This is a genomic window from Saccharothrix sp. S26 (assembly GCF_021390395.1).
Classification (GTDB): domain Bacteria; phylum Actinomycetota; class Actinomycetes; order Mycobacteriales; family Pseudonocardiaceae; genus Actinosynnema.
On the sequence record NZ_JAJUWT010000012.1, the window covers coordinates 114156 to 229498 of the forward strand.

The window sequence follows — 115343 nt, forward strand, 5'->3', positions numbered from 1 at the left end:
GCTCGGCATCCCGCACGACGGGCCGGGTGCGCTGACCCGGTTGCTCACCGTGTACTTCCAGGCGGACCTGTCCCGACCGCTGGCCGGCCGCAAGGTCATCGCGATGATCCTGCACAACCCCACCGTGCGCGGCACCCTCACCCCGCTCGACCAGCGGGGGCACTGGCGGTTCTCGATCTCGATCGGCCACGACGAGGACCCGGCCGGCTACACCGAGCAGCGGTGCGGGGAGCTGCTGCGGGCCGCGTTGGGCGTCGACGTGCCCGTCCGGCTGGACCGGGTGTCCCGGACGCCGTGGGAGGTCTCGGCCCAGGTCGCGCGGACGGTGCGGGTCGGGCGGGTGTTCGTGGCGGGCGACGCGGCGCACGTGATGCCGCCGATCGGGGCGTTCGGGGCGAGCACCGGGGTGCAGGACGCGTTCAACCTGGCGTGGAAGCTGGCCCTGGTCCACCTCGGGACGGCCGGTGAGTCGCTGCTGGACACCTACGAGGTGGAACGCCTGCCCGTGGCGCGGCGGACCACCCGTGAAGCGCTCCGGCGCTACGAGTTCGGCCAGGGCCGCCGGCGCGGCGAGGTGGGTGGAGCGCCGACCGCCCAGCGGAACACGATCTTCGGCTACGCCTACCGCGACGGCGCGTTCATACCGGAACCCGACACCGCGTCCGACGGTGTGGACACCGACGAGTGCCTGGTCGAGGACCCGGACCACCCCTCGGGCAGGCCGGGCAGCCGAGCACCGCACCTGGTCCTGCGCCGCCGTGACGCGCAACTGTCGGTGCTCGACCTGTTCGGCGAAGGTTTTGTGCTGCTCACCGGCCCGACCGCGGTCGGGTGGGGCGCCGCGGCCGCGACCGTCGCCGACCGCACGGGCCTCGGCCTCACCTGCCACCGGATCGGCGACGAACTGCGCGACATCGACGGCGTGTTCAGCTCCCGCTACGGCATCGGACCGGACGGGGTGGTCCTGGTGCGCCCGGACGGTTTCGTCGCCTGGCGGGCCCCACTGGGCCACCCCGCCCCGGACACCGTCCTGGCCGACGTCGTGGACCGGGTGCTGTGCCGTGCGGCGGAGGGGAGCCGGGTGCCGATCGGCGCGGCGGAGGTCTCCGGCACCTGACCTGCTGTCCCGGCGAGGAGCCCTGCCCTGCCCCAGGGCTCCTCGCCGCCGCCCTGCCGACGAACGACCGCGCGGCCGCCCATCAGCCGGCACCACCCCCGATCCCCGCACCCGAACCGCCGCGCCGCGCGGGTCCCGGCTCCCTCGGCCCGAGACCCGCGGCCGCGGTGATGCGCGGCACCGGCGAGGTCGAAAGCGCCCGTGCTCGGCCACTCCTCCTCCCCCGCAGTGGCTCCTCTCCACCTGTCGCACCGGCGTGCCGTGATCGTTAAACAGTTGACCGAATTGCCACGGCCAATAGAGACGCGCGATTCGTGCGTGGTGTGGCGTGCGTTACTTGACTTGCCGGACGAGTAACGGTTTTACTGCCGTCGCGCAATCACCTACCGGCTGGTAAGTGATCTTTGCGCTACCGACACGAGGGCGGGCGCGCCCATTTCTGTCGCACTCACACGCTTTTTCGTCGTGCCGACGGTGGGTGACGCCCGCAGCAAACCGGGAGTCCGGCATGTCCCTGCTCAATCGCCATGACCGCGTCCGACATCGGCTTGCGCGCCGCGCCCGGGCCCGCATACTGCTACCCGTCGTCGCCTGCGCCCTGACGGCGGCGGTCGCCGTGCCGTCCCACGCGACCAGCGCCGCCGGGCAGCCCGCCGTCAGCGGAGGTAGCACCATCCAGTCGTTCTGGCTGCACATGAACAGCACACCGGTCTCCGACGAGGTGCTGGCCACCGAGGCGCGCCGGCGCGCGTACATCGTGCTCAACGCGTGGGAAGGCGACCTCGTCGGGAAGCTGAAGGCGGCGAACCCGGCCGTCCAGGTGTTCGTCTACAAGGATTTGTCTTCCACGCGTTCGTACGCGTGCCGTAACGGCGTGGACGACGCACAGTTGCCGACCGGTGTCGGTTATTGCCAGGCCGAAAAAGACCACCCCGAGTGGTTCCTGCTGGACCCGAACGGCCGCCGGTTCGAGTACTCGGGTTATTCCGGTCACTGGCAGATGGACGTCGGCAACACCGCCTACCAGGACGCGTGGGCGGCGAACGTGATCGAGAGCAGCACCGAAGCGGGGTTCGACGGCGTGTTCATGGACAACGCGCTGTTCCCCTGCGACGCCTACCACCAGGGCGTGTGCCCGGCGAAGTACCCGACCGACGCCGCGATCCAGGACGCGTACAAGTCGATGCTGGCCAACACCCGCGAGGACTTCGTCGCCGCCGGGCTGAAGACGGTCGCGAACCTGTCCAACGCCCGCCTGCACGCCGGCGCCTGGGACGCCTACACCGAGCACCTCGACGGCGGCTTCGACGAGTGGTGGCTGACGTTCAACGACAACGACCTGCTCTCGGAGTACCCCGAGGGCTGGAGCAGGCAGGTCGCCGAGATCACCTCCAACGAGGCCCGGGGCAAGATCACCTGGGTGCAGCCGCACCACACCGCGGGCGCGGACCGGCCCTACCGCTTCGCGCTGGCCAGCTACCTGCTCGCCACCGGCGACAAGGCCGCCATCGCCAGCATCGACCAGACCGACGGCTACGGCGACCCCACCCCCTGGCGCACCGAGTACGACTGGGACCTCGGCACACCCATCGGGCCTTACAAGTCGGTCGGCGCGAACCTGTACCTCCGCGACTTCACCTGCGGCACGGTCGTGGTCAACGCCAACCGCACCGACACCCGGTCCGTCACCGTCCCCCTCGACGGCGACCACCTCAACGAACGCGGCACCCGGGTCGACCAGGTCTCCCTGGCCGGCACCTCCGGCGCGATCCTGCGCAAGACCTGCTGACCGAAGGCACCGACGAACAGCGCCGGTAACGTGCGCCGCCCGAAACGGGTGCCGCCATCGGTGGCACCCATTTCGGGCGGTCGGCGAAACCACGACCGCGTCTCACGCGGTAGGAATGGGCCATGCTCAGCCTCTACCACGACGCCCGCTCACCGGTGCACGCCCTGCCCGCCGGGGCGAAGCTGCTGACGTTGTTCGCGGTGGGCACGGGGCTGTTCTTCGTGCGGTCGCTGCCGGGCCTGGGGATCACGCTGGCGGTGGTGGTCGCGCTCTACGCGGTGGCACGGGTGCCGTGGCGCACCGCGTGGGGCCAGTTGCGGCCCGTGCTGCCGTTCACCGCGCTGATCCTCGTCGCGCAGCTCGTGCTGACCGACTGGCGGACCGCCGTGCTGGTCGGCGTGCGGATCCTGGTGCTGGTGCTGCTGGCCAACCTGGTGACGCTCACCACCCGCACGTCGGCGATGATCACCGCGATCGAGGTCGCGCTGGGCCCGTTGCGGCCACTGGGCGTGCGGCCGGAACGGGTGGGGCTGCTCGTGGCGCTGACCATCCGGTTCATCCCGGTGATCAAGGAGCAGGCCGACCAGGTGCGCGCGGCGCAGAAGGCCCGCGGCGTCGAGCGCAGCTTCGCGTTCCTGACCCCGTTGCTGATCAAGACCTTGCGGCTGGCCGACGGCCTGGGCGAGGCGCTCGACGCCCGCGGCCTCGACGCGGAGCCGCCGCGCCGGCGCTCGTAGCGGCTCGACGGGCCGAGGTTTCGCGGCAGTGCCGCCGCGTTCACCCGCCGGTTGGGACGCGGCCGGGACCGCATCGCGAGCCGGCTATGATCCCGGCGAACCGGCCCGGGATTTCCGGCGGTGCGCAGGGGAAGGGGTCCGGGGTGCGGACGAAAGACATCGCGCTGATCGCGCTGTTCGCGGCGATCATGGTCGTGCTGGGTTTCTTCCCGCTCATCGAGCTGCCCCTCGTGCCCGCCCCGTTCACCTCCCAGACCCTCGGCGTGATCCTCGCCGGGTCGATCCTCGGCGCCCGCCGGGGCGGCCTGGCCATCCTGCTGTTCGTCGTGCTGGTCCTGGTCGGGCTCCCGGTGCTGCCGGGTGGCCGCGGCGGTCTCGGCGTGGTCCTGGGTCCGACGGGCGGTTTCATCCTGGCCTACCCGGTGGGCGCGTTCGTGGTCGGCCTGCTGACCGAACGGCTGTGGCGGCGGTACAACCTCGGTGTCGCGCTGCTGTGCAACGCGGTCGGCGGCGCGCTGGTGCTCTACGTCATCGGCATCCCGTGGATGGCGGTCGCGGCGGGCCTGCCGCTGGGCCGGGCGATCACCAGCTCGGTGGTGTTCCTGCCCGGTGACGCGATCAAGGTCGTGATCGGCTCGCTCGCCGCCGTCGCGGTGCGCCGCGCGTACCCGCTGATCGAACCGCGGGCCGAGGTCGCCAGGTGACGATCGAGCTGGAGGGCGTCGGCCACCGGTTCGGCGACCGCCGGGTGCTGCGGGACGTCGACCTGCGGCTCGACGAGGAGCGCGTGGGCGTCATCGGCTCCAACGGCTCCGGCAAGAGCACGTTCGCGCGCCTGCTCAACGGCCTGCTGGTGCCCACCGAGGGCCGGGTGCGGGTGGACGGCCTCGACACCCGCAAGCAGGGCAAGGCGGTCCGCCGCCGGGTCGGGTTCGTCTTCCAGGACCCCGACGTGCAGATCGTGATGCCTACCGTGGCCGAGGACCTCGCGTTCGGGCTCAAGCACCACGGGGTGGCGCGCGACGAGATCGACCGGCGGGTCGCCGACACCCTCGCCGCCTACGGCCTGGCGGAGTTCCGCGACCACCCGGCACACCTGCTCAGCGGTGGCCAGAAGCAGTTGCTCGCGATCGCGGCGGTGCTCGTGCTGGAGCCCGAGCACGTGGTGTTCGACGAGCCCACCACCCTGCTCGACCTGCGCAACCGGCGCCGGATCGGCAGGCTGATCCACGACCTGCCGCAGCAGGTCGTCGTGGTGTCGCACGACCTGGAGCTGCTCGCGGGCTTCGACCGGGTGGTCCTGTTCGAGGGCGGTCGGGTGGTCGCCGACGGGCCGGCCGAGCAGACCATCGCGGCCTACCTCGCGATGCACCCGCCGCTCTGACCGGTCCGGATCGCCGTCGAGCAGGCTCAGGCCGCGCCGTCGCGCGGAGGTTCGGTCGGTGGTGGCGTCAACGGCAGGTGGACCCGGAAGCGGGTGTCACCGGGTTCGGACTCCACCCGGATGTCGCCGTGGTGGCGCTCGACCACGATCCGCCAGGAGATGTCCAGCCCCAGCCCGGTGCCCTCGCCGACCGCCTTGGTGGTGAAGAACGGCTCGAAGATCCGCCCCTTCACCTCGGGCGCGATGCCCGCGCCGGTGTCGCCGACCTCCACCACCAGGTCGTCGCCCGCACGGCAGGTGCGCACGGTCAACGTGCCGTCGCGGTCCATGGCGGCCACCGCGTTGTCGATCAGGTTCGTCCACACCTGGTTGAGCTCGGCCGGGTACGCGGGCAGCGGCGGCAGCGACCGGTCGTAGTCCTTGACCACGCGCACGCGGTCGCCGATCTTGCCGCCCAGCATCACGAGCGTGGAGTCGAGCAATTCGTGCACGTCGACCACCTGGAACGGGGCCCGGTCGACCTGCGAGTACTGCTTGGCCGCGCCGACCAGCGTGGACACCCTCGTGGTGGCGTCCTCGATCTCGTTCATCAACGTCTCGGTCTCCACCGTGTAGGCCAGCCAGCGCACGGCGGCCTCGGTGGCGGTCTGCGGGCACAGCGCCGCCGCCCGGTCGAGCCACTCGACGTCCAGCCCGCCCGCGACCAGCACCGGCGCGAGGTCCCAGCCGGCCGCCACGCCGTGCGCGTCGAGCCAGTCGGCGACCTCGTCCTCCAGGTCGGCCGTCTGCATCGGGCTGAGCTTCGGGGCCTTCGCCACCCGCTCGACCGCGCTCTCCTGCAACTTCACCAGCACCGGCAGCGTGGCCGGGTCGATCGACCCGCTCGCCAGCAGCGCCAGCTTGTGCCGCATCCCCGCCACCCGCTCGCGCAACGCGCCCGTGGCCCGCACCGCGGCGGCGGCCGGGTTGTTCAGCTCGTGGGTCAGCCCGGCCGACAACGAACCCAGCGCGAGCAGCCGTTCCCGCTGGCTGACGATCCGCTCGGTGTTGCGCATGCCGAAGAACAGGCCCTCCAGCAGGTGGATGGCCATCGGGAACCACGAGCGGAACATCGCGCCGAAGTCGTGCGCGGGCAACTGGTACAGCCGCACGTCGGTCACGGCGTCGGCGGTCATCTGGTAGACCGTGGCGGCCTCGGCGTCCGCACCCAGGTACGCCTGCGTCGCGCCGAAGTACGCGCCGCGATGGTCGGTGCGGTTGGTCTCGACGCGTTGGCCGCCGATGATCCGGCTGAGCGCCACCGTGCCGTCCAGCAGCACGAAGAAGCAGGTCGCCGGTTGGCCTTCGCGCAACACCTGCGTGCCCGCCGCGTGCGTCTCCACCTGGCCGTGCGCGACGAGCCACGAGAGCTGCTCCTCCGACAGGTGTTCGAACAGGAACAGCCCGCGCAGGTCGTCGACCGTCAGGTTCTCCACGTCAGGACCTCTCCAGGTAGCGGTGGACCAGCGACACGGCCATCGCGCCGTCGCCGACCGCCGAGGCCACCCGCTTCACCGAGTCCGCGCGCACGTCACCGGCCACGAACACGCCCGGCAGGCTGGTTTCCAGGTGGTAGGGCGGCCGGTCGAGGTCCCAGCCGTCGGGCAGGCGGCCGTCGGTGACCAGGTCCGGTCCGGCGAGCACGAACCCGCGCTCGTCGCGGGCCAGCGTGCCGTCCAGCCAGTCGGTGTGCGGGGCCGCGCCGATGAACGCGAACAGCCACGACGTCGGCACGGTCGTCGTCTCGCCGGTCTTGGTGTGCCGCAGCGTCACCGTCTCCAGGTGCTGCTCCCCCGTGCCGCCGACGACCTCGGTGCACGTGCGCACCTCGACGTTGTCGACCCGGGCGAGCTGTTCGACCAGGTAGTGCGACATGGAGCGGGCCAGCGAGTCGCCGCGCACGACCAGCACGACCCGCCGGGCGTGCGCGGCGAAGTACAGGGCGGCCTGGCCCGCCGAGTTCGCCCCGCCGACCAGGTAGACGTCCTGGCCCGCGCAGGCCGGGCCCTCGGTGGTGGCCGCGCCGTAGAACACGCCCCGGCCGGTCAACCCGTCGAGGCCCGGCGCGTCCAGCATCCGGTAGGACACGCCGGTGGCGAGGATGACGGTGTGCGCGGCCAGCTCCGTGCCGTCGCCCAGCCGCACCACGCGTGCCGCGCCGCGGGCCTCCAGGCCGACGACGTCGCACGCGGTCAGCACCTCGACGTCGAACTTCAGCGCCTGCCGGCGGGCCCGGTCGGTCAACTGCTCGCCGGACACGCCGTCGGGGAAGCCGAGGTAGTTCTCGATCCGGCTGCTGGTGCCCGCCTGGCCGCCGGTGGCGCGCCGCTCGACCAGCACCGTGCGCAGCCCTTCCGAGCCGCCGTAGACCGCCGCGCCCAGCCCGGCCGGGCCGCCGCCGACCACGATCAGGTCGTAGAAGTCGGTGGACGGCCGCGTGGTCAGGCCGACCCGGGCGGCCAGCTCCGCGTCGGTCGGCTCCACCAGCGTCTCACCTTCGGCGGTGATGACCACGGGCAGCCGCACGCCGTCCTCACCGCACGCGGTGAGCAGCCGCCCGACCTCGGGGTCGGCGTCGTCCACCGCGTGCCAGCGGAACGGGACGGAGTTGCGGGCCAGGAAGTCGCGCACCTCGTAGGACCGCGACGACCACCGGTGCCCGATCACCCGGACCTGCCTGGCCGGGCCGCGGTCGGCCGCCTTCCACGCGCTGAGCAGGTCGTCCAGCACCGGGTACAGCTTCTCCTCCGGCGGGTCCCACGGCTTGAGCAGGTAGTGGTCGAGGTCGACGACGTTGATCGCGCGGATCGCCGCGTCGGTGTCGGCGTAGGCGGTGAGCAGCACCCGCCGCGCCGCGGGGAACAGGTCCATCGCGGCTTCGAGGAACTCGATGCCGCTCATGCCGGGCATCCGGTAGTCGGCCAGCAGGACCGCCACCTCCTCGCCGCGCAGCTTGATCTCACGCACGGCGTCGAGCGCCTGCGGCCCCGACTCGGCCCGCACGATCCGGTAGTTCTCGCCGTACTTGCGGCGCAGGTCGCGCGCCACGGACCGGGACACGCCCGGGTCGTCGTCCACGGTCAGGATCGAGGGCCTGGCGACCTGAGGTGTCGTCATGTCCTCCATTGTCGTTCCCGCCCGTGCGGCCGCCCCGACCCGGTTACCCTCTGCGGGTGTTCGACGCCGTGCGGTTCGGGGTCCTGGGGCCGTTGCGGGTGGAGCGCGACGGCGTGCCGGTGGCGTTGGGCGGACCCAGGCAGCGCGACCTGGTGACGCTGCTGGTGCTGCGCGCCAACCGGTTCGTCAGCGCCGAGTGGCTGGTGGACGCGCTGTGGGACGGACGGCCGCCGTCGGGCGCGCAGGTCACCTTGCGCTCGTACGTGGCGGTCCTGCGCCGTGCCCTCGAACCGGAACGGGGTCCACGCGCGCCGGCCGAGCTGCTGCGCGGTCACACCGGCGGCTACGAGCTGAGCGTGCCGCCGGACGCCGTGGACGCGGTCCGCTTCACGTCGCTGGCCGGTCAGGGCGCGCGGGCGCTCGCGGACGGCGCGTGGGAGGCGGCCGAACGCCACTACGCCGACGCGTTGGCGCTGTGGCGCGGCGACGTGGCCGCCGCGGACCTGACCGCCGTCCGACCGGACGCGGTCCGCCTCGCGGAAGCCCGCACGGCGGCGGGCGAGGGCCGCTTCACCGCCGCGGTCGCCGCCGGGAGGCACCTGGCCGTGCTGCCGGAGCTGCGCCAGTTCGTGGCCGCGCACCCGGACCGGGAGAACGCCCGCGCGCAGCTGATGCTCGCGCTCTACCGGGCGGGTCGGCAGACCGAGGCGCTGGCCGCGTACGACGAGGGCCGCCGGGTGCTGGCCGACGAGCACGGCGTGGAGCCGGGTGACCTGCTGCGCGACCTGCACCACCGCATCCTGACCCACTCGGTGCCCGCGCTGGTGGACCAAGGCCCACCCGACCGCCGAACCACACCAACGGCTGACCGCGGCCGCACCACCTCACCCGCCGACCTCCCCGATCCGCATCCCGCGGACCCGCGGGCCGACCTGGTCGGCCGCACGGCCGAGATCACCCTTCTGACCGACCTCCTCGCGGCGTCGGTCCGGTCCGGCGGCCGGTTCGCGGCGATCGTCGGCGAGGCGGGCATCGGCAAGACCACCCTCGCCGATGCCGTCGCCCGGCACGCCACCGCCGCCGGCATCCCGGTCGCCTGGGGGCGCTGCCCCGACTTCGGCCAGACGCCACCGTTCTGGCTGTGGACCCAGGTCGTGCGGACCCTCGCACCGCCCACGAGCGACGACCCGGCGTTGGCGGGTTTCCGCACCGGCGCCACCACGGCCACCGACGTCGACCCCACGGCCCGCTTCCGCACCTACGACGCCGTCTCGGCCCTGGTCCAGGCCGCCGCCCGCCCCGCGGGCCTCGTGCTCGTGCTGGACGACCTGCACGCCGCCGACGCCGATTCGCTGCTCCTGCTGCGCTACCTGGCCACCACCCTGCACACCTCCCGCGCGCTGGTGATCGCCACCCTGCGCCCCTACGAGCACGACCCCGCCCTGGTCGCCACCCTCGCCGACCTGGCCCGCAGCCCCGGCCACCGGCAACTGCGACCGACGGGGCTGGACGCCGACGCGGTGGCCGACCTGGTCCGCCGGCACACCGGCGCGCCCGCACCGGCCGCCCTCGTGCTGGACCTGCTCACCCGCACCGGCGGCAACCCGTTCTTCCTCACCGAACTGCTCACCTCCGCCGAGGGGACGGGTTCACCTCCGCCGAGCGTGCGCGACACCGTCCGCCTGCGGCTGCACGCCCTGGACGACCGCACCCGCGACTGGCTCGACGTGCTCAGCGTGGCGGGGCGGGACCTGGACGTGGACCTGCTCGAAGCCGTCACGGCCTCCGGGGTCCGGCTCACCCCGGACGTCGCCCACCTGGTCGTTGAAGCGGGCCCCGGCGTGGTGCGCTTCCGGCACCCGCTGTTCGCCGAGGCCGCCTACGCCGACCTCACCCCCACCCGCCGCGCCGACCTGCACGCCCGGCTCGCGGACGCCGGCGCGCACGCCCTCACCCCGGCGGAGCTGGCCCACCACTACGGCCGGGCGCGCGGCCGGGAGGACGACCACCTGCGCTGGACGCTCGAAGCCGCCGACGACGCCACCCGCCGCCTCGCCTACGAGGACGCCCTGGCGCACCTGGACCGGGCCGCCGGGCTGCTCACCGACCCCGACCGGGAGCTGGCCGTGCAGCTGCACCGCACGTCGTTGCTCCAGATCACCGTCGGCATCGGCAGCGACGCGGTCGACGCGGCCGCCGCCCGCGCCCTCGACCTGCTCACCCGCGTGGGCCCCGACACGGACGTGCGCCCGGCCCTGTGGGCGCTGGGCGAGCTGGCGTGCAACCGCGCGGAGTTCGTCGTCGCCGAGGACCTGGCCGGTCGCCTCGCGGCCGCCGACGGCGTGATCGGCGCGGCGGGCCGCTACCTGCTGGGCGTGGTCGGCTACTTCACCGGCCGCCTGGCCGAGGCCGACGACCACCTCACCGCCGCGATCGACCGGCTGCGCGAGCTGGAGCCCCGGGAACTGGCCGCGCGGGTCGGGCGCACGCCCACGCTCGCGACCTACGACTTCCGGGCCCTGGTGCGATCCCTGCGCGGTGACGCGGACGCGGCACGGGCCGACATCGCCGCCGCACGTGCCCTCGCCGAACGCGCCGAGGACCCGTACGGGCGGGCCAACGCCGCGTTGTTCGCCGCGTGGGCCGCCTTGCAGGAGCAGGACGTCGCCGCCGTCCTCGCCGCCGCCGAGAGGTGCCGGGAGATCGGTGCGCGTCAACACATGCCGCACTTCGTCACCACGGCCGACTTCTACACCGAGTGGGCGGCCGTGCGCGGTGGGGACGTCAGCCGCCTCGATGCCCTGCGCGCGGCCCGTGAGGGCATCCACCGGCTCGGCCTGCGCTCGACCCGCACGATCACCCTCGCCGCGATGGCGGACGCCCACCTGGCCGTCGGGCGTCACGCCACCGCGTCGGCGTTGGCGGACGAGGGCCTCGCCGTGGCCGAGGCGACCGGCGAACGGGTCTTCACCGCCGAGCTGCACCGCGTCCGCGGCCTGGCCAACGACGACCCGGCCGACCTCGACACCGGCGCACGGCTGGCCGAGGCGCAGGGCTGCGCCCTGCTCAGGGTGCGGTTCCCACGCTGATCCCACAGAACCCCAACAGCCCTCCGCTGGCATGTCACCCAAACACCAGGAGGAGGACACATGGAGTTCGACGTCGTCGTGGTCGGGTGCGGGCCGGTCGGCGCGCTCACCGCCAACCTGCTCGGCACGAGGGGCGTGCGCACCCTCGTCGTCGAACGCGACACCGCGCCGCACCGGCAGCCACGCGCGTTCTCCTGCGACGACGAGGCGTTGCGGATCTACCAGCAGGCCGGTCTGCTGGACGAGGTCGCGAAGGACATGTACGCGCCGCGGCGCGCGGAGTACGTCAACGCCAAGGGCCGGGTCTTCGCCACCGTCGCCTTGGACGAGGTCGACTTCGGCCTGGGCAGCGCCGCGCTGCACTTCTTCGACCAGCCGCGCCTCGAAGCCGCCCTGCGCGCCGGGCTCGACCGGTTCCCGCACGTCACCCTGCGCACCGGCGTCGAGCTGATGCGGCTCACCCAGGACGACCGGGCCGTCACCGTCGTGCTGCGCGACCTCGACACCGGCACCGAGACCGAGGTGCGCGCGCGGTACGTGCTGGGGTGCGACGGTGCCCGCAGCACCACGCGGGTCGCGGCCGGCATCACGCTCACCGGCACGTCCTACGCCGAACCGTGGCTCGCGGTCTCCGGCGAGGTGGGCCCGGACGCGGTGCGGGTGCCGCACACCACGTTCGTCTGCGACTGGCGGCGGCCCGCGTTCGTCTCGCCCGGTGCGTTCGACACCTACCGGCTGGAGTTCATGCTCCGCCCGGACGAGGATCCCGCGCAGGTGACGAGCCCGGCGGCGGTCGCCCGGCTCGTCGCGCCCTACGTCGACCCGGACCGCTTCACCGTCACGCGTGCCGTCGTGTACACGTTCCACCACCTGGTCGCCGAGCGTTGGCGGGACCGGCGGGTGTTCCTGCTCGGCGACGCCGCCCACCAGATGCCGCCGTTCCTGGGCCAGGGCCTGTGCAGCGGGTTGCGTGACGCGGCGAACCTCACCTGGAAGCTCGCCCTGGCACTGCGGTCGCAGGCCCCGGACACGCTGCTGGACACCTACGAGGCCGAACGCCGCCCGCACACCGAGGCGATGGCCCGCACCAGCGTGCGGCTCGGCCGGGTGTTCCTGGTGCGCAACAGGGTCGCCGCGTTCGTACGGGATGTGGTGCTGCGGGCCGTGCAGACCGTGCCGCGGGTGCGCCGCCTGGTGCGCCACTTCGAGTTCAAGCCGCTGCCCGCGCTGCCGGACGGCCGCGTCATGTTCCCGCAGCCGGAGGTGGTCGTCGGGGGCGTGCGGCGGCTGCTCGACGACGTGCTCGGCCCGGACTTCGCGGTCATCGGGCCGGGCGTGGACGCCGGCACGGCGCGGGACTGGTCCGGCCCCCGCGCGAGGTTCCTGCGGATGGTGGCCGACGGCGAGCCCCACACCGAAAACGACCTCGTGGACGTCACCGGCACGCTCACCGCCTGGTTCGCCCGCCACCGCACGGACGTCGTCGTGCTGCGGCCCGACCGGTTCCCGCGCTCCGACCGCGACTTCGCCACCGCCGGCTGAAACCCGCTGCGGCGACGGCGTCGCGCACCTGCGGCATCGTCGGTGTTCGCGGTCACGACCTCCTGGTATATCGGGGGACCTGCCCGCGAAGGGGTGTCGGATGGCGGTCTTGGTGCTGGGACGGCCCGTGGTCCGGGCCGGTGGTGTGTCGCGGCACCCGGCGCGGCCGCTGGTGCACGACCGGCCCGGGATGCAGACCGCCAAGACCGAGTTCTTCGACCGACCGCTGCCCGACGACGTGGTGGCGGCGCTGCCGGCGCACCTCACCGCCGACCGCGAGCACGGCGAACTGCGCGAGATCGCCTTCACGCCGTGGCGTGGCGCGTACGGTCGGGTCGCCCCCGACACCACCGCGTTCGCCCACCGCGACCCGGCGTTCCTGGTCAAGCACACCGTCCTGGTGAGGCCGAACGGCGCGGCCCGGCGCGGGCACGAGGGGCTGGACCGGCTCGCCGCCGCGTGGGCCATCGCGCACCCGTGGGGCACGGGCCGGGTGTACCCGAACTTCCCCGACCCGACCCGGCCCAGCCCGACTGGCTGGCTGGCTGGCTGGCTGGCTGACCGCGTACTACGGGGCCAACGCCGACCGCCTGCGCGCGGTGAAGTCGCGCTACGACCCCGACGGCGCGTTCGCGTTCGCCCGGTCCGTCCCCGGCTGAGCGGTCAGTCGTCCGCGAGTTCGACGTCGGCGAGGTCGTCCACCCCGACGACGTCCACGCCGTTGAACACGACCACCACGCCCAGCTCGGTGAAGCCGGGCACGCGCACCTCGGCGAACCGGACCAGCCAGTCGCGGCCGGGGTGGAAGGTGAACTCCGGTTCGTCGATGGCGTCCGGCGCGTAGCCGGGGTGCTCGCGCAGGTGGTCGGCCGCGGCCTCGTGCGCGACGGCCAGCAGCCGCTCGCGGTCCCGCAGCACCGAGCCGATGAACTCCAGGTCGAGGTCGTCCGCGGTGGCCGGCCGTTCCACCAGCACGCTCACCGCCGTGTCGGCGACGGTCGCGTTCCAGCACGCCACTCCGTCGGGGGCGTGGTCCACCGGTGTCAGCTCGCCGAAACCGGGAATCGTGATCGTCACCCGGCGATCCTATGCGCCGCTCCCGGACGTGACCGGAACCGGGCCACCGGAGCGGCGAGAACCGGTCCGCCGTTGTCTTGACGGCGGCACGCGGGTGAAGTTCGCTGTGGGAGAGCGCTCTCCGAGAGTTTGTCGACGACCCGCGGCCGGCGGCACACCGGCCGCGGGTCACCCCTGCCTGGAGTCGCCATGCCCGAAGCGCCAGCCCGGCACCGCCGCCGGGCCCTGCCCCTGCTCCTCGTCCTCGCCGCCCTGATCGCGGGCCAGCTCGTCGCCTCGGTGGCCGCGAGAGCGGCGGGCGTCCTGTTGTCCCAAGGCAAGCCGACCACCGCGTCGTCCACCGAGAACGCGGGCACCCCGGCGTCCGCCGCCACCGACGGCAACGCGGGCACCCGCTGGTCCAGCGCGTTCACCGACCCGCAGTGGTTGAGCGTCGACCTCGGGGCCACCGCGACCCTCGACCGGGTCGTGCTGACCTGGGAATCGGCCTACGCGACCGCGTTCCAGCTCCAGACCTCGGCCGACGGCGCCACGTGGACCACCATCCACACCGCGACCGCCGCGACCGGTGGCACGCAGAGCATCCCGGTCACCGGCGTCGGCCGGCACGTGCGGGTGCTCGGCACCGCCCGCGCCACCGGCTACGGGTACTCGCTGTGGGAGTTCCAGGTCTACGGCACGACCGGCGGTTCGGCCTCCGGCACGCCGATCTCGCAGTACAAGCAGGTCGCGGCGTCGACCTGGGAAGGCGGCAACGCGCCCGCCGCGGCGCTGGACGGCCGCACGACCACCCGCTGGTCCAGCCAGTTCGCCGACGACCAGTGGCTGCGCGTCGACTTCGGCGGCGTGGCCGCGGTCAACCAGGTCGTGCTGAACTGGGAGGGCGCGTACGCGCGCGGTTACCGGCTCGAGGTGTCCAACGACGCGGTGAACTGGACGTCGATCTACTCGACCACCACCGGCGCGGGCGGCACGGAACGGCTCACGGTCGCCGGCACCGGCCGTTACCTGCGGTTGTTCGCCACCGCGCGGGCCACCGGCTACGGCGTGTCGCTGTGGGAGTTCCAGGTGTTCGGCACGGTGGACACCTCGGCGGCCACCCCGCCGCTGCTGTCGCCGCCCACCAAGGCCCCGGCGGTGACGGGCCGGTTCGCGCTGTCCGCGCCCGCCGACAACGCGATGATCACCTCCACCCGGCGCCCGGTGTTCTCCTGGGCGGCCGTGCCGGGCGCGGTGCGCTACCAGGTGTGGCTCAACGTCAGCCGCACGGACTACGACTTCACCGCGTCGGGCAACCTGATCGACCTCTACACCAAGGTCGCCGAACCCACCGGCACGAGCTACACGCCGTCGTGGGACATCGCCGACCGGTGGACGTACAAATGGTACGTGGTGGCGGTGGACGGGTCCGGCGGGGTCAGCGCGTCGAACATCCGCACGTTCAGCGTGTACCTGCCGACGTTGACGACGGTCGCCGACGGCGTGCGGGTGGTGAACGGCAGCCGTGACCTGAACAAGAACGGGACGATCGAACCGTACGAGGACTGGCGGCAGCCCGTGGAGACGCGGGTGAACGACCTGCTCGGTCGGATGACGATCGAGGAGAAGGCGTACCAGATGTTCTACAACGCCCAGGTGTTCCCGCGTTCCGGGTGGCACTTCGGGCCTGCGGAGGCGCAGGACCTGCACGCGGCGTTGCTCGGGTCGAGCGGGACGCGGCTCGGCATCCCGTTCGTGTCGGCCGGTGACACGATCGCCGGGTACAAGACGACGTACCCGTTGCAGAGCGCGTTGGCGGCGGCGCGGAACTACCCGTTGGACTACAAGCTCGGCGACATGCAGCGGCGCGAGCAGTTGGAGGTCGGCACGCGCGGTGTGCTCGGGCCGTTGGCCGAGGTGGGCACGAAGGTGCTGTACCCGCGCATCCAGGAGGGCAACGGCGAGAGCTCGGAGGTGGCGTCGGCGCAGGTGCGGGCGCTGGTGGCCGGGTTGCAGGGCGGGCCGGAGCTGAACCCGGCGTCCGTGCTGGCGACCGTGAAGCACTGGCCGGGCGAGGGCGCGGGCGGTGAGGCGCTGATCGTGTACGACGCCGTGACGATCAAGTACCACCTCGCGCCGTTCCGCGCGGCGATGGAGGCGGGCGCGGTGAACATCATGCCGGGGTACGCGGGCAGCTCGCTGCTCGACCCGGGCGGGCCGGGTGCGGGTGACAGCGCGAAGATCCTCGCCTACCTGCGGCAGAACCTCGGGTACACCGGGTTGATCACGACCGACTGGCTGCCGTCGGGGTCGTGGGTCGGCGCGGCGAACGCGGGCTCGGACGTGATGGGCGGCGCGGACCCGGGTGCGCCCGGGTTCACCATCGGCGGGTTCACCTCGGCCGTGCCCGCGGCGCGGATCGACGACGCGGTGCGGCGGGTGCTGCGGCTGAAGTTCAAGCTCGGGATCTTCGAGAACCCGTACGGCGACCCCGTGAACGGGCCGTACCGGTTCCACAAGCCGGAGTACGCGGCGCTGGCGAACCAGGCGTCGCGCGAGGCGATGACGTTGCTGAAGAACACGAACGGCGTGCTGCCGGTGCGGCTCAACCGCGGTGACAACATCGTGGTGGCCGGTCCGCGTGCCGACGACACGGCCGCTTGTTGCATCTGGACCAGCTACTTCCACCAGGAGTACGGCTCGCAGACCATGCTCCAGGCGATCCGGGCACGTGCCGCGCAGGCCGGGGTGAACGTGCACGAGGGCACCGGGCCGTCACCGAAGCTGGCGATCGTGGCCGTGGGCGAGACCTCGTACACGCACGCGACGAGCTGGCCGAAGGAACAGCCGTACCTGCCGCCGGACCAGTTGGCCCTGATCCAGGACTTCCACCGCCAGGGCATCCCGGTCGTGGTCGCCCTGGTCCTGCCCCGGCCGTACGTGATCACGGAGTGGCACGACCTGGCCGGCGCCATCGTCGTGACCTACCGCGGCGGCGAGGAGATGGGCCCGGCGCTGGCGTCGCTGCTGTTCGGCGACTACACCCCGACGGGCAAGCTGCCGTGGCAACTGCCCCGTGCCCTGGGCGACGTGCTGCGCCCCGGCGGCACCGACATCCCGGCCGACGCCACCGAGCACTGGGACCTGCCCTACGACCTGGGCGCGACCGCCGCCGAACGCGCCGACATCCGTGCCCGCATCGACGCCGGCACTCCCGTCCCCTCGAGCTACGGCACCCCGCTTTACCCCTTCGCCGCCGGCCGAACCACCTTCTAACCCGCGAGTCCTACGTTCACGTCGCGTGTGTCCTACGTTCGGAACACCCGAGTTGAACGCTCAGAACAAGATCGACTGTGCTGAGCGTTCAACTCGGGGGTCTTGAACGTAGGACACGCGCGTTCCGAACGTAGGACACACGCGTTCTGGACGTAGGACACACGCGTTCTGAACGTAGGACACACGCGTTCTGAACGTAGGACACACGCGTTCTGGATGTAGGACACGCGGTTAGGAGGTGAGGGTGGTGATGCGGTGGCGCAGGGTGGTTTCCAGGTCGCGCAGTTCGCGGGCCGGTGGACCCAGGCCCGTCAGGGAAAGGCGGCGGGATTCCAAGCGGTCCGAGCGGTAGCGGGGGAAGGCCAGTTTCAGGGCGCAGTCCAGCATGCCCAGGTGGTAGCGCAGGAGTTCGACGATCCGTTGCGGCGGCGGGGGACGGTCGGTCTGCCACGCCAGGTCCGCGGCCCAGCCGGACAGCCTGCCGTACTGGGCCGCCACGGCACGGCCGTGCCGCGCGACCTCCCACGACGTCTCACCGGGACGCGCGCAGTCCGCGATGACGGCCTCCGCCCGCTCCTGCAACGCCACGGCCTGCACCACGACCTCCAGCAACGCACCCAGCCGCACGAGCTCCGCCGTGGCCGGGTCGAGCATCACGCTCGTTGGTTCGGCACGGCGATGTGCCCTGCGCGGACGAATGCGCACCCCTGGACGGTACCGCGCACCCGGGCCGCACGGCTGACCGCAACGATCAAGACACCCGTCCGGACGGCGGCGGCGGGCTGCTCCCGGGCACGACCAGACCGCTGTGGTACGCGGCGGCGATCGCCTGGGCGCGGTCGCGCAGCCCGAGCTTCATCAGGATGCGACCCAGGTGCGTCTTCACCGTCGCCTCACCGACCACGAGGTGCGCGGCGATCTCCGGGTTCGACAGGCCGTGCGCGACGAGCACCAGCACCTCCCGTTCGCGCACGGTCAGCTCGCACATGTCCGCGGACGTCGGCATGTGGTGGCGCGGCCGGGCGGCGAACTCCCGGATCAGTCCTTTCGCGACGGTCGGGTCCAGCCACGCCTCGCCGGACGCCACCGTGCGCACGGCGTCCACCAGTTCGCGCGGCACGGCATCCTTGAGCAGGAACCCTGACGCGCCCGCCCGCAACGCCGCGTACACCGCCTCGTCCACGTGGTAGGTCGTCAAGATGATGATCTTGGTGGCGTGGTCCTCGCCCTCCGGGTCGGCGTCGATGATCCGCCGCGTCGCCTCCACTCCGTCCACGCCCGGCATCCGCACGTCCATCAGCACCACGTCGGGGTGCACCTCGCCCGCCCGCGCGACGGCCCCCGCGCCCTCGTCCGCCTCGGCCACCACCTCGATGTCCGGTTCCGCGTCGAGCAGCATCGCCAGGCCCGCCCGCACCAACGGCTGGTCGTCCACCAGCATCACGCGGATCACCGGTGCTCCCCCACGGGTTCGCCCGCCACCGGACCGGCGACCGGCAGCACGGCCGTCACCCGGAACCCGCCCCCCGTCACCGGTTCGGCGGCCAACCGCCCGCCCACGATCGCCAGCCGCTCCCGCAGCCCGGCCAGGCCGTGGTTGGTCGACAGCGGCCGCTCCGGCCGCCTGCCCCGCCCGTCGTCGGTGACCTCCACGGTCAGCTCGTCGGGCTCCCACCGCAGCCGCACGTCCACCTGCGCACCGGGCCCGACGTGCTTGGTCACGTTCGTCAGCGCCTCCTGCACCACCCGGTAGGCGGCGAGGTCCACGCTGGCCGCCAACCGCCGCGGCTCGCCCTCCACCCGCGTGCGGACGCCCACCCCGGCCGCGCCGACCGTGCCGACGAGGTGCGGCACGTCGCCCAGGCCCGGCTGCGGCCGGCCGGTCACCCCGTCGCCCGCCTCGTCGTCGTCGCTGAGCCGCAACACCGTCAGCATCCGCCGCAGCTCGCCCATCGCCTGCTCGCCGGCCTCCTCGATGTGGCCGAGCGCGCGCCGGACCCGCGCCGGGTCGCTGTCGAGCACCCGCCGCGCGCCCGCCGCCTGCAACACCATCACCGTGACCGAGTGGGCCACGATGTCGTGCAGTTCGCGCGCGATGCGGGTCCGCTCGCCCATCACGGCCTCGTGCGCCTCGACCCGGCGGCGGAACTCCAGGTCGTCGGCGTGCTGGTGGCTCAGCCGCGCCCACCGCCCGCCCGCCCAGACGCAGCCGTACACGAGCAGGTAGAACACCAGGGTGGCGTAGGTGGCGACCATCCGCGCCTCGGGCGGCCGGGACGCGGCCTCCCGCAGCCCGGCCAGCACGGCCAGCACCGCGCACGCGAGCAGCGCGCCCGCCGACACCTTGATCTGCGTGCGCAGCGCCACGGTGAACAGCGCCACGCACGGGATGGCGGTCGGCTGGAACTCCAGCTCGCTGGTCGGCGTCACGAGCACCGCCCACACCCAGATGACGCCGAACACCAGCACCGGCCACCGGCGCCGCACCAACAACGCGGCGAAGCCGATCGTGACCAGGGCGACGAACAGCCAGAGCCCGGCACCCTCGGGCTTGCGGCTGCTGACCGCCGAGAACAGGAACGCGTCCACCACGGCGGCCGACGCCGCCAGGGCGATGTCGACCGCCGTGGCGCGGGACAACCACCGTGGCCGTCCCTCCCCCTCCATCAGGCCGTCCCCTTCCGGCAGGTGGGCAGCAGGTCGCACGGTCCGCCGGGCACGATGCCGTCCTCCGGTTGCTCGAACTCCGGCCGGCGCTGCGCGGCCTCGACCTCGGGCACCTGGCGCAGCAGCTCGGGCGTGACCGCGTCCCGCGATCCGGGCTCGATGACGCCCAGGTCCTCCAACGCCGCCCACAGGTCGCCCTCGTGCCGTTCCAGCGCCTCGTCCAACTGCGCCTCGGTGAACTCGCCGACGTTCGGCTCGTGCCGCGAGTCGTTCGCCATCCGGATCAGCGCGAACCGGTCACCGCGGCGACCGGGCAGCCGGAAGAACGTGACGCGTCGCGCGACGAGCCGCTCGACCCGGCGGCCTTCGTCCAGCGGCAGCGGCAGCACCAGCAGGTCGATGCCCTCGGTGGCCTCGGCGACGCCGTCGGTCGCGGCCGGCACGAGCACCACGCCGGGTTTGGTCAACAGCCCGGTGGCCAGGTGGCCTTCCCAGGGTTTCTCCTCGAATCCGTGCTCCTGAACCGACACCACGAGGCGCACGCTGCCACTGGACGTCATATTCCCTCCCCTTGTCACGCGATCCCACGATCACCGCGCGGTCATTTCCGCGCACGCGAACAATGGGACCACCCCCTCCCGCCACTATCGTCCACCCTGCGTCGGAGCTTGACGATCCCCCTGGCGGTTTACCTCGATCGGGCGACGCAGCACGGGAAAGCGCAAGCCGTGAATCCGCCCGCGGGCCGACGAAACGCACCGCGCGATTCAGCAGTATTGCTCTCGAAAGTTCTGGGGGAAACGGATCAACGGAGGCGCGAGTGTCCACCGAGCCTGTTGCGCACAACCATGCGGAGGTGTTGTCCGAATGGGAGGCGGCGCACTGGAAATCACTGCCCGCCGCCCAGCAGCCGTCGTGGCCGGACCGCCGCGCCGCGGCGATGCGGGCCAGGATCGCCCGGCTGGACGGCCTCGTGACGGCGGCGGAGGTGGCCGTGCTGCGGTCGGAGCTGGCCCACGTGGCGGCCGGGCGGCGGCTCGTCGTGCAGGCCGGTGACTGCGCCGAGCCGTTCGCCGAGTGCGGGCCGCGGCACGTGACGCCGAAGGCCGCGCTGGTCGACCGGCTGGCCGCGGCCCTGGGCGACGGCCTGCCGGTGGTGCGCGTCGGCCGGGTGGCGGGGCAGTTCGCCAAGCCGCGGTCGCGGCCGACGGAGCTGGTCCGCGGCGTCGAGCTGCCGGTGTACCGGGGCGACCTGGTCAACGCGCCGCAGCCGCACGTGGTGGCCCGGCAGCCGGACCCGGCGCGGCTCGTCGCGGGCTACCACGCGGCGCGGTCGGCCACCCGGGTGCTGCGCCACCACCACCCGTGGCTGCGGACCAGCCACGAGGCGCTGGTGCTGGACTACGAGCTGCCGCTGGTGCGCCGGGACGACCGGGGCGTGGCGCTGCTGACCTCGACGCACTGGCCGTGGATCGGCGACCGGACGCGGGACGTGCGCGGCGCGCACGTGCGGCTGCTGGCGTCGGTGGCGAACCCGGTGGCGTGCAAGGTCGGCCCCGGCGTGGGGCCGGACGAGCTGCGGGCGCTGTGCGCGCGGCTGGACCCGGAGCGGGAGCCCGGTCGGCTGACGCTGATCGCCCGCCTGGGCGCGGACCGCGTGGCCGAGCTGCTGCCGCCGCTGGTGCGGGCGGTCCGCGCGGCGGGCCACCCGGTGATCTGGCTGTGCGACCCGATGCACGCCAACACGGTCACCGACGGCCGCGGCCGCAAGACCCGACTGGTCGCCACGGTCGTCCGCGAGGTCGCGGGCTTCCGGGCGGCGGTGCGCGACGCCGGCGGGGTGGCCGGCGGACTGCACCTGGAGACGACGCCGGACGAGGTCGAGGAGTGCGGTTGGGACGACTTCCCGACCGGCTCGTACACGAGCCTGTGCGACCCGCGGCTCAATCCCGGACAGGCGCTCGCCGTGGTCGCGGCGTGGCGGCCGGTCCACCACTGAGGGGGGAAACCATTGCGTGGCAACGTTATCGTGGCGCCGCCGTGCACGTTCCGGTCGGCGGAGGACTTCGCCGGCCTCGCGGGCGACACCGTGCTGGGCGCCGTCCGCTTCTCGACCGAGGGCGGTCCGCCGCGGTGGGAGCACGGCCTGCCGGTCCTGCCGCTGCACATGGCGCGGCCGGGTGAGCCCGAGGTCGTCGAGGTCTGGCACACCGAGGGCGACGTGGTGCGCACCGGTGAGCACGAAGGGCTGCTCTACGCGCACGACGGCGAGGTGCTGTTCTGCGCCGGGTGGATCGGGCCGTCGGCGGACTGCGGGGAGGCGGCGCGCCGGGCGTACCTGGCGGCGTTCGAGCTGGTCGAGCAGCTGGGCTACCGCAACGTGTTCCGGATGTGGAACATGCTCGCCGGCATCACCGACCTCAGCGCGCACGGCACCGAGGTGTACCGGGACTTCTGCGTGGGCCGTGGCCGGGCGTTCGACGAGCGCGGGCACGCCATGCCCGCGTCGACCGGCATCGGCTCGCTGGGCGGCGGTGTCGCGTTCTACTTCCTGGCGCACCGGTCGCACGAGGCCGTGCACCTGGAGAACCCGTTGCAGGTGCCGGCGCACGAGTACCCGCGCCAGTACGGGCCGAGGCCGCCGAGCTTCGCCCGGGCGACGTACCTCAAGCCGGAGCGGGGCCGGGGCTCGCTGTACGTGTCGGGCACCGCGAGCATCCTCGACCACGCCACGGTCGCGCCCGGTGACGTAGCGCGCCAGGTCCAGGTGACGCTGGCCAACATCGCCGCCCTCATCGGCGCGGGCAACCTCGCCCGGCACGGCCTCGACGGCGGTTACCGCCTCGACGACCTGCGCGCGATCAAGGTCTACGTCAAGCGCCCCGAGGACGTGCCGATCGTGACGCGGCTGTGCCGCGACGAATTCTCCCGGCGCGCGGACGTCGCGGTGTTCACCGTCGACGTCTGCCGCCCGGACCTGCTGGTCGAGATCGAAGGGATGACCCCGTGAACCGAGAGGGGCGACACATGCCGAACACCTCCGTCCTGGCCGACCCGGCCGCCGTCCGGATCCTGATGGTGACCGACAGCACCGCGAGCTTCGACCGGGCCGACTTCGGCCTGGCCACGCTGGTGGACGTGCTGGAGACGCCGCCCGGGCCGTGGGTGCGGTTCGAGGTGACCAAGGCCCACCGGGAGGCCAACCTGCCCGCGTTGACCGCGGACATCCCGGCGTTCCGCTTCGACGAGCACGACCTGGGCCAGTACGACCAGATCTGGTTGTTCGGCGTGGCCCGCGCGCCCCGACCGCCGTTGGCGCAGACCGAGCTGCGGGCGCTGGCGGAGTTCATGGACGGCGGGGGCGGCGTGTTCGCCACCGGTGACCACGAGGACCTGGGCGTGTCGATGTGCGGCGACCTGCCGCGGGTGCGCAGCATGCGCAAGTGGCACTGGCCGGACCCCGGCCCGAACGGCGAGCCGGTCGCGCCGTCGATCGACGGGCCGGACCGCAACGACACGCTGTCGGAGGGCCACGACCCGCTGTTCCAGCTCAACGACCAGTCCGACGACATCCCGCAGGTCATCACGCCCCGGATGTACGCCACGTCGGACTCGCCGAAGTGGGCGCACCAGGCCTACCCGCACCCCCTGTTGTGCGGTCCGCGCGGCACGATCCGCGTGCTGCCCGACCACCCGCACGAGGGCGAGTGCTACGTGCCGGACGACCTGACCCGGTCGTTCACGTTCGACGGGTACGAGATCACCGAGTACCCGGCCGGGCTCGCGCCGGAGGTCGTGGCGTGGTCCACGCTCAACGCGCGGGCCGCCGAGCGCGACCCGCGCAAGGGACGGCTGGACGCGAGCACGTTCGGCGCGATCGGCGCGTACGACGGGCACCAGGTCGGCGTGGGCCGGGTGACGGTGGACGCCACGTGGCACCACTTCTTCAACATCAACCTGGTCGGCGACCCCACCGTGCCCGGCGACCCGATCAAGAGCGTCGGGTTCGCCGCGTCGGCGGCGGGCCGCGCCGCGTACGAGGAGATCAAGTCCTACTACCGCAACATCGCGGTGTGGTTGGCGCGACCGGCGACCCAGGAGGCGATGTGGTGGCGCGCGGTGTGGGCCACCCGCTGGCACCACCAGGTGGCGATGGACCTGCGGCCGGCGTTGCTGGGCGCGCCGGAGCGGCTGGACCTGGCGGAGCTGCTGCGCATCGGCACGGACGCGCGCCAGGCGCTGGCGGCCACCGTGACCAGGGCGGACGCGTTGCAGTGGGCCGGCAGGTACGGCGTGGGCGCGGTCGACGCGGGCCTGTGGGAGACCGTGCGGCCGCACCTGGACCCGTGGCACTCGCGGGCCGGTGACGAGGAGGCGGGCCACCTGCCGAACCTGGTGCTGTCGCTGCTGCCGGAGCTGGTGCTGGACGCGGTGCTCGGCGCGGTCGTGTACGCGGTGGCCACGGCGTTCCCGGAACCGACCGAGGACGCCCGCGACCGGGCGGGCGGCGTCGACTGGGCGGCCACGGTGCGCCCGCACCTGGACCGGGCGCTGGACGTGGTCGCCGAGCAGGTGCGGCGGACCGACGCGCGGTTGCGGTCGTTGGGGGACACGCTCGCGACCGCCCGTCGGTCCGGCGACTGACGCCGGGTCGGGTGCCGGCCGGACGCGGGGGTGGTCCCCGCGGACCGGACCAGGGGGACGGAACAGGTGACCGACGAGGGGGGAGAGCGATGAGCAGGGAACTGACCGGCCCGCCCGAGGCCGACCGCACGGAGGCCGACCGCACCGGGCCCGCCGAGCCGTCCGGCGCGGCGTGGTCGGGCACGACGTTCACCGAGTCGGCGTCACGCGCGGTGGAGGGCCTGCTCGACCGGGCCGTGCCGCTGCTGCGGGTCGCCCTGGGCGTGGTGTTCGTGTGGTTCGGCGCGCTGAAGGTGACGGGCACGTCGCCGGTGCGGGAACTGGTCGCGGCGACGGTGCCGTTCCTGCCGGCGTCCTGGTTCGTGCCCGCGGTGGGCGTGTTCGAGGTGCTGGCCGGGATGGCGCTGATCGTGGCCGTGGGGGTGCCGCTGGTGGCGGCGCTGACGGCGCTGCACCTGCTCGGCACGTTCCTCGTGCTGGTGGTGCAGCCGGCGGTGGCGTTCCGCCACGGCAACCCGCTGCTGCTCAGCACCACCGGCGAGTTCGTGCTGAAGAACCTGGTGCTGCTGGCCGCCGCGCTCGTGGTGGCCGGGCACCACCGGCGACGGCGCTGACGACGCCGTCCCGCCGGTCGGTCAGCTCTGAGGGGTGCTGACCGACCGGCGGTCGCACGTGTTCGTCACGACACCGTCGGGCTCGCCGCGCCGGTGTTCCGGGTGTAGGTCAGGCAGTTGGCGGCGTGGTCGCCCTGTCCGGGCCCGACGCGCACACCCGACGCGGTGCACTCCAGTTCGGCGTTGTGGACGCAGTCCGTGCGCGAGCACGCGCCGACCTGCGCGACGACCTTCGGCAGGCCGCCCTTGCGGGCGAGCGGGATGAACGTGCCGCAGTCGGCGGCGCCGTTCGCGCCGCTCACGGTGATCGCGAAAGCGTGACAGCCGTCGTGGTTGTACGAACAACCGGTGACCGTGCACTCGCTGACGGCCGGCATTTCCGTGGTGGTCATGACCGCTCCTTCGGGCAACCGTTTCCTGCTCGGGACGGTGCCACCGACCAGCGGGTACCGCAACACGAAAGCATTGAGGCGAGGCTAACCTAAAAGCCGGAAAACGATTCGGATCAACGGCCGGAAATGCGTTTCCCGCTTTGCCCGGCGGCGCTGTCGGCGCACGGTCGGGTCATCGGCTCGACGGCCCCCTTCGAGCGGGCCGGAGTGCGCTCGACGTTGCGCTGGCTGCGCGCGCCCCGGTCGCGCACGCCGGTCACCGGCACCGTCAGCGGCCGGAACCACGTCGGTCACCGTCGACGCCGTGCGCCAAGCGCGCGGCCGCGCCGGTTCGCCTCGACGAACCGGGCGCCCACCGGAGTACTCCTCGGCCACGTCCGCCAGGCCGCGCAGATCGACGTGCGCCCGCGCGTCCGGTTCGGTCACGCCGGAAACCCACGTGCCACGAGCCCTAACCCCGGCACCGGTCCCGCACCTCGGGTCGCGGCGCGAACCCCGCCGACCGGTAGGTGGCGACCGCGCCGACGTTGGAGCTCGGCGTGCACACCAGCGCGCTCGACGAACCCAGTTCCCGCAACGCGGCCGCCGCCGCGACGGTGACCGCCTTGCCGTGGCCGCGACCGCGGTGGTCGGGGTGCACGCCCATCGGTTCGAGCAACCCGGGCTTGCCCGGACCGGCCGACCACACCGTCACCGCCGCCACCGCGCGGCCCTCGTCGTCGTGCGCGAGCAGGCACCGGGCGTCGGTGTACGGCGACCCGGACGCCATCGCGCGCCAGCGCTCGACCGAGAACGTCGACCCGTCGAACGACGCCCGCTGCACCGCGGCCCGCGCGTCCGCCCGCTCCGGCCCCACCACCTCGACCCGCACGCCCAGGTCCTCCACCGGCTCGGTGAGGTCGCGGCGCAGCGGCGTCCACGGCTCGCCGTCGTGCCAGCCGCCCGCCGTCAACAGGTCCTGCACCAGCGTGCCCGTCGGCGCCTCCACGGCCACCGCGCCCTCGGGCAGCACGCCACGCCCCGGCGCGCTCACGTCCTCGACCAGTCGCCGCGCCAGCTCCTCGTCCCGGTGCGCGTCCGGCGCGACCGCCAGCCGCAGCAGGTCCGGACCGTCCAGCAACCCGACGGCCAGCACCCGACCGCCCCGGCTCCACGTCCGGACCGCCGCGGCCGTCGCCTCCGCGCCGAACCGCCAGAACCAGCCCACGTCACCGGGGTGCAGTTGCACCGGCGCGCCGTCGTGCTGCCAGTCCCGCAGCGCGGCCACGACCTCCCCCAGCCCGTCGACACCGGGCACGGCCAATGCGATCGCCATGCCCGCGATCACACACCACCGCGCCGACCGCGCGCACCCGGTTTTCGGCTCACCGGGATCAGGGCGTGACCGCGATGTTCGTCAGCCCGACCACCGCCCGCGTCACGGTGTTCGACGCGTGCACCACGTTCAGCACCCCGGGGCACTTGGACGTCGAGGTGACCCGGATCGCGTACTGGCCGACGCCGCCGAGGTCGGAGCGGTTGTCCCGCCACACGGTGCCGCAGCCGTTGGCGAACGACGGCGTGGTGGCCGGGTTGTGCGTCTCGTAGCCGTTGGCGAACACGCCGGGCGGGGCGAACGTGCCGGTGTTGCCCTCGATCAGGTACCCGACGCCCTTCACGTCGACCCACGAGTCCGCCGAGTTCTGCCCGGAGATCCCGGTCCCGTCGAAGGTGTTGCCGCGGATCACGCCGTCGAAGGTGCCCTCCTTGACGTCGACGTGCTCGGCGGTGACGCCCGGCCCGATGCGGTTGCCCACCACCAGCACCCGGTCGCTGCGGTCCACCCCGCCGGAGTTGCCGTGGCACGCCCAGTTCGAGCTCGCCGACCCGAGGTAGACCGCCTCGCCGTACCCCGGCTGCGCCAACCCGGTGTGGCTGATCGCGGAGTCGCGCAGCACGCCGTCGGCCGACGAGCGCCGGAAGTGCACGGCCTCCTCGTCCACGTGGTGCACCCGCACGCGGTCGATCACGGTGTGGTGCGAGTTGTCCGCGACGATGCCCTTCTTCGACTCCCGCACGGTGAACCCGACCAGGTTCCAGTGCGGCGCGTCGTGCAGCCACAACCCGTAGCCGGGGTCCCAGCCGGGCGTCGGCGTCGGGCAGGCCGGCCCGGAGCCCGACGGGCCGTCGTTGACCAGCACCGCGTCCGCCGGACCCGTGAGCGTGACGGGAGCGGAGGCGGTACCCGGCCGGGTGATCACGAACGACCCCCGGTACACGCCGGCGGCCATCCGGATGGTCTGCCCCGGCACGGCCGCGGCCAGGGCGGATCCCAGTTGCGCCGCGGTGGACACGTCCACGACGGACCCGCCCGCGGCGGTCGTGGCGGTGACCTCGGCGCTGGGGCCGGAGACGTTGCCCGCCGCGTCACGCGCCCGCACGGCGAAGGCGTGCGCGGCGCCCGGCAGCAGGCCGGTCACGGTCGCGGCGGTGGCGGTGCTCGACGCGACCACCGTCGTGCCGCGCAGCACCTGGTACTCGGTGACGCCGACGTCGTCGGTCGACGCGCCCCACGCCAACGACACCGAACCCGCCGTCACCCCGTTCACCCGCAGGCCGGCGGGCACGGTCGGGGCGGACGTGTCCGGCGCGGGAGCACCGCCCTCGCACGGCACGCCGCCGACCGTGCAGCCGGTCGGCAGGCCGACACCGGCGACGGTGAACCCGAAGCTCGCCGTGCCACCCGGCCGGACGCGGCCGTTGAACCCCGCGTTCGCGAACCGGTGCCGCTGCCCGTCCCGGGTGAGCACCGAGTTCCACGCGTTGCTCACCGACGTCCCCGGCGGCAGGTCGAACTCCACCACCCAGCCGGTGCTGTCCGCGTCACCGGTGTTGGTCAGCACGATCTGCCCGCCGTACCCGGTGCTCCACACCGACGACTGGCTGAACGCGGCCGACCACACCGCTCCCGCGGCCCGTGCCGGGCCCACGAGCACCGCGACCAGGCAGGCGACCGACAGGCCCGCCGCCACCAGACGCTTGACCATGCGCTCTCCTCGGTCTCCGGCGGCGGCCGTGACTCGCTCCCCCTGGCTACCACGTCGGCGGCGGCGAAGTCGAGGGTGTCGACGTGTCACCTTTCGGTCTCCCGGTGCGTCCACCGGGTAGGTGACCGGGAAGGGGACCGATGCACGACGAGTTGGCGGACCGGTTCGAGGGGCACCGCGCGCACCTGCGCGCGGTCGCGCACCGGATGCTGGGCTCGCTGCCCGAGGCCGAGGACGCCGTGCAGGAGACCTGGCTGCGGCTGTGCCGGGTCGACGTCGACGAGGTCGACAACCTCGCCGCCTGGCTGCGCACCGTCCTGTCGCGGGTGTGCCTGGACGTGCTGCGCCGCCGCCGCGCCCGACCCGAGGACACCGTCGACCACCTGCCCGACGCGCCGGCCGACGACGACCCCGAGACCGAAGCGCTGCTGGCCGACTCGATCGGTCGGGCGCTGCTGGTCGTCCTGGACACCCTGACCCCCGCCGAACGGATCGCGTTCGTCCTGCACGACGCGTTCGCCGTGCCGTTCGACCGGATCGCGCCGATCGTCGGCCGCGGCACCGCCACCACCAAGAAGCTCGCCAGCCGCGCCCGCCGCAAGGTCCGCGGCACGACCGACCTCCCGGAGGCCGAGCTGGCACGGCAGCGGCACGTGGTGGAGGCGTTCCTGGCCGCCGCGCGGGCGGGCGACTTCGACGCGCTGCTCACCGTGCTGGACCCCGACGTGGTCCGCCGGGCCGACCCCGCCGCGCTGCCGGCCGGCGCGCCCACCGAGGTCCGCGGCGCGCACGCCGTGGCCGCCGAGACCGTCCTGCTCACCGCGAACGCCCGCCACGCCGAACCGGCCCTCGTGGACGGACGCGTCGGCATCGTCGTGGCGCCGCGCGGACGGCTCCGGTTCGTCCTCACCGTCACCGTCCGGCACGACCGGATCGCCGCGTACGAGGTCGTCGCGGATCCCTCCCGGCTGCGCCGGCTCACCCTCGCCCACTTTTATCGTGACTTGAATCAAGTACGCCAGTAAGGTCGGCCGCGGCTGCCAGTCCCCTGCCGAGCACCCGCGCGCACCCGCCGCCGCGCGTCCGGGAGCGACGCCACGGGCACCCGTTCCCTGCGAAAGGAACACCTCATGCACCACCTCGCACGATCACGGTGGGGCGCGGCGGGCCTCGCCCTCGCCACGGCCGCGGCCGGCCTCGCGGTGGCCGTCGCCACCGCTCCGGCGGCACAGGCCACCGTCCTGCCCAACGGCTTCAAGAGCGTCGGCTACCTGCCCTCCTGGGCGGGCAGCGTCAACGCCGTGCAGTACACCAAGCTCACCCACATCAACTACGCGTTCGCCCTGCCCAACGCCAACGGCACCCTCCAGGCCATCCCCGACCCGGGCAAGCTGTCGTCCCTGGTCACCCTGGCGCACAACAACGGCGTGCGCGTCTCGCTGGCCATCGGCGGCTGGAACGACGGCAACGACTCGGCGTTCGAGGCCCTGGCCGCCGGCTCCGGCAGCCGCACCACGTTCGTGAACAGCGTCGTCAACGTGGTCAACCAGTACAACCTCGACGGTGTCGACATCGACTGGGAGTACCCGGACCCCGGCGCGTCGGCGAACAACTTCACCGCCCTCATGGGACAGCTCAGCACCGCCATGCACAGCCGGGGCAAGCTCCTCACCGCCGCCGTCGTGTCCGGCGGCGGCACCGCGGAAGGCGTCCAGACCGCCGTGTTCGGCCAGGTCGACTGGCTCAACATCATGGCCTACGACGGCGGCACCCCGCACGCCAACTACGACTGGTCCATCGGCTCGGTGAACTACTGGAAGTCGCGCGGACTGCCCGCCGCCAAGGCCGTGCTCGGCGTGCCGTTCTACAGCCGGCCCACCTACTACACCTACGCGCAACTGGTCGCCCTGGACCCGGCCAACGCCAACCGCGACTGCGTCACCGTCAGCGGCGTGCAGCAGTGCTACAACGGCGTCCCCACCATCAAGCGCAAGACCCAGTGGGCCCTGGCCAACGCGGGCGGCGTGATGAACTGGGAGCTGTCGCAGGACACCAGCGGCAGCACCTCCCTGGTCAGCGCCATCTACGACACCATCATGGGCGGCACCACCCCGCCCGGTCGCACCGGACCCATCACCGGCATCGCGGGCAAGTGCGTCGACGTGGCCGGCGCGTCCTCGGCCAACGGCACCGCGATCCAGCTGTGGACGTGCAACGGCACGACCGCGCAGAGCTGGACCGTCGCGGGTGACGGCTCGCTGCGCGCCCTGGGCAAGTGCCTGGACGTGGCGAGCGCCGGCACCGCCAACGGCACCGTCGTCCAGCTGTGGGACTGCAACGGCACCGGCGCGCAGCGGTGGCAGGCCGCCGCCGACGGCACGCTGCGCAACCCCGCCTCGGGCCGCTGCCTCGACGCCACCGGTCCCAGCTCGGCCGACGGCACCCGGCTTCAGCTCTGGGACTGCTTCGCGGGCTCCAACCAGGTGTGGCGACTGCCCGCCTGAGCCACCGGCACGGCCCGCTCCCCCGTGGCGCGGGCCGTGCCCGGCTTGCCCGCGGCACGGTCAACCGCAAGGGTGGTGCGATGGGTGAAGAGCGTGACGGCGTGGCGCTGACCAACCTCGACCAGCCGCTGTTCGACGGCGCCGAGGCGACCAAGGGCGACCTCGTCGACTACCTCGACGCGGTGGCGGACCGGATCATCCCCGGCCTGACCGGGCGGCCGTTGTCGGTGGTGCGGGTGCGTCCGGGCCAGGAGCCGTTCACGCAGAAGAACCTGCCTAAGTACACGCCGCCGTGGGTGCGGTCGGTGTCGCTGTGGGCGGAGACGTCCAAGCGCGAGATCCGGTACGCGTTGTGCGAGGACCGCCGCACGCTGCTGTGGTTCGCCAACCAGCGCGCGGTGGAGTACCACGTGACGCTCGCGCCCGCCGACGCGTTCGACCGGCCCACCCACCTGGTGCTCGACCTCGACCCACCCGAGGGCTCCGGGTTCGACGTGGTGGTGGCGGCGGCTAAGCTGGTGCGGCGGGCGTTGGCCGAAGACGGGCTGACGGGCGTGGTGAAGACCAGCGGGTCCAAGGGCGTGCACGTGTTCGTGCCCGTGTCCGGTGCGGACCACGACGTGGCCGCCGCGACCCGGGCGCTGGCCGCGCGGGCCGAACGGCTCGACCCGGCGCTCGCGACCACGGCGTTCATCAAGGACGACCGGGGCGGACGGGTGTTCCTCGACTCGACGCGGGCCTACGGCGCGACCGTGGCCGCCGCGTACAGCCCCCGCATCCGGCCCGGGGCCACCGTGTCGTTCCCGGTCGCGTGGGACGACCTCGACTCCGTGACGCCCGCCGACTTCACCGTGAAGACCGCCGCCGCCCTGCTCGGCGACGACGACCCGTGGCACTCGCGGATGCCCGCACCGCAGGAGATGCCCGACGACCTGGTCGCCGAGGGGCACACGATCCCGGTCGCCCGCGTCCAGGCCATGCACGAGGGGAAGCGGCGGGCACGCGCCCAGCGCGCCCAGCCGTGACTTTCGGTCTGCACTGAAGTCATCAAAGGTTCAGCGATAGGCGACCTGCGTCCGAACGCGCCACGACGAAAGTCGCTACCGCGGTGGTGTCCCAGCCCGCACGCTCGTGCGTGGCTTTCCCTACACCCTGCGGAGGCAGCCATGTCCTTGCGAAGGACGATCCCCGCGGCGAGCGCCCTGGTGCTCGCCGCGGCCCTGTTGAGCCCACCGGTCGCGACCGCGGCCCCGGTGGGCGCGGTGGCCGTGCCGGACATCCCGGTGGCCAACGTGCAGGCCCACCTGAACGACCTGCAGACCATCGCCACCAACAACGGCGGCAACCGGGCGCACGGCAGGCCCGGCTACCTGGCGTCGGTCAACCACCTGAAGGCCAAGCTCGACGCGGCCGGGTACCAGACGTCCGTGCAGCAGTTCACCAGCAGCGGCGCGACCGGCTACAACCTCATCGCGGACTGGCCGGGCGGCGACCCGAACGACGTGCTGATGCTCGGCGGCCACCTCGACAGCGTCAGCGCCGGTCCCGGCATCAACGACAACGGCTCCGGCTCGGCGGGCCTGCTGGAGATCGCGCTGACCGTGTCCCGGCAGGCGTTCGCGCCGCGCAGGCACATCCGGTTCGGCTGGTGGGGCGCGGAGGAGCTGGGTCTGGTCGGCTCGACCTACTACGTGAACAACCTGCCCACGACCGAGCGGTCGAGGATCAAGGCGTACCTGAACTTCGACATGATCGGCTCGCCGAACCCCGGCTACTTCGTCTACAGCGCCTCCGGTCAGCCGACCGGGTCGTTGCAGTTGCAGGAGACGTTGCAGGCGGGCTTCAGCGTGCCGACCGAGCTGACCTCGGTGGGCGGCCGGTCCGACCACGCGGCGTTCGCGCGGGCGGGCATCCCGGTCGGCGGCACGTTCACCGGCGCGGAGACCACCAAGACCTCGGCGCAGGCGCAGAAGTGGGGCGGCACGGCGAGCGTCGCCTTCGACCGCTGCTACCACCGCTCGTGCGACACGACCGCCAACATCGACGTCACCGCGTTGGACCGCAACAGCGACGCCATCGCCTACGCCCTGTGGACGTTGGCGGGCACGGGCGACAACCCGCCCGGGCCGCGGTTCGAGAACCTCACCGACGTCACCATCCCCGACCTGAGCACGGTCGAGAGCCCGATCACCGTGTCCGGCGTGGCGGGCAACGCGCCGGCGGCGCTGGCCGTGGGCGTGGACATCACCCACACCTACCGGGGCGACCTGGTGATCGACCTGGTCGCGCCGGACGGTTCGGCGTACCGGGTGAAGACCTCCAGCAACGACAGCGCGAACGACGTCGTGACGACGTACACGGTGAACGCGTCGTCCGAGGTCGCCAACGGCACGTGGAAGCTGCGCGTGCAGGACGTCGCGTCCGCCGACACCGGCCGGATCAACGGCTGGTCGTTGCAGTTCTGACCGTCGGGCCCACGGCCGGGCGGCGGCGGCGCACCCTGCACCCCGCCGCCGCCCGGCACGCCCGACCACGCGGCTCGGGGCCGCGCTCACGGACAGCCGTGCGCCTCAGCGCTGCCCGCGCCAGACCCCGCAGCAGTGCCCCGACACCTCGGAGCGGTACTCCGGCCACGTCGACGCCGGTGACCGCCCGGGCAGCGCCACCACCCGCCCGCGCTCACGGGTGCTCCGGCGGTGGGGCCAGGACGAGCCGGTCGCCAGGTCGTGGTCGACCAACGCGCCCGTGCCGGACGCCCGCAGCTCGGCGGCCAGCACGCTCAACGGCAGGCACGGGCGGGTGCACGCGTGCCCCGCCGCGATGCCCAGCGCCAGCGGGAACCCGCCGCACAACCCCACCAGCTCCTCGACCGCGCCCGGCTCCTCCCCCACCCGGACCGCCCCCAACCGCTCGGCCAGGATCGCGTGCGCCTCCGCGCCGGACAGCACGTCCAGCGGCACGTGCGCCGCGCCGTGGCCGACGATCAACCCCGGCAGGCTGTCGCGGCTGGTCACGACCACCGCGCACGACCTGCCGCCGGGCAGCAGCGGGGTGACCTGGGCGGTGTCGACGGCGTTGTCCAGGACCAGCAGCATCCGCCTGCCCGCGACCAGGCTGCGGAACAACGCCGCCCGGGCGTGCGGGTCGGTCGGCCGGCGGTCGACGCCCAGCGCGTCGAGGAAGCCCCGCACCGCCACCGCCGGGTCCATCGGCACGCCGTCGGCACCGAGGTCCACGAACAACTGGCCGTCGGGGAACCGGTCGAGCAGCCGGTGCGCCCAGTGCAGCGCCAGCCACGTCTTGCCGATGCCCGCCGCGCCGACGACGGCCGCGATGCCGACCGTGGCGGCCGTGCTCACCGCGTCGAGGCGGTCCAGCTCGGCCCGTCGACCGACGAACGGCACGGGCGCGGCCGGCAGTTGGCGGGGCACCACCGCGGCGGCGCGCACGGGTGTCGCCGCCAGGGCCGGGTCGGCGGCCAGCACCTGTCGGTGCAGCTCGCGCAGCGGCACGCCGGGCTCGGTGCCCAGCTCCTCGACCAGCCGCGTGCGCACCCGCCGGTAGTGCGCCAGGGCGTCGGGCGTCCGCCCGGCCCGGTGCAGGGCCAGCAGGTACTGGCCCGCCACCCGTTCGTCCAACGGGTGGCGGGCGGCGCGCGCGGACAGCTCGGCCACCAGCTCCGCGCCCTCGCCGACGCGCAGCCGGGCGTCCACCAGGTCGTGCTCGGCGGCCGACCGCTCCTGCCCCAACCGGTCGCGCACGGCCTGCACCCAGTCGCCCGCCAGGCCCGTCAGCGCCTCGCCGCGCCACCACGCCAACGCCTCCGTCAACGCCCGGACGTCGTCACCACCGGCACGGGCGCACAGCTCGCGGAACCGGTGCAGGTCCACCACCACGTCGGCGACCAGGGCGTAACCGCCCGACCGGCGCACGATCACCGGCCCGCCCGCGCCCGCCAGCGCCCGCCGCAGCCGCGAGATGTAGCTGTGCAGCGTGGCCCGCGCCCGCCGGGCGACGTCCGGGCCCCAGACCCGCTCGACCAGCCGGTCCACCGGCACCGCCCGGCCCACGTCGACCGCCAGCGCGACCAGCACGCACCGCTGCCTGGGCGCGCCCAGGTCCACCGGCCGCCCGTCGACCTCGGCGGCCACCTCCCCCAGCAGACGCACCACGACCGCCACGTCCCTCACCCCCGTGTGCCGAGACCTCTCCCCGACACCAGGGATAGCGCCTGCACCAGCGCCGTGCAGGAACTCTGCAAGAGGTTCACACCATGGGTGCGCCATCGTGAGCCCCGGCGCGACGACCACCACGTTCGGCAACACCCGCGGTCGGGCGCACCGGTCCCCGCCGGACCAGACACCATCGAACAAGGCGGTAGTGATGAACAAGGCAAAGTCCGTGATCGCCATCGGCGCGACGCTGTTGGGCTGCGTGACCTCCGCAGGCGTCGCCGGCGCCGACCCCAGTCCGATGTCCGACCCGCGGGCCCCGCTGCCCGCCGCCACCTGCTCCGATTACGGCTCCGTGATCGTCACCGCCGACAAGCTGAAGGTGCGGGCGGGCAAGGGCACGAACTACGACGTCCTCAAGACCGTGAGCAAGAACGACAAGCTGTCCTGCTACCCGGTGGAGACCGGCGGGAAGTACACCGCCTGCGGGCTCACCAACGCCAACGGCTGGATCCCGATCGACTTCCGCGGCGACATCGGCTGGGACGGCTACGTGGCCAGCGCCTGCGTCAAGGACGCCTGACCGGGAGGGCTCCTGGCGGCCGGTGCGCCGCGCTGCCAGGAGCCACCTATGCAACTTGTTGCACTGCACGCCGTTGCACAGCTACGGTCACCGCCATGGCGTTGGAGCACGCGATCCTCGTGTCGCTGGACGAGCGCTCGGGCTCGGGCTACGAGTTGGCCCGGCGGTTCGAGAAGTCCATCGGCTTCTTCTGGGCCGCCACCCACCAGCAGATCTACCGCACGCTCAAGCGCATGGTGGAGCTGGGCTGGGTGACGGGCCACGAGGTCGCCCAGGACGGCCGGCCGGACAAGAAGGTGTACGAGGTGGCCGACGCCGGCCGCGCGGAGCTGGCCCGGTGGCTGGCCTCGCCCGGCGAGCCGGAGACCATCCGGCACGACCTGTCGGTGAAGGTCCGCGGCGCGTCGCTGGGCGACCCGGCGGCGTTGGTCGACGAGGTCGCCCGCCACCGCGACCTGCACGCCGAACGCCTCGACGTCTACCTCGCCGTCGAGAAGAAGGACTTCCCGGACCCGTCGGCGCTGTCGGGCCGGCGGCTGCACCAGCACCTGGTCCTGCGCGGCGGCATCCGGGCCGAGCGCGCGCTGGTCGAGTGGTGCGACGAGGTGCTGGTCGCGCTGCGGGAGGACGACCGGCGATGAGCGCCTACCCCACCCTGCTCCAGCCGCTGGACCTGGGCTTCACGACCCTGCGCAACCGGGTGCTCATGGGCTCCATGCACACCGGCATGGAGGACCGCGCCAAGGACTTCGACGCGCTGGCCTCCTACTTCGCCGAACGGGCGCGCGGCGGCGTCGGCCTCATCGTCACCGGCGGGTTCGCGCCCAACCGGACGGGCTGGCTCTACCCGTTCTCGTCCAAGCTCACCACGCGCGGCGAAGCGCGCGACCACCGCGTCGTCACCCAGGCCGTGCACGAGCACGGCGGCAAGATCGCCCTCCAACTGCTGCACGCCGGCCGGTACGCCTACCACCCGTTCAGCGTGTCCGCCTCCGCGCTCAAGGCCCCGATCAGCAAGTTCCGGCCCCGCGCGCTGTCGGACCGGGGCGTGCGGGCGCAGATCGACGCGTTCGCCCGCGCCACCGCGCTCGCCCGCGAGGCCGGGTACGACGGGGTCGAGATCATGGGCTCCGAGGGTTACTTCATCAACCAGTTCCTCGCGCCCCGCACGAACAAGCGCACCGACCGCTGGGGCGGTAGCCCGGCGAACCGGCGGCGGCTCGCGGTCGAGGTCGTGCGCCGCTGCCGCGAGGCGGCCGGTCCGGACTTCGTCCTGGTCTACCGGCTGTCGATGATCGACCTGGTGGAGGACGGGCAGACCTGGGACGAGGTGGTGGCGCTCGGCCAGGAGGTCGAGGCGGCCGGCGCGACGATCATCAACACCGGCATCGGCTGGCACGAGGCACGCGTGCCGACCATCGTCACGTCCGTGCCGCGGGCGGCGTTCACGAACGTCACCGCGAAGCTGCGCCCGCACGTCGGCATCCCGGTGGTCGCCTCGAACCGGATCAACATGCCGGAGGTCGCCGAGGAGGTGCTGGCGCGCGGTGACGCGGACATGGTGTCGATGGCGCGCCCGTTCCTGGCCGACCCGGAGTGGGTGCGCAAGGCGGAGACCGGTCGCGCCGACGAGATCAACACCTGCGTCGCGTGCAACCAGGCGTGCCTGGACCACACGTTCTCGCTGAAGAAGGCGTCCTGCATGGTCAACCCGCGCGCCGGCAACGAGACCACGCTGACCCTGCTGCCGACCCGTCGCGCCAAGAGGGTGGCGGTGGTCGGCGCGGGCCCGGCGGGGCTCGCCGCGGCCACCGCGCTGGCCGAACGCGGGCACCGGGTGGAGCTGTTCGAGGCCGACGACGACATCGGCGGCCAGTTCGCCATCGCCCGCCGCATCCCCGGCAAGGAGGAGTTCGCCGAGACGATCCGCTACTACCGGCGGCGCGTCGAGCTGACCGGCGTTGCGCTCCACCTCGGCGTCCGGGTCACCGCCGACGACGTGGTCGGCTTCGACGAGGTCGTGATCGCCACCGGCGTCACGCCCCGCGTGCCCGCGATCCCCGGCGTGGAGCGCGCGCTGTCCTATGTGGACGTCGTCCGGCACGGCGCGCCGGTCGGCGACCGGGTCGCGGTGATCGGCGCGGGCGGGATCGGGGTCGACGTCACCGAGTTCCTGACCCACGCCTCCTCCCCCGCCCTGGACGTGGCCGAGTGGCGTGCCGAGTGGGGCGTCACCGACCCGGAGCACGCGCCCGGTGGCGTCACCGCGCCCAGGCCCGCCCGGCCCGCGCGCCAGGTGTACCTGTTGCAGCGCAAGGCGTCCCGGATCGGCAAGGGCCTGGGCAAGACCACCGGCTGGGTGCACCGGGCGGCGCTCGCGGCCAAGGGCGTCGAGCAGCTCACCGGCGTGAACTACGAGCGCATCGACGACGCGGGGCTGCACATCACGTTCGGGCCGAAGCGGGAACGGCCGCGGGTGCTCGCCGTCGACACCGTCGTGGTGTGCGCCGGCCAGGAATCCGTGCGCGACCTCGTGGACGCGCTCACCGGGCGCGGCGTCGTCACGCACGTGATCGGCGGCGCGGACGTCGCCGCCGAGCTCGACGCCAAACGCGCCATCGACCAGGGCACGCGGCTCGCGGCCACGATCTGACCAGGAGGAGCGGATGAACGCGGCACTGCGGTTCAAGGCGGCCGTCGAGGCGGGCGACATCGTCGGCGCGACGCGGTTCTTCAGCGACGACATCACCTTCCACAGCCCGGTGAAGTTCCGGCCGTTCGAGGGCATCGACACCGTGCGCGCCCTGTTCAACGTGCTCCAGCGGACGTTCGAGGACTTCCGGTACGTCGGCCAGTACGACGGGCCCGACGGCCACGTGCTGCGCTTCCGCACGGTCGTCGCCGGCAAGCGGGTCGAGGGCATCGACCTGATCGAGCTGGACGCCGAGGGCCGGATCGGCACGTTCACCGTGATGATCCGGCCCCAGTCCGCGCTGACCGCGGTCGGCGAGGCGATCTGGGCGGGCCTGGTCGCCGACGGCGTCGTGTCGTAGTCCGCGGCGGACCGGCCGTACTCGCCGAACGTCGGGCTGACCCACGCCGACGCCGTAGCGGCACACGCCCGCATCGGCGGCTCCGTGGTGCGGCGCGATGAACGGCGCGGAGACCACCGTCCCGGTGTGGTAGTACTCCGTCGACCGGTAGCCGCCCTCACCCGTCCCGGCCGGTCGAAGCGAACGCGGGTGCCGACCCCCACCGGTTCCGGGTCCGGGTCGTCGTCGCCGCGCCAGGCGAACGAGTCGAGGATGCACAGGCAGCCGGGCTCGGTCGGGGTGAACGCGTGGCGCCACTCGGTCGTGCCCTTGGCCTGGTGCCACGTGCGGCCGTCGTCGGTGGTGTCCTCGACCCGGCTGATCGGGGTCGTCGACGAGCCGCGCACGGTGCCGGTGACCAGGAACGGGACGCCCACCGCGGCCCGCGGGTCGCGCGACGGCAGGTCGATGCGGCTGCTGCGCCACAGCCGGACTCGCTCGCGCCCGGCGGTCCGCTACGCGTCGCTTCGGCGTCGCACGGGTGTTCGCGCTCGCCTAGGCTCGCCTCCGTGGACTTCATCTTCACCCGGCCCGACTCGAAGGCCGCGGCCGCCGCGCTGGAGGTGGCCCACGAGTACGCCGAGCCCTGGCTGCTGAACCACTCGCTGCGCGCCTACTCCTGGGCCGTCGCCTACGCGTCCGACGCGGACATCGCCCACGACGGCGAGCTGCTCTACGTCGCCGCGCTGCTGCACGACCTCGCCCTCACCCCGCCGTTCGACAGCCACGCGCTGCCGTTCGAGGAGGCGGGCGGGCACCTGGCGTGGGTGTTCGCGGCCGGCGCCGGGTGGGGACGCGTGCGACGCGACCGGTTGGCGGAGGTCATCGTGCTGCACATGCGCGACGACGTGCCCGCCGACGACGACCCGGAGAGCCACCTGTTGCAGGTCGCGGTGAGCGCCGACGTGTCCGGGCGCGGGGTGGACCGGTTCTCCGAGCAGGTCACCGACGCCGTGCTGACCCGCTACCCGCGGCTCGGGTTCGCCGACGCGTTCCTGCCGCGCGCCGAGGACCAGGCCCGGCGCAAGCCGCGCTGCGCCGCCGCCGCGCTCATGCGCGACGGCTGGGCGCAGCGCATCACGGGCAACCCGCTGGACGCGCCCGGCCGGTGACCGGGCGCGTCCGGAGGCCGATCACCGCAGGCCGTAGGCCCGGATGATCGTCTGGTCGACCGCGTTGCCCGCCGCGTCACGCGCCTGGGCCCTGAGCGAGACGTACTTCGCGCCGGCCGGGTGCACGACCGCCGCCAGCCACCGCTCGCCCACCTTCACCAGCGGCGCGGGCCGCCACGACGCGCCGTCGTCGAACGAGACCTGCACGGCGGGCTTGGCCACGCCCCGGACGTCGGTGACGCCGTTGCGCTGCACGTACACCGGGATGGTGAACGGCCGCCCGGTCGCCGCCCGGTTGCCGGCGTCCAACGACGGCGCGAACCGCACCGCGAGCAGCGGCAGCGCCGCCGGGTCCGTGCCCGCCACGTGCTCCGAGGTGAACGACCAGTCGGCCACCACGCGGGTGGACAGCTCGGCCACGCCGGACCGCTGCGCCTCGGTGTGCACCTGGTAGACGCCCTTGCCCGAGGGCACCACGCCCGACACGTACCCGTCGTAGGACGACTCCGCGAGCACCGCGCCGTCCCGGCTCAGCATCGTCCTCGCCGCCGTGACCTCGGAGTACCCGTAGTGGTTCGGGTCCTGGTCGGTGAACAGCGGCACGGACACCGCGACCTCGTCGCCGAGCCGCCCGGCCCAGTCGTACGCGCGGGTCATGGTCGGGAACGCGGGCCCGAAGACGGCCGCGTTCCACTTCTCCGACGCGGGTCGGCCCGACGTGAACCGGCGCGGCCGCGCGGTCGACTGCGACGCCTGCGGCGGGAACGCGCGCGGTCCGGGCATCTGGAGGAAGTCGCCGTACCAGTCGACGCCCGGCGTGTAGTACTCGGTGATCTCCTGAGGCAGCGGGCCGCCCGCCATCTGGTCGCGGAACCCGACCGTGCCCGACCCGGCCGAGGCGACCACCGACCTCACCTTCACCAGGTCACGGCGGAGGAACGCGCGGTCGAGCCGCTCGGGCACCGCGCCGTCGTGCCGCCAGGACACCGAGTACTGGTACGGGCTGCCGACGTAGTTCCCCGTGCCGTCGGGCCTGGCCAGGCGCCCGGCCACCTCGAAGCTCGCCGCGCCGGGCGCGGAGGTCTTCGACGGCACGAACAGCACGTCGCCCGGGCGGAAACCGATGAAGCCCGAGCCGGTCTCACCCCACGACGCCGTCCGGCTGAAGTACACCTCGGTGTGGCCGACCTCCGCGCCCGGCTCGTCCACCGACAACGCGATCGGCTTGCCCGCGCGGGCGTCGAACACGAACTCGGCGGGACCGGTGACCGTGGCGCTGGGCTCCAGCACCTGGGTCAACTGCCGGGTGGCGCTGGTCTGGATGAACGAGTCGGCGTAGTAGGTGCCCTTGGGCATGCGGGCGACGACCGTGCCGGACGGGTCGTGGTCGACGTAGGCCTTGCGGTGGTCCATGTCGACGAACCGGAAGAAGTACTCCGGGGTGGGCGCGCCGGTGTGGTCGAGGAACGTGAGCTTCACGTCGTAGCTCTCCACCTCCTTGGTCAGGCCCACCGGCGTGCGCAGCGGCGTGGCCGCGCCGGTGGCGACCACCGCGCCGCTGTATCGGCCGTCCGGGCTGTCCAGCGCGGTGTCCACCGTGACGACGAGGGCGGCTTCACCACCCGCGGGCACGGTGAGCGAGGTCGGCGAGAACGCGACCATGCCGGCGGGCGCGGGGTTGCCGGCCGGGTCGCGCAGGTCGGCGGCCGGGGTCAGGGTCACCGGGTCGGCGCCGGTGTTGCGGTAGACGATCTTCCGCTGGATCGGCTGGTCGTCGTGGTGCGGCCACAGCGCCACGCCCAGGCTCAGCGACGCGGGTTCGGCCGCCAGCGACTGCGTGACGGCCGCGGCCACGTCCACCCGGCCCGCGCCCTGCTCGTACGCGGTCGAGTCGGGGTTGGGCTTCGCGCTCGCCATCAGCGCGCCCTTGAGCTGCGCGGCCGTCCAGTCGGGGTGTTGGGCGGCGAGGATCGCGGCGGCGCCGGCCACGTGCGGCGCGCTCATCGACGTGCCGGACAGCGCCACGTGCCCATCACCGGCCGGGGTGCCGATGCGGCCGTTCTTCGCCTTGGCCGCCACGACGTCCACGCCCGGCGCGGTGATGTCCGGCTTGAGCGCGTCGTCGTACCAGCGCGGCCCCCGCGAGGAGAACTCCGCGAGCCGGTCGGACCGGTCCACCGCGCCGACCGTGAGCGCCAGGTCGGCCGCGCCGGGGCTGCCGATCGTCTGGTCGGACGGACCGCTGTTGCCCGCCGAGACGACGAACAACGCACCGCTGGTGGTGGTGAGCCGGTTGACGGCCAGCGACATCGGGTCGGTGCCGTCGGTGCGCAGGGAGCTGCCCAGGCTCATGTTGACCACGTCGGCGCCCGCCGCCACGGCCCACTCCATGCCCGCGATGATGTCGGACTCGTAGCCGCCGCCCTGGTCGCCGAGCACCTTGCCGTTGAGCAGCGTGCTGTCCGGCGCGACGCCCTGGTACCGGCCGGAGCCGGTGATGGTGGCGGCGACGTGCGTGCCGTGGCCGACCCGGTCGTCGGTGTCGGGGCTCGCGGTGAAGTTGCGCGACTCCACGACCGCGCCCGCGAGGTCGGGGTGCGTCACGTCCACGCCGGTGTCCAGGACCGCGACCTTCGCGCCCCCGCCGGTGTGCCCGGCCCACCACGCCGCCGGCGCGCCGACCTGCGGGACACTGCGGTCCAGGGTGGCCCGCACCGGACCGTCCAGCCACACCTCCGCCACGCCCGCGGCCCGCGCGCCGGCCCAGAACGAGCCGTCCTTGGCCGCCTCGACCGCGTACCCGCCGATGCTGGGCAGCGGCTCACCGGCCACCACCGGACCGGTCGACGTCACGATCAGCGGCGTGACGCGGGTCGACCGGTCGTCGTACCCGGCCCGGATCAGGCCCGTGACGTCGAACAGCCGCTCGTCCACCCGACCGGACCGCACGTCGGCCAGCACGTCGGTGGGCAGCACGTGCAGGTCGCCGTGCTCGTCAACCCGCTGCACGAACCGCACGTCGGCACGCCCGGCCCCGGGCCGCACCCGGGCACGGTTCCCGTGCACGGTGACGACGTCACCGGTGACCAACGTGACCGTGCCCGCGGGCTGCACGCCGGCCGGTCGCGCCGGCGTCCGCTCCGGCCCGGCCGCGGCCGGTACCGCCGCGGCGACCATCACCACCACCGCGACCAGCCCGGATGCCTTGGTTCTGCGGGACATGCGCACTCCCCCTCACCGTGGCGGCACCGGTGGCCGCCACTGCACTCTGTGACTAAGACACCTCGGAGAGCCACCACGTTGCTTCGGGGCAGCGCATCCATGGACCCGACACCCACTTGGCCCAGCCGCCGCGTGGCCGTCATCGCGACCATTCGGAGTCGCCAGGCCGCGGATCAGTCACGCGGCGTCGACCACACCGCCGGTCAACCGGACGGGTCCTGACCGGGACGCTCCGGGCGCCCTCACCGGCTCCCGCTGATTCCACTGTCCGGCCGACGCCGGGGCCGGCGTGCCGCGACTACGGTCGAAATCGATTCAGCGGACATCTCGCAATGGAGCGACCATGCCCAAGTTACGCACGCCCGCGGCCGTCGTCGCGCTGGCCGTGGCCCTGCCCCTGGTGACCGCGCCCGCCGCGCAGGCGGTCGTCCTGGTCACCGCGCTCCCCGGCCTGGCCGGTTACCCCGGCCACCACGCGAGCGCGGTCAACGACCTCGGCCAGATCGTCGGCTCCACCTCCGGCAACGGCGCGGCGCACACGGTGCTCTGGTCACCCGGCGGCACGGCCACCGACCTCGGCCTCGGCCGGCCGTCGGCGCTCAACCAGCTGGGCCAGGTGCTGATCGAGCAGCCCGACAGCGCCACGGGCCCGTACGTCCAGCGGCCGCGGATCTGGCACGCCGGGACGGTCACCGACATCACGCCCAGCGGCTCGGGTTGGGTCAGCGCGACCGCCATCAACGCCAGGGGCTCGGTGCCGATGACGTTCTCCTCGTCGCCGTACGGCTACCACCAGGAGAACGCGGTGGTGTGGCAGGACGGCCGGCACCAGTCCCTGCCGTTGAGCGGACCTCACCTGGGGCTGACCGCGATCAACGACGCGGGCGTGGTCGCCGGCAACAAGCTGCCCATGTTCAGCGGGGACAGGTACGCGTTCCGCTGCGAGACCCCCTCGAAGTGCGAACCGCTCGCCGCCGCCCCCGGCACGGGCATGTACTCCGTCAGGGGGATCAACGAGGCCGGTGTGGTCGTCGGCAACCGCGACACCCTGGCGTTGCGCTGGGAGGGGTCGGGCGTGACGGTGCTCAGCACGTCCGGGGGCGTGACGTACGGCCCGCAGGCGCTCAACGAGCGCGGTGACACCGTCGGCTGGACCACGGAGTTCGACGGCACCCGCAAGGCCGTGCTCTGGCGTGGCGGCGGCGGGCCGGTCGACCTGGGCGTGCCCGGCCCGTCCGAGGCGGTGGCGGTCAACGAGCGCGGCGATGTGATCGGCTGGACGAGGGCCGGCGACGCCGCCGAGCCCCGCGCGTTCCTGTGGCGCGACGGGACGGTGACCTACCTGCGTTCCCTGGGCGGCGCGCGCAGCCTGCCGACCGCGTTGAACGACCGGGGCACGATCGTCGGCGAGAGCACCACCGCCGACGGCACGGTCAAGGCCGTCAAGTGGAACCTGATCACCGCGCGGCACCGACCCTGATCAGGGTTGGAAGCGGTAGCCCCGGCCCGGTTCGGTGAGCAGGTGCCGCGGGTGGGCCGGGTCCGGCTCCAGCTTGCGCCGCAACTGGACGAGGTACACGCGCAGGTAGTGGGTGGCCGACGCGTAGGTCGGCCCCCACACCTGCGTGAGCAGCCGTTGCGGGCTGAGCACCTCGCCGCCGGCCCGCACCAGGGCCTCCAGCAGGCCCCACTCGGTCGGCGTGAGGTGCACCTCGACCCCGTCCCGGTGGATCTTCTTCGCGGTCAGGTCGACGGTGAACGACGCGGCGCGCACCGGCGGCTCGGCGACCTCGGCGGGCCGGCGGGTGGACCGCCGCACGGCCGCCCGCAGCCGGGCCAGGAACTCGTCCACGCCGAACGGCTTGGTGACGTAGTCGTCCGCGCCCGCGTCCAGCGCGCGGACCTTGTCCGCCGAGTCCAGCCGCGCCGACAGCACGACGATCGGCGCGGTCGTGACGCGGCGCAGGCCCGTGATCACGTCGACGCCGTCGAGGTCGGGCAGGCCGAGGTCGAGCACGACCACGTCGGGCCCCTGGTCGGCGGCGCGCAACGCCGCCGCGCCGTCCGACGCGGTGAGCACCCGGTAGCCGTGGGCGTTGAGGCAGATCCGCAACGCGCGCACGACCTGCGGGTCGTCGTCCACCACCAGCACCGTGGTCGTGCCGTCGTCGGTCATGCCGTCGTCACCGCGGCGATCGGCATCGAGATCACGATGGTCAGCCCTCCGCCGGGCGTGTCCTCCGCGGTGATGGCGCCGCCCATCGCGTCCACGAACCCCTTCGCCACGCTCAGCCCCAGGCCGACGCCCGGTGTGGCGTCACGGTCGCCGAGGCGTTGGAACGGCGCGAACACCGCGCTCGCCGTGTTCTTCGGCAGCCCTTGCCCGTGGTCGACCACCCGCAGCTCGACCCGGTCGCCGTAGGCGCTGGCCCGCACCGCGATCTCCGGCTCGTCGGCCTGGATGCGGCCGTCGCCGTCCACGTCGACCAGGCGGCGCGGGGTGAGCCTGCCGTGCCGCAACGCGTTGTCGACCACGTTGGCCACCACGCGTTCCAGCAGGCCGATGTCGGCCAGCACGGGCGGCAGGTGCTCGGCCACGTCAACGGACACCGTGCCGCGTTCGTCGATGCCGGCCAGAGCGCGCGCCACCACCTCGTCGTAGGTCACCGCGCGCAGTTGCGGCACGACCGCGCCGGTGGCCAGCCGTGACGAGTCGAGCAGGTTGTCGATCAGACCGGTCAGCCGGTCCGCGGACACCTCGACGGTCTCCAGCAGTTCGGCGGTGTCCTGCTCGGACAGCCTCAGGTCCGCGTCGCGCAGGCTGCCGACCGCCGCCTTGATCGACGTCAGCGGCGTGCGCAGGTCGTGCCCCACCGCGGACAGCAACGCGGTGCGCAGCTCCGTGGTCTCCGCGCGGCGCTGCGCCTCGGCGGTCTCGGCCGCCATCCGCTGCTGCCGCAACGCCATCAGCGCCTGACCGGCCGCCGCCTCCAACGCCCGTTGGTCGGCCGCAGGGAGCGTGCGGCCGCGCAACGCCAGGTGCACGTCCGCCGTCACGGGCACGTCCACGTCCGCGTCGTCCGGCTCGGCGCACGGCAGGGGCCCGACGCACGCCACCCGTTCCCACTCGCCGTCACGCCGCTCCAGCAGCGCCACCGACTCCAGCCCGAAGTTCTCCCGCACCTTCTCCAGCAGCCGGGCCAGCGGGAACGGGCTGGTCAGCACGGTGCGCGCGTAGGAGGCGAGCAACGCGGCCTCGGTGCGGGCCCGCGCGCCCTGCTCGGCCAGCCGGGCGGCCCGGTCCACCACCACCGCGACCACCATCGCCACCACCACCATCGCGACCAGCGTCACGACGTTCGCCGGGGTGGCCACGGCCAGGCTGTAGTAGGGCGGGGTGAAGAAGAAGTTCAGCAGCCCCGCGCCCAGGAACGCCGCCAGCAGCGCCGGACCGTGCCCGCCGACCAGCGCGACGGCCACCGCGGCCAGGAAGAACCCGACCAGGTCGGTCGACGTCGACAGCCCGTCGGGCCACACCAGCCCGATCACCGTCACCACCGCCGGCAGCAGCACGGCCAGCGCCCACCCGAGCAACGCCCGGTCGCGCGAGTGCACGGGCCCGCTCCACCGCCGCGGACCGCGGCGCGCCTCGTCGTGGGTGACCATGTGCACGTCGATCGGCCCGGACGCCTGGATGGTGGCCGCCCCGATGCCCTCGTCGAACACCCGGGCCAGCCGCGACCGGCGGGACGTGCCGAGCACGAGCTGGGTGGCGTTCACGCCGCGGGCGAAGTCGAGCAACGCGGTCGGCACGTCGTCGCCGACCACGGTGTGGAACGTCGCGCCGACGTCCTCGGTGACCCGCCGCAGCCCGGTCACGGGCTGCGGCGACACGCCGGTCAGCCCGTCGCCGCGCAGGATGTGCACGACCATCAGCTCCGCGCCCGCGCGGGCCGCGATGCGCCGGCCGCGGCGGATCAGCGTCTCGCTCTCCGGGCCGCCGCTGATCGCCACCACGACCCGTTCCCTGGTCTCCCAGGTGTCGGTGATGCGCTGCTCCGAGCGGTAGCGCTGCAACGCCACGTCGACCTGGTCGGCCAGCCACAGCAGGGCCAGCTCGCGCAACGCGGTCAGGTTGCCGACCCGGAAGTAGTTGCCCAGCGCCGCGTCGATCTTGTGCGCGGCGTAGACGTTGCCGTGCGCGAGGCGACGGCGCAGCGCCTCGGGCGTGAGGTCGACCAGCTCGACCTGCTCGGCCCGCCGCACCACCTCGTCGGGCACGGTCTCGCGCTGCCGCACCCCGGTGATGCGCAAGACCACGTCGTTGAGCGACTCCAGGTGCTGCACGTTGACCGTGGACAGCACGTCGACGCCCGCGTCCAGCAGCTCCTCGACGTCCTGCCACCGCTTGGCGTTGCGCGAGCCGGCCGCGTTGGTGTGCGCGAGCTCGTCCACCACGGCCACCTCGGGCGCGCGCGCCAGCAGGCCGTCGAGGTCCAGCTCGGCGTCGAACCGGCGGGGCAGCTGCTCCAGGCCGTCCAGCAGCGCCGCGGTGTTCTCGCGGCCGTGCGTCTCCACCAGGCCGACCACGACGTCCGTGCCCCGGGCCTTGCGCCGGTGGGCCTCGCCGAGCATGGCGAACGTCTTGCCGACACCCGGCGCCGCGCCGAGGTAGATCCTCAGCTCGCCGCGCTTGCGCTTGCCTTCCACGGGCCTCAGTGTGCTCGCGCCCGCCCGGCCGCGCGGGCGACCCCCGGACCTTTACGCGGTCTTGACGGCCGCCCACGCCGAACTGTTCACCGGGAGTTCGACTCGGCGCACCACCCGGCGCGGGGCCGCGAACCCATACTTCGGCCTGCCGCCGTTCTGGTCATGATCGGAGTACCGCATGTCGCACCACCACCACGACCACACCCACGAGCACGCCCACGAGGAGGTGGAGGGCAGCTGGCGCGACGCGCAGGACGACCGGCCGCTCTCGGTGGCGCGACGCCGGTTCCTGGCCGGCCTGGGCGCGGCCGGCGTGGCCACCACGCTCGGCGCGCTGCCCGCCCACGCGCACGGCGACCGGCCCGGCACCCCGGTGAACCCCTGGGGTGGACGCGCGCGCTGGTTCGCGGGCGACCACCACATCCACACCAAGTACTCCTCCGACGGCCAGTACGAGGTGGCCCAGCAGGTCGCCAAGGCCCGCGAGCACGGGCTGGACTGGGTCGTCATCACCGACCACGGCGGCGTGGCGCACGAGAAGTTCTCCATCGGCCAGGTCGCGCCGGACATCGAGCAGGCGCGCAAGGCGCACCGCGACGTGCTGGTCTACCAGGGTCTGGAGTGGAACATCCCGGGCGCCGAGCACGCCACGGTGTTCCTGCCGCCCGGCCGGTCCACCGTGGACATCCTGCGCGCGTTCGAGGCGGCCTACGACGGCGGGGTCCTGTCCACGCCGGTGGCCGGCGGCGGCAAGGGCCTGATCACCCGCTCCACCTCCGCCGACGGCGAGCCGTACGCGCTGGCCGCCCTGCGGTTCCTGGAGGCCCAGGTGCTGTCCGGCCGCACGGAGATCGCGCTGATGTTCGCCAACCACCCGTCGCGGCGCGGTGTGGACAGCCCGCACGAGTTCCGCGGCTGGCGCGACGCGGCGCCCGGCGTGGCGGTCGGCATGGAGGGCGCGCCCGGTCACCAGGCGGCGGGCATCCCGGCCGCGAACGGCGGCCGCGGCGCCGCCCGCGGGCTCTACGACGCCTCGCCGAACCAGGACAGCTTCCCGGGCTTCGCGCCGACCGCGACGGAGAACCCGTACCGCACCTACGGCGGCTTCGACTGGATGACCGCCAAGGTCGGCGGCCTGTGGGACTCGTTGCTGGCCGAGGGCAGGCCGTGGTGGGTCACCGCCACGTCCGACGCGCACCGCGTGCACCTGGACACCCACAAGCCCGGCGCTGGCGACCACAACACGACCGGCAGCAAGGGCGCGCCCATCGACACCGGCGTGCCGCAGGTCGAGGGCGACTACTGGCCCGGTTTCTACAGCTCCACCCTGGTCGGCGCGGACTCCAAGTCCTACATGGACGTGATGCGCGGCATGCAGGGCGGCAAGGTCGTCGCGGTGCACGGGCGGCTCGTCGACGGGCTGCACCTGCGGGTGCGCTCGCTCGGCGAGGGCGACAACCGGGGTGTCACGATCGGCGGCCGCACGTTCGTCCGGCGCGGGCACGACGTCGAGGTGGCGATCGAGGTCGACCTGGCGCGTGGCGCGAACTTCGCGGGCGTGGTGCCGCGGCCGGCGAAGGTGGATTTGATCGCGGGCCGCGTCACCGGTCCGGCGGTCGACCGCGACGCGTTCGCCGCTCCCGGCACGAAGGTGGTGAAGTCGTTCGAGGTCGCCCGGACCGCGCGCGGCACGGTCCGGTTCACGCACACGTTCCGCCGCGTGGAAGAGGCGTTCTACCTGCGGCTGCGCGGTTCGGACGGCAACCGGCTGACCTCGGACGGCCACCCGGTGATGGACGTGATCGGTGACGCCGACCCGTGGTCGGACCTGTGGTTCTACGCGAACCCGGTGTTCGTGGACGTGATCTGATGACCTGGCTCGGCGCCGTGCCCGCCCTGCCCGGCGAGCACGGCGCGGCGCACGTCGACTCGCTGCTGCTGGCGGCGTTCGACGGGGTGGCCGCGGACTTCGTGTGCACGCACGTCGACCGGGTCGGGCCGGTCGCCGTCACCACCGTGTCGGCCCGCGTGGACGGCGAGGTGGACCTGGCCCGGTTGGCGCGCGCGTTGGGCGGGCCGGTGGCGCTGCTGGACGATTCCGACACGCCCGAGGCGCGCGCTGCCCGGGCGGGCCGCGACCTGGCCGACGGGCGGTGCGTCCGGTTCCCCGGTCAGTCCGCGCTCACCGGCACGCACACGGCGGCCGAGGTGGTGGCGGTGTCCGCGATCGACCGGGTGGTCGGCATCGGTGTCGCCGTGACGCCGACCGACCGGGTCGAGACACTGGGCTTCGTGCGGCCCGTGTGCCGGGACGGCGAAGTGCTGCTACTGGTGGAGCCCGCCGTCGGCGGCGTGCTGCGGCCGGCGGAGGCGGAGAGCCCGCACCAGTGCTGCGGGGGTCATTGATCGCGGGCACGGTCGACCCCCGGCGCGATCACCGGTGTTCGCCCACCTGCCGGTGAGCGCGGGACGGACGCGCTGCGTGGTGCGCAAGCTGGTGGTCGCGCTGGTGATCGACCGGCGGCTGTGGCGCCTGGGCAGCGGTGCGGACCTGATCAGGAACGGGGGGACCGGCCTGTGCGCGGCCGCGATCGGCGGCATCCTCAAAGGCCGCCCGTGCGAACCCGGACGACCCCGGGGAGCTGTGGTGGCGGGAAGGCAGCGGCGGGTCGCGGGTGTTCGTGAACCACGAGTTCGACACCTGCCTGACCTACGACGGGCACGAGCGCAGCCCTCGCCCGCAGGCGTGCGACGTCTCGGACCCCGACCAGCGCTGGTACGTCAACGAGCAGTAGCGCGACCGCCGGGTCGTCGTCGCCACGGGGTCGGCCCGTGACGACGTCGAGCTTCCCGGCCCTACCGGTCGGCGGCTTGGCGCCGGCGGAGGCGCAGAGCCCGCACCAGTGCTGCGGGGGTCGTTGACCGGAAGCCGGGACCGCCCGCGAACGCCCACAGGGCGATCACCGGGTCGCAGATCGCGCAGCCCAGCGACGAGTGCTCGGCGAACGGCACGATCGGGTTGCCGTGCAGGTGGTGCGCCACGTCCGCGGCCGTGTGCACGAGCCACGCGATGCCGATCCACGTCCACGAGGTCAGCCCGCGGTAGGCGCAGCAGGTGATCACGGCGGTGATGGCGAACTCCCACGGACCCAGCCCGCCGCCGCTGAGGTAGGCCGCGCCGGCGCCACCGACCATGACCGCGTTGAACGGTCGGCGGTGCCGGTCGGGGATGAAGGAGTTCACGAGCACGTACAGCACGCCGATGAGCAGTGCCGAGACCACGACCATGGTTTGGCGGTCCTTGTCGTCGCAGGAGATCAGGTCGTCCTGGACGTTAGGAGAGCCGCGGCCGACACGGCAGTGGCCGGAGTGCCAGAACCCGACGGGTTCTCGCCAACTCCGGCCACGTGCCGCGCCGCTCAGGGGGCCGCGTCGACCTTGGGCTTGTCCTGCACCAGGTCGAGGCTGGTGCGCAGCGTGATCGGCTTGAGCAGCAGCGCCGCGACCACGCCGACGACCGCGATGGCCGCCGAGATCAGGAAGATGTGCCCGGTGGCGTCACCGTAGGCGTTGCGGACGATGTGCTGCACCGCGTCCGGCAGCACGTTGAGGTTGAGGCTGCCGCCGCCCCCGCCGCTGACGGGGATGCCCGCCGCGGTCAGGTCGCGGGTGATGTGGTCCTCCACCCGGCGGGCCAGCACCGCGCCCAGCACCGACACGCCGATCGTGCCGCCCAGCGACCGGAAGAACGCGATGGTCGAGCTGGCCGCGCCGATGTCCTTCAGCGGCACGGTGTTCTGCACCGCGAGCACCAGGTTCTGCATGCTCAGGCCGACGCCGGTGCCGACGAGCAGCATCGCGCCGCCGACCAGCACCAGGGACGTGTCGTGGTCGATCTGACCCAGCGCCAGGAACCCGAGCACCAGCGTCGCCGCGCCGACCACGATGTACGGCTTGACCCGGCCGGTCTTGGTGATCAGCCGCCCGGACACGATCGACGCCCCCAGCACCCCGACCATCATCGGGATGGTCAGCAGGCCCGCCTCGGTCGGCGTGTAGCCGCGGCCGATCTGGAAGTACTGGCCGAGGAACACCGCGCCGCCGAACATCGCCATGCCCACCGCGACGCTGGCCAGGATCGCCAACGCCGTCGTGCGCTGCTTGACGATCCGCAACGGCACCACCGGCTCCGCCGCACGGGCCTCCACCGCGACCGCCGCGCCCAGCAGCACCACCGAGGCGCCGACCATGGCGAAGGTCTGCCACGACAGCCACGCGAACGAGCTGTCCACGAACGAGATCCACACCAGCAGCACGCTCACGCCCACCGCGATCAGGCTCGCGCCCAGGTAGTCGATCTTCACGTCGTCCCGCCGGACCGTCTTCACCTTCAGCGTGGCCTGGAGCACGAACAGCGCGATCACCGCGACCGGCACGCCGATGAAGAAGCACCAGCGCCAGCCCAGCCACGAGGTGTCCACGATGAGGCCGCCCAGCAGCGGGCCACCGACCGTGGCCAGCGCCATCACGCCGCCGAGGTAGCCGTTGTAGCGGCCGCGCTCCCGCGGCGGGATCATCGCCGCGATCACCACCTGCACCAGCGCCTGCAGGCCGCCGACGCCGATGCCCTGGAACGCGCGCGCCGCGATGAGCTGGCCCGCGCTCTGCGCGAAGCCGCTGACCACCGACCCGACCACGAAGATCACGATGGCGACCTGGACCAGGGTCTTCTTGTCGAACAGGTCCGCGAGCTTGCCCCAGACCGGGGTGGTGGCGGTCGCCGTGAGCAGGGTGGCGGTGACCACCCACGTGTACTGCGTCTGCGAGCCGTTGAGCGCGCCGATGATCTGCGGCAACGCCGTCGAGACGACGGTGCCGCTCAACATCGCGACGAACAGCACCAACAGCAGACCGCTCAGCGCCTCCAGGACCTGGCGGTGGCTCATCGTGCCGTTGGTGGTGGCGGGTGCGCTCATCGCGCGGCCTCCAAGGTGGAGCCGAGGGCTCCTTCGACGTCGGTGGTCAGGCGGCCCAGGGCTCCGGTCAGCGCCACGACCTCTTCAGGGCTCCAGTCGGCAAGCGCGCGACCCAGCAGCCGGTCGTACCAGTCGCGGGCCTCGGCCAGCGCGGTGCGGCCGCGTTCGGTCACCACGAGGATGCTGGCACGACCGTCGGAGGGGTCGGCACGTCGTTCGACCAGCCCGTTGGCGACCAGGGCGGCCACCGCCCGGCTCACCGTGGACGGGTCGAGCCCGGCGTGGACCGCCAGCTCCTTGGCGTGGCACCCGGTGGCGTTCGCGCCGGCGCGGTCGATCAGGCTCAGGGTGCCGATCAGGCCGGGAGGCAGCGCGTGGTGCCGCTGCTTGACCATCCGCACGACCCGGAGCAGGTCGCGCAACCGGTCCTCCAGCTCCCGCGCGACGGCGTCCATGCCGTCCCCCATCTCCTCGCGTTGCTTGCCGCATACAACTATCACCCAAACTTGCACGTCGTGCAAGTTTGCCCAATATGCAGTCAGTTACACCGCAGCAAAGCTGCACGGCGTGCACGTTTTGGTACCGTGGGTTACCACCACGACGAGCAGCGGCCCGGTCACGGACCGGGTCGGGAACGGACCGTCGATGACCACCGCTCCCCAGCAGAAACGACCCGCCACCGGCCGGCCGACCGTCCCGCTGCCGCCGGAGTTCACCACCCGTGACGCGGGCCCGTTCGACCCGCCGAGCGCCCTGACCCGCCTGCGCGAGCACGGCCCGGTGCACCGGGTGGGCATGCTCGACGGCGACCCGGCGTGGATCGTGACCAGCCACGAGCTGGCGCGCACGCTGCTGGGCGACCCGCGGCTGAGCTCGGACCGCTTCCGCAGCCGCCGCGTGCTGGAGAAGCTGCCCGCCCCCGTGCGCGCCCGGTTGACCGACGCGCGGGCCCGCGCGGGCAGCTTCATCACCATGGACCCACCGGAGCACACCCGGTACCGCAAGCTGCTCACCGGGCAGTTCACCGTGCGCCGAATGCGCCGGCTCGAACCGCGCATCCAGCGCATCGTCGACGACCACCTCGACGCGATGATCGCCGCCGGGCCGGGCGCCGACCTCGTCCAGGCGTTCGCGCTGCCGGTGCCCTCGCTGGTGATCTGCGAGCTGCTGGGCGTCGAGTACGCCGACCGCGCCGAGTTCCAGGAGCGCACCGGCAAACTGCTGAAGCTCGACGTGCCCGTGGACGAGGTGATGCGACTGGCCGGGGAGCTGCGGTCGTTCATGCACGAACTCGTGCGCGGCAAGCGCGCCGAACCGACCGACGACATCCTGTCCGGCCTGATCGAGGCCGACCCGACGCTCACCGACGACGAGCTGATCGGCATGGCCAACCTGCTGCTGGTCGCGGGCCACGAGACGACGGCGAACATGCTGGCGCTCGGCACGTTCGCGCTGCTGGAGCACCCCGAGCAGCTCGCCGCCCTGCGGGCGGACCCGGCGCTGGTCGGCGGTGCCGTCGAGGAGCTGCTGCGCTACCTGTCGATCGTCCACCTGGGAGTCGTGCGCACCACCCGGGAGGAGGTGGAGATCGCGGGCGAGGTCGTGCCGGCCGACTCGACCGTGCTGGTCTCCGTGCCCGCGGGCAATCGCGACCCCTACCAGTACCCCCGGCCCGACGTGCTGGACGTGACCCGCTCGCGCGGCCCGCACCTGGCGTTCGGGCACGGCGTGCACCAGTGCCTCGGCCAGCAGTTGGCGCGGGTGGAGATGACCATCGGGTTCACCGGGATCCTGACCAGGCTGCCCGGACTGCGCCTGGCCGTGCCCGCCGCGGACGTGCCGATGCGCGACGACATGCTGGTGTACGGCGTGCACGCGCTCCCGATCACCTGGGACGCGTGAACGCCGGCGACTACTTCATGGTGGCGAGCTGGATCAGGTTGCCGCAGGTGTCGTCCAGGACCGCGGTGACCACGGGGCCGAAGTCGGTCGCCTCCTGGGTGAACTCGACGCCCAGCCCCTTGAGCCGCTCGACCTCGGCGTGGACGTCGTCGACGGCGAACGACGTGAACGGGATGCCGTCGGCCACCAGGGCCTCCTTGAACGGGCCCGCCGCCGGGTGGGCCGACGGCTCCAGCAGCAGCTCGACGCCGTCCGGGTCGGCGGGCGAGACGACGGTGAGCCAGCGGTACTCGCCCGCGGGCACGTCGGTCTTCTTGGTGAAGCCGAGCTTCTCGGTGTAGAACGCCAGCGCCTTGGCCTGGTCGTCCACGAACACACTCGTGACGTTGATGCGGATCACGGGTTCGGTGCCTCTCGGTCGATGGGCCACCGCTCAACGATGGAGCGCAACGGGCTCGTGTCGAGGTGGTGGAACTTGTACCGGCCCTGACGCCGGGTGTGCACCAGCCCGGCCTGTTCGAGCACCGCGAGGTGCTGCGAGACGGCCTGCCGCGAGGAGGCCAACCCGTGCTTCATGGTCAGCCGACTGCACAGCTCGAACAGCGTCTGACCGTCCCTCTCGGTCAGCTCGTCCAGGATGGTGCGTCGCGTCGCGTCGCCGATGGCCTTGAACAGGTCGGGGTCGGCGTCCACGACACAGTTATAGGCAAGTGGCCACTTGCCTGTCAACCGGGGGCGGGCGCCGCCGACTCACTCCCCCGCGGGCCCGGCGGCGAAACCCGCGTCCAGCCGGGCGATCATCACGTCGATCAGCTCGGGCAGCTCGGGCCGTTCGGCGGCTTCCAACCACCACCCGACGACCACCCGCAGGGTCGCCATCACGGTGGCCGCGAACATCACCGGGTACAGGTCGACCGCCGGGTCGACGCCCACCCGTGCGGCGACGACGGCGGCCAGTTCCCGCTCCTGCACGGCGAACGCGGCGATCTGGTGCGGCAGCAGGGCGGGCGTTCGGCGCAGGGCGCGCAGCTGCGCCACCCGTTCGGGGTCGATCCGGTCGGGCACGACGTCGACCAGGGCCGAGTGCAGCGCCGTCAGCACCGGCTCGTCGCGGGGCCGGTCCGCGAACGCCTCGACGAACGCCGCGGCCGTGGCGACGTCACCCGCGACGACGGCCTCCTCCTTGGAGGAGAAGTAGTTGAAGAAGGTGCGCAGCGAGACGCCCGCCTCGGTGGCCACCTGTTCGACGGTCACCCCGTCGAGGCCGTGGGCCACGCACAGCCGCAGGGCGGCGTCGGCCAGCGCCGTCCGCGTGGCGAGCTTCTTGCGTTCGCGCAGTCCTGACACGCGCGAAAGTGTCGCACCTGCCCGACCGTGAGCCGGACAGGTGCGACACCGTGTCTCGTGCGGGGGCTAGTGCCCGGACGCCATCTCCGCCGCCAACCGCTCGTCACCGCTGAGCGTCTTGAGCGGCTTCTCCTTGATGAACAGCACCGCCACCAGCGCCAGCACCGCGATCGGCGCGCCGATCAGGAACAGCTCGGCGGTGGCCGTGGCGTAGATCTCGCGCACGATCAGCCGCACCGGCTCGGGCAGCAGCGACAGGTCGGGCACCGTGCTCTCCGCGCCGTCGGGCGCCGGGCCGAACTTCTCCTCGCTCAACGCCGTCACCCGGTTCGCCAGCACCGCGCCCAACGCGCTCACGCCGATCGCGCCGCCGAGGCTGCGGAAGAACGTGAGGGTCGACGTGGTCGCACCGAGGTCGCGGGCGGGCACGTCGTTCTGCGCGGCCAGCACCAGGTTCTGCATCAGCATGCCGACGCCGATGCCCAGCACCGCCATGTGCACGCTGACCAGGAACACGCTGGTGTCGGCGTCGATCATGGCCAGCAGCAGCATCCCGCCGATCATGATCACGCCGCCGGCGACCAGGAACGCCTTCCACTTGCCCCACTTGGTGATCAGCTGGCCGGCGACGGTCGACGACACCAGCAGGCCGAAGATCATCGGCAGGCTCATCAGGCCCGCCTGCGTCGGCGTCTTGCCCAGGCCGATCTGGAAGTACTGCGACAGGAACACCGTGCCGCCGAACATCGCCACGCCGACCAGCGCGCTGGCCAAGGTGGTCAGCGCGACCGTGCGGTTGGCGAAGATCGTCAGCGGCACGATCGGGTCGGCCGCCCGCGACTCGACCCACACGGCCAGGCCCAGCAGCACCACGCCGACCGTCACCAGCAACGCGGTCCACCCCGAGGCCCACTCGAACTGGTGACCCGCCAGCGTCGACCACACCAGCAGCGTGGAGACACCGCCCACGATCAGCACCGCGCCGAGGTAGTCGATCTTGACCTCCTTGCGCACGACCGGCAGCTTCAGCGTGCGCTGGAGCAGGAAGATCGAGGCGAGGGTGAACGGCACGCCGATGAAGAAGCACCAGCGCCACCCCAGCCACGAGGTGTCCACCATGAGGCCGCCGATGAGCGGCCCGGCGACCGTGCCGACGCCGAAGACCGCGCCGAAGATGCCGGCGTAGCGGCCCATCTCCCGCGGCGGGATCATCGCCGCCATCACGATCGTGGCGAGCGCCGTCATGCCGCCCGCGCCGAGGCCCTGCACGACCCGGCTCGCGATGAGCACCTCGACGTTCGGGGAGAAACCCGCGATGAGCGAGCCGACCACGAACAGGCCGAGGGAGAGCTGGATGAGCAGCTTGCGGCTGTAGAGGTCGGCGAGCTTGCCCCACAGCGGCACGGTCGCCGTCATGGCCAGCAGCTCGGTGGTGACGACCCAGGTGTAGACCGACTGCGAGCCGTGCAGGTCGGCGATGATGCGCGGCAGCGCGTTCGAGACGATGGTCGAGGCCAGGATGGCCATGAACATGCCCAGCATGAGGCCGGACATGGCTTGCACGACGTCCCGGCGCGAGGTCGTGCCGGTATCGGTGGACATACGGATCCCCCAGTGGGTGTTCGCGGTGGTTCGAAGCGGTGGTGATGCGGTTACGGCTTGCGGGGCGGGTCGGCGAGTCCCGCGGCGATCAGGTCGAGCGCCTCGGCGAACAGGTCGTGCAGGGACGCGGCGGCGGTGCTCGACCAGCGGGTCACCGCCACCCGGAACGCCGCCCCCGCCGCGGCGCCGAGCAGCAACGGGTAGGTGTCGTCGGCGGGCAGGCCGACCCGTTCGGCGATCGCCTCGACCAGGTCGCGCTCCAGGGCCTCACCGCCGGAGAACACCCTGGCCAGCAGCACGGGGTGCTGCTGGACGACGCGCATCCGCAGCAACCAGTGCTCCCGGTCGTCCGCCGGCTCCGCCGCGACCTCCGCCAGCAACGCCTCGCGCACCGCCGCCGCGGCGGACAGCCGCGCCGGTTGGGACAGGACGCGGGCGCGCATCCGGGGCCCGGCGTCCGGGTCGGGACCGAGGACGGCGTCTTCCTTGCTCGCGAAGTAGTTGAAGAAGGTGCGCGGCGAGACGTCGGCGGCGGCGCTGATGTCCTCGACGGTCACGTGGTCGAGACCGCGCTCGGCGACCAGGCGGACCGCCGCGTGCCCCAGGGCCCGGCGGGTCTGCCGCTTCTTGCGGTCACGGAGCCCTTCGGCCGCCTGCGTGGTCACTGGACGAGCGTAGGAAAAATCCTGCACTCAATGCAACTTTGCAGTGACTGCACTCTTGTGATCCCGCTCTCCGGACCATGCGCCACCACCCCCTTTCGCGGTCAGGCGGGCGATTCTGCGGCACGACCGGGGTCTTGCCGCAAGACCCCCTGTGCGCTATACCTTAAAAGTGGCGAGGAGTGACCATTCCTCCTCCACTTCCCCGTGCGATCGCAGTCCACCCGCCTCAGCCGCACGACTCGGCGTGTCACCCCGACGGGTGGCCCTCGCGGTCGCCCAGGCGTGCCGGCTTGAAACGGCGGCACGCCGCCGCGACGCTGGGGGCCCCGAAGGCATGGCAAGATCGACTCGCGAGGGAGAACGATGCTCCGCAGCACTCGCCTGTTCGGCCCGAAGCGCCGCGTGACCTTCTCACTGCCCCTCGACCACCCGCGCGGGCCGGTGAGCGTGGTCGGCACGTTCAACGACTGGACCCCCGGCGTGCACGAGCTGGTGCCCCGCCGCGACGGCACGCGCACGGTGACCGTCATCCTCTCGCCGGGCACGCACCGGTTCCGCTACCTCGGCGACGGCGGCCACTGGTTCGACGAGCCCGACGTGCCCACGGTCGACCCCGACGGGTGCGTGCTCACGATCGACGCCACCTGACCGGGATCAGCGCCCGGACGTGAACAGGCCGTGGAAGCCGAACGGGATCACGTGCGGCACGTCGGCCCGCGCGAGCTCGGTGAACGTCGCCGCGTCGAGCACCAGCAGCCCCGACCGGCCGTCCGGCGCGGGCACGAACACCGGCTCGCCCGGGTAGCGGCCCGGCTCGTGCCACCGCGTGGTCCGTCCACTGCGGACGTCCACTTTGACGAGCTGGTTGAGGAAGTCGCGCGTGCCGTTGTCCCGCGAACCGACGCCGTAGGCGTACCGGTAGTCGCGGCCGTTGTGCGAGCCGAACGGCTTGGCGCGCAGCGGCATCGACAACGGGTTGACCACGAGCGGGAACGCGGCCGGCACCACGTGCCGCTCGGTGATGGCGAAGCTGTGCAGGTAGCCAGGGCGGTCGGCGGGCAGGGACGCGAGCAGTTCCCGGGAGCGACCCCGTTGCCGGCACTGCCGGTAGACGCTGCGCCTGCCGAACTTCAGCACGTAGTCGACCGGGTCGCCGATGAGCGGCGCGCGGTGCGGGTGGGCGGTGGTGACGTGGCCGTCGATCGCGTCGTCGTGGTCGTCGTGGCCGACGGTGGCCGGCGTGTCGCGGTCGAACTCCACCGCGATGGGCGTCTCGGTGAGCGCGAAGTCCCGGTCGCCGTCGGAGGTCACGTTCACGTTGGTGTTCGACGCGCGCCGCAGCCGGGGGTGGGTGAAGAAGCGGCTGAAGATCGAGCGGCACGGGTCCGTGGCGAACTCGCCGAAGGCGATGTGCCCGCCCTCGCGGACGGCGCGGTTGCTCGGCGTCTCCAGGTACCGGTTGCGGTAGGTGACCGCACCCTCGGCGAAGCCGAAGCGGTGCAGCATCGCCAGGCCGTCGAACCAGTGCCGCAACGACCCCTTCCCGGTCTCGAACCTCGCCGGCCCGTTGCGCACCAACGTGCCGGCCAGCCACGGCGGCAGCTCGCCGCGCACCTCCAGGTCGACGTCCACTTCCCGGTCGAGCGTCTCGAACCCGGGCCCGCGCGCCCATCACGACCCACCTCCCCACAACGGCGTTACACAACAACGTTGTAAACGCCGTTCCGGTTCAGGTGTCAAGGTCCGCGAGCCTGATCCCGTCCCCGTGCTCCTGCGCCCACCGGCCGAGCGCGTCGATCGGGTCGAGCAGGCTGCGCCCGAGGTCGGTGAGGCCGTACTCGACCCGGCCGCGTCCCGCGGTGCGCACCACCAGCCCGGCGCCCTCCAACCGGCGCACGGTCTCGGTGAGCACCTTCGGCCGGATGCCTCCGATCGCGCGGCGCAGGTCGGACGGGCGGCGCGGGCCGTGCCGCAACGCGTGCAGCACCACCGGGTTCCAGGTGTTGGCCAGCAGGTCGAACGCCTGCCGGGCGCGGCAGTCGGCGAGGAAGGTCACGAGCGGTCCCCTGTGCGGTGGACACCATTCGGTGCCCGTCGGGCTCTCTAGCGTCGACACCAGCCAATCATTTCGACACGAGGGGGCAGGGATGCGGATCGGCGTGCTGGGGTCGGGCGGGATGGCCGACGCGTTGGGCGGCCGGTGGGTCGCGGCGGGGCACGAGGTCGTGATCGGCGGGCGTTCGCGGGAGCGCTCGGAGGCGTTGGCGGCGAGGATCGGGGCCGTGGCCGGCTCACCCGAGGACGCGGTGGCATTCGGGGACGCGGTGCTGCTCGCCGTGCCGGCGGCGGTGGCGGCGCAGGTGCTCGGCCACGCGCCCGGACGCGTGGTGGTGGACTGCACCAACTCGGTGGTGCCCGGCCGGTTCGTGCTCGACGAGCCGCGGGCCGCGGCACGGCTCGCGGCGGCGTCGGGCGCGGACGTGGTGAAGGCGTTCAACCTGTGCCACGTCGACGTGTGGCGCCGGCCGTCGTTGGTGTTCGAGGGGCGGCCGCTCGGCGTGCCGCTGTGCGGTGACTCGGCCGACGCTCTGGCGGTCGTGCGGGAGCTGGCGCGGTCGATCGGGTGCGTGCCGGTGGACGCCGGGCCGTTGGCGCGGGCGGAGCTGCTGGAGGCGACCACGGCGTTCGCCATCGGGCTGTGGGTCGGTGGCGCGGACGTGAGGGCGATGTTCCCGACAGATGTGTAAGCGCTAATATAACAGCACTGTTGCAACCGCGAGGAGGAACGGTGCTGTACCCGGAGATCGAGCCGTACGACCACGGCATGCTCGACGTCGGCGACGGCCACCACGTCTACTGGGAGGTGTGCGGCAACCCGGACGGCAAACCGGCCGTGGTGCTGCACGGCGGGCCGGGCTCGGGCTGCACCCCCCGCGCCCGGCGGTACTTCGACCCGGACGCGTACCGGGTGGTGCTGTTCGACCAGCGCGGGTGCGGCCGGAGCACCCCGCACGCCGGTCAGCCGGTCGTGGACCTGTCCACGAACACCACCGATCACCTGATCGGCGACTTGGAGCTGCTGCGCGAGCACCTGGGCGTCGACCGGTGGCTGGTGTTCGCCGCGTCGTGGGGCTCGGTGCTCGGCCTCGTCTACGCGGAGCGGTTCCCGCACCGGGTGTCGGAGATGGTGCACGCGGGCGTGGCCACCGGCCGCCGGGCCGAGACCGACCTGCTCACCACGGGGCTGGGGCCGATGTTCCCGCAAGCCCACGCCCGGTTCCGCGAGCTCGTGCCGACCGGCGACCCGGCGGCCGGCTACCTGGAGCTGCTGCTGTCGCCCGACCCGGCCGTGCACCGGCGGGCGGCGCTGGAGTGGTGCGCGTGGGAGGACGCGTTGCAGCCGTTGTCGCCCGGCGGGCTGCGCTTCGACGTCCCGGAGCACGGGCTGGCGTTCGCCCGGCTCGTCACCCACTACTGGGCGCACGGGTCGTGGTTGCCCGAAGGCATCGTGCTGGAGGAGGCGTGGAAGCTCGCGGGCATCCCGGGCGTAATCGTTCAAGGAACCCTCGACCTGGGAAATCTCATCGGCACGCCGTTCGAGTTGGCGCACGCGTGGCCGGACGCGGAACTGATCCTCGTCCCTGAAACGGCGCACGGCGGCAGCGATGCGATGACCGAAGCGCGGCGCGCGGCTGCTGACAAATTCCGGTAACACCCGGAAACTCGGTGCGATGCAGTGATTACAGCCCGATCCCGGGGCTGGTCGACGGTGGCGAAGGATTGATGTTGGAACGGTTCACCGAGAGCGCGCGCCGAGTCTCCGTGGTGGCCCTGCAGGAGGCACGGGGGTTCAACCACACCGCCATCGGCACCGAGCACCTGTTGCTCGGGTTGATCGGCGAGGGCGGCGCGGCGGCGGCGGTGCTGGCGTCGGTCGGGCTGTCGCTGCACTCGTGCCGCGCGCGGGTGCTGGAGGTCGACGGGCGGGGCGGCCTGCCCGTGCCCGGCCGCCTGCCGTTCACGCCCGGCGCGAAGCGGGCGTTGGCGGCGGCGGTGCGGGAGTCGTTGGCGTTGGGGCACCGGCACGTCGTCACCGAGCACCTGTTGCTCGGCGTGCTGGCGGAGGACGAGGGCGTGGCGCTGGACGTGCTGGCCCGGTGCGGCGTCGACCCCGTGGACGTGCGCGACCGGGCGTTCGCCGCCCTGGTGGGGATCGACCTGGCGCCGGTGCCGAGGGCCGCGCGGCTGTTCCTGAGCTACCGGCGTCCGCAGGACCTGCACCTCGCGGGGCGCATCGCGGACCGGCTGGACGACTTCGGCCGGTCGGTGGTGGGCGACGTCGGCGAGTGCGACGTGCTGCTGGCCGTGGTCGGACCGGACTGGACGCCGACGGATTCGATGCGCGCCGAGGTGGAACGGGCGGCGCAGCGCGCGGTGCCGGTGATCCCGGTGCTGGTCGACGGGGCGGAGCTGCCCGTCGACCAGCTGCCGGGCAACGGTCGCGTCGCCGACCACGTCACCGTGCGGCACGAGACGTTCCGCGCCGACGTGGCGCGGTTGGCCGACGTGGTCGGCTACGCCCAGCCGGGCATCGGGTAGCCCGCCATCAGCTCGGCGACCTCGGCGGCGACGCGGTCCAGCGCCTGCTCGTCGTCCGCCGACCGCACGGCCCGGTCGATCCACTCGGCGAGCTGGGGCATGTGCTCCTGGGTGAGGCCGCGCGTGGTGATGGCGGCCGTGCCGAGGCGCACACCGGACGGGTCGAACGGCTTGCGCGGGTCGAACGGGACGGTGTTGTAGTTGGCCTCCAGGCCCGCCCGGTCCATGGCCTTGGCCGCGGGCTTGCCGCCGATGCCCTTGCTGGTCAGGTCGACCAGGACGAGGTGGTTGTCGGTGCCGCCGGAGACCAGGTCGAACCCGCGGTCGAGCAGGGCGGCGGCCAGCGCGCGGGCGTTCTGCACGACGGCGTGCGCGTAGAGGCCGAACGACGGCTCCGACGCCTCGCCGAGCGCGACCGCGATGGCGGCCGTGGTGTGGTTGTGCGGCCCGCCCTGAAGTCCCGGGAACACCGCCTTGTCGATCGCCTTCGCGTGCTCGGCGTCGGTGAGGATCATCGCGCCGCGCGGTCCGCGCAACGTCTTGTGCGTGGTCGTGGTGATCACCTGGGCGTGCCCGACCGGTGACGGGTGCGCGCCGCCCGCGACCAGGCCCGCGATGTGCGCGATGTCGGCCGCGAGCACCGCGCCGACCTCGTTCGCGATCTCGGCGAACGCGGCGAAGTCGATGGTGCGCGGGATGGCCGTGCCGCCGCAGAAGATCACCTTGGGACGTTCGGCGCGGGCCAGGTCGCGGACCTGGTCGAGGTCGACCACCCCGGTCTCCTTGGCCACGCCGTACTGCACGCTGCGGAACCACTTGCCCGTGGCCGAGACGCCCCAGCCGTGGGTGAGGTGCCCGCCCGCGGGCAGGGCCATGCCCATCACGGTGTCGCCGGGCTCCAGGAACGCCAGGTACACGGCGAGGTTGGCCGGGGAGCCGGAGTAGGGCTGCACGTTGGCGTGGTCGACGCCGAACAGCGCCTTCGCCCGGGCGACCGCCAGCTCCTCGACCGGGTCGACGACCTGCTGGCCCTCGTAGTAGCGGCGGCCGGCGTAGCCCTCGGAGTACTTGTTGGTGAGCACGGAGCCGGTGGCTTCGAGCACGGCGGTCGAGACGTAGTTCTCCGAGGCGATCAGGCGGACCTTCTCGAACTGGCGGCGCGCCTCGGCCTGGACCAGGCGGGCGACCTCGGGGTCGGCTCCGGTCAACGACGGGATGGCGGGTTCGTGCACGACGACCTCCACGCGCGCGGGGGCGCTGCCGTAGCACCCAGGCGCGCGGTGCGATTCGGCTCAACGCTCCCCGGTGGTCGTTCCCACCCTCGGCACGCCAGTCGCGAACACCGCGGATCCTACCCCAGCTCCTCCGACGCGCTGCCCGGTTTTGGGCGGAACGGGCCATTGCCGCAACGCGCGGCCGCCCATACTTTGTGGGTTGGAAAACTTCCAACTTGCCCTGCTCCACGTCAGCACTTCCCCCTGCTCCGAAAGGACTGACGTGCTCGATCGGCGAACGTTCGTGCTGGGTGCCGCCGCGACCGCGGCGCTCGCCGGCGCACTACCGGCCCACGCGGCCGCCCCGACCCCCGCGTCGGACGCGGCGGCGAACCCGCGCAAAGCCGCGGGCGTGTTCCGCACGCCCGACGGCGCCACCGTGATGTTGGCTGACCAGGACGGCCGGTGGGTCGTCATCGACGAGGGCGGTTCGGTGCGCATCACCGACGGCCTCACCGGCGCCGACCTGGTCGACGTCACCGGCGACGGCGTCACCTGCCACGCGGTCGGCGCGCTCAGCGGCGACCCGGTCGCGACCGTCTGGGAGTCCACCGACGGCGTCTCGTGGCGCGAGGTGCGCCGCCTGCACGGCGTGCGCTCGCAGTTCACCGCCGTCGGCGGCGGCCTGGCGTTCGGCTCCGTGCTCAAGCACGAGCGCGCTTCGCTGGTCCGCATCGCCGCCCGCCGCACCCCGTCGGGCTGGGCCACCGTCCCGGTCCGCGGCCTGGAGTGGACCGACGGCCTGTCCGCCACCGCCGTCACCGCGACCGCCGACGGCTGGGTCGTGGCGGCCGTGGACATCTCCGGCACGGTCCTGCACACCTCGCGCGACGGGGTCACGTGGACCGCGCGCCCGCGCCTGGACGGTGTCGCCGTGCGCGGCCTGGCCGCGGTCGACGGCCACGTGCACTGGGTCGGCAACGAGATGGTCGACGCCACCCCGCTCACCGGCGTGCTCGACGCGGACCGGACCCGTCCGGCCGTGCCGGCGGACGCCAAGGCGCTGGGCCTGGCCGGCGCCCGTTCCGGCTGGCTCACCGGCGGCCGGCTCATCACCGCGGAGGCGACCCGATGATCACGTTCCAGCGGATCGACGGCACCCCCGTCTACTACTGGCGCTCCAGCCGCGGTGACACGACGCTGCGCAACTGGCAGGCCACGCAGGCGTTCTACGACTCCCTGGTGCTGTGGATCAGGGACCTGCGGTCGCTGTCGTCGGCGTACGGCAGCATCACGTACCTGGTGTCGGCGGGCTTCTACGTCAACAAACCCGGCGAGCACGGGTCCGGCACCGCGATGGACCTCGACCACGTCCGGTGGAGCGGCGGCCAGGTGTCCTCGCCGCTGGACCGCGACCACGCGTCCGGCACGCTGGCCACGCGCCGCCGTTACCTCGCGGTGGACGCGGTGTGCCGTCGGCGGTTCCGGTACGCGTTGGACGGGTGGTACAACGCCGACCACGCCGACCACATCCACTCCGACTTCGGCGGCCTGCCGGTCCGCTGCGTGACGGGGTCGGAGAGCGACACGAAGTTCGTGCAGGCGCTGTGCAACAACTTCATGAGCTCGGGGTTGGTGGTGGACGGCATCTGGGGTCCGAAGACCGACAGCGCCTTCGCCACCGCGAAATCGCGGCTCGGCACGACCGGCGACCCGCACACCAGCAGCGCGGCGTGGCAGTCGTTCCTGTCCGCGGCGGCCCGGAAGGGTTTCGCCAACCAGGCGTTCTGAGATCGACTGAAGGGCCCGTGAGCCGATTACCGGCTCGCGGGCCTTTCCGCTTCGGCGCGGGGAAATCGTCGGCGAGGGTCGCGCTAGGGCTCCGGCGTGTTCCGAGCGTTCAATTCGGGGGTCCTGGACGTAGGACACGGCCGTTCTGAACGCAGGACACGCGCGGTGGTGGTGTTGGTGGACGAGATCAGGCCCAGCAGGCTGCGGCGGTCGGTGCGCGAGCGGGCGGCGAGGCCGATCACGACGGCCGCGAAGAACACCACGCCGCTGTGCCCGGCGGAGATCAGCAGCAGGACCGGCAGCCACCAGAAGACGAACCTCAGCACGACCGCGCGCGCCGGCGCGACGCCACCCGTGCGGGCGTCGGCCAGGGCCAGGTTGAACGCGATCTGGCCGGGCGTGGCGCGGTCGACGCGCAGCAGCGGCACGACGACCGTGGCGACCACGGGCACGAGCACTCCCACCGCGGCCCCGAACCAGTCGGAGGTCGCGAGGTCGGTCAACCGGGGCGTCCCGGTCCCTTCGCCGAGGAGCACCAGCACCGCCCGGCAGGCGAACTGCACGAGCGACATGGTCAGCAGGTCGCCCGCGAACGCGAACCCGCGGCGGAGCAGGCCGGGCGGGCCGGTGTCGGGCACGGGCTCCGGCACGGCCGCGGGCAGCAGCCGCCCGACCCACCGCGCCAACAGCCAGCCGACGAGCGCGCCCGCCGTGTTGACCATCAGGTCGTCCACGTCGGCGATCCGGTACGGGCACGGGTAGAGGCCGAACACCGCCGTGCCCTGCGTCGCCTCGACCGCGAGCGACACCAGCGACCCGATCGCCGTCGACGCCACCACGCCCCGCCCGAAGCGGTAGCGCAGCAGGAAGCCCAGCGGCACGAACAGCACCACGTTCAACGCCACCTGGAGGAACGCCGGGCTGGTCGGCGAGAAGCCGGCGGCCGCGATGTCGTCCAGCGACGCGAACGGCCGCGTCTGCCAGTAGTCCCGCAGCGGCCGACTGGTGCAGAACTCCGCCGTCACATCCGGCAACGGGAACAACGTGAAGGCCACCAGCCCACACCCGTACAGCGCACTGCCCGCCGCCACCACCGCCGACCACCCCCGCAACCGCCCGCGCCGCCGGTACTGCCAGTGCACCCAGGGCAACACCGCCACCGGCACCAGCAGCGCGAACAACACCAGCGTGATGATCGACTCACTCATCCGCACCGACACGCCGGCCACGCTAAGCCGCCCCCACCACCTCCGCCCGCCAGTCACCTGATCGAGTAACCAACCTGCCCACTATCCGACCACACCCACGGACCGCGAATCCCCGCCTCCGCCCGACCCGCACCCAACTGCCCACGCCGCATCCCGCCGTCCGGACACCGGCGCGGCCCGCGTCACGCCGCCAGCACCAACCGGGTCTCGCTCCCAGGGTCACCAGCGCCCAAGCCATGCCACTCGCGTCACTCGGGGCGCGGGGCATCGATGCGGCCGGCGTCGTCAGCGCCATCTCGCTGACCGGACACCGTTGTCGTCCGGCGTCCAGGCATCGATGCGGCCGGCGCCAGGCATGGCACGCGGGCGTCGCGATCCACTCCCCTCCCGAGATCAGCGCGGACCCAGGCCCGTCTTGCCGTCCAGCAGTTCCCGGGCCGCGTCGAGGTGGCCTGCGTGCCGCGCGGTCTCCTCGATCACGTGCAGGACGATCCGGCGCAGGTCGGTGGTTTCCGCCCCGAGCGGGTCCGGGTGGCGGCCCACCGGGCGGGTGTCCAGCGGCGTTCCGGCCAGGATCGCGGTCGAGCGGTCGCACTGGGAACGGTAGAACGCGAAGACCTCCTCCGGTTCGCGCGGCGTCGTCAGCGGCGGGGTGTCGTCCGGCGGCCACGGTAACGGGTCGGCGTGGCCCTGGAGGATCTCCTGGAACCAGTGCCGCTCGGCGTGACCGAGGTGTTCCACCAGACCCAGCGGCGTCCACCCCGACGGCAGCACCGCCGTCGTCAACGCCTCCCCGTCCAGTCCATCGAGGATCGCCAACACCGCTTCGCGCTGCGCCTGCAAGAACAACGACAGCGCCGCCTTCTCCCCATCCACCTGTCCGCCCCTCGTCGATCGACTCACGGGGACGTTAACAGCGGGCACCGACAATTCACGGCGACGGCGGCCGCACCTCGTCCGGATCCTTGTCCGGCCGCAACCCGCGCCACGACGAGTGCCGCAGCCGCCCGTCGGTGGTCCACGTCCGGTACTCCACCTCGCCGACCAGCTCCGGCCGCACCCAGTGCGCGTGACGCGCGTGGTCGGCGGGCACCTGGTCGCAGAACGGCGAACCCCGACGCGCCAGCGGCCGCAGCCGGTCCTGCAGATCCAGCAACGCCGAGTGGGTGAACCCGGTGCCGACCTTGCCCACGTACCGCAGCCCGTCGTCGGACCGCACCCCGAGCAGCAGCGACCCGATGGTGCCCGCACGCCGACCGTCACCGGGCCGCCAGCCGCCGATCAGCACCTCCTGCGTGCGCACCAACGGCACCTTCACCCACGCCGTCGACCGCCGCCCCGGCTCGTACCGCGAGGTGACCCGCTTCGCCACCACGCCTTCCAGCCCGTAGTCCGACGCCACCGCGAGCACGTCCTCACCGTCCACTTCGGTGAACGACGGCGGCACCCGCACCTCCGCCCGGCCGCTCAACCCGAGCCCGGACAGCTCGTCCCTCCGCCGCGCGTACGGCTCGCCGAGCAACGACCGGCCGTCCACGTGCAACAGGTCGAACACGTAGTACACCACCGGCACGCGGGCCAGCAGGTCGTCGCCGGGCCGGGCGACGTGCATGCGGGACTGCAACCGCCCGAAGTCCGGCTGCCGCTGCGTGCCCAGCGCGACGATCTCCCCGTCCAGCACGACCTCGCGATCACCCAGCAGCGCGGACAACGCCCGCACTTCCGGGTAAGTCGCGGACACCTCGAGGTCGTTGCGGGTCATCGCCCGCACCCGCCCGCCACGCACGTAGGTGACCGCGCGGACACCGTCCCACTTGAACTCGAACGCCCACCCGCCGCCCGCGGGCAGCCGCCCCGGCGAGGCCAGCATGGGGCGGATCAGCTCGGGGAACCCGGACTCGGCGCGCAACGGCATGCGACCGTCCCTTGTAGACCGATCACGGCACGCCCAGTGTCACCCGCACCTCGCGGAGCCGCACATCGGCGGTCCCGATCGGGCGTCAGCGGTCGAGCTTGCCGCGCAGCCGGTCGGCCTCCGCGCCACGCCCCTGGTCGACGTAGAGCGCCAACGCCCTCCGCCACGTCGCACGCGCCTGGTCGTGCCGGCCTGCGTCGGCCTGGGCATCGCCCATCCGGTCCATGCTGTCCACGTAGTCGTAGGTACCGCCGACCTCCTCGAACCGCGCCATCGCCTGCTCGTAGTGGCGCACGGCGTCGTCGTGCCTGCCGTCGCGGTGGGCGATGTACCCCAGGCTGTCCAGGACGCGCGCCTGCGTGTCGCGGTCCTGGTGCCGTTCGGCGAGGTTTAACGCCTCCTCGCAGTGCCGGCGGGCCACGTCGAGGTCGCCGAGCCGGGCGGCGTACCAGCCGGCCTGGTTGAGGGCGTTCGCCTCGCGCATCGGCACGCCGAGCCCGCGCAGGATCCGCAACGCGCTGGACGCGTGGTGCAACGCCCGCCGGTCGTCCCCGCGCCGTTCCCACACCCAGGCCAGCGACTGGTGCACGTTGGCCTCGCCGGACTCGTCGTCCCGGTTCGACGCCAACGCCCGTTCCAGGTGCGCGGTCGCGTCGGTGAGCTCGTCGGCACGGGCCAGCGCCGCGCCCAGCCGCCACGCCGCGAGGGCCACGGCGTCCGGCGAGTCGTCCCGTTCGGCGGCGGCCAGGCCCGCGCGCCACACCGCGACCTGGTCCTGGCCCAGGTGCCCCTGCCGCCGCTGGAACGTGTCCAGCGCCCACGCCAACTGCCACACCGGCGGGTTCCACCCCAGCCGCACGGCCGCCTCCTGAGCCGCCGCCAAGCCCGCGTACTCGGTGGTGAGCCAGGTCAGCGCCGCGCCGGCGTCGGCCAGGTCCGGCACCGGTTCGGGTGGTCCGCCCAGGACGGCCGGGGTGTCGTACGGGTACAGGGCGTGCTCGGCGGCCAGGCCGCGCCGGCGGTAGAAGTCGATCACGCGCCGCAACGCCGCGTCGGTCTCGCCCGGGTGATCGGCGCGGGCGCGTTCGGCGGCGTAGACGCGCACCAGGTCGTGCATCCGGTACCGGTCGGGCACGTGCTGCCGCACGAGGTGCCCGGTCTCCAAGGTCTGGAGCAGCCGTCGCGGCACGGGCGTGTCGAGCAGGGCGGCCGCCGCGGTCACGCCGATGTCCGGTCCGGGCGCGACGCCGAGCAGCGCGAACGCCCTCGCCCCGTCCGGCGGCAACGACCGGTAGGACGCGCCGAACACCGCGCGCAGGTTGATGCTCAGCTCGTCGGTGTCCAGCGCGTCGAGGCCGGTGTCCTCATGCAGTTCGTCCGCCAGCGCGGCCAGCGGGAACTCCGGGTGCACGGCGGCGCGCGCGGCCACGATGCCGACGGCCAGCGGCAGGCCGGCGCACCAGCGGAGCAGGCGGGCCGCGGCGTCCGGTTCGCCGTGCACGCGCGGTTCGGACAGGTGGCCGGTGAGCAGGTCGTGCGCTTCGGCGTCGGTCAGCACGTCCAGCACCACCGTCGGCACCCCGTGGGTGACCGCCAGACCGGTGAGGCGGTGACGGCTGGTGATCAGCACGGTGCACGTGGCGCTGCCGGGCAGCAGCGGGAGGACCTGGGCGGTGTCACGGGCGTTGTCCAGCAGGACCAGCAGCCGCTTGCCCGCCACCAGGCTCCGGTAGAGGGCGGCCTGGCCGTCCTGGTCGGCGGGCACGGCGGCCGCGGGCACGCCGAGCGCGTCGAGGAAACCGCGCAGCACCGCGGCGGGCGGCACCGGCGGGCCGGCCGGATCGAACCCGCGCAGGTCGGCGTGCAACTGGCCGTCCGGGAATCGGTCGACGGCGCGGTGCGCCCAGTGCAGCGCCAACGTCGTCTTGCCCGTGCCGCCCGCGCCGACGACCGCGAGCGCGGGCGGTCCGCCCCGGTCGGGGGCCAGTGCCTTGTCCACGCGGGCGAGCGCGTCCGTGCGGCCGACGAACAGCCGCGGTGGTGACGGCAGTTGGCGTGGCGTGGGTGCGCGGGAGGTGGTCGGCACGACCGGCTCGCCCTCGAGCACGTGCTGGTGCAGCTCGCGCAGCTGGGGCCCGGGGTCCGCGCCCAGTTCGTCGGCCAGCCTGCGACGCACGGCCTGGTAGTGGTTCAGCGCGTCCGCCTGCCGTCCGCACCGGTAGAGGGCGAGCACGAGCTGGCCGGCGAGCCGCTCGTCCAGCGGGTGGTCCTCGGCCAGGGCTGCCAGTTCGGCGATCAGGGCGTCGTGCCGGCCCAGGCGCAGGGCGACGTCGTTGCGGTGCAGCAGCGCGGCCCACCGCTCCTGGTCCAACGACCGGCGCACCGCGTCGGCCCACGTGCCCTCGATGCCGCCGAGCGCCGGGCCGCGCCACAGCCCCAGCGCCTCCTCCACCAGGGTTAGCGCCTCGTCGTCGGTCACGTCGAGTGACCGCCTCACCAGCCGCCGGAACCGGTGCAGGTCGACCGCGTCCTCGTCCACGGGGAGCAGGTAGCCGCCGGGCGTGCGGTCGATCGTCACGCCGGGCACGTCGGCGAACACCTGCCTGAGCCGGTAGAGGTAGCCGTACAGGGTCGTGCGGGACTGCTTCGGCGCTCGGTCGCCCCAGACGCGTTCGGTGAGAGCGTCGAGGGACTGCGGGCGGTTCGCGTCGACCAGCAGCGCGGCCAGGACGCCGCGTTGGCGGGCGTGCCCGAGGTCGAGCGGCGTGCCGGCCACGTGCGCCTGGATCCCGCCGAGCAGCCCGAACGTCACCGACACCCGTCCCCCTGTGTTCACGCTCCGCATCTGGGTTACCGAGTCGTGGCACCGCGGACAAGACCGATCCCAGAACTTCCCCAGATCGGCAGCGGACACTGCGCCGGATGCGCGGGCCGGGCGGGCACGCGTCACCGCGCCGACGGCGGCCGGTCCTGAGCGTTGAATTCAGGGGTTCTGGACGTAGGACACGGGTGACGCGAACGTAGGACACTCGCGTTCTGGAGGTAGGACTCGCGCGGGGGTCAGTTGGGGGCGCGGCGTTCCAGCATGACCGTGTCGCGCCAGACGCCGTGGTGCTGGGCGATGCGCTCGCGGACGCCCACGGTGCGGAAGCCGGCCGCGTGGTGCAGGGCGATGCTGGCGCGGTTTTCCGGGAAGATCGCGGTTTGGAGGGTCCACAGGCCGCCCTGGTCGGCGGCGGTGACCTGCCGGTGCAGCAGGGACTTGCCCACGCCCCGGCCGCGGTGACCCTCGCCGACGTAGACCGAGGTCTCGGCCACGCCGGAGTAGCACGCGCGGGTCGAGACGGGCGTGGCGGCGGCCCAGCCGGCGACCCGGCCGTCGACCACGGCGACCCAGCGGTGCTCGGGCAGCCACTTCGCCTCCAGCGCGCGGCGGCTGGGGATCTCGGTCTCGAAGGTGGCGTTGCCGGTGGCGATGCCCTCGCCGTAGATGCGGCGCACGTCCGGCCAGTCCTCGGCGGCCAGCGGGCGGACGGTGACGTCGGCGGGCAGGTCGCTCGGGCAGCACGGGCGGGTGACGATGGTGCCCATCACCGCGTCGGCGGCGTGCGGCAGACCCGTGCAGCACGCCTGGTTGACCGAGACCAGGGTGGCGGTGCCCTCCTTGCGCAGCCGGACGAACCCCACGTCGGCGAGCTTGCGCAGGTGGTGCGAGCAGGTCGACTGGCTGATGCCGACGGCCTCGGTCAGCGCGCCCACGGTGATCTCGCCGGGGTGGGTGGCGACGGTGTGCAGCAGGCGCACCCGGGTCGGGTCGGCCAGGCAGGCGAACCACTCGGCGTAGGTCGAGGCGTCCTCGGGCGCGAGGCCCGCCACCGGCGTCGTCGTCATGGGCACAGAGTATCGACAAGCACCGATGGTTGCATCGATCTATGTCGCTCGATACAGTCCTCACAACTCAATCGATGAACGACGATGAAAGAGGTGTCCGATGGACGAGCTTCCCGTGGTCGTGGCCGGTGCGGGGCCGATCGGGTTGGCCGCGGCGGCGCACCTGGTCGAACGCGGGCTGCGGCCGGTGGTGCTGGAAGCGGGCCCGCAGGCCGGGGCGGCGGTGGCCCAGTGGCGGCACGTGCGGCTGTTCTCGCGGTGGTCGGAGCTGGTCGACCCGGCCGCACGCCGGCTGCTGGAGCAGGCCGGGTGGCGCGCTCCCGACCCCGACGGCTACCCGACCGGCGAGCAGTGGGCGGCCGAGTACCTGGTGCCGCTGGCCGAGGCGTTGGGCGCGCACGTCCGGGTGAACGCCCGCGTGGTCGGCGTGGCCCGCCGTGGCCGGGACCTGGTCGTGGACGCGGGCCGCGACAGCGAGCCGTTGACCGTGCACGTCGAGGGTGGCGAGCGGATCGCCGCGCGGGCCGTGATCGACGCCACGGGCACGTGGGGAGGACCCAACCCGCTGGGCGGCGACGGGCTGCCGGCAACCGGCGAGCGCGAGGCGGCGGACCGGATCGGCTACCGCGTACCGGACGTCGTCGGCGAACAAGGCCGGTACGCGGGCAGGCGGATCGCCGTGGCGGGCAGTGGGCACTCCGCGCTCACCGCCCTGGTCGCGCTCACCGCCCTGGCCGAGCGCCACCCCGGCACGAAGATCACCTGGCTGCTGCGGCGCGGCGCGGTGGGCGCGGTGTTCGGCGGTGGTGACGCGGACCAGCTGCCGGCGCGTGGCGCGTTGGGGCTGCGGGCGCGGGCCGCGGTGCAGGCCGGGCACGTCGAAGTGGTCACCGGGTTCCGCACGGCGGCGGTCGAGCGCGACGGTGAGCGCCTGGTGCTGGTGTCCGAGGACGGTCACCGGCTCGACCCGGTGGACGAGGTCGTCGCGCTGACCGGGTTCCGGCCGGACCACTCGTGGTTGTCGGAGGTGCGGCTGGACCTCGACCCCGTGTTGCGCGCCCCGGTTCGGCTTGCGCCGATGGTCGACCCGAACGCGCACTCGTGCGGCACCGTCCGCCCGCACGGCGCAGAACAATTGCGGCACCCGGAGCCCGGCGTGTACCTGGTGGGTATGAAGAGTTACGGGCGCGCGCCCACGTTCCTCGCGTTGACCGGCTACGAGCAGGTCCGCAGCGTGGCGGCCGAGATCGCGGGCGACCACGAAGCCGCGGCCGAGGTCGGGCTGACGTTGCCCGAGACCGGCGTCTGCGGCGGCTCCGGGGCGTTCGACGTCGAGCCCGCGTCCCCGGGCGGCTGCTGCGCCGCGCCACGGGTGTTGACGCTCGCCGCACCGGGTGCGCGGCCCTGACCTCGCGCGGCCCGGCGTGCTCGGAGGCAGCGCCGGGCCGCGTCGCGTGCTGGCGGTGTTGTGCCTCACCCAGATCACCGGCTGGGGCGTGCTGTTCTACGGCTTCCCAGTGCTGGCGCCGGCCATCGGCGCGGACGCGGGGTGGTCCGGCACCGCGGTGATCGGCGCGTTCTCGGTGGCGCAACTGGTCAGCGCGGTGGTCGGTGTGCCGGTCGGCAGGCTGCTCGACCGGCACGGGCCGCGGGCGGTGATGACGACCGGGTCCGTGCTGGCCGTGGTCGCGTTGGCGGTGGTGGCGTCGGCCAGGTCGCTGCCGTGGTTCTACGCGGGGTGGGTGCTGGTCGGCGTCGCCATGGCCGGTGTGCTGTACCAGCCGGCGTTCGCCGCCCTGACCCGCTGGCACGGCCCGGAGCGCCGGGTGGCCGCCCTGACGATCGTCACCCTGGCGGGCGGGCTGGCAAGCACGGTGTTCGCCCCGCTCACGGCCCTGCTGTCGGCGCACCTGGACTGGCGGCAGACGTACCTGGCGCTGGCCGGGGTGCTGGGCCTGCTCACCGTGCCCGCCCACCTGTTCGGCCTGCGGCTGCCGTGGCCCGCGCACCCGACCACCGCGGGCACCCGCCATCCGACCGCCATCGCCCGCAGCCGGCCGTTCGTGCTGCTCGTGGTGGCGTTAAGCCTCGGCGCACTGGCCGTGTACGCGATCGTGGTGGCCCTGGTGCCGTTGTTCGCCGAACGCGGCCTCTCCACCACCACGGCCGCCTGGGCGCTCGGCCTGGGAGGTCTCGGGCAAGTCCTCGGGCGGCTCGGTTACGGCCGCCTGGTCGCGCGCGCAGGCGTGCGGGCCAGGACCGCGGGCACCCTGTTCACCGCGGCCGTCACCACCCTGCTGCTGGGACTGCTGCCGGGTCCGGCGTTCGCCCTCGTCGCCGCCGCCGTGCTGACGGGCGTCGTGCGGGGCATCTTCACGCTCGTGCAGGCCACCGCCGTGTCCGACCGCTGGGGCACCGCGCACTACGGGTGGCTCAGCGGCATCCTCAACGCGCCGCTGGCCGTCACCTCGGCGGTGGCCCCGTGGGCCGCCACCGCGCTCGCCGGGACGCTGGGCGGCTACCCGGCCGTGTTCACCGTGCTGGCCGGGTTGGGCGCGGTGGCGGCGGTGGTCTCGCTCAACTCGGTGCCGCACTACACTGCGGGCCAAGACTTCTGTGGGGGCCGCGGTGGCAGTGAGCAGTGACGAGTTCTTCCGGATGGTGGACGCGCTCGTCGACGTGGAGAGCGGGCAAGGCGGGGACTACCGCTGGTTCAGCGTGCGGGGCAAGAGGTTCGGCTACCACTGGCCGCGCACCCAGACCGTCGGCCTCAAGCAGTTGCTGTCCGAGCAGCAGGCGCTGGTCGCCGAACGGCCGGACGTGTTCGAGGAGCAGTTCACCTCCGGCGGTTTCGGCTGGGTCGTCGTCCACCTGGCCGGCATCGACGCCGACGAGCTGTCCGAGCTGGTCTTCGAAGCCTGGCGGCTCTCCGCGCCCGAGGACCTGGTCGCCCAGGTCCCCGACCCGGCCGCGCGCTCCAGCCGCTGAGCCGGTCGTCGACACGCTGTTCCCGCCTTTCGGAACCGAACAGGGCTCCAATGCGTCATCATCTGTCGGAGACCTCGGGGAGGATGACGGATGGCGGGGGAAAACCCGCTGGTGGCTGCGCCGCCGGCGGAGTCGGGTTCGTTCTTCAACGCGGGCACCGGCGACAACGGGTGGGCGACGGGGATCTCCATCGCGGAATCCGCGATGGACACGTTCAACGGCATCAAGGACGGCAACTGGATCGAGGCCGGCCTGGGGGTGGTCGGTCTCGCCGCGGACGCCGCCGCGATGGCGATCGACCCGTTCGGCACCCTGCTGTCGTCCGCGGCGTCGTTCCTGATGGAACACATGCAGCCGCTCAAGGACATGCTCGACTGGCTGGCGGGCAACCCGCCGGTGATCGAGTCGTACTCCACGACGTGGAACAACGTCGCCACCGAGCTGGGCAAGATCGCCGAGGAGTACAACTCGGCGGTGCAGCGGGGCACGGAGGGCTGGACCGGTTCCGCCGCCGAGACCTACCACGCCAACTCCAAGGTCCACGGTGACGCGCTGAGCGGCGCGGCGTCCGCGGCCGGGACCGTCGGCACGGTCGTCGGCCTGATGGGCATGGTCGTGGCGTTCGTGCGGGAGATGGTGCGCGACCTGATCGCCGACCTGGTCGGCAAGCTCATCGCCTGGGTGCTCGAAGCCGTGTTCTCGCTGGGTTTCGGCACGCCGGTGATCGTGGCGCAGGCCGTGACGGCGATCTCGAAGTGGGCCGCCAAGATCGCGAAGATCATCCAGGACCTGCTGAACACGATCAAGAAGGTCTCGCCGATGCTCAAGCGTCTGGTCGAGGTCTTCGAGAAGATCATGAAGGTGGTCGGCAAGCTGGCCGGCAAGGCCACCGGCCTGGACGTGCTCGACCCGAAGAACATCAAGAAGGGCGGCTTCCTGCAGACCGGGAAAGCCGACGTCGACACCCCGTCCGGCAGCCCCGACACCACCCCGTCCGGCACCGGCCGCGACAGCGGCACGGGCGACCCCGGTTCCTCCACTCCGGACACGGACACGCCGCCGGCCAACCGCCCCTCCGACACCACCTCCACCTCCAGCAGCACCACCGACACACCCACGACCTCCCGCCCCGGCCGCGGCGACCCGACCGACCTGCCCGCGCCGTCCTCCCGCCCGGGCCGCGGCGACCCGAACAGCCCGGACCACGACCTGCCCCGCGGCGGCACCACGCCCACCCCCGGCGGCAACACCCCCGCCGGCAGCGGCAGGCCGACCGGCAACTCCCCGGTCGGCGAACACCGGGGCGGACCCGCAGGACAGCCCGCACCAGGCGGCAACCACCCGATCGGCGAGCATCGCGGCGGACCCGCAGGACAGCCCGCGCCGAGCGGCAACTCCCCGATCGGCGAGCACCGAGGCGGTCCGGGCGGCCAGCCCGCGCCGGGCGGCTACGGCGGTGGCGGCCCGAACACCGGCGGTTCAGGCACCAGCGGTGGCGGTGGTTCGCACACCGGTGGTGGCACTGGTGGTGGTGCGCCGAACACCGCTCCCCCGGCGCACCGCGTCGACCAGACCTCCGCGTCGACCGCCGCGGCCCCCGAAGCACCGTCGCGCCCCGACCAACCCCACACCGGCGGCAACCCCACGACCGGCGGACCCAACACCGGTCCCGGCAGCACCCCCACCAACGCGGGCGGAGTTCCGCCGGCCGGTGGCGGCATGCCGGGCAGCCGGGGCGACGTGAACTCCGGCATCCCGACCTCGCGCGGCCCCGAGAACGTCACGCCTTCCTCCCACCGGCCGCCCCCGGGACCGACCCCTCCCCATGGCCCCGGCGCGCCCCACACCGGACCGGGCACCCCGCACGCGGGCCCGAACCCGCCCCACGCCAACCCCGGCCCCACGCACACCGGCCCCGGCAACCCCGGTCCCGCCCACGCCCGGCCGCAGAGCGGACCGATGCCACCTCCGGCCGGTCCGCCGCACGCAGGGCCGCCGCACCCCGGGCCGCCGCACCCCGGGCCTCAACACGCCGGGCCACGCCATGCCGCCCCCAACCCCGCCGGTCCGCCGCACGCGGGTCCGAGCCACACCAACCCGCCGCACATCAACACGCCGAACGGGCCGTCGCACACCACCCCGTCGCAGCACACCCCGCACCACGGGCCGCCGAACCGAGGCCCCGCGGGCCCCGACTTCAGCCGTCCGCGCGGCGGCGACGGGCCGGTGCCGCACACCCCGAACCGGCCGTTCGACGGGCCGCCGCCCCAACGCCACCCCGACGCGCACACGCCGACCCCTCGGCGTGACCCGGACACCCAGCTCCCGCCGCGCCGCGACCCGGACGGCATCCCCGCCCAGCGCCGCGACCCGGACGCGTGGACACCGCCCCACCGCGACCCCGACCCCCACCGGCCGGACAGCGACACGCCGAACACCGACGGGCCGAACACCGACGCACCCCACAACGACGCCCCGCACACGGACCGGCCGGACATCGACCAGGCGCACGCCCACCACGGCGAGACGACCCCGGCCGGCGTCTCGCACCACCGCGGCGACCCGGACATGGGCGACCTGCCGCACCGCGTCCCCGCCGACCCGCGCTACTTCACCGCCGACGTCCACATCACCCCCGACGGCCGCGCGCGCATCGGCAACCACAGCTACACCCCGGAGGAGTACGGCGACCTGCTGCGCCGCAACGGCTGGGACGGCAAGACGCCCATCCGGCTGATCGGCTGCGACGCCGGCAGCAACGACTTCGCCCACCGCCTGTCCCGCCACACCGGGGCCGACGTCCTCGCGCCCACCAAGCCCGCCTGGACCGACAGCAACGGCCGCGTCTACACCAGCGACGCCGAGATCGGCCCCGACGGGAACCGTCAGCCGAGGATCCCGCCGAACGGCGAGTGGGAGACCCACCGCCCCGACGGCACCAGGACCAGGGCGAGCGAGGACGGCTTCGTCCCCGGCACGCACGACGCCGACAAGACCGACCTCGACCCCACCGACGCCCGGGACCGGGCGGCCCGCGACAACTCGATCACCGACCCGCCCGAGGGCCGCGACCCGACGCCGCAGCGCAGCGTGGCGTGGGACCCGCCCGAGGACCTGCCGCGGGTGGACCTCGACGTCGACCCGAACCAGCGCGTCCTCGACTTCAACGGCGGGCCGCCGCTGGAGCCGAACTCGCGCATCGTCGTCCACAACCCGGACGGCTCGGTGCGCGGCACCTACTACACCGACGCCAACCGCAACGTCACGCACGTCGACACCGCCGTGCCGAACACCCGCAACAGCGCGGGCGTGCCGGTCAACCCCGACACCGCCCGTCCCGAACCGGGCGTGGTGTACCAGGTGGACACCGGCATCAGCACGCACACGTTCCGCGGCCAGGAGATCCCCGACACCGACACCCCCAGGACCGACACGGGCACCGACACCGACACGGGCACCGATACCACGCCGGATCGGTCGGACGCCCCGCAGACGTCGCCGGAGCACCGCCCCGCCGACCGCTTCGACGACTTCGACCGGACCGCGACCCCGCCCGCCGTGCAGTGGGACCCGCCCGGCGGCCCGGACGGCACCTACCGGACGATGCCGCCGCACGAGAACTACAACCCGGCTCCCCCGCCGGACGGCGACGGCCCGTTCTCCTTGCGCGGCAACGACCCCGACAACCCGTTGCAGCCGCACGCCCGCTACGACGTCTACAACGACAACGGCGACTGGCACGGCACCTTCTACACCGACGCCGACGGCCGGGTGTCGCACGTGCACACGTGGTCGGGCAACAGCGAGCACGGCTTCAACCCCGAGCTGGGCACCAGGGAGACGTGGGACGCCGGCCTGCCCGTACCCGCGCCGAACACGACGTTCGCGGTCGGCCCGCGGCACATGGAGGGCATGGACCCGCAGGTGCCGCAGCAGATGTACCGGACCGACGTACACGGCGACACGGTGGCCGCGAGCGGTCGCCCGGTGTTCCCGCCCAGCGGCACCAGGGCCGAGGACTTCTGGGGCCCGCGGCGCGGGGTGGAGCCCGGCTCGCCCGGCGAGGGCGTCCAGCCCGACACCGGCCGGATCGCCAGCGGCGGCCCGGAGGGCTACAAGAGCCCCACCGCGGGCGAGTACGCGCCGTTCAACTACTACGGCAACCGGCACGACCTGTTCAAGTTCGACGGCGGCCACATCGTGCCGTTCGAGGGCGGTGGGCCGGGCGAGCGGATCAACCACGTCCCGCAGTGGGCCTACGAGAACCGCCCGATGAAGATCGACGGCGCGCCGACGGACGACACCTGGCGTCGGATGGAGGAGGACATCGCGCGGCGTGCGGCGGTGGACGGCACGACCGTCGACCGGGTGGACTTCTTCGCCGAACGCACCACGCCGGACGTGCACACGCCGGACAAGCTGCACGTGCGGTACCACCTCACGGTGTCCGACCCGCCGCCGCCCAGGACCGTGCAGGAGATCAGGAGCTTCCACAATGTCCCCGAGCCCGCCAGGAACAACCGTGTCGTCCTCCCACCACCAACCCCTTGACCGGCAGCGCGAGCTGCTCCAGGAGATCGGCCGCGACCTGGTCGAGGCGTGCCCGGAGGGCTGGTTCCGGGTGGACCTGCGCGCGTCGGTGGCCGTGACGTCGGACTGGATGGCGCTGACCGTGCTCATGCCCGACCACTCCAGCCCGCCGGTCGACCCGCCGCTGTCGGTCGGCCGGTCGTTGCGGGAGCTGCGCGAGCTGATGTACGTGGAAGGGCGCGGCACGTGGTTCTCGCTGCGGTACACGATGGACCCGCCGGCGCAGTTCCACGTGGTCTACAACCACGACTACGACCCCAAGTGGTCACCGGACCTCAGCCCGCGCGAGTGGGCGCTCGACCTGGAGCACTTCCCGCGCGCCCCGGAGCACGTCCCGGCCTGGTTGCGGGCCAAGCTGCCGACCGACGAACCGACCGATGCGGGATACTGACGCCATGACGGAACCACTCAACCCGGTCCAGCAGGACGAGTTGCTCCAGCGCATCACCGAGCGCCTGGTGCTCGACCTGCCGGCGGGGTGGAGCCACCTCCAGGTCGACCACAAGTCCCTCGGCGACCACGTCGAGGCGGGCGGCCTGCTGCGCATGGCCAACGGCGGCATGTTCGGCTGGGACCTGCCCGACGAGGTGCTCGACCTGTTCGCCCGGCTGCGCGCGGGCATGGCCCGTCCGGGGCGTGGCACGTGGTTGCACGCCACCTACTGGCTCGACTACCCCGACAAGTACTCGATCGAGTACAACCGCCAGGACCAGCCCCGGTTCCGCACCCCGCCGCCCGCACAGGCCTACGCCCGCGAGCTGGAGACCTTCCCCCGCGCCGACGAGCACGTGCCCGACTGGCTCCGCGCCGCCGTCACCGGTTCCTGACCCCACCCCCGCGCACACCGCCCAGCCGAGGACCATGCTCGGCCGATCCCGCGAACGGGTGGGAGTGCGACGTCACCCGCGGTCGGCCTTGACAGTGACCGGGGGCCTCCCGAGAATCATGGAAAGCGCTTTCCAGCGCTGGTCGCAGGCGATGGAGGGAGCAGGTCCCGGTGACCTCGTCCGACGCTCCGCGAGGGCACCGCGATCCCGGCGAGCACGCCTTGCGCGCACTGGGACGTTTGCTCCGCCCGCACCGGCGGCACCTGGCCGGCGCGCTGGCCGTCTTCGTCGTCAAGCACAGCCCCGTCTGGCTGCTCCCCCTGGTCACGGCCACCATCGTGGACACGGTCGTGCTGCACCAGCCGCTGGCCGGCATGGGTGTCGCCACCGGCCTGATCATGCTGATCCTGGTCGTCAACTACCCGTTGCACCTGCTCTACGTCCGCCTCCTGCACGGCAGCGTGCGCCGCGCGGGCACCTCGCTGCGGTCGGCCCTGTGCACCCGGTTGCAGGAGCTGTCCATCGGCTACCACAACCGCACCAGCGCGGGCGTGCTCCAGGCGAAGGTCGTCCGCGACGTGGAGACCGTCGAGCAGATGGTGCAGCAGACCACCGACACGGGCCTGGGCGCGGTCACCGTGCTGATCGGCGGGTTGACGGTGGTCGGCGTGCGCGCGCCGCAGTTCCTGCCCCTGCTGCTGGTGATCGTGCCGCTCGCGTCCCTGGTGGTGCTGCGCCTGCGATCCAGCCTGCGCGACCACAACGAGGTGTTCCGCCAGGACGTGGAACACCTCGCCGCCCGGGTGAACGAGATGACCCAGCTGATCCCCGTCACCCGCGCGCACGGGCTGGAGGGCCACGCCCTGCGGCGGATGGACCACACGCTGCGCCGCGTGCTGGACTCCGGCCTGCGGTTGGACCTGACCAACGGCCGGGTGGCGTCGCTGTCGTGGGTGTTCCTCAACATCCTCGGGGTGCTGTTCCTGACCGGTTCCGCACTGGTCGCCTACCTGGGCGTCTGGGGCATCACGGCGGGCGACGTCGTCATGCTCAGCGCCTTCCTGACCACCTCCACCACGTCCCTGGCCACCCTGATGAGCCTCGCCCCGGTCATCTCCAAGGGGTTGGAGTCGATCCGCTCGGCCGGCGAGGTGCTGCGCACCCCCGACCTGGAGGACAACAAGGGCAAGGTCCAGGTCACCGCGGTCCGCGGGGCGGTGGAGTTCCAGTCGGTCGGCCACGCCTACGCCGAGACCGGCAGGCCGGCGGTGCGCGACTTCACCCTCTCGGTCGCCCCCGGTGAGACAATCGCGCTGGTCGGCCCGTCCGGCGCGGGCAAGTCCACGGTCCTCAACCTGCTCATCGGCTTCATCCGCCCCGCGTCGGGCCGGATCCTGCTCGACGGCGTCGACATGGCGGGGCTCGACCTGCGCACCTACCGGCGGTTCATCTCGGTCGTGCCGCAGGAGCCGATCCTGTTCGACGGCAGCGTCCGCGAGAACGTCGCCTTCGGCATGCCCGACGCCGACGACGCGGCGATCACGGCCGCGCTGCGCGACGCCAACGCCCTGGAGTTCGTGGAACGCCTGCCGGACGGGCTGGAGACCTCGGTGGCCGACCGCGGCTCGCACCTGTCCGGCGGCCAGCGGCAACGCCTGGTCATCGCCCGCGCCCTGCTGCGCGACCCCCGCGTGCTGATCCTCGACGAGGCCACCTCCGCGTTGGACACCCGGTCCGAGGCCCTGGTCCAGCAGGCGTTGACGCGGCTGGTCCGCGGCCGGACGACGTTCGTGGTCGCCCACCGGCTGTCCACGATCCGCGACGCCGACCGCATCGTCGTCATGCAGGACGGCGTGATCCGGGAGGTCGGCTCGCACGACGAGCTGCTGCGCGCCGGTGGCGCGTACGCGCGGTTGCACGGTGGCCGTTCGGCCTGACGCGATATTCGCTTGACCCGGCCGCGGCGGGGCGCTGCACTGCCGCAGGCGCCGCGAGCCGCGGCGGGAGCACCCCGGAGAGGCAGCGATGGAGATCCGTTCCACGACCGACGACGACCTCGACGTCTTCGTCGCCACGCTGCACGCCGCGTTCGGTCGCTTCCCCGAGACCCCGGTCGACGGCGGCGGGCTGTGGTGGTCGGCGTTCGAACCGGACCGCGGGCTGCTCGCCGTGGCGGAGGACGGGCGCCCCGTCGGCACCGCCACCGCGTACTCCTTCGAGCTCACCCTCCCCGGTCAGGTCGTCGTCCCGGTCTCGGGGGTGAGCGATGTCGGTGTCCTGCCCTCGCACCGCCGCCGGGGCGTGCTCAAGGCGATGATGCGGCACCAGCTCGCCCAGCTGCGGGCCCGCGGCGAGGCCGTCGCCGTGCTGCTGGCCTCGGAAGCCGGGATCTACGGCAGGTTCGGCTACGGACCGGCGACCTACACGCGGCGGCTGACCGTGCAGCGCCACCAGGCCGCCCTCGACCGGCCGCGGGCACGCGTCGGCGTCGACGAGGCCGGCTCGATCGAACTGCTGCGCGGCGCCGACTGCCGCGAGCTGCTGCAAGAGGTCTACGACCGGTACCGCCGCGCGCAGCCCGGCGCGCTGTCCCGGCCACCCCGCTGGTGGACCCGGCGCGCGGGACAGCCGCCGATCTCCCCCGCGCCGCGCTACGTCGCCGTCCACCGCGACGACGACGGCGTCCCGGACGGTTACGCGGCTTACTCGGTCGGCGAGCACGGCACCCTGACCGTGGACGAGACGATCACCACCGACGACGCCGTCTTCACCGCGCTGGCCCGGTACGTGCTCGGCCACGACCTGGTCACCAAGGTGGTGTTCAAGCACTTCCCACCCGAGCACCCGTTGCGCTGGCAGTTCGCCGACTTCCGCGCGGGCCAGGTCAGCGAGGACACCGACTGGCTGTGGGTGCGGCTGCTGGACGTGCCGCGCGCGCTGGCCGCGCGCGGCTGGTTCGCCGACGGGGAGCTCGTCCTCGACGTCGAGGACCCGTTCCTCGGCGAGCACGGCCGCTACCTGCTGACCGTCCGCGACGGCGAGGGCGACTGCGTCCCGACGGACCGGGAACCCGACCTGTCGCTGGACGTGCGGGACCTGGGCTCGATCTACCTCGGCGGCACCACGCCGAGCACGCTCGTCCGCGCCGGGCACGTCCGCGCGCACCACCCGGACGCGGCCGCCCTCGCCGACACCCTGTTCCGCGCCGACCGCGCACCGCACTGCCTGCACTGGTTCTGACCGGCCGGCGGGCGGTCAGTTGCCGGCCGCGGCGGCGCAACGCCGCGCCAGGCGCGCGAAGGCATCCCTCAGCTCGGCCGGCCCGACGACCTCGACGTCGGCGTCGAACCGGCTGATGGCGCTCGCCAGGGCGTGCCACGACCACGACCCGGTGACGAGCCGGCAGCGGTCCGGCCCGAGTTCCTCGACCACGCCGTCGTGGACGAACGGTGCCACCTCGGCGGCCGGCAGGTCGAGGACCACCTCCCCGCGGCACGGCCGGCCGCCCGAGTCGTCCGTGCCGGAGAACCGGGCCGCGACGAACGCGGCCACGTCCCCGCCGGGCAGCTCGCGCGGGGCGAAGCGGGGGCCGGTGGGCGTGCGCGGGGTGATCCGGTCGGCGCGGAACGTGCGCCAGTCGGCGCGGTCGAGGTCCCAGGCGACGAGGTACCAGCGGCCGCCCCACGTGACGAGGTGGTGCGGTTCGGCCCGGCGCGGTGCCGCCGTGGGGTCACCGGTCGCGCTGACGTAGTCGAAGCGCAGCACCTCGCGCGCGTGGACGGCGTCGCTGATCGCCAGGAGCACCCCGCTGCCGACCTGCGCCGTCGGGGCCCGTTCCACCGCGGTGACCCGCACGGTGTCGACGCGGTGGCGCAGCCGGGCCGGCATGACCTGCCGGACGGTGTTCAGCGCCCGTGCGGCGGCCTCCTCGATGCCTGCACCCGCGGTGGTGGCGATCCGCAGCGCCACCGACAGCGCCACGGCCTGCTCGTCGTCGAACAACAACGGCGGTAGTCGCGTGCCGGCCCCGAGCCGGTATCCCCCGTCCGGGCCCTTCGTGGTCACGATGGGGTAGCCGAGCTCGCGCAGGCGGTCGACGTCTCGGCGCACGGTGCGGGGGCTGACCTCGAGCCGTTCGGCCAGCAGCGCGCCCGGCCAGTCCCGGCGCGCTTGCAGCAGCGACAGCAACGACAGCAGCCGTGCTGAGGTCTTCGGCATGTCCGTCATTCTGCCCCACAGAAGAGGACACAACCTGGCCGCTACTCCTGCGACCGTGGTGTCACACCAAGCACCACATCGAGCCGAGGAGCACCCTTGTCCGTCACGACCACCACCCACCTGAACTTCCGCGGTGACGCGCTCGCGGCGCTGGAGTTCTACCGATCCGCGTTCGGCGGCGACCTCGCCGTCGTCACCTACGCCGACGCCGGGAACGTCCAGGTCGAGTCCGAGGCCGACCAGGTCATGTGGGGCCAGGTGGTCGCCGGGAACGGCTTCCACGTCATGGCCTACGACGTGCCCTCGCGGCTGGGGTACGACCAGGGCGAGAACTCGTTCTTCGTCTCCGTGCGCGGCGAGTCCGCCGAGGAGGTCACCGGTTACTGGGAGAAGCTGTCCGACGGCGCGACCGTCGTGGTCCCGATGGGCCCGGCGGCCTGGGCCCCGGCTTACGGGATGCTGCGGGACCGCTTCGGCGTCGTCTGGGTCCTCGATGTCGTGAACGAGTACAACGCGTGACGCCACAGCGGGTGGGCGGCACGCTCCCGCCCACCCGCGGCAACCACCGATTCGACGGGACACCACCACGATGACCACGCGCCCCCTGCTCGACACCAGGGCGCTCAACCGCGCCACGCTGGCCCGGCAGTGGCTGCTCCACCGCACCGACCTGCCGGTGCTCGACGCCGTGGCGCACCTGTGCGGTCTGCAAGCGCAAGAGCCGCAGGAACCGTTCGTCGGCCTGTGGTCACGGCTGCGCGCCTTCGACCCGACCGCGCTGGACGACCTGCTGACCGGGCGGCACGTCGTGCGCACGCACCTCATGCGCCGCACCGTCCACCTCGTCACCGCCGACGACGCGCTCGCCTGGCGGGCCCGCCACGACGCCATGCTGCGCCAACGGGTGCTCGGGGTCTACCGCCGCGAGTTCGACGGCGTGGATCTCGACGAGCTCACGGCGGCGGCCCGCGCGGTGCTGGCGGACGGCGAGCCCCGCACGATGCCCGAGGTCGGCCGGGCGCTCGCCGCCCGCTGGCCGGCCGTCGGACCGCGACCGCTGGGCGAGATGGCGGTCGCCGCCCTCCTCCCGACCGTGCAAGTGCCGCCACGCGGGTTGTGGCGCCGGAAGGCGGGCGCGCGCACCGCGTTGCTCGCCTCCTGGCTCGGGCGCGAGGTCGACCCGCCCGCCCCGGACGGCGCCGACCCGGTCGGCGAGGCGCTCGTGCTGCGCTACCTGGCCGCGTTCGGGCCCGCCGCCACGGCCGACCTGCGGGCCTGGTCCGGCCTCGCCGGCTTGCCGGGCGCGGTCGCCGCCACCCGCGCGAAGCTCATCGCCTTCCGCGACGAGCGGGGCCGGGAACTGCTGGACCTGCCCGACGCGCCGCGCCCCGACCCCGACACGCCCGCGCCGGTGCGGTTCCTGCCCGCGTTCGACAACGCGATCCTCGGCTACCACGACCGCGGCCGGGTCATCGACCACGACCACCGCGGCTTGTCGGTCGCCGGTGCGCGCGTCGTCCTGGTCGACGGCCGGGTCGCCGCCACCTGGACCGCCGAGGAGGGCGCGGTGACCGTCACCCCGCTGCGCCCCTTCTCCCGGGCCGAACGCGACGCCGTCACCGGGGAAGGGCTGGAGCTGGCCGCGTTCCTGTCCGACGACGACAACCCCCGCGTGCTCCTCGCGACCGGCTGAACGCGCGGACGGTCACAGTCCACTGTGGACCAACGAGGCCCACAGGTGCGGCCGGTCCGGTTGCTCGGCGCGCAGTTCCCGCACGACCTGGCGCAGCGCCTCGGCCGCCACGTCGGCCGCGGGCAGGAGGGCGTAGAACCGGTCCGCGGCGGTGGCGGCGGTGCGGTCGTCCAGCGGCCAGAGGCCCGCGACCACGTGCCGGAAACCCGCGAGCTGGAACGCCGACGCCAGGTGGATCACCTCGTCGGCGTGGCGCCGGGACGCCTGCCCGGTCGAGCACGCCGACAGGTAGGCCAACTCCGCGTCACGCGGGTTCAGCCGGCTGATCGCGGCGATCGGCAGCACGCCGTCGTGCAGGTGCAGCGCGCCCTCGGACGGCCGGTCGGCGTCGATGCCGGCGTGGCAGGCGAAGTGCGCCCACGCGGACCCGGCGAGCGCGGCCGTGACGCGGTCCACGGTGGCGTGCTCGTCGGTCAGCAGCACCCCGGCACGGCGGGCGTGCAGACCGGCCGCCTCGGCGGCGGTGGCGGGCAGGTCCGGCAGACCCGGCGTGCGGGTGAGCGCCACGGTCAACTGCCTGCGGCTCGACGCCGCGGGCCGGCGACGCGCGTGGGCCAACGCGCGCAGGGTCGGCGTGTAGGAGGAGGTGACGCGGTCCAGCGCGCCCGGTCCGCCCGGCGGGCCGGCGGCGTGCAGCGGGAGCAGGCCGAGGCGGCCGGTGGGCATCCACCAGACGCGGGGCGTGCGGCCGGGGTCCGGTGCGACGACGTCCAGCACGGGTCCGACCGCCGCGTCCCAGAGCCGGGCCAGCAGGTCGGTCACCACGCGTTGGCGGCGCAGCTCCCCGGCGAACGCGCTGCGGTCGTCGATGGCCTGCGCCAGCTCGGTCGCCCACGTGTCCACGTCACGCGCGATCAGCCCAGGCAGGGGCACGTGCACGGGCTCCGCGTCGGGTCCGACCACGATCGCGTCACCGTGCGCGCGCCCGGCGTTGACCAGCACCACCGCCCCACCCGTCACGGCCTGCCGCAGCTGCGGCCACGTCGGCGGCAGCAGGAACCGGTCCAGGCCGGGCAGGCGGCGCACGTCGGCCAGCACGGCGTCGTACTCGGCCCACAGCCGCCTGCGGTGCTCGACCACGTCCGAGCCGAGGTCCACGGCGTTGAGCCGGTCGCGGACCCGGTGCAGGCGGTGCGCGAGCTCCGGGTGGGCCGCCTCCAGCTCGGTCAGGTCCGTGCGGCTGTCCAGCTGCGCCGCGAGCAGGATGCCCCGCCCCTGTTCGGCGACCCGCAGCGCGCCGACCGCGTCACCCAGCGCGCAGTGCGCGGCGATCGCCTCGCCGACCAGCCCGACCCGGCCGCCCAGCAGGCGTTCCCGGTCGGTGTGCGTGGTCTCGCGTGACGCGACCGACGGCAGGAGTTCCACCGCGCCGGCCAACACGCGCCGGGCGGTCTCGGCCTGGCCGAGCGACCCGGCGAGCCTGCCCACGGCCCACCCCGCCACGACCCGGTCCGCCGGCGGCGCGGCCGTGAGCCGGTCCAGCTCCGCCGCCATCGCCTCGACCCGGCGTAGGTCGGGGACGTCCGCGCCGACGTCCACCCGGTTCTGGTGGCCTTGCGCGAGGAAGTACAGCCGCACGGCCCGGCTCGGGTGGTCGGGCGGGGTCGCCGCGAGCGCCCGACCGGCCACCTCGGCCACGGCGGCGGCGTCGGCGGGCGACCCGGTGAGGCGGTAGCGCACCTGGTGCGCGCCCGCGAGGCCGGACAGGCAGGCCGCGTGGTGCGGGTGCCCCTCGGTCGTGCCCGCCACCGCCTGCCGCGCCAGCTCCACGGCCCGGTCCGCGTCGGCCGTGGCGCGGGTCAGCTCGCACCGCTCCCGGTGCGCCACCGCCAGGTTGAACAGGCGCAGCACGCGGTCGGGGTGGTCGGGTGGGGTGAGCGAGACGGCCCGCGATCCCACGTCGACCGCGAGGTCCACGTCGGACGCGGTGCGCAGGTGCTTGCCCCGCGCCAGGTGCGCGGCCGCGAGGTTGGCCAGGTAGACCGGCAGCACCGCGTGGTCGTCCGGGGTGGCGGCCACCGCCCGTTCCTTCAGCTCGATCGCCCGGTCCAGGTCGGCCAGACCACCGACCCGCTCGAACCGCAGCTGGTGCACGCCACCGAGGTTGGACAGCACGAGCGGGCGGTCGGGGTGGTCGGCCGCGATCACGGCGACGGCCCGGCGGCCGACCTCGATCGCCTGCTCCAGGTCGGCCGAGCGGCCCAGGCGCAGGTAGCGGGCCCGGTGGGCGTCACCCAGGTTGGTCAGCCAGAGCGGGAGCCCCGCGTGCCCGTCCGGGACGGAGGCCACCGCCCGCTGGTGGAGGTCGATGGCCCGGTCGAGGTCGGTCAGGTCACCGGTGTGCTGGAACCGCTCCTGGTGGGCGGACGCGCTGTTGTTCAACGCGAACACCCGGCCCGTGGCGCCCTCCGGGGTGACCTCCAGCGCCCGCCGGCAGGCGTCGACGGCGCGGTCGAGGTCGGCGAGGTCGCCCCGGCGTCGGAACCGCGCCTGGTAGGCCATCCCCAGGTTGGTCAGCGGCGTGGCCAGGTCCGGGTCGTCGGGGCGGGTGGCGGCGAGCGCCCGTTGCTTGAGGTCGATGGCCTGGTCGAGGTCGGCGAGGTCACCGGTCCGCTCGAAGCGGGTCTGGTGGATGATGCCGAGGTTGCCCAGGAAGGTCGCCCGCAGCGGGGTGTCGCCCGCGACGGCGACCGCGCGGCGGCCCGCTTCCAGGGCCCGGTCGAGGTCGGCCGGGCGACCGGTCCGCTGGAAGCGCGCCAGGCGGGCGAGCGCCAGGTTGGACGCGCGGCCGGCCAGCTCGCCGTCTTCCGGCCCGGTGCCGGCCACCGCGCGTTCCAGGTGCTCCACGGCCCGGTCGAGGTCGGCGAGGTCGCCCGTGCGCTCGAAGCGGGTGTGCTCGGCGACGCCGAGGTTGGCCAGGAACGTCGGCAGGCCCGGGTCGTCCCCGCCGGTCGCGACCGCTTCCCGGTTGGCCTCGACGGCGCGGTCCAGGTCGGCGGAACGCCCGGTGCGCTCGAAGCGCCGCCAGCAGGTCGCGCCCAGGCTCGACAGGAACGCGGCGCGGTGCGGCCCGGCGGGCGTGACCGCGAGCGCCCCGACGAAGTGCTCCACCGCGCGGTCCAGGTCGGCCACGTCACCCGTCACGTCGAACCGGTACAGGTGGCAGGTCGCGAGGTTGTAGCGGAACAGCCCGTGGTCGGGCCCTTCGGGCGGGGCCACCGCCGGGGTGAGCCACCCGATGGCCCGGTCCAGGTCGGCCGCGTCGGCGGTGAGCCGGTACCTGGTCAGGTGGTAGGTGCCCAGGTTGGCCCAGAACACCATCCGGGAGGGGTGGTCGAGCCCCGCCGCGGCCACCGCCCGCCCGCCGAGGGTGATCGCCCGGTCGACCTCGTCCACGCGACCGGTCCCCTGCGCCCGCGTCCAGCACGCGAGCGCCTCCTCGGACACCGCCGTCGCCTCATCGGCCCACCCCGACCCGCCCGGTCCGCCCGTCACGGTGTGACAGTATCCGGGCGTGGACGTGGAACGGTCGGCGCTGACGAGCCTGTGCCGGGAACTCGACGCCCTCCGCGAGGAGGCGCGCCGACTTCCCCCGGAACGCAAGCAGTTGCTGGAGCAGGTCGTCGCCGAGGCCAAGGCGCGGCGGCCCGTGCTCGCCCTGCTGGGCAGGTTGCTCAACACCGACGGCGACACCGCGTTGCGGGCGCTGGGCGCGGGGTTGCCGGGCACCGGGTCGGGACACGCCCGCGAGGAGCTGTTCCGCTGCCCCGACGGCGCGTGCGACCTGGTCGAGACGCCCCCGCCCGCCGGCGCGCTCCCCCGGTGCCGGGTCACCGGCGCGCCGATGGAACGGGCGTGACGCGGGGTGGGCGGGTTCTTCCAGGAGCTGGCCAAGATCCTGGCCCAGCGGTGGCTGGGCCTGCTCGCCCTGCCCGGCGCGTTCTTCACCGCCGCGGCCTGGGTGGCGCTCACCCTCGGCCAGTCGAAGGCCCTTGACCACACCCTGCTGACCCGCCGCGCCACCGCCGCCGCGACGGCGGTCAAGAACCTGCCGCCCGGTGCGCAACTGCTGCTCGTGCTCGGCGTGCTGGTGCTCGCCGTCGGCGTGGGGTTCGCCGTGCAGGCGCTGGCCGGGCTGACCCGACGGGTCTGGCTGGGCCAGTGGCCGCGCCGGCTCGCCGCCGTGCGCACGGCCGCCCGGCGCAGGCGCTGGCACCGGCTGGTCGACCTGCGCCGCGAGCTGGAGCGGGCGGCCCCGCCACCGCGCACCCGTGACGAGCAGGACCGGGTCAACGCCGCCGCCCACCGCGTCAACCGGCTGGCGTTGGCCGAACCCGGCCGGCCGACGTGGATGGGCGACCGCGTGCACGCCGTGGAGTCGGTGTCCTGGCACCGGTACGGGCTCGACCTGACCTTCGGTTGGCCCCGGCTCTGGCTCGTGCTGCCCGACACCACCCGCGCCGAGTTGAGCGGCGCGCACTCCGCGTTCGCCGCCTCGGTCGCCACGGGCACGTGGGCGTTGCCGTACCTGGCGCTCGGCGTCCTGTGGTGGCCCGCCGCGCTGATCGGCCTCGCGGTCGGGCTGACCGGCTGGGCGCGGGCCCGTGCCGCGATCACCGACCTGTCGTCCCTGGCCGAGGCCGCCGTGGACCTGCACGGCCGCACGCTGGTCGCCACCCTCGGCATCACCGACCCGGACCAGGTCGGCCCGCTGGCCGTCGGCGAGGGCGAACAGGCCACGGACCTGATGCGCAAGGGCCGCTAGCGCACCTCCTCGACCGTCGTCACGGGCGCGGTGCTTCGCCCCCGCTCCCCCGGCTCCCGGGCCGACCGGGTCAGGTACGGCAGCCACGCGGCCGGCACGATCGGGAACCACAGCGACAACCGTTGCCACACCACGTCGTCGACCCGGACCACGTGCAGCTCGTGGTAGATCAGGTGCGGCACGCTGAACAGCAACGAGCCGACCAGGACGGCCCGGGCGAACACCGGTTCCGGCCACTTGACGCACACCACCGCGACCGGCAGGAACTGCGCCAACGCCAGCCCGAAGTCCCGCACGAGGTGCTCGTTGTACGGCGGCACCAACCGCACCCACGCGTGATCGGCGGTCGGGAAGGTCGAGAAGAACCCGGCCGGCCACAGGGCCGCCCACACCGCGGGCCCGCCCTGCCACAACCCCAACAACGCGATCCCGACGCGAAGGCGCGTGGTGCCGCTCATCCTCGTCCCCCTGAGCCGACGGTGCGCCACCAGCGAACCACCCGACCACCTCCCGGCACTTCCCGATCACCGGTTCAGGTGATGTCACCGCCGGGTCCGTCCCCGTGCCAGGAGTGCCAGAGCACCGAGTACGCGCCGCCCGCGGCGACCAGCTCGTCGTGCGAGCCGAGTTCGACGATGCGGCCCTGCTCCAGCACCGCCACCCGGTCGGCGTCGTGCGCGGTGTGCAGGCGGTGCGCGATCGCGATCACGGTCCGGCCTTCGAGGACCGAGGCCATCGCCCGCTCGGCGTTGCGCGCGGTCGTCGGGTCGAGCATGGCCGTGGCCTCGTCCAGCACCACCGTGTGCGGGTCGGCCAGCAGCACCCGCGCCAACGCCAACTGCTGTGCCCTGGCCGCGTCCAGCCGGGTGCCGCCCGTGCCCAGCCGGGTGTCCAGCCCGTCGGGCAGGTCGTCGACCCACCGCGCCTCGACCGCGGCCAGCGCCGCGCGCACCCGCTCGTCGTCGGCGTCGGGCGCGGCCATCACCAGGTTGTCCCGGAGGGTGCCGTGGAAGACGTGGTGCTCCTGCGTCACCAGCAGCACGTGCCGCTCACCGCCGCCGTCGAGCAGGTCGGCGACGGGTACCCCGCCGACCGTCACCGCGCCGCTGGTCGGCGTGTCCAACCCCGCCAGGAGCTTGCCCAGGGTGGACTTGCCCGCCCCGGACGGCCCCACGACGGCGAGGCGCTCGCCCGGTCGCACGGTCAGGCTCACCCCGCGCAGCACGTCACGGCCGGGCGTGTACGCGTGGTGCACCCGCGTGACCTCCAGCCGTTCGTCCCGGGGCCGCGGTGGGCGTTCGCGGGGCACGAGCGCCGCGGCGACGCCTTCGATCCGGGCCAGGGACGCGCCGCTGCTCTGCAACTGCTCCACCCACAGCAGGATCCGGTCGAGCGGTTCCACGAGCTGCCACACGTACAGGCTCGCCGCGACCACCGCGCCCAGGCTGACCAGGCCGTGGAAGTAGCCGAGGCCGCCGAGCAGGAGCACGGCGGACGTCGGCACGGCGTGCGACAGGTCCGCCACCGGGAATAGCACCGACCGCAGCGCCAGCGTGCGCCTCCTGGCCAGGTGGACCCGCTCGACGGCGAGGTCGATGTCGCGCACGCGCCGACCGCGCAGCCCGAACACCTCCGCGGTCCGGGCGCCCTCGGCGGTGGCCACCATGCTGTCCGTCGCGACGCCGTTCGCCGCGCCCTCGGCCAGGTAGGCGGCGCGGGCGCGGCGCAGGTACCAGCGCGACACGACCCACAGGACCGGCAGGCCGATCAGGGTGCACGCGCCGAGCAGCGGACCCTGGAGGAACACCGCGACCACGATGAGCAGCACGTGCAGGCTCGCGATGAACACCTCCGGTGCGGCGTTGCGCAACGCCGCACCGACCGCGGCCACGTCCGTGGTGGAACGGGTCGTCAGGTCGCCCGCGCCGAGCCGCTCCACCGTGGCCGCGGGCAGCGCCAACACCCGCTCGACGAACCGCTCGCGCAACACCGCCAGCACCCGTTCGCCGAACCGGTGCGCCGCGTACCGCGCGAACCTGGTGAGGACCAACCGGGCGACGGCCGCCGCCAGCACCGCGGCGGCCAGCCCGTCGACGACCCGGACATCGGCGTTCCCGGTCTCGACGACGTTCACGATGCGACCGAGCAGCCACGGCCCGACCAACGCGGTGAGCACCGCCAGGCAGTTGAGCACGACCATCCCGACGAGGGCCCCGCGGTCATCCGCCACCAGCCGCCCGGTCGTCCGCCACACCTCCGCCGGCGAGGCGACCGGCAGTTCCCGCCGGGTACCGCGTTCCGCGCTCAAAGACGGCCTCCTTCCGGGGCAACTCCCCCTGAGCTGCCCTCCCGCGCACCGCCCTTCCCCGGGTCGACCGGGGCCGGGGGCGTGGCAGGTCCGGGATCCTCGTCGCCGCCGCGGTGGACCAGTGCCCGGTAGCGCGGTTCGGTGGCGAGCAGGTGCTCGTGCGGCCCCGAGGCCGCGACCCGGCCGTCCACCAGGAACTCCACCCGGTCGACCCGGTCCAGGACCAGCGGCGACGTGGTGACCACCAGCGTCGTGCGCGAACTCCGCGCCGCGCGCAGGCCGGCGGCGATCCGCGCCTCGGTGTGGGCGTCCAGCGAGGAGGTCGGCTCCACCAGCAGGAGCACGTCCGGGTCCGCCAGCAGTGCCCGCACCAGGCGCACCCGCTGGCGCTGGCCGCCGGAGAGGTTGCGGGCCTGGTCGTCGAGCCACGATCCCAGCCCGTCCGGCAAGGACGCGAGCACGTCCTCGGCGGCGGCGACCCGCACCGCCGCCGACACCGCCTCGTCGTCGTGGTCCCGCGCGGTGGCCACGGCGTCGCGCAGCGCACCGGCGAAGAGGTGGGCGTCGTTGTCCGCGACCACGACCCGGGCACGCACCTCGGCGAGCGACATCGCCGCCAGCGGCACACCACCCCACGTGGCCGCCGAGTCCTCGAGCCGAGCGAGCCGGTCGACCACGGCGAGCGCGTCCGCCGCTCGCTCGCACACCAGGGCCGTGAACCGCCCCGCCGCCACCACGACGCCGGAGTCCGGGTCACACAGGTCGGCCGGACCCGTTGGGCCGGGCACGGGATCCGCCGGGTCGGCCGGTTCCGGTGCCAGGCGCAGCACGTCGATCACCCGGCGGGCCGACACCACGCCGCGGGTGAGGTCGTCGGCAGCCTCGATGAAGAACGACACCGGCACGACCAGGGCCGCCACGTAGCCGTAGACCGCGACCAGCTCGCCGACGGTCAGCGCCCCGGTCGCGGCCATCCGGGCGGCGATCCACACCACGGCGGCCAGGAACACGACGGGCAGGCACGTGCCGACCGCCTGCACCCAACTGGTGATGCCGCCGACCCGGAAACCCGTGTCCCGCAGCTCGCGCGACCGGGCCCGATAACGCTCAGCGAACGCGTCCTTGGCCCCGACGCCCGACAGCACCCGCAGCCCGGCGACGATGTCACCGGTCACCGCGGTGAGCGCGCCCTGGCGTTCGCGGTAGGAAGTCTCCACGCGGTCGAGCCGGCTCAGCAGCGGGCCGATGAGCAGGGCGAGGACGGGCACCCCGACCAGCACCACGACCGCCAACGCGGGCGAGATGGTGAACAGCAGCACCGCGACGGCGGCGTACGCCACCACGGCACCCACCCCGGGGCCGGTGACGGTGAGGGTGACGGCGATCCGGCTGATGTCCGCCGCGCCGATGTTGGTCACCTCGCCCGTGGAGACCCGCTTCGGCAGGGTCGCGCCGACGTCGGCGATGTGTCGGACGAGTACCTGGACGGTGCGGTACGCGCCGTCCACCCGGACCATCGTCATGGTGCGGTGCCGCATCATGCCCAGCACCGCGTTGGCGGCGCTCACCCCGAGCACGGCCGCCGACCACAGCACGAGCTGCCGCACGTCGCCCGCCCGCAGACCGCGGTCGATCGCCTGCGCGATCAGGTACGGCGGCACCATGATGCCCACCATCCAGAGCGAACCCCACATCACGCCGCGCAGGACGCGGGCGGGTTGGCTGCGGGCCAACCACCAGAGGTAGTGCCAGGGACCCCTGGTGTCCGGCGTGCCGGGATCGGCGTGCGGGACCCGTCCTCTCCGGTAGGAGGGGGCCTCCTGCTGGTGTGGCACCTGTCGCCTGCTTTCGCTCATCCGTCCGACGATCATCGCACCGACTCGTGCCGACCCTTCACAGGCCGGCGCCCCTCACCCCCGGTCAGGGGTGAGGGGCGCCGGCTCGATCGGATGGGGCTGCGTCAGGCGCTCAGCGTCGCAGCGTCAGCAGGCCCGGTCGGTAGGGCAGCAGGCCGTAGTCACCACCGGAGTTGGGGCTGCGGCCCTGGTAGAGCAGTTGCAGGTTGCAGGGGTCGATGGTCTTGGTCTGGTCGGGGTTGGCGCGGATCAGGTCGCCGTGGCTGATGTCGTTGGTCCAGGTCGCACCGCTGTTGGCCTTGCCCGCGAACGGGTTGCTCTCGGTGGCGGCCTGCGGGGTCCAGTTGCCGCTGAGGCTGCTGGAGGTGAACGAGCGGAAGTAACGGCCGTTCGCGCCGATCGCCTCGACGATCATCAGGTACTGGTTCTGACCCTGCACCTTGTACACCTCGACCGCCTCGAACAGGTTGTTCGTCGTGTCGCTCATGATCGTGGTGTAGGACGAGCCGAAACTGCCCGGGAAGTTCCCGATCGGCATCACCTGGCGGTAGATCTTGCCGTTGTCACCGGCGAAGAACAGGTACATGTTCTGACCGTCACCGATGATCGTCTGATCGATCGGACCCGTGCCCGAACCGCTGATGCTCGCCGTCGAGAGCACCTGCGGCGACGACCAGCCGTTGGGGTTGGTCGGGTCGGTCGACGTCCGGTAGCTGAACGCCGTCCCACCCCACTGGTACGCCAGCACCCAGATGTTCTTCGGCGCGAAGTAGAACAACGTGGGCGCGACGGTGCCGCTGTTCATGGCCTGCTGCGGCGCAGACGCCATCTCCGACCAGTTGCTGAACAGCCCGAAGTTCATCGAACCCCAGGACGTGCCCGTGTCGTGGGTCGTGGCGTAGACCAGGTGCTTGCCGTTGTAGGGCACGTAGGTGAAGTCCTTCAACGACACCCACCCGGACCTCGGCTGGGCCAACGCACCGGTCGAAGTCCAGCGGTAGGTCGACGGGAGCGAGCAGCCACCGCCCGGCTGGGTCGTCGTCGTGGTCGTCGGGCCGGACCCGCCGACGCGGACGAACTGCCACTGCTGGTTGGCGCCGCCCCAGTCGCTGTACTGGACGATGTTGCCGCCGTCCGCCGTGGACGCGCCCTGCACCTCCAGGGCCTTGTTGCTGTTGCGGTTGATCAGCCGCACGTAGCCGCCGTCGGAGTCGGCCAACCGGAACTGCTGGTTGTTGGTGTTGTTGTCCGACCACTGCACGATGTTCGCGCCGTCGGCGGTGGAGAAGTTGTAGACGTCGAGCACCTTGCCGGACAGCCGCGACTTCACCCGGTAGTAGCCGCCGCCGGAGTCGACGAACTGCCACTGCTGCTGGTTGCCGTCGTTGCGCGTCCACTGCGTGATGCGCGCCCCGTCGTTGGTGGCCAGGTTGTAGACGTCCAACGCCTTGCCGCTGTTGCGGTTGACCAGCACGTACCAGGCGGTCGTGTCGACGGTCGCCGCCGAGGCGGGCGACGCGCTGAACGTCGCCAGCAGCCCGCCGACCAGCACGGCGACGACGGCGGCAGCGGCACCGGCCACGCGACGCCTGCGGGTTCCTGGTACAGCGGTGGGCGGGTGATGGCCTGATCGGGCCATGGGCGGGACTCCTCTTCGTCGAGGTCGGGGCAGACCGCGGCACGGGCAACGTTGCGACGACGTTCGCGCCGGGCGGTCCTTCGCACCCCTCCCCCGGACGACGACTACGTCGGAGTCGACAATCCGAGAACCCAAGAGGGACGCACGGACTGCCGTGCCACTGCCGCGGGTGCCGGTCGCATTGTCAAACTCTGAAGGACGATCTCGACATGGTCAAGATGCGACGCAAATGTTTCGCAACTGTGCGGCGGGGCGCATTGTCGATTGCTAAAAATAGCGCGAATTCTTTTAGCTCCACCGGTTGTCGAACGCCCTGGCCAGGCGTCGAACGGCGGGATCGGGGCCGCCAGAGCGGCGAGGAGGTGAGCCGAACTGCTAAACATTAGCGAGTCAACGATGTCATGCGCCGGACGTTCGGCCCGCGATCGGTCGACGTTTCCAGAGTTCACCCAGGCCGTACTGAGCGCTGACGCCGAGCAGGACCGCGAAACCGTAGCCATAACCCGCGAAGATCAGGAAGAAGCTCCAATCCAGCACGGGCGGCGGGCCGGGGACGACCCAGAGGTCCGCACCACCGGTGAACGGCCCGCCGATGAAGTTGACGATGCCGGCCGCCACGGACACGCCCATCCACACGATGCCGGCGAGCGGGTACAGCACCGCCGGGGCCAGCAGGACCGACAGGCCGGCGAAGTTCCACGCTTCGGGGATGCGTTCGACGCGATCGGTGACGGCCGCGAACACGATGGCCACGACCGCGGAGAGCGCCATGTACACCGCGGTCGTGACGTCGAGGGGCAGCGGGCCGCCGAGGTAGTCCGGGCGCAGGCCCGCGATGCCGTGCTCGTGCAGGGCGGTGGCGAACCGGGTGTGCTCGACCTCGCCGGAGAGCACTTCCCCGAGCTGCGACAGCGCCGCGCCGCCGATGTGCAGGAGCCAGGCGAACAGGACGTCCACGCCGAGCACGCCGATCGTGCCGGCCAGGCGGACCCAGATCGGCAACCGCTCCGAGCCGCCCTCCGCCGGGCTCTCGTGCGCCGCGGTTCGGGATTCCGACGACATCGCAGGCCCCCTGCCACGCGCGGACGATCACGGCCGGTGCCGATCATGGTGTGCGGGGACGCGCCGGCGGGTCAACCCCGCTCACCCGCTCGCCCGCCGCCTGTTCGGTGGCCGATCACCGCGGCGGGCGTCAGCGGGATCCCCGCAGGCGCAGCGGTTCGGCGCGGGCGTGCACGACGCCGGGCACGTCGTCGTCACCCCGGCGCGGGGCCGGGCCGATCAGCAGGACCGGGCCGAGCGCCTTGCTCGTCTCCTCGGTGATCGGCGCGGTGAGGGCCGCCGCGGTGCGCCCGAAAGTCCACACCACCGCCGAACCCGGATCGTCCCCCTGGGACTGCACCTGCGGAGACACCCAGCGCTGGACGACTTCCGGGTGCCGCGCCCTCGCATCAGCGGGAGAGGCGGGCTTCGATGCCGTCGAGGACGAAGTCGAGGCCGGTCCGGAACGTCTCGTCGGCGTCCAGGTGCGGCCCGTCGTGGACCATCCGGGCCAGCGCGGGGAACCGCCCGGTGGCGAAGGTGCGCGTCAGGTACGGCCCGTAGGTGGTCTGCCACTGCTCCTGGTTCAGCCCGGAGGCGCGCTCGGCACGCCGCTCGGTGATCTCCCGGCGCACCGCGCCGATCACGTACGCGGTGACCGCCCCGACCGCCGGCACGACGACGCCCAGGTCGACGTCACCCATCGCGGCCAGCACGCTCTCGCCGGTGACCAGCGTGTTCGGCCCGAGCTGGGGCCGTCCGCCGAGCAGGTCGGCGAGCCACTCGTGCCGGTGCGCGACCTGCCTGGTGGCCTCGGCGAACGAGCCCAGCACCTCCCGCCAGCCCTGCCCCGTCGGCCTGATCTCGGCGTGGACCGCGTCGACCATCAGGTCGAGCAGCTCCTCCTTGGTCGCGATGTAGCCGTACAGCCGCATGGGCCCGACGTCCAGCGCAGCGGCCACCTTGCGCAACGACACCGCGTCCAGGCCGTCCGCGTCGGCGAGCTCGATGGCCGCCCGGACGATCCGCTCCCGGCTCAACGGCGCCGGCGCCGGCCGATCCGGCGGCTCCGGTCGCTCCCACACCACCATGCCGAGGACAATACACCGTAGCCTTCGATACACTGTATTGACCGATACGGTGAATCGAGGCTGATCATGACCATCGCCATCGTCGGGGCCGGTTTGGGCGGCCTGACGCTTGCCCGCGTGCTGCACGTGAACGGCATCGACGCCGTCGTCTACGAACGCGAACCGTCACGTGACGCGCGCGGCCAGGGCGGCATGCTCGACATCCACTCCGGCCAGCGGGCGCTGCGCGAGGCCGGCCTGATCGACCGCTTCTACGCGATAGCCCGCGGCGAGGGTCAGGACATGCGGCTGCTGGAGCCGGACGGCACCCTGCTGCTCCAGGAGGACACGCCCGAGGACGCCCCGCTGCTGCGCCCCGAGGTGGACCGCGCCGATCTGCGCGACCTGCTGCTGGACTCCCTCCCCGATGACGCGGTGCGCTGGGGGCACGCGTACGAGTCCGCCGACGACGGCGTGCTGCGGTTCGCCGACGGCCGCACCGCGACGTACGACCTGCTCGTCGGCGCCGACGGCGCGAACTCCCGGGTCCGCGCGCTGCTCACCGACGCCCGACCCGCGCACATCGGCCAGCACGTCGTCGAGATCGGCATCCCCGACATCGACCGCACCCACCCCGACCTCGCCGCGATGGTCGGGCGCGGCAACTACTGGGTGCTCGGCGACGGGCGATCGCTGGCGGCGCAACGCAACGGCGACGGCCGCGTGCGCATCGGCCTCAACTTCTACAACACCGATGAGGACTGGTTCGCCACCAGCGGCATCCCGTTCGACGACCCCGCCGCCGCCCGCGCGCGGCTGATCGAGCTGTTCGCCGACTGGGACACGCGGTTCACCGCCCTGATCGCGGCCTGCGACGACACGGTCCAGCCGCGGTCGCTCACCTCCCTCCCGGTCGGCCTGACCTGGCCGTCGAGACCGGACGTCACCCTGGTCGGCGATGCCGCGCACCTGATGCCGCCGGTCGGGGAAGGCGCCAACATGGCGCTGCTCGACGGTGCCCTGCTCGGCCTCGCCCTGGCCGCCCACCCGGACGACCGCGCGGCCGCCGTGGCGGAGTACGAACGCGAGATGTTCGAGCGCACCAGCGCCGCCGCCCGGATGTCCGCGGACATGCAGGAACTGCTGATGTCCCCGGACGCCGCCGCCAGGATGCTCACGTTCTTCCAACCGGGCTGACCGCCGCCCGTGCCGGGTCAGGCGAAGATCACCGGCACGTCGAGCGCACGCAGCGCCTGGTGCTCGGCGGGCGCGTCCGTGACCACGCCGGCGACGTCGGCGAGCGGCACCACCGAGAACCGTGACACCGCGCCGATCTTCTCGGAGCTGGCCAGCACGTAGGTGTCGGCCGCCTGGTGGGCAAGTGCGCGCTTCATCGCGGCTTCGTCGGCGTCGTCGGTGGTGAGGCCGAACTCCTCGTGCACGCCGGTCACCCCCAGCAGGAACAGGTCGGCGTGCAGTCCGCGCGCCGCCTCGACCGCCGCCGCACCGCAGGCGACCATCGAGTGCTTGAACAGCCGCCCGCCGATCAGGTACACCTCCACGCCCCGGTGCTCGGCCAGGGCGCTCGCCACCGTGGGGCTGTGGGTGACCACGGTGGCGTCCAGGTCGAGCGGCAGGGCCCGCACGACGGCCAGGGCCGTCGTGCCTCCGTCGATGATCGCCGTGCTGCCGGGTTCGACCAGCGCCGCCGCCCGCGCCGCGACGCGCTGCTTGCCGGAAGCCTCCACCCCTTGCCGGGTCGCGTAGTCGGCGATGGCGGGCGAGATCGGCAACGCGCCGCCGTAGACCCGCTGGCACAGCCCGGCGGCGGCCAGTTCGCGCAGGTCGCGCCGGATGCTGTCCTCCGACAGGCCCAGCTCGGCGGCGAGGTCCTTGGCCACGATGCGCCCGTCGACGCGAAGTCGTTCGAGCAGCAGATCCCGCCGTTGAGCCGCGAGCAATCCGGTTCCTCCTTGTTTCTTCCGATTGTTGCACATTATGGTGGCCCCATGAGCAGACCTCTGTTGATCCTCATCGCCGGTCCCTACCGCTCCGGCACCGGCGACGACCCGGCGTTGATGGCGCGCAACCTGGCCCGGCTGGAGGAAGCCGCGTGGCCGGTCTTCCGCAGCGGGCACGTGCCGATGATCGGCGAGTGGGTCGCGCTGCCCGTGCTGCGCGGGGCCGGCGGCACAGGGCCGACCGACCCCGTGGCGGACGGGATCATGTACCCGACCGCCGAACGGCTGCTCCGGCACTGCGACGCGGTGCTGCGGCTGCCGGGTGAGTCGACGGGAGCCGACCAGGACGTGCGGATCGCGCGGGAACGGGGCCTCCCGGTCTACCACCGGGTCGAGGACATCCCTGGCTACCGCGCCGCTTGACGGCCTTCTCGTCGGTGACCGCGCGGGTGAGCAGCGATTCACCGGCAACGGTGAAGCGCGGAGCCGTCGGGGATTTCCTCACGGGCATGGGCGTGTTGGTAGCGGCTCAGGTCCTGGGCCTCGTGCCCGCCGCCGCGACGGGCGGTGACCGGGGTCGGGTGGTGCTGCGTCGTGGCGACTGTTCGAACGCGGTGCCCTGGTGGCGAGGACGGCCTGGTCGCGTGGGTGGGCGACCGTGACTCGGTACCGCCCGCCATCGCGGTGAAGCGGCGGTGGTGGAGTGCGGTGACCGGCTGGTCGTGCCGGGGTTCGTGGACTGCCACGTGCACTACAGAGAGGTCGCCGGGTCCTTCCTGGACCGCCTGCCCACCGGAGCTCGAACGCCGCACGCGCGGGGCCGAAACGACCGCCTGTTCGCCCTAATGACCTCGGGCGACGACCGCGCCCCGTTGGCCGACCCCTCACCAACGCCGGACTTCCGTGCGAGCACATCGGGTGTCGGTGGTCCGTGGTGCAATGCGTGCGGGGGATCAGCCGAGGGGGCGGGTAGTCGATGGACGCACGTGAAGCGGTGGGCAGGACGGCGGTCGCGCTGGGGTGGACCGGTTCGGTCACCCCCGACGCTGGGCTGGGACGTGGTGGAGCGCCGGTTGGGCACCCCGTTGCCCGCCGACTACAAGGAGTTCATGCGCCGGTTCCCGTCCGGGATGTTCCGGGACGTGGTCTGCGTCTTCAACCCCGTCCAGGACGAGGAGTCCCTGGCGCGGCTGGTGGACGAGTTCGAGGGGATGCTGCTCGGGGTGCGGATCCTCTGGGAGGAGTACGACGACGACTCCTTCCCGCCCTTCCCCGAACCGCGCGGCGTGATCCCGTTCGCCTCCGATTCCTCCGGCGGGTCGTTGTTCTGGCTGCCCTGGCACCCCGACCCGGACCGCTGGCACGTCGTGTTCCTGAGCCGCAACCTCGCCGCGGGCTGGACGAGGACGAGACGCCCGATGACCGCCGTGATGCGGCAACTCGCGAACAGCCGGAGCGAGCGCAACATCCTGGGCTGGGACCTGGCCGGCAAGGAACGCGACTTCGAGCCCTTCTAGCGCCTGGCCTGGACGGGCGTGGCCGGACTTGCCGCAACGGCATGGGCCGTGGGAGACGGCCCACAACCGGTCCTGGCGCTGCCGGCGCCACGACATCCCGCATCGGATGCGCTCACCAGCACGCCGCCGGCACGGCAACGGCCGCACCCGGTTCACCAGGGCGACCAGACCCGGGTCATCAAGTAACGAAGCCGACCTGCGGTGGTGCGGGCCATCGTGGTGCCTACCTGGGTGCGGAGGCCGCTCGTGCGGGCCGCGGTGACGTCAGGAGTTCCGGTGTGCCGATGGACTGGGGGTAGCGGAACCGGTTGTCGGGGTCGTACTTGTTCTTGACCTTGACAAGGCGCTCGTAGTTGCCGCCGTAGTAGGCGTGCTGCCAGTCGACCAGTTCGGGATCGGGGAAGTTGACGTAGGCCGCGTCGGTGCCCAGCAGGGTGCGCAAGGTGCGGTAAACCTGGCGGGTCTGGCGCAGCGCCGCCTCCGACTCCTCCTCCGAGGCGCCGGGTGCCCATCGGCTGCCGATGTCGATGACGAACTTCGCCCCGCGGTGGGGGTAGGCGGTGTCGTGCGGCGCGGGCTCGGCGCTCGCGCCGCCCATGGCGAACAAGGTCACGTAGCCGTCCGCCCGTGCCTTGCCCGGATCCCAGCCGCGCGTCCACTCGGTGATCGCGGTCAGCGCGTCCGCGGTCAGCCAGCGGTCGGGGACGAGGGATTTCGAGGTGTAGCACTCCCGGTCCTCGGGGACGTCCAGCAAGTGGTCCTGCGCTTCCCAGAACCCGCGTTCCTCGATGAACTCGGAGGTCGGGTGCAGGGCGAGCAAACCCCGGAAGAGTCGCCGCAGCGTGGCTTCGGGGCCGAGGCGTTGGCCGAGCACCCACAGGAACGCCTTGCCGTCCCGCGCGTGCTTGAACCCGATCCGGACGTCGAGGTCGTGCGTGTGGTCGGTGTCGAGCAGGTGTTGCAGCTCCTGCACCACCGGCACGGCGACGTCGAGGGGGAACGTCAGGTCGAAGACGGTGGCGCGCAGCTGCGCCACCGGCACGGCGTCGAAGACGAAGGAGGTGTTGACGCCGAAGTTGCCGCCCGCCCCGCCGCGGCACGCCCAGAACAGGTCGGCGTTCTCGTTCTCGGTGGCGCGAACCAGGGTGCTGTCGGCCAGCACGAGCCTCGTCTCGACGAGCCGGTCGCACGTCAAGCCCCACTTGCGGTCGTTGAACCCGAGGCCGCCGCCGAGGGTCAGCCCCGCCACGCCGACGGTCGGGCACCGCCCGCCGGGGAAGTACAGGCCCAGTCCACGGTTGTCGTACACATCGGAGTTGGTCGAGCCGCCGCCCACGTGCAACCGTTGTCCGTCCTTGTGCAGCCAGTGCATCCTCTCCCCGAGGCAGATCACCACCCCGTCGGGGACGGTCGAGTAGCCGGCGTAGTTGTGGCCGCCCGAGCGGAGCCGGAAGGGCACCCCCTCCACCAGGCACCACTGCACGGCCACCTGCACGTCGTGCTCGTTCTGGCAGACGATCTCCCGGAGCGGTGGCGGGTAGGCGTAACGCTGGTTGTCCACCGGGGCGCAGCCGGTGAGCAGCTGGGCAGCCGGGCTGAGCGCTCGGCGCAGCGCGCGCCACGCAGCACCCTCCACGGGCAACCCGGCCCGCGTCCCCGCGGCCACCGCCGGCGACGCGCCGTGTGGCAAGGCCACCGCGGCCGCCGCCGCGGCGCCGGCGCTGAGCAGGGTCCTCCGACTGACCGGCATGGTTCTTTCTCCTCCGCTGCGTCGCCCCCGGCACGGCCGGTCCGGGGCTGCACGGGCACCTCGATGGGACCACAGGGGACAGTCACATCGAGGTGCCCGCTCGCGCTCAGCGTCGTGGCACCGGTCGGTGCGGCGGAAGGTGGTTCAGCCTGCCGGGTCACCGGGCGGCGGGTACCCCGCATGACCCACCGACAGGTGCGTTTACCCGCCCGGAACACGTCCGGCGGGAGCACGGCGGCGACGAACGGCCGACCGCGTCCGTCATCGGAGTGGCCCGGCGCCACGCCCTCACCGCTCCCGTGCACGAGGCGTGGCGCCGACCACGGCACCGCGTTCCATCGTTCGTGTACCGGCGCACCGCCGGTACACGACACCCGCTCGGGTGATGAACGTGCACCGCCGTGGTCAGGGGCGGTCGTCGAAGAGCTGGGTCCAGCGGCCGTCGAAGCCGCCGTTGCCGGCGAGGTGCCACCCGGCGGGCAACCAGGTGCCCGCCTCGCGGCGGTCCGCGGTGTCGACGACGCCGGTGTGGACGAAGAAGTCGTGTTGCCGCCAGTACGCGTTGTGGGACGCGAGGTCGCCGCTGACCACGCCCCTGCTGCGGCCGTAGCTGTCGAGGCCCGACCCTTCGTAGCCGCCGAAGTCGTCGGAGCCGGCGCTGTCGTCCGCGTTCGCCTCACCCGAGTACGCGCCGTACAGCCAGCTCTTGGACGGGATGCCCTCGCGGCCGTCGGTGAGGTCGCCCGCGCCGATGTCGAGCGAGGCGGTGTAGAAGCGTTGCAGGCCGGCGGACACCTCCGGCTGACCGGTCTCCGACGTCACCGGCGACTCCAGCAGCACGTCGCTGGTCTTGGTGTCCCGCCAGTGCAGCTGCCAGTTCTGCCAGTGCGTCGGCAGGACGTCGGCCAGGTCCTGCAGCTCGTAGGTCACGCGCTTGACCGACCGCCAGGCCGTGGAGTCGCCGTTGTCGAGCCGGCTGGCCAGGGCCGGGGCCGAGGCGGACGTCACGGCTTGCGCGCCCCAGGTGGAGACGGCGGCCTGCGACGCTTCCGGGACGAACACGTAGTGGACGTTCTTCTTGCTGTCGTTGTTGATGTCGACCTCGGCCTTGCCGGTCCCGTTCAGGGCCGCGGCGACGGTGCTCCACGGCGTGGTGGCGAACCGGAGCTCGTGACCGCGCGTGGTCGTGGGCAGGGCCCCGCTGCCGTCGGCCTGCCACAGCATCAGGTGCTTGCCCGTGGCCGTCGTCATGAACTGCACCGCGCTGTCGGTGGAGCGCCGCATGATGTGCTCGTGGTGGGTGGTCACCGTGGCGTAGGCGACGCTCTCACCGGTGCCGGGGTTCCCGGTCACGCCCCGCAGCACGATCTCGACGCGTTCCCAGTCGTGGATCTGCTCGAAGTCCTTGTCCGCCGCGTTGTACACGTGGTACAGCAGGACGAGGTTCTTCGTCCCGTTCTCGGCGTACTCGAGCAACGCGCTGTAGAGCGTCGGGCGGATGCGCCAGTGGGTGTTCGCGCCCTGCACGTACTGGTTGACGTTGCGCCAGTTCACCCGGTTGTCGGAGAACCGCCCGTTGCGGTCGAAGTCGTAGTTCGACAGCCAGTCCGTGCCCTCCTGGCTGTTGTTCTCGTCGCCGCGCTTGTAGATCAGCGGCGCGTAGTGGTACAGGTACGCCTGCCGCTGCGCCGTGGTCAAGGTCCACGAGACCGCCCCGGCGCTCCCGGCCCCGGGCCAGGTCACAGCGGTGGTCATCACCAAGACGGCAAGCAGTCCGCGAACGGTTCTCAGCACTGCACAAGCCCTTCGTCGACGTTGGCGACCCCGGTCCGACCACCCGGCTACGGGCGCAGTGGGCCAGAGTGCCACCCACACCGGACGACGCCACCCCCGATTCACCGGCCTGGACCAGTGCTGTCAGCACTGGGGAGCAATCGGGCCTACGGACACCCGCAACCGCGGACCGGGCCGGGTCGTCACGTCGAAGAAGTGCTTTTGCGGATACAGGTGGTTCGACCTCCGATACGTTGGCCCCGGGGAACTGATCTTCGACAGGGGGTGCGGGGTGGCAGACCGGTTCGGCGTGTTGCTGCGCCGGTTCCGTCGGGAGGCGGGGTTGACGCAGGACGAGTTGGCCGTGCGGTCGGGGGTCGCGGTGCGCACGGTCCGGCGGTTCGAGACCCAGGCGGGCGTGAACCCGCAGTTGAGCACCGTGCGGCAGTTGGCCGAAGCGCTGGCGCTGTCACCCGCGGAGCACGCCACCCTGCTGGCCGCGGTGGGTCAGGCCGACGAGCCGGCCCCGTCGGATCGGCCCGTGGCGCCGGCCGACGCGGCTCGCGTCCAACCGGGGCGGTACCTGACCGCGAACGAACGGGAGCTGGTCGAAGCGGCCGACGAGCTCGCCGACGTGGTGCGGGCGCGGTGGCAGCAGGAGGAGATGCGGCGTCGGATCCACGACCCCGGCCCGTTGCCGCTGCGCTGGCGCTCGGTCGGCGCGGAGCTGACCGACCCCGACGCGCCGACCGACCTCGCCGGCACGCTCGACGCGATCGTGCCCTGCTACCGGCGCGTCCCGTCCGGGCGGCTCGTCGTGCTCGGCCGGGCGGGCGCGGGCAAGAGCATGCTCGCCGTGCGGCTCGTGCTGGACCTGCTCAACCCGTCGACCGCGGCCGGCGCGGTCCCGGTCGTCGTCGGCATCGGCTCGTGGCACCCGGTCCAGACGTCCTTCCACGAGTGGCTGGTCGCCGAGCTGACCCGGCACTACCCCGGCCTCGCGCGGCCGAGCCGCAGCGGCGCCACGCTCGCCGCCCGGCTGATCGAGAGCGGTCGGATCCTGCCGGTGCTCGACGGCTTCGACGAGATCGCCGAAGGGCTGCACCGGCCGGCCCTCGTCGCGCTCAACCAGATCGTGCTGCCGCTCGTGCTGACCAGCAGGCCGGACGAGTACCGGGACGCCGTCACGGCCTCCCGGGTGCTGCGCGGCGCGGCCGCGGTCGAGCTGGCCGACCTCACCGTCGCGGACCTCGCCGACCACCTGCCGCGCACGGCGCGCCGGACCGCGGGCGACCTCGCGACCGCGTGGGACCCGGTGCTGCGCGAACTGGCCGAACGGCCCGACCTCCCGCCCGCCGTCGCGCTCACCACCCCGCTGATGGTCGGCCTCGCCCGCGCCAACTACAGCGACACGACCGGACGTGACCCGGCCGAGCTGCTGGACGCGCGGCGGTTCCCCACCGCGGAGAGCATCGCCGACCACCTGCTGGCCGGCTTCGTGCCGACCGCGTACCGGCACCAGCCGCTCGACCGCGCGGTGGGCCTGGACCAGCGCTGGTCGGTGGAGGAGGCAACGCGGTGGCTGCGCTTCCTCGCCGCGCACCTGGACGGGCGGCGCACGACCGACCTCGCGTGGTGGGAGTTCGGCACCGCGTTCGGCCGCGGTTCGCGGACCTCGCTGCTCGGCCTGGTCGCGGGCGTCACGACCGCCGTGGTCGACTGGCTGGTGGAAGGGGTCGCGAGCGCGTTCGGGGTGACGATCGGCTCCAGCTCCTGGTTCCTCTCGGGTCTGCTGATCGGGTTCCTGGGCGCGGTGCTCATGGTGGTCACGTACGCGGTCACGGTCGGCCGCGGGGTGCCCGCGCCGTTGTACCTCCGGATCAGCGTGCGGGGTGGTCGACGGCGGCTGAGCGCGCAGACCAGGAGCCGGTTGCGGACGGGCGCCCTGTGCGGGTTCGTGTTCGGTGTCCTGCTGGGCACGGCGCACCGGCTGCTCGCCGTGGTGACCTCCCGTTCCGCGGCCGCGGTGGGCTCGTGGGTCTTCGACGCGGTGGCGTTCGGGCTCGTCTACGCGGTCGGGGTCGGGTTGGTGTTCCGGGTGCTCGGCCTGATCGAGACACCGGTGGACCTCACCTCGGCCGGCAGGCCCGCGGACCTGATCCGGGCCAACCGCGCGGTGCCGGCCGGACCGGCGCTCGTGCTGGCGCCGCTGTTCGCGGGCTTCATCGTGGCGGCGGCGGAGGTGCTGGACGCGCTCGACGTCGGTCGTCCGTTCGGGATCGACCTGGACTGGGCGCCGTCGCTGGTGGTGGCGGCGGCCCTGGTCAGCGCGGTCGCCGGTGCTGCCGGCTACGTGCTCGGCATGACCCCGTGGGGCCACTGGCTGGTGTTCGCCCGGATCTGGCTGCCGCTCACCGGCCGGCTGCCCTGGGCGGTGGTCGCGTTCCTCGAGGACGCGTGCCGGCGCGGCGTGCTGCGCCAGTCCGGCCCGTACTACCAGTTCCGGCACGCCCGGCTGCAAGCGCACCTCGCCGCCGCGCGGCAGCCGGTCAGCGATCCGGCGTGAACTCGGTGTCGAGCGTGGGCAGGTTGTCGCCCTGCTCGTCCAGCGAGTCGACCTCGGGCGGGGCGGGGAACACGAACAGGGAGTTGGTGGCCGGGTCCCGCAACCCCGCGCCGAGGTGGTTGATCGCGGCGACGATGTCCTGCTCCTGGTCGTGGTAGGACTTGGCCACCTCGCCGAGGAAGCCCTTCATGTCGGCGTCGGCCTTGTTCGGGCTGTCGTGGCTGATGGTCCGGGCGACCTGCGGGCTCACCCGGATGTTGTTGAACCCGGCCACCACCGACGCGGCGTCCTTCGCCGAGACCGCGGCCAGCCCACCCGCGGCCACGCCTCCCCAGACGGTCCACGCGGTGGCCGCGGCGATGCCGACCAGCAGCACGACCTGGGCGGCGTCGCCGAAGCCGACCTTCGCCACCTTGTTGAACGCCTCGATCGACTTCTGGCCGACGTCCCAGACGTTCTCGTTGAGCTTCTTGCGCAGGTGCATGTGCATCGACAGCGACGCCGCCAGCAGGTTGACCGCCACGACCTGGTTGTCGACCTTCTCGTCGAACTTCGTCAGGATCTTCTCCTGGAAGGCGTCCTTGGCGTGGCCGTGCCAGCCCCGGATCTTGTAGTCGATGTTCCGCGAGATCTGCGTCGGCGTGTCCTTGCCGGCCAGGTCCGCGATACCGCCGCCGATGTCCGGCACCGGCACCTCGGTCCCGCTCGGGTTCAGGGCCGGGAAGTCGTGCTTGAGCGCGAACGACGTGCGGCCCAGCGTGTTCAGGGCCCGCTGCATCCCCTTCGGGTCCGGGGTGGCGAAGCTCTCGTACAGGTCCGGGTAGCCCAGGTAGAAGTCGGTGTCGGGGAACAGGTCGAGGTCGAACGGGTTGTCGATGTCGAGGCCGAGCAGCTTCATCTCCCGTTCGCGCAGCACGGCGGCCCGCGCCGCGTCGGCGACGTCCTTGCCGAGTTTTCGCAGCTCGTCCTTGGTGTGGAAGGTCATGGTCGGCTCCTGGTGGTCTGCCGCGGTGATCCGCTCAAGCGGGGGTGTGGTTCAGCGACTCGGTCTGGCGCGCCATCGCGTCCGCGATCCGGGCGTCGGTGGCGGCGTAGGTGTCGACCACATGCTCCATGGCCCTCCCGATCTTGACCGCGTTGCCCGCGCAGGCGTCCAGGACCTTCACGATCTCCCCGCGCAGGCCGCTCCAGCTCTGCGCGAAGGCCCCGGTGTCACCGGTCACCGGCGGATCCTCGGCGATGTTGTCGTCGGCCAGGTTGGTGTTGCGCGCGTCGTTGGCCAACACGGCGTAGGTGTAGGACAGGTCCCGCAGATCCTTGCGGGCGACGTTGTTGAGCGATTCGAGGTTGGTCTGGAACGACATGCGTTGCTCCTCCTTGACGTGGACGGGTCACCGGTCGCGGGGCGACTCGGCCACCGGCGTCGCCTCGAGCGCGCCGTTCTCGCCCAGTCGCCAGACGACCTTGGCCGGCCGCGCCTCGGCGTTCGCGGGCGTGGCGACGGGCACCGGTTCGGTGGGCGCGCCGATGACGCCTGAGGCGACGATGCCGTCCTCGTCGTCGGCCGCGAACGTGTCCGCGTCGGAGTTGACCTCGTAACGCCGCTGGTGCTCGGCGTCGTCGGCGCCCGGGCCCCGGGAGGCGAGGGGTGTGGACATCGGCATGAGCGGCACACCGGTCGACGAGGTGTCGCCGGCGGCGGTGGCGACCGGTCGGTCCGCGGTGGTCTCCTTCGGTGCCCCCGCGGAGGTGGAGCCGCCGGGGGCCAGGCGGTTCGGCGGCCGGACGCCCGCCGTGCCGGTGGTCGAGCGCGCGCCGGCCATCGGCGCCATGCCGGCGAACGGCATCGCGCCCCCGGTACCGCTGGTCGTGGACGGCAGGCCGGCGGTGGAACTCGGCGTGCTGGGCGAGGACGGCGCGCCGACGGCGGTCGTGGTGCCGGCCGGGAGCGAGGCGGGCCGGGCGGTGTCGCCGGTCCGGTCACCGCTCGTGCCGGTGGCGGTGCCGGTGGTCGCGCCGGTCGGGTCGGTCCCGGCGGAGGTCGCCGCCTGGCCCGCTTCGGTGGACGTCGACGTGCCCCCGGTCGCGGGGTCGGCGGGTTGGCCGGTGCCGGAGTCCTCACCGGGTTCCGGCGATTGCGACGACGTGCCGCCGGTCGCGTCACCGCCGCTGCCCTGGGCGATCTTCGCCAGCTTCTGCAGGAGCTGCACGACCGCGTCCACGATCGTCAGCACCATGGTGACGAGCTTCATCAGGTTCGCGGCGTTGGCCAGCAGGTTCGCCATGACCGCGGCGACCTCCGCGCCACACTTGTTGGCGATGGCGACGCACTTCGCGATCGCCTCACCGATGCTCGCGCCCATGGTCAACGGGGCGCGGGCGATGCCGTCCGCCATCACCGGCACCATCTCGCCGACCGCCTGGCCGATCAGCCGGACGATCTCGGCGAGCGCCTTGACCACCTCCTCGCCCGCGCCCGCGATCGCGCCCGCGATCGTCTTCGCCGCCTCGGAGATCGCCGTGACGCCCTCGGCGAACTGGGCGCTGGTGACCCGGTGCTCGTCGGCGGCCTCACCGGTCCACCCGCTGGTCTCGGTGGTGCCGGCCTGGCGGAGGGTGTCGGCGAGCGCGCGGATGTCCGTGGCCGCGGTCGCCAGGCCCTGCGCCGGGGTGCTCACCGCGCCCGAGTCGCCGCGGAACTGGTCGAGCGGCTTGGCCAGGAACGACACGTGCGGGGTCAGCACGCCCACGCCCGAGCTGCTCAACGTCGCCAGCGGGTTGGGCGCGGAGATGAGCGCCCCGAAGTCGGTCGGTGCGGGCAGGTCGGCCAACCGGCCCGTGGACCACCGCCCGTCCCGCACGGCGGTGGACACCTCGGAGAGCTCGGCCAGCAGTTGGGCAGTCGTCTTGTCGGTGCTCATCGGTGGTACTCCCGGACGAGGTGGTCGGCGGAGTTCTCGTCGGTGCTCTGGTAGCCGTCGGCGGTGCGCCGGATGCCGACGCTCATCGTGTCCACCGCGGCGGACACGTCGCCGATCGCGGCGTTGGCCCGCCCGACCGCGCCGGACAACCCGGCGGTGAGGAACTCGGCGAACGAGCCGAGTGCGCCGTCGGCCACGCGGTCGGGTGCCCGGCCGGACACCCCGGACAGCTGGTCGGCGATGCCGGCGACCGTGGTGGCGTGCCAGCGCAACTGCTCGACGTCGACGTCGAAGCCGCTCATTCTCCTCGTACCTCCGGGTTCTCGAAGTAGTCGTCCTCGTCCGCGGCGGACCGGCGGGGACGGCGGCCGCCGGTGTGCGCGACGTCGGCGGGCAGGTGCGCCTTGACCAGGTCGAGCGCCGCGCTCGGGCCGACGAAGTCGGTCATGATCTCGGTGATCCGCCCGGCCGCCGCCCGCTGCGCCGCCTGGGCCGTCGCCACGATCAGGTCGGCCAGCACGTCGGGTTCGAGCGCGCGGGCCCGCGCGGTCAGCCGCAGCCGCTCCAGCGCGCCGCTCACGCCGACCCACGCCTCGACCTCACCGCGTGGTGCGACGGCGTGCCCGCCGACTTCGCGCAGCCGGGCGTTCGCCCTCGCCGCGCCGTCCACCGCGCCGGCCAGCTCCCGCTGGTAGTCGGCCAGCCACTGCTCTGCGCTCACGATGGTCCCTCTCCTGGTCGCGGTTGCGCCCCGGCGCCGGTGAGCCGGCGGACGAAGCGGTGGATGTCCTTGGGGTGCAACGGGTTCACGCTCACCCACCCGTTGTCGCCGTGGTCGATCCGGACCCGCCCGGACGGGCCGTCCAGCCACGACAGCTCGTGGGTGCGGCGGCCGGCGTCGGTCGCGCCGAGCTGTCCCCGGCCCGTCACCGTCGGCAGCAGGTCCGCCAGCCGGTCCAGCTCGTCCGGGTCGCCGCCGGTGGCCGCGGTCAGCTCGCGCAACCCGTCCCGCGTGACCGGCCGCGACCGGCCCGCCGCGGCCACGACCCGGGCGTCCAGCGAGATCGGCACCACGAGCGCGCCGGGCAGCCCGGGCACCTCCCGGCACACCGCGTCGGCCAGCCCGTCCCACGCGAGGCGGGTGACCGCGACCCGGTCGGCGTGGCCGCGGGTCAGCCGCTGCCGGCACACCAGCGCCGCCGACCCGTGCCGCAGCGCCACCACGCCGACCGGTCCGCCGTCGGTCCCGGTGACGACCAGGTCGACGGTCCCCTGCCGGGCGCGCAGCGCGGCCACCAGTTCGGCGGCCACGCCGACCGGTCCGGTGTCGTCGGCGAGGCCGCGCGCGGTCAACGTCGCACCCGCCATGGCCAGCACCGCGGCACGCGCCGCACCGGTCCGCCCGTAGCACGGCACCCGCACCGGGTACGGCATCGGCGCGCCGGCGTGCGTGGTGAGCAGGTCCAGCTCGGCGAACCCGAGGTGAACGGCGTGGGAGCGGTCGGTCGGGTGGTCGGTGGCGATCACCGCAGCAACCTCCCCGCCACGTCGGTGGCCGTGTCGAGCACGGTCGTCGCGGTGCCCAGCGCGGCGGACACGGTCTCGTCGAGGTCGACGTAACCGGACAGCACCGAGACCAGCGACCGGTGGTAGTCGCGCAGGTGGTGCTCCGCGGCGCCCAGCTCGCCGGTCAGCCCGGCCTCGCCCGCGGTGGCGCGCAGCCGGTCGGCCAGCACCAGCGCGAACGGCGAGGTGCCCAGCAGCGGCGGTCGCTGCCCGAGCCGCTCGGCGGAGGCCACCAGCTCCCGCACCGCGTCCGCCACCTCGCCCAGCGTCTTGACCAACGCGTTCAGTTCCTCGGGCACGACCTCGTAGCCGCGTCCCGGCCTCTCGTCCGGCATGTCATCTCCCCCTGTCGATGTGCGCGCGCCCGGCCGGTCATTCGCCGATGACCGGTTTGCTGGGGATCCGGTCGTCGGCGAACAGGCCCCGGACGACGTTCGGTTGCTGCCGCTTGTGGTCCTTGTCGCCGTCCGACCGCGCCATCGGGGTCATGAACGGCGTGAACCCCGTGCCGGCCGGCACGCGCCCGGACGCTTGGAGGTGGTTCACGGCGGTGCGCAGCACGGGCGCGCCGACACCGGGCTGGAGCGGGCTCCGACCGGTCGCGCCGCCGTTGTCGGGCGTGGTGACGTGGGTGAGCTGGGACCACGGCACGCCGTTGCCACCGCCACCGCCACCGCCACCGCCGGGCACGTTCGCCACGGCGGCGGGCGGCGTGAAGCCGGAGGTGGTCGTCAAGCCGGTCAGGTCCGCGTCACCCATCGCGGCTTGGACAGGTGGCGTGATCAGCGCATCGCTGCCGTGCAGGCTCGACTCGTAGCCGCGCATCACCTCCTCGGCCCGCGACTTGGCGGAACCGGCGAGGAAGTCGGCGTCGAACATGCTCGTGCCGCCGACGAACACCGCCCCGACCGCGAACACCACGCCGTCGCCGCTGGTGGTGGCAGTGGGCGGGCGTTCGGCGTCGGGACCGTCACCCGCCGCGGTCAGCGGTGGTCGTCCGGGTGGCGGGGGCATGGTGTTGCGGGCCCGCGCGAGCGCGTCCGCCGAGTCCTGCGCGGCCTGCCGCACCTGGCGTGCCCGCGCGCCGATGGCCCCGACCAGCCCGGCCAGCTGGTCGATCCGCTCGGTCGCCCGTTCGGCGGCCTCGCCCCGCCAGTTCGCCGTGAGCGCCGCGCGTTGTTCGCGCAACGTGTCGGCGTGCCCGGTCAGGGCGTCGGCGTGGCGCCCCCACTCGGCGGCG

98 protein-coding genes, 1 pseudogene and 1 riboswitch (2 of these 100 cut by a window edge) are annotated in these 115343 nt (G+C 73.3%); of the genes and pseudogenes, 48 read left to right on the top strand and 51 right to left on the bottom strand.

What is annotated here, in order from left to right; translation table 11 throughout:
* The 5 genes from LZG04_RS20685 to LZG04_RS20705 form a co-directional block, all read left to right on the top strand.
* On the top strand, positions 1–1117 hold the 3' portion of the coding sequence (locus LZG04_RS20685; RefSeq protein ID WP_233819394.1) for an FAD-dependent oxidoreductase. It extends 542 nt beyond the left edge of the window; the window shows 1117 of its 1659 coding nt (coding positions 543–1659); its start codon lies beyond the left edge, outside the window; its stop codon occupies positions 1115–1117.
* A gap of 616 nt (positions 1118–1733) precedes the next feature.
* On the top strand, positions 1734–2906 hold the full coding sequence (locus LZG04_RS20690) for a putative glycoside hydrolase family 15 protein (protein ID WP_233819395.1): 1173 nt from the start codon (positions 1734–1736) through the stop codon (positions 2904–2906).
* A gap of 122 nt (positions 2907–3028) precedes the next feature.
* The gene (locus LZG04_RS20695) at positions 3029–3643 is read left to right on the top strand and encodes an energy-coupling factor transporter transmembrane protein EcfT (RefSeq protein WP_233819396.1); all 615 of its coding nucleotides are present in this window, start codon (positions 3029–3031) and stop codon (positions 3641–3643) included.
* Between the two features lie 143 nt (positions 3644–3786).
* Entirely contained in the window at positions 3787–4347 is a 561-nt protein-coding gene (locus tag LZG04_RS20700; protein ID WP_233819397.1) for a biotin transporter BioY, read from the top strand.
* The gene (locus LZG04_RS20705) at positions 4344–5027 is read left to right on the top strand and encodes an energy-coupling factor ABC transporter ATP-binding protein (RefSeq protein ID WP_233819398.1); all 684 of its coding nucleotides are present in this window, start codon (positions 4344–4346) and stop codon (positions 5025–5027) included. Before LZG04_RS20700 ends, LZG04_RS20705 begins: the two co-directional genes overlap by 4 nt.
* A gap of 26 nt (positions 5028–5053) precedes the next feature.
* Here LZG04_RS20705 and LZG04_RS20710 read toward each other — a convergent pair whose 3' ends face one another.
* Both LZG04_RS20710 and LZG04_RS20715 read right to left on the bottom strand, forming a co-directional pair.
* On the bottom strand, positions 5054–6502 hold the full coding sequence (locus tag LZG04_RS20710) for an ATP-binding protein (RefSeq protein WP_374202841.1): 1449 nt from the start codon (positions 6500–6502) through the stop codon (positions 5054–5056).
* A 1-nt stretch (position 6503) separates the two neighbouring features.
* Positions 6504–8183: an FAD-dependent oxidoreductase gene (locus LZG04_RS20715; RefSeq protein ID WP_233819399.1), complete on the bottom strand. Its 1680-nt coding sequence runs from the start codon at positions 8181–8183 to the stop codon at positions 6504–6506.
* 56 nt (positions 8184–8239) lie between these two features.
* Here LZG04_RS20715 and LZG04_RS20720 point away from each other — a divergent pair, with 56 nt between their 5' ends.
* The 3 genes from LZG04_RS20720 (at position 8240) to LZG04_RS41870 (ending at position 13473) form a co-directional block, all read left to right on the top strand.
* Complete coding sequence (locus LZG04_RS20720) at positions 8240–11272, top strand: BTAD domain-containing putative transcriptional regulator (protein WP_233819400.1); 3033 nt, start codon at positions 8240–8242, stop codon at positions 11270–11272.
* Positions 11273–11332: 60 nt separating this feature from the next.
* Positions 11333–12814: a bifunctional 3-(3-hydroxy-phenyl)propionate/3-hydroxycinnamic acid hydroxylase gene (locus LZG04_RS20725; protein WP_233819401.1), complete on the top strand. Its 1482-nt coding sequence runs from the start codon at positions 11333–11335 to the stop codon at positions 12812–12814.
* A gap of 557 nt (positions 12815–13371) precedes the next feature.
* On the top strand, positions 13372–13473 hold the full coding sequence (locus tag LZG04_RS41870) for a BBE domain-containing protein (RefSeq protein ID WP_267937221.1): 102 nt from the start codon (positions 13372–13374) through the stop codon (positions 13471–13473).
* Positions 13474–13477: 4 nt separating this feature from the next.
* Here LZG04_RS41870 and LZG04_RS20735 read toward each other — a convergent pair whose 3' ends face one another.
* Positions 13478–13891, bottom strand: coding sequence for a hypothetical protein (locus LZG04_RS20735; RefSeq protein ID WP_233819403.1), 414 nt, complete (start codon positions 13889–13891; stop codon positions 13478–13480).
* 189 nt (positions 13892–14080) lie between these two features.
* Between LZG04_RS20735 and LZG04_RS20740 the strand changes: the two genes are divergently transcribed.
* On the top strand, positions 14081–17146 hold the full coding sequence (locus tag LZG04_RS20740; protein WP_233819406.1) for a discoidin domain-containing protein: 3066 nt from the start codon (positions 14081–14083) through the stop codon (positions 17144–17146).
* A gap of 231 nt (positions 17147–17377) precedes the next feature.
* Here the strand turns inward: LZG04_RS20740 and LZG04_RS20745 are convergent, their stop codons facing one another.
* The 4 genes from LZG04_RS20745 to LZG04_RS20760 form a co-directional block, all read right to left on the bottom strand.
* Complete coding sequence (locus LZG04_RS20745; protein ID WP_233819407.1) at positions 17378–17800, bottom strand: hypothetical protein; 423 nt, start codon at positions 17798–17800, stop codon at positions 17378–17380.
* A 97-nt stretch (positions 17801–17897) separates the two neighbouring features.
* Positions 17898–18599: a response regulator transcription factor gene (locus LZG04_RS20750; protein ID WP_233819408.1), complete on the bottom strand. Its 702-nt coding sequence runs from the start codon at positions 18597–18599 to the stop codon at positions 17898–17900.
* On the bottom strand, positions 18596–19786 hold the full coding sequence (locus tag LZG04_RS20755) for a sensor histidine kinase (protein WP_233819409.1): 1191 nt from the start codon (positions 19784–19786) through the stop codon (positions 18596–18598). The genes LZG04_RS20750 and LZG04_RS20755 overlap by 4 nt, the downstream gene beginning before the upstream one ends.
* Positions 19787–19812: 26 nt before the next feature.
* Positions 19813–20373, bottom strand: a complete 561-nt coding sequence (locus LZG04_RS20760; RefSeq protein ID WP_233819410.1) for a hypothetical protein — start codon at positions 20371–20373, stop codon at positions 19813–19815.
* Between the two features lie 296 nt (positions 20374–20669).
* Here LZG04_RS20760 and LZG04_RS20765 point away from each other — a divergent pair, with 296 nt between their 5' ends.
* The 4 genes from LZG04_RS20765 to LZG04_RS20780 all read left to right on the top strand — a co-directional run bounded on the left by LZG04_RS20765 (position 20670) and on the right by LZG04_RS20780 (position 25071).
* Positions 20670–21812 (top strand): 3-deoxy-7-phosphoheptulonate synthase, encoded by a 1143-nt coding sequence (locus tag LZG04_RS20765; protein ID WP_308199207.1) that lies wholly within the window; start codon positions 20670–20672, stop codon positions 21810–21812.
* Positions 21813–21824: 12 nt separating this feature from the next.
* Entirely contained in the window at positions 21825–22823 is a 999-nt protein-coding gene (locus LZG04_RS20770) for an FkbO/Hyg5 family chorismatase (RefSeq protein WP_233819411.1), read from the top strand.
* Positions 22824–22840: 17 nt separating this feature from the next.
* The gene (locus LZG04_RS20775) at positions 22841–24457 is read left to right on the top strand and encodes a hypothetical protein (protein ID WP_233819413.1); all 1617 of its coding nucleotides are present in this window, start codon (positions 22841–22843) and stop codon (positions 24455–24457) included.
* An 89-nt stretch (positions 24458–24546) separates the two neighbouring features.
* Positions 24547–25071, top strand: a complete 525-nt coding sequence (locus LZG04_RS20780; RefSeq protein WP_233819414.1) for a DoxX family protein — start codon at positions 24547–24549, stop codon at positions 25069–25071.
* Between the two features lie 65 nt (positions 25072–25136).
* Here LZG04_RS20780 and LZG04_RS20785 read toward each other — a convergent pair whose 3' ends face one another.
* The 3 genes from LZG04_RS20785 to LZG04_RS20795 all read right to left on the bottom strand — a co-directional run bounded on the left by LZG04_RS20785 (position 25137) and on the right by LZG04_RS20795 (position 28489).
* Entirely contained in the window at positions 25137–25463 is a 327-nt protein-coding gene (locus LZG04_RS20785; protein WP_233819415.1) for a DUF1540 domain-containing protein, read from the bottom strand.
* A 451-nt stretch (positions 25464–25914) separates the two neighbouring features.
* Positions 25915–26778 (bottom strand): GNAT family N-acetyltransferase, encoded by an 864-nt coding sequence (locus tag LZG04_RS20790; protein WP_233819417.1) that lies wholly within the window; start codon positions 26776–26778, stop codon positions 25915–25917.
* 58 nt (positions 26779–26836) lie between these two features.
* A complete protein-coding gene (locus tag LZG04_RS20795) occupies positions 26837–28489 on the bottom strand; it encodes a cellulose binding domain-containing protein (RefSeq protein ID WP_233819418.1) in 1653 nt (550 codons plus the stop codon).
* A 140-nt stretch (positions 28490–28629) separates the two neighbouring features.
* On the opposite strand from LZG04_RS20795, the gene LZG04_RS20800 reads away from it, so the two are divergent.
* The 4 genes from LZG04_RS20800 (at position 28630) to LZG04_RS20815 (ending at position 33458) form a co-directional block, all read left to right on the top strand.
* Positions 28630–29514, top strand: a complete 885-nt coding sequence (locus tag LZG04_RS20800) for a sigma-70 family RNA polymerase sigma factor (RefSeq protein WP_233819419.1) — start codon at positions 28630–28632, stop codon at positions 29512–29514.
* A 105-nt stretch (positions 29515–29619) separates the two neighbouring features.
* On the top strand, positions 29620–30993 hold the full coding sequence (locus LZG04_RS20805; protein WP_233819420.1) for a glycosyl hydrolase family 18 protein: 1374 nt from the start codon (positions 29620–29622) through the stop codon (positions 30991–30993).
* Positions 30994–31073: 80 nt separating this feature from the next.
* On the top strand, positions 31074–32018 hold the full coding sequence (locus tag LZG04_RS20810) for a DNA polymerase domain-containing protein (protein ID WP_233819421.1): 945 nt from the start codon (positions 31074–31076) through the stop codon (positions 32016–32018).
* A gap of 141 nt (positions 32019–32159) precedes the next feature.
* Positions 32160–33458 carry a M28 family peptidase gene (locus LZG04_RS20815; RefSeq protein WP_233819422.1) on the top strand — a complete coding sequence of 433 codons (1299 nt, stop codon included), beginning with the start codon at positions 32160–32162 and terminating at the stop codon, positions 33456–33458.
* A gap of 105 nt (positions 33459–33563) precedes the next feature.
* Here LZG04_RS20815 and LZG04_RS20820 read toward each other — a convergent pair whose 3' ends face one another.
* Positions 33564–35174 (bottom strand): transcriptional regulator, encoded by a 1611-nt coding sequence (locus tag LZG04_RS20820; protein ID WP_233819423.1) that lies wholly within the window; start codon positions 35172–35174, stop codon positions 33564–33566.
* A 202-nt stretch (positions 35175–35376) separates the two neighbouring features.
* On the opposite strand from LZG04_RS20820, the gene LZG04_RS20825 reads away from it, so the two are divergent.
* The 5 genes from LZG04_RS20825 (at position 35377) to LZG04_RS20845 (ending at position 39952) form a co-directional block, all read left to right on the top strand.
* Entirely contained in the window at positions 35377–35748 is a 372-nt protein-coding gene (locus LZG04_RS20825; RefSeq protein ID WP_233819425.1) for a hypothetical protein, read from the top strand.
* Positions 35749–35843: 95 nt separating this feature from the next.
* Positions 35844–36389, top strand: coding sequence for a PadR family transcriptional regulator (locus LZG04_RS20830; RefSeq protein WP_233819426.1), 546 nt, complete (start codon positions 35844–35846; stop codon positions 36387–36389).
* Positions 36386–38401: an NADPH-dependent 2,4-dienoyl-CoA reductase gene (locus LZG04_RS20835; protein ID WP_233819427.1), complete on the top strand. Its 2016-nt coding sequence runs from the start codon at positions 36386–36388 to the stop codon at positions 38399–38401. The genes LZG04_RS20830 and LZG04_RS20835 overlap by 4 nt, the downstream gene beginning before the upstream one ends.
* A 13-nt stretch (positions 38402–38414) precedes the next feature.
* Positions 38415–38801, top strand: coding sequence for a nuclear transport factor 2 family protein (locus LZG04_RS20840; RefSeq protein ID WP_233819428.1), 387 nt, complete (start codon positions 38415–38417; stop codon positions 38799–38801).
* Between the two features lie 548 nt (positions 38802–39349).
* Positions 39350–39952 carry an HD domain-containing protein gene (locus LZG04_RS20845; protein ID WP_233819429.1) on the top strand — a complete coding sequence of 201 codons (603 nt, stop codon included), beginning with the start codon at positions 39350–39352 and terminating at the stop codon, positions 39950–39952.
* Positions 39953–39973: 21 nt separating this feature from the next.
* On the opposite strand, the gene LZG04_RS20850 is transcribed toward LZG04_RS20845, so the two are convergent.
* Positions 39974–43174: a S8 family serine peptidase gene (locus LZG04_RS20850; protein ID WP_233819430.1), complete on the bottom strand. Its 3201-nt coding sequence runs from the start codon at positions 43172–43174 to the stop codon at positions 39974–39976.
* 343 nt (positions 43175–43517) lie between these two features.
* Between LZG04_RS20850 and LZG04_RS20855 the strand changes: the two genes are divergently transcribed.
* A complete protein-coding gene (locus LZG04_RS20855; RefSeq protein ID WP_233819431.1) occupies positions 43518–44654 on the top strand; it encodes a hypothetical protein in 1137 nt (378 codons plus the stop codon).
* Here the strand turns inward: LZG04_RS20855 and LZG04_RS20860 are convergent, their stop codons facing one another.
* Both LZG04_RS20860 and LZG04_RS20865 read right to left on the bottom strand, forming a co-directional pair.
* On the bottom strand, positions 44655–45350 hold the full coding sequence (locus LZG04_RS20860; protein WP_233819432.1) for a response regulator: 696 nt from the start codon (positions 45348–45350) through the stop codon (positions 44655–44657). It abuts the gene before it with no gap.
* Positions 45347–47884 (bottom strand): DUF4118 domain-containing protein, encoded by a 2538-nt coding sequence (locus LZG04_RS20865; RefSeq protein ID WP_308199208.1) that lies wholly within the window; start codon positions 47882–47884, stop codon positions 45347–45349. Before LZG04_RS20865 ends, LZG04_RS20860 begins: the two co-directional genes overlap by 4 nt.
* Positions 47885–48062: 178 nt before the next feature.
* Between LZG04_RS20865 and LZG04_RS20870 the strand changes: the two genes are divergently transcribed.
* Together LZG04_RS20870 and LZG04_RS20875 are read left to right on the top strand one after the other, a co-directional pair.
* On the top strand, positions 48063–49754 hold the full coding sequence (locus tag LZG04_RS20870; RefSeq protein ID WP_233819434.1) for a PHP domain-containing protein: 1692 nt from the start codon (positions 48063–48065) through the stop codon (positions 49752–49754).
* Positions 49754–50290: a hypothetical protein gene (locus LZG04_RS20875; protein WP_233819435.1), complete on the top strand. Its 537-nt coding sequence runs from the start codon at positions 49754–49756 to the stop codon at positions 50288–50290. The genes LZG04_RS20870 and LZG04_RS20875 overlap by 1 nt, the downstream gene beginning before the upstream one ends.
* A gap of 450 nt (positions 50291–50740) precedes the next feature.
* Here LZG04_RS20875 and LZG04_RS20880 read toward each other — a convergent pair whose 3' ends face one another.
* The 3 genes from LZG04_RS20880 to LZG04_RS20890 all read right to left on the bottom strand — a co-directional run bounded on the left by LZG04_RS20880 (position 50741) and on the right by LZG04_RS20890 (position 53372).
* Positions 50741–51172, bottom strand: coding sequence for a DUF6010 family protein (locus LZG04_RS20880; RefSeq protein ID WP_233819436.1), 432 nt, complete (start codon positions 51170–51172; stop codon positions 50741–50743).
* A 131-nt stretch (positions 51173–51303) separates the two neighbouring features.
* On the bottom strand, positions 51304–52860 hold the full coding sequence (locus LZG04_RS20885; protein ID WP_233819437.1) for an MDR family MFS transporter: 1557 nt from the start codon (positions 52858–52860) through the stop codon (positions 51304–51306).
* Complete coding sequence (locus LZG04_RS20890; RefSeq protein WP_233819438.1) at positions 52857–53372, bottom strand: MarR family winged helix-turn-helix transcriptional regulator; 516 nt, start codon at positions 53370–53372, stop codon at positions 52857–52859. Before LZG04_RS20890 ends, LZG04_RS20885 begins: the two co-directional genes overlap by 4 nt.
* A 133-nt stretch (positions 53373–53505) precedes the next feature.
* Here LZG04_RS20890 and LZG04_RS20895 point away from each other — a divergent pair, with 133 nt between their 5' ends.
* Positions 53506–54762, top strand: a complete 1257-nt coding sequence (locus LZG04_RS20895) for a cytochrome P450 (RefSeq protein WP_233819439.1) — start codon at positions 53506–53508, stop codon at positions 54760–54762.
* A gap of 10 nt (positions 54763–54772) precedes the next feature.
* On the opposite strand, the gene LZG04_RS20900 is transcribed toward LZG04_RS20895, so the two are convergent.
* The 5 genes from LZG04_RS20900 to LZG04_RS20920 form a co-directional block, all read right to left on the bottom strand.
* Positions 54773–55162 carry a VOC family protein gene (locus LZG04_RS20900; RefSeq protein ID WP_308199210.1) on the bottom strand — a complete coding sequence of 130 codons (390 nt, stop codon included), beginning with the start codon at positions 55160–55162 and terminating at the stop codon, positions 54773–54775.
* The gene (locus LZG04_RS20905) at positions 55159–55455 is read right to left on the bottom strand and encodes a helix-turn-helix transcriptional regulator (RefSeq protein ID WP_233819440.1); all 297 of its coding nucleotides are present in this window, start codon (positions 55453–55455) and stop codon (positions 55159–55161) included. The genes LZG04_RS20900 and LZG04_RS20905 overlap by 4 nt, the downstream gene beginning before the upstream one ends.
* A gap of 57 nt (positions 55456–55512) precedes the next feature.
* Complete coding sequence (locus LZG04_RS20910; protein ID WP_233819441.1) at positions 55513–56109, bottom strand: TetR/AcrR family transcriptional regulator; 597 nt, start codon at positions 56107–56109, stop codon at positions 55513–55515.
* 66 nt (positions 56110–56175) lie between these two features.
* A complete protein-coding gene (locus LZG04_RS20915; protein ID WP_233819442.1) occupies positions 56176–57711 on the bottom strand; it encodes an MDR family MFS transporter in 1536 nt (511 codons plus the stop codon).
* Between the two features lie 50 nt (positions 57712–57761).
* Positions 57762–58376 carry a TetR/AcrR family transcriptional regulator gene (locus LZG04_RS20920; RefSeq protein WP_233819443.1) on the bottom strand — a complete coding sequence of 205 codons (615 nt, stop codon included), beginning with the start codon at positions 58374–58376 and terminating at the stop codon, positions 57762–57764.
* A 363-nt stretch (positions 58377–58739) separates the two neighbouring features.
* On the opposite strand from LZG04_RS20920, the gene LZG04_RS20925 reads away from it, so the two are divergent.
* Complete coding sequence (locus tag LZG04_RS20925) at positions 58740–59024, top strand: glycoside hydrolase family 13 (protein WP_233819445.1); 285 nt, start codon at positions 58740–58742, stop codon at positions 59022–59024.
* Between the two features lie 6 nt (positions 59025–59030).
* Here the strand turns inward: LZG04_RS20925 and LZG04_RS43045 are convergent, their stop codons facing one another.
* From LZG04_RS43045 to LZG04_RS20935, 3 genes and pseudogenes are all read right to left on the bottom strand, one after another.
* On the bottom strand, positions 59031–59342 hold the full coding sequence (locus tag LZG04_RS43045) for a carotenoid oxygenase family protein (protein ID WP_267937235.1): 312 nt from the start codon (positions 59340–59342) through the stop codon (positions 59031–59033).
* A pseudogene (locus LZG04_RS20930) lies at positions 59328–60011 on the bottom strand (carotenoid oxygenase family protein); the annotation flags it as partial. The gene LZG04_RS43045 and the pseudogene LZG04_RS20930, both read right to left, overlap by 15 nt.
* 94 nt (positions 60012–60105) lie before the next feature.
* Complete coding sequence (locus LZG04_RS20935; protein WP_233819447.1) at positions 60106–60432, bottom strand: helix-turn-helix domain-containing protein; 327 nt, start codon at positions 60430–60432, stop codon at positions 60106–60108.
* A gap of 91 nt (positions 60433–60523) precedes the next feature.
* Here LZG04_RS20935 and LZG04_RS20940 point away from each other — a divergent pair, with 91 nt between their 5' ends.
* The 3 genes from LZG04_RS20940 to LZG04_RS20950 all read left to right on the top strand — a co-directional run bounded on the left by LZG04_RS20940 (position 60524) and on the right by LZG04_RS20950 (position 62975).
* On the top strand, positions 60524–61123 hold the full coding sequence (locus LZG04_RS20940; RefSeq protein WP_233819448.1) for an NADPH-dependent F420 reductase: 600 nt from the start codon (positions 60524–60526) through the stop codon (positions 61121–61123).
* A 41-nt stretch (positions 61124–61164) separates the two neighbouring features.
* Positions 61165–62088: a prolyl aminopeptidase gene (pip, locus tag LZG04_RS20945; protein WP_233819449.1), complete on the top strand. Its 924-nt coding sequence runs from the start codon at positions 61165–61167 to the stop codon at positions 62086–62088.
* A gap of 71 nt (positions 62089–62159) precedes the next feature.
* Positions 62160–62975, top strand: a complete 816-nt coding sequence (locus LZG04_RS20950) for a Clp protease N-terminal domain-containing protein (RefSeq protein ID WP_233819450.1) — start codon at positions 62160–62162, stop codon at positions 62973–62975.
* Here LZG04_RS20950 and glyA read toward each other — a convergent pair.
* A complete protein-coding gene (gene glyA, locus LZG04_RS20955) occupies positions 62951–64207 on the bottom strand; it encodes a serine hydroxymethyltransferase (RefSeq protein ID WP_233819451.1) in 1257 nt (418 codons plus the stop codon). The two genes, LZG04_RS20950 and glyA, sit on opposite strands and share 25 nt — an antisense overlap.
* Before the next feature lie 28 nt (positions 64208–64235).
* A riboswitch (ZMP/ZTP riboswitch) is annotated at positions 64236–64322 on the bottom strand.
* A 150-nt stretch (positions 64323–64472) separates the two neighbouring features.
* On the opposite strand from glyA, the gene LZG04_RS20960 reads away from it, so the two are divergent.
* Together LZG04_RS20960 and LZG04_RS20965 are read left to right on the top strand one after the other, a co-directional pair.
* Positions 64473–65324: a hypothetical protein gene (locus tag LZG04_RS20960; protein WP_233819453.1), complete on the top strand. Its 852-nt coding sequence runs from the start codon at positions 64473–64475 to the stop codon at positions 65322–65324.
* Positions 65321–65980, top strand: a complete 660-nt coding sequence (locus LZG04_RS20965; RefSeq protein ID WP_233819454.1) for an extensin family protein — start codon at positions 65321–65323, stop codon at positions 65978–65980. The genes LZG04_RS20960 and LZG04_RS20965 overlap by 4 nt, the downstream gene beginning before the upstream one ends.
* Positions 65981–66063: 83 nt before the next feature.
* Here LZG04_RS20965 and LZG04_RS20970 read toward each other — a convergent pair whose 3' ends face one another.
* The 5 genes from LZG04_RS20970 to LZG04_RS21000 form a co-directional block, all read right to left on the bottom strand.
* A complete protein-coding gene (locus LZG04_RS20970) occupies positions 66064–67200 on the bottom strand; it encodes a VanZ family protein (protein ID WP_233819455.1) in 1137 nt (378 codons plus the stop codon).
* A 381-nt stretch (positions 67201–67581) separates the two neighbouring features.
* Positions 67582–68064, bottom strand: coding sequence for a DinB family protein (locus LZG04_RS20975; RefSeq protein ID WP_233819456.1), 483 nt, complete (start codon positions 68062–68064; stop codon positions 67582–67584).
* A gap of 55 nt (positions 68065–68119) precedes the next feature.
* The gene (gene ligD, locus LZG04_RS20980; RefSeq protein ID WP_233819457.1) at positions 68120–69103 is read right to left on the bottom strand and encodes a non-homologous end-joining DNA ligase; all 984 of its coding nucleotides are present in this window, start codon (positions 69101–69103) and stop codon (positions 68120–68122) included.
* A gap of 85 nt (positions 69104–69188) precedes the next feature.
* Positions 69189–71939, bottom strand: a complete 2751-nt coding sequence (locus LZG04_RS41880) for a BTAD domain-containing putative transcriptional regulator (RefSeq protein ID WP_308199211.1) — start codon at positions 71937–71939, stop codon at positions 69189–69191.
* A gap of 224 nt (positions 71940–72163) precedes the next feature.
* Positions 72164–72994 carry a metalloregulator ArsR/SmtB family transcription factor gene (locus LZG04_RS21000; protein ID WP_233819458.1) on the bottom strand — a complete coding sequence of 277 codons (831 nt, stop codon included), beginning with the start codon at positions 72992–72994 and terminating at the stop codon, positions 72164–72166.
* 100 nt (positions 72995–73094) lie between these two features.
* Between LZG04_RS21000 and LZG04_RS21005 the strand changes: the two genes are divergently transcribed.
* The 8 genes from LZG04_RS21005 (at position 73095) to LZG04_RS21040 (ending at position 84639) form a co-directional block, all read left to right on the top strand.
* Entirely contained in the window at positions 73095–74402 is a 1308-nt protein-coding gene (locus tag LZG04_RS21005; RefSeq protein ID WP_233819459.1) for an NAD(P)-binding domain-containing protein, read from the top strand.
* On the top strand, positions 74389–75639 hold the full coding sequence (locus tag LZG04_RS21010; RefSeq protein ID WP_233819460.1) for an MFS transporter: 1251 nt from the start codon (positions 74389–74391) through the stop codon (positions 75637–75639). The genes LZG04_RS21005 and LZG04_RS21010 overlap by 14 nt, the downstream gene beginning before the upstream one ends.
* Entirely contained in the window at positions 75623–75982 is a 360-nt protein-coding gene (locus tag LZG04_RS21015) for an MmcQ/YjbR family DNA-binding protein (RefSeq protein WP_233819461.1), read from the top strand. Before LZG04_RS21010 ends, LZG04_RS21015 begins: the two co-directional genes overlap by 17 nt.
* Positions 75983–76072: 90 nt before the next feature.
* A complete protein-coding gene (locus LZG04_RS21020; protein ID WP_233819463.1) occupies positions 76073–80533 on the top strand; it encodes a hypothetical protein in 4461 nt (1486 codons plus the stop codon).
* On the top strand, positions 80505–80963 hold the full coding sequence (locus tag LZG04_RS21025) for a hypothetical protein (protein ID WP_233819464.1): 459 nt from the start codon (positions 80505–80507) through the stop codon (positions 80961–80963). Before LZG04_RS21020 ends, LZG04_RS21025 begins: the two co-directional genes overlap by 29 nt.
* Before the next feature lie 4 nt (positions 80964–80967).
* Positions 80968–81399 carry a hypothetical protein gene (locus LZG04_RS21030; RefSeq protein WP_233819465.1) on the top strand — a complete coding sequence of 144 codons (432 nt, stop codon included), beginning with the start codon at positions 80968–80970 and terminating at the stop codon, positions 81397–81399.
* A 170-nt stretch (positions 81400–81569) separates the two neighbouring features.
* Positions 81570–83336, top strand: coding sequence for an ABC transporter ATP-binding protein (locus tag LZG04_RS21035; RefSeq protein WP_233819466.1), 1767 nt, complete (start codon positions 81570–81572; stop codon positions 83334–83336).
* 88 nt (positions 83337–83424) lie between these two features.
* Positions 83425–84639 (top strand): GNAT family N-acetyltransferase, encoded by a 1215-nt coding sequence (locus LZG04_RS21040; protein WP_233819467.1) that lies wholly within the window; start codon positions 83425–83427, stop codon positions 84637–84639.
* A gap of 15 nt (positions 84640–84654) precedes the next feature.
* On the opposite strand, the gene LZG04_RS21045 is transcribed toward LZG04_RS21040, so the two are convergent.
* A complete protein-coding gene (locus LZG04_RS21045) occupies positions 84655–85617 on the bottom strand; it encodes a YafY family protein (RefSeq protein ID WP_233819468.1) in 963 nt (320 codons plus the stop codon).
* Between the two features lie 96 nt (positions 85618–85713).
* Between LZG04_RS21045 and LZG04_RS21050 the strand changes: the two genes are divergently transcribed.
* Complete coding sequence (locus tag LZG04_RS21050) at positions 85714–86136, top strand: VOC family protein (protein ID WP_233819469.1); 423 nt, start codon at positions 85714–85716, stop codon at positions 86134–86136.
* 70 nt (positions 86137–86206) lie between these two features.
* Positions 86207–87310 (top strand): winged helix DNA-binding domain-containing protein, encoded by a 1104-nt coding sequence (locus LZG04_RS21055; protein WP_233819470.1) that lies wholly within the window; start codon positions 86207–86209, stop codon positions 87308–87310.
* Between the two features lie 12 nt (positions 87311–87322).
* Here the strand turns inward: LZG04_RS21055 and LZG04_RS21060 are convergent, their stop codons facing one another.
* Positions 87323–90865, bottom strand: a complete 3543-nt coding sequence (locus LZG04_RS21060; RefSeq protein WP_233819471.1) for a CHAT domain-containing tetratricopeptide repeat protein — start codon at positions 90863–90865, stop codon at positions 87323–87325.
* 19 nt (positions 90866–90884) lie between these two features.
* Between LZG04_RS21060 and LZG04_RS21065 the strand changes: the two genes are divergently transcribed.
* Both LZG04_RS21065 and LZG04_RS21070 read left to right on the top strand, forming a co-directional pair.
* A complete protein-coding gene (locus tag LZG04_RS21065) occupies positions 90885–91229 on the top strand; it encodes a hypothetical protein (protein ID WP_233819473.1) in 345 nt (114 codons plus the stop codon).
* Positions 91230–91235: 6 nt separating this feature from the next.
* Positions 91236–92135, top strand: a complete 900-nt coding sequence (locus tag LZG04_RS21070; protein WP_233819475.1) for a hypothetical protein — start codon at positions 91236–91238, stop codon at positions 92133–92135.
* Here LZG04_RS21070 and LZG04_RS21075 read toward each other — a convergent pair.
* From LZG04_RS21075 to LZG04_RS21105, 7 genes are all read right to left on the bottom strand, one after another.
* Positions 92132–92593: a hypothetical protein gene (locus tag LZG04_RS21075; protein WP_233819477.1), complete on the bottom strand. Its 462-nt coding sequence runs from the start codon at positions 92591–92593 to the stop codon at positions 92132–92134. The two genes, LZG04_RS21070 and LZG04_RS21075, sit on opposite strands and share 4 nt — an antisense overlap.
* A 74-nt stretch (positions 92594–92667) precedes the next feature.
* Positions 92668–94443: an ABC transporter ATP-binding protein gene (locus tag LZG04_RS21080; RefSeq protein ID WP_233819479.1), complete on the bottom strand. Its 1776-nt coding sequence runs from the start codon at positions 94441–94443 to the stop codon at positions 92668–92670.
* A complete protein-coding gene (locus LZG04_RS21085; RefSeq protein WP_233819481.1) occupies positions 94440–96299 on the bottom strand; it encodes an ABC transporter ATP-binding protein in 1860 nt (619 codons plus the stop codon). Before LZG04_RS21085 ends, LZG04_RS21080 begins: the two co-directional genes overlap by 4 nt.
* A gap of 112 nt (positions 96300–96411) precedes the next feature.
* The gene (locus tag LZG04_RS21090) at positions 96412–97938 is read right to left on the bottom strand and encodes a non-reducing end alpha-L-arabinofuranosidase family hydrolase (RefSeq protein ID WP_233819483.1); all 1527 of its coding nucleotides are present in this window, start codon (positions 97936–97938) and stop codon (positions 96412–96414) included.
* 399 nt (positions 97939–98337) lie between these two features.
* Positions 98338–99000 (bottom strand): hypothetical protein, encoded by a 663-nt coding sequence (locus tag LZG04_RS21095; RefSeq protein WP_233819485.1) that lies wholly within the window; start codon positions 98998–99000, stop codon positions 98338–98340.
* 130 nt (positions 99001–99130) lie between these two features.
* Positions 99131–99307 carry a hypothetical protein gene (locus LZG04_RS21100; RefSeq protein WP_233819487.1) on the bottom strand — a complete coding sequence of 59 codons (177 nt, stop codon included), beginning with the start codon at positions 99305–99307 and terminating at the stop codon, positions 99131–99133.
* Between the two features lie 82 nt (positions 99308–99389).
* The gene (locus LZG04_RS21105; RefSeq protein WP_233819488.1) at positions 99390–100070 is read right to left on the bottom strand and encodes a TetR/AcrR family transcriptional regulator; all 681 of its coding nucleotides are present in this window, start codon (positions 100068–100070) and stop codon (positions 99390–99392) included.
* Positions 100071–100136: 66 nt separating this feature from the next.
* Between LZG04_RS21105 and LZG04_RS21110 the strand changes: the two genes are divergently transcribed.
* Positions 100137–101246, top strand: a complete 1110-nt coding sequence (locus LZG04_RS21110; protein WP_233819489.1) for an NAD(P)/FAD-dependent oxidoreductase — start codon at positions 100137–100139, stop codon at positions 101244–101246.
* Positions 101247–101263: 17 nt separating this feature from the next.
* On the opposite strand, the gene LZG04_RS21115 is transcribed toward LZG04_RS21110, so the two are convergent.
* Entirely contained in the window at positions 101264–102010 is a 747-nt protein-coding gene (locus LZG04_RS21115) for a DeoR/GlpR family DNA-binding transcription regulator (RefSeq protein ID WP_233819490.1), read from the bottom strand.
* A gap of 48 nt (positions 102011–102058) precedes the next feature.
* On the opposite strand from LZG04_RS21115, the gene LZG04_RS21120 reads away from it, so the two are divergent.
* Positions 102059–102433 carry a DUF4406 domain-containing protein gene (locus LZG04_RS21120; protein ID WP_233819491.1) on the top strand — a complete coding sequence of 125 codons (375 nt, stop codon included), beginning with the start codon at positions 102059–102061 and terminating at the stop codon, positions 102431–102433.
* 422 nt (positions 102434–102855) lie between these two features.
* The gene (locus tag LZG04_RS21125; protein WP_267937258.1) at positions 102856–103527 is read left to right on the top strand and encodes an SMI1/KNR4 family protein; all 672 of its coding nucleotides are present in this window, start codon (positions 102856–102858) and stop codon (positions 103525–103527) included.
* Positions 103528–103750: 223 nt separating this feature from the next.
* Here LZG04_RS21125 and LZG04_RS21130 read toward each other — a convergent pair whose 3' ends face one another.
* The gene (locus tag LZG04_RS21130; RefSeq protein WP_233819493.1) at positions 103751–105277 is read right to left on the bottom strand and encodes an FAD-binding oxidoreductase; all 1527 of its coding nucleotides are present in this window, start codon (positions 105275–105277) and stop codon (positions 103751–103753) included.
* Positions 105278–105682: 405 nt separating this feature from the next.
* The gene (locus LZG04_RS21135; protein ID WP_233819494.1) at positions 105683–107032 is read right to left on the bottom strand and encodes a hypothetical protein; all 1350 of its coding nucleotides are present in this window, start codon (positions 107030–107032) and stop codon (positions 105683–105685) included.
* A gap of 310 nt (positions 107033–107342) precedes the next feature.
* Here LZG04_RS21135 and LZG04_RS21140 point away from each other — a divergent pair, with 310 nt between their 5' ends.
* Entirely contained in the window at positions 107343–109616 is a 2274-nt protein-coding gene (locus tag LZG04_RS21140) for an NACHT domain-containing NTPase (protein ID WP_233819495.1), read from the top strand.
* Here the strand turns inward: LZG04_RS21140 and LZG04_RS21145 are convergent.
* The 8 genes in view from LZG04_RS21145 to LZG04_RS21180 are tightly spaced (at most 37 nt apart) and all read right to left on the bottom strand, a layout consistent with a single transcriptional unit that may run on beyond the window.
* Entirely contained in the window at positions 109600–110601 is a 1002-nt protein-coding gene (locus tag LZG04_RS21145) for a hypothetical protein (protein ID WP_233819496.1), read from the bottom strand. The two genes, LZG04_RS21140 and LZG04_RS21145, sit on opposite strands and share 17 nt — an antisense overlap.
* A gap of 34 nt (positions 110602–110635) precedes the next feature.
* Positions 110636–110980, bottom strand: coding sequence for a hypothetical protein (locus tag LZG04_RS21150; RefSeq protein ID WP_233819497.1), 345 nt, complete (start codon positions 110978–110980; stop codon positions 110636–110638).
* 27 nt (positions 110981–111007) lie between these two features.
* Positions 111008–112537 carry a hypothetical protein gene (locus tag LZG04_RS21155; RefSeq protein ID WP_233819498.1) on the bottom strand — a complete coding sequence of 510 codons (1530 nt, stop codon included), beginning with the start codon at positions 112535–112537 and terminating at the stop codon, positions 111008–111010.
* Positions 112534–112839 (bottom strand): type VII secretion target, encoded by a 306-nt coding sequence (locus LZG04_RS21160; RefSeq protein WP_233819499.1) that lies wholly within the window; start codon positions 112837–112839, stop codon positions 112534–112536. The genes LZG04_RS21155 and LZG04_RS21160 overlap by 4 nt, the downstream gene beginning before the upstream one ends.
* Positions 112836–113258, bottom strand: coding sequence for a YbaB/EbfC family nucleoid-associated protein (locus tag LZG04_RS21165; RefSeq protein ID WP_233819501.1), 423 nt, complete (start codon positions 113256–113258; stop codon positions 112836–112838). Before LZG04_RS21165 ends, LZG04_RS21160 begins: the two co-directional genes overlap by 4 nt.
* On the bottom strand, positions 113255–114064 hold the full coding sequence (locus LZG04_RS21170) for an ESX secretion-associated protein EspG (protein WP_233819502.1): 810 nt from the start codon (positions 114062–114064) through the stop codon (positions 113255–113257). The genes LZG04_RS21165 and LZG04_RS21170 overlap by 4 nt, the downstream gene beginning before the upstream one ends.
* The gene (locus LZG04_RS21175) at positions 114061–114438 is read right to left on the bottom strand and encodes a hypothetical protein (RefSeq protein ID WP_233819503.1); all 378 of its coding nucleotides are present in this window, start codon (positions 114436–114438) and stop codon (positions 114061–114063) included. The genes LZG04_RS21170 and LZG04_RS21175 overlap by 4 nt, the downstream gene beginning before the upstream one ends.
* Before the next feature lie 37 nt (positions 114439–114475).
* Positions 114476–115343, bottom strand: partial view of a WXG100 family type VII secretion target gene (locus tag LZG04_RS21180; RefSeq protein WP_233819504.1) — the 3' portion only. The gene runs 278 nt beyond the window's last position; the window shows 868 of its 1146 coding nt (coding positions 279–1146); the start codon falls outside the window, past its right edge; it ends in the stop codon at positions 114476–114478.

What these genes read in the sequence shown, in the direction of transcription:
- LZG04_RS21000 (WP_233819458.1), bottom strand. Translation starts at nt 72,994, where the DNA reads ATGACGACGACGCCGGTGGCGGGCCTCGCGCCCGAGGACGCCTCGACC.
- LZG04_RS20880 (WP_233819436.1), bottom strand. Translation starts at nt 51,172, where the DNA reads ATGGTCGTGGTCTCGGCACTGCTCATCGGCGTGCTGTACGTGCTCGTG.
- LZG04_RS21135 (WP_233819494.1), bottom strand. Translation starts at nt 107,032, where the DNA reads ATGACCACCGCTGTGACCTGGCCCGGGGCCGGGAGCGCCGGGGCGGTC.
- LZG04_RS21105 (WP_233819488.1), bottom strand. Translation starts at nt 100,070, where the DNA reads ATGGTGGTGTGGGAGCGACCGGAGCCGCCGGATCGGCCGGCGCCGGCG.
- LZG04_RS21110 (WP_233819489.1), top strand. Translation starts at nt 100,137, where the DNA reads ATGACCATCGCCATCGTCGGGGCCGGTTTGGGCGGCCTGACGCTTGCC.
- LZG04_RS20830 (WP_233819426.1), top strand. Translation starts at nt 35,844, where the DNA reads ATGGCGTTGGAGCACGCGATCCTCGTGTCGCTGGACGAGCGCTCGGGC.
- LZG04_RS20875 (WP_233819435.1), top strand. Translation starts at nt 49,754, where the DNA reads ATGACCTGGCTCGGCGCCGTGCCCGCCCTGCCCGGCGAGCACGGCGCG.
- LZG04_RS20940 (WP_233819448.1), top strand. Translation starts at nt 60,524, where the DNA reads ATGCGGATCGGCGTGCTGGGGTCGGGCGGGATGGCCGACGCGTTGGGC.
- LZG04_RS21085 (WP_233819481.1), bottom strand. Translation starts at nt 96,299, where the DNA reads ATGAGCGAAAGCAGGCGACAGGTGCCACACCAGCAGGAGGCCCCCTCC.
- LZG04_RS20895 (WP_233819439.1), top strand. Translation starts at nt 53,506, where the DNA reads ATGACCACCGCTCCCCAGCAGAAACGACCCGCCACCGGCCGGCCGACC.
- LZG04_RS21045 (WP_233819468.1), bottom strand. Translation starts at nt 85,617, where the DNA reads ATGCCGAAGACCTCAGCACGGCTGCTGTCGTTGCTGTCGCTGCTGCAA.
- LZG04_RS20925 (WP_233819445.1), top strand. Translation starts at nt 58,740, where the DNA reads ATGCTCCGCAGCACTCGCCTGTTCGGCCCGAAGCGCCGCGTGACCTTC.
- LZG04_RS20800 (WP_233819419.1), top strand. Translation starts at nt 28,630, where the DNA reads ATGCACGACGAGTTGGCGGACCGGTTCGAGGGGCACCGCGCGCACCTG.
- LZG04_RS20965 (WP_233819454.1), top strand. Translation starts at nt 65,321, where the DNA reads ATGATCACGTTCCAGCGGATCGACGGCACCCCCGTCTACTACTGGCGC.
- LZG04_RS20725 (WP_233819401.1), top strand. Translation starts at nt 11,333, where the DNA reads ATGGAGTTCGACGTCGTCGTGGTCGGGTGCGGGCCGGTCGGCGCGCTC.
- LZG04_RS20775 (WP_233819413.1), top strand. Translation starts at nt 22,841, where the DNA reads ATGCCGAACACCTCCGTCCTGGCCGACCCGGCCGCCGTCCGGATCCTG.
- LZG04_RS20885 (WP_233819437.1), bottom strand. Translation starts at nt 52,860, where the DNA reads ATGAGCGCACCCGCCACCACCAACGGCACGATGAGCCACCGCCAGGTC.
- LZG04_RS20815 (WP_233819422.1), top strand. Translation starts at nt 32,160, where the DNA reads ATGTCCTTGCGAAGGACGATCCCCGCGGCGAGCGCCCTGGTGCTCGCC.
- LZG04_RS21175 (WP_233819503.1), bottom strand. Translation starts at nt 114,438, where the DNA reads ATGCCGGACGAGAGGCCGGGACGCGGCTACGAGGTCGTGCCCGAGGAA.
- LZG04_RS20855 (WP_233819431.1), top strand. Translation starts at nt 43,518, where the DNA reads ATGCCCAAGTTACGCACGCCCGCGGCCGTCGTCGCGCTGGCCGTGGCC.
- LZG04_RS20805 (WP_233819420.1), top strand. Translation starts at nt 29,620, where the DNA reads ATGCACCACCTCGCACGATCACGGTGGGGCGCGGCGGGCCTCGCCCTC.
- LZG04_RS20810 (WP_233819421.1), top strand. Translation starts at nt 31,074, where the DNA reads ATGGGTGAAGAGCGTGACGGCGTGGCGCTGACCAACCTCGACCAGCCG.
- LZG04_RS21030 (WP_233819465.1), top strand. Translation starts at nt 80,968, where the DNA reads ATGACGGAACCACTCAACCCGGTCCAGCAGGACGAGTTGCTCCAGCGC.
- LZG04_RS21125 (WP_267937258.1), top strand. Translation starts at nt 102,856, where the DNA reads ATGACCTCGGGCGACGACCGCGCCCCGTTGGCCGACCCCTCACCAACG.
- LZG04_RS21020 (WP_233819463.1), top strand. Translation starts at nt 76,073, where the DNA reads ATGGCGGGGGAAAACCCGCTGGTGGCTGCGCCGCCGGCGGAGTCGGGT.
- LZG04_RS20740 (WP_233819406.1), top strand. Translation starts at nt 14,081, where the DNA reads ATGCCCGAAGCGCCAGCCCGGCACCGCCGCCGGGCCCTGCCCCTGCTC.
- LZG04_RS21075 (WP_233819477.1), bottom strand. Translation starts at nt 92,593, where the DNA reads ATGAGCGGCACCACGCGCCTTCGCGTCGGGATCGCGTTGTTGGGGTTG.
- LZG04_RS21095 (WP_233819485.1), bottom strand. Translation starts at nt 99,000, where the DNA reads ATGTCGTCGGAATCCCGAACCGCGGCGCACGAGAGCCCGGCGGAGGGC.
- LZG04_RS43045 (WP_267937235.1), bottom strand. Translation starts at nt 59,342, where the DNA reads ATGCCGCTGCGCGCCAAGCCGTTCGGCTCGCACAACGGCCGCGACTAC.
- LZG04_RS20715 (WP_233819399.1), bottom strand. Translation starts at nt 8,183, where the DNA reads ATGACGACACCTCAGGTCGCCAGGCCCTCGATCCTGACCGTGGACGAC.
- LZG04_RS20780 (WP_233819414.1), top strand. Translation starts at nt 24,547, where the DNA reads ATGAGCAGGGAACTGACCGGCCCGCCCGAGGCCGACCGCACGGAGGCC.
- LZG04_RS21120 (WP_233819491.1), top strand. Translation starts at nt 102,059, where the DNA reads ATGAGCAGACCTCTGTTGATCCTCATCGCCGGTCCCTACCGCTCCGGC.
- LZG04_RS21145 (WP_233819496.1), bottom strand. Translation starts at nt 110,601, where the DNA reads ATGACCTTCCACACCAAGGACGAGCTGCGAAAACTCGGCAAGGACGTC.
- LZG04_RS20850 (WP_233819430.1), bottom strand. Translation starts at nt 43,174, where the DNA reads ATGTCCCGCAGAACCAAGGCATCCGGGCTGGTCGCGGTGGTGGTGATG.
- LZG04_RS20825 (WP_233819425.1), top strand. Translation starts at nt 35,377, where the DNA reads ATGAACAAGGCAAAGTCCGTGATCGCCATCGGCGCGACGCTGTTGGGC.
- LZG04_RS20795 (WP_233819418.1), bottom strand. Translation starts at nt 28,489, where the DNA reads ATGGTCAAGCGTCTGGTGGCGGCGGGCCTGTCGGTCGCCTGCCTGGTC.
- LZG04_RS21040 (WP_233819467.1), top strand. Translation starts at nt 83,425, where the DNA reads ATGGAGATCCGTTCCACGACCGACGACGACCTCGACGTCTTCGTCGCC.
- LZG04_RS21160 (WP_233819499.1), bottom strand. Translation starts at nt 112,839, where the DNA reads ATGAGCGGCTTCGACGTCGACGTCGAGCAGTTGCGCTGGCACGCCACC.
- LZG04_RS20835 (WP_233819427.1), top strand. Translation starts at nt 36,386, where the DNA reads ATGAGCGCCTACCCCACCCTGCTCCAGCCGCTGGACCTGGGCTTCACG.
- LZG04_RS20860 (WP_233819432.1), bottom strand. Translation starts at nt 45,350, where the DNA reads ATGACCGACGACGGCACGACCACGGTGCTGGTGGTGGACGACGACCCG.
- LZG04_RS20950 (WP_233819450.1), top strand. Translation starts at nt 62,160, where the DNA reads ATGTTGGAACGGTTCACCGAGAGCGCGCGCCGAGTCTCCGTGGTGGCC.
- LZG04_RS21090 (WP_233819483.1), bottom strand. Translation starts at nt 97,938, where the DNA reads ATGGCCCGATCAGGCCATCACCCGCCCACCGCTGTACCAGGAACCCGC.
- LZG04_RS21155 (WP_233819498.1), bottom strand. Translation starts at nt 112,537, where the DNA reads ATGAGCACCGACAAGACGACTGCCCAACTGCTGGCCGAGCTCTCCGAG.
- LZG04_RS21055 (WP_233819470.1), top strand. Translation starts at nt 86,207, where the DNA reads ATGACCACGCGCCCCCTGCTCGACACCAGGGCGCTCAACCGCGCCACG.
- LZG04_RS21150 (WP_233819497.1), bottom strand. Translation starts at nt 110,980, where the DNA reads ATGTCGTTCCAGACCAACCTCGAATCGCTCAACAACGTCGCCCGCAAG.
- LZG04_RS20695 (WP_233819396.1), top strand. Translation starts at nt 3,029, where the DNA reads ATGCTCAGCCTCTACCACGACGCCCGCTCACCGGTGCACGCCCTGCCC.
- LZG04_RS20760 (WP_233819410.1), bottom strand. Translation starts at nt 20,373, where the DNA reads ATGACGTCCAGTGGCAGCGTGCGCCTCGTGGTGTCGGTTCAGGAGCAC.
- LZG04_RS20785 (WP_233819415.1), bottom strand. Translation starts at nt 25,463, where the DNA reads ATGACCACCACGGAAATGCCGGCCGTCAGCGAGTGCACGGTCACCGGT.
- LZG04_RS20870 (WP_233819434.1), top strand. Translation starts at nt 48,063, where the DNA reads ATGTCGCACCACCACCACGACCACACCCACGAGCACGCCCACGAGGAG.
- LZG04_RS20915 (WP_233819442.1), bottom strand. Translation starts at nt 57,711, where the DNA reads ATGTCCACCGATACCGGCACGACCTCGCGCCGGGACGTCGTGCAAGCC.
- LZG04_RS20745 (WP_233819407.1), bottom strand. Translation starts at nt 17,800, where the DNA reads ATGCTCGACCCGGCCACGGCGGAGCTCGTGCGGCTGGGTGCGTTGCTG.
- LZG04_RS21005 (WP_233819459.1), top strand. Translation starts at nt 73,095, where the DNA reads ATGGACGAGCTTCCCGTGGTCGTGGCCGGTGCGGGGCCGATCGGGTTG.
- LZG04_RS20840 (WP_233819428.1), top strand. Translation starts at nt 38,415, where the DNA reads ATGAACGCGGCACTGCGGTTCAAGGCGGCCGTCGAGGCGGGCGACATC.
- ligD (WP_233819457.1), bottom strand. Translation starts at nt 69,103, where the DNA reads ATGCCGTTGCGCGCCGAGTCCGGGTTCCCCGAGCTGATCCGCCCCATG.
- LZG04_RS20790 (WP_233819417.1), bottom strand. Translation starts at nt 26,778, where the DNA reads ATGGCGATCGCATTGGCCGTGCCCGGTGTCGACGGGCTGGGGGAGGTC.
- LZG04_RS21130 (WP_233819493.1), bottom strand. Translation starts at nt 105,277, where the DNA reads ATGCCGGTCAGTCGGAGGACCCTGCTCAGCGCCGGCGCCGCGGCGGCG.